Annotated in this window: 106 protein-coding genes and 2 pseudogenes (2 of these 108 running past the window's edge); 51 read left to right on the top strand and 57 right to left on the bottom strand. The window is 70.6% G+C overall.

Annotated elements, in window-relative coordinates:
• Together OG504_RS30340 and OG504_RS30335 are read right to left on the bottom strand one after the other, a co-directional pair.
• On the bottom strand, positions 1-492 hold the beginning of the coding sequence (locus OG504_RS30340; RefSeq protein ID WP_405992641.1) for a hypothetical protein. The gene continues 1,335 nt to the left of window position 1, outside the view; the window shows 492 of its 1,827 coding nt (coding positions 1-492); the start codon lies at positions 490-492; its stop codon lies off the left edge, out of view.
• Between the two features lie 200 nt (positions 493-692).
• On the bottom strand, positions 693-2,078 hold the full coding sequence (locus OG504_RS30335) for a transcriptional regulator (RefSeq protein WP_393752364.1): 1,386 nt from the start codon (positions 2,076-2,078) through the stop codon (positions 693-695).
• Positions 2,079-2,334: 256 nt separating this feature from the next.
• Between OG504_RS30335 and OG504_RS30330 the strand changes: the two genes are divergently transcribed.
• The 3 genes from OG504_RS30330 to OG504_RS30320 all read left to right on the top strand — a co-directional run bounded on the left by OG504_RS30330 (position 2,335) and on the right by OG504_RS30320 (position 5,461).
• Positions 2,335-2,997, top strand: coding sequence for a bifunctional DNA primase/polymerase (locus tag OG504_RS30330; RefSeq protein ID WP_405948659.1), 663 nt, complete (start codon positions 2,335-2,337; stop codon positions 2,995-2,997).
• Positions 2,998-3,086: 89 nt separating this feature from the next.
• Positions 3,087-3,857, top strand: a complete 771-nt coding sequence (locus OG504_RS30325) for an ABC transporter ATP-binding protein (RefSeq protein ID WP_405992640.1) — start codon at positions 3,087-3,089, stop codon at positions 3,855-3,857.
• Positions 3,854-5,461: a transporter gene (locus OG504_RS30320; protein ID WP_405992639.1), complete on the top strand. Its 1,608-nt coding sequence runs from the start codon at positions 3,854-3,856 to the stop codon at positions 5,459-5,461. The genes OG504_RS30325 and OG504_RS30320 overlap by 4 nt, the downstream gene beginning before the upstream one ends.
• Positions 5,462-5,575: 114 nt before the next feature.
• Here the strand turns inward: OG504_RS30320 and OG504_RS30315 are convergent, their stop codons facing one another.
• Both OG504_RS30315 and OG504_RS30310 read right to left on the bottom strand, forming a co-directional pair.
• The gene (locus OG504_RS30315) at positions 5,576-6,433 is read right to left on the bottom strand and encodes an alpha/beta fold hydrolase (RefSeq protein ID WP_405992638.1); all 858 of its coding nucleotides are present in this window, start codon (positions 6,431-6,433) and stop codon (positions 5,576-5,578) included.
• A gap of 577 nt (positions 6,434-7,010) precedes the next feature.
• Positions 7,011-7,703 carry a metal-dependent transcriptional regulator gene (locus OG504_RS30310; protein WP_019057324.1) on the bottom strand — a complete coding sequence of 231 codons (693 nt, stop codon included), beginning with the start codon at positions 7,701-7,703 and terminating at the stop codon, positions 7,011-7,013.
• 260 nt (positions 7,704-7,963) lie between these two features.
• Between OG504_RS30310 and OG504_RS30305 the strand changes: the two genes are divergently transcribed.
• Positions 7,964-8,719 carry an SIS domain-containing protein gene (locus OG504_RS30305; protein ID WP_033286544.1) on the top strand — a complete coding sequence of 252 codons (756 nt, stop codon included), beginning with the start codon at positions 7,964-7,966 and terminating at the stop codon, positions 8,717-8,719.
• 37 nt (positions 8,720-8,756) lie between these two features.
• Here OG504_RS30305 and OG504_RS30300 read toward each other — a convergent pair whose 3' ends face one another.
• The 3 genes from OG504_RS30300 to pdxH form a co-directional block, all read right to left on the bottom strand.
• Positions 8,757-10,172 (bottom strand): PAS domain-containing protein, encoded by a 1,416-nt coding sequence (locus tag OG504_RS30300; protein ID WP_405992637.1) that lies wholly within the window; start codon positions 10,170-10,172, stop codon positions 8,757-8,759.
• A 256-nt stretch (positions 10,173-10,428) separates the two neighbouring features.
• Entirely contained in the window at positions 10,429-10,878 is a 450-nt protein-coding gene (locus OG504_RS30295) for a GNAT family N-acetyltransferase (protein WP_405992636.1), read from the bottom strand.
• Between the two features lie 338 nt (positions 10,879-11,216).
• A complete protein-coding gene (gene pdxH, locus OG504_RS30290) occupies positions 11,217-11,900 on the bottom strand; it encodes a pyridoxamine 5'-phosphate oxidase (protein ID WP_405992635.1) in 684 nt (227 codons plus the stop codon).
• 172 nt (positions 11,901-12,072) lie between these two features.
• Between pdxH and OG504_RS30285 the strand changes: the two genes are divergently transcribed.
• Positions 12,073-13,185 (top strand): citrate synthase 2, encoded by a 1,113-nt coding sequence (locus OG504_RS30285; protein WP_405992634.1) that lies wholly within the window; start codon positions 12,073-12,075, stop codon positions 13,183-13,185.
• A gap of 97 nt (positions 13,186-13,282) precedes the next feature.
• Positions 13,283-13,423 carry a hypothetical protein gene (locus OG504_RS30280; protein ID WP_405992633.1) on the top strand — a complete coding sequence of 47 codons (141 nt, stop codon included), beginning with the start codon at positions 13,283-13,285 and terminating at the stop codon, positions 13,421-13,423.
• A gap of 591 nt (positions 13,424-14,014) precedes the next feature.
• Here the strand turns inward: OG504_RS30280 and OG504_RS30275 are convergent.
• The 14 genes from OG504_RS30275 to OG504_RS30210 form a co-directional block, all read right to left on the bottom strand.
• Positions 14,015-14,632, bottom strand: a complete 618-nt coding sequence (locus OG504_RS30275) for a TetR/AcrR family transcriptional regulator (protein WP_405992632.1) — start codon at positions 14,630-14,632, stop codon at positions 14,015-14,017.
• Positions 14,620-15,357: an enoyl-CoA hydratase family protein gene (locus OG504_RS30270; protein WP_405992631.1), complete on the bottom strand. Its 738-nt coding sequence runs from the start codon at positions 15,355-15,357 to the stop codon at positions 14,620-14,622. Before OG504_RS30270 ends, OG504_RS30275 begins: the two co-directional genes overlap by 13 nt.
• Complete coding sequence (locus tag OG504_RS30265; RefSeq protein ID WP_405992630.1) at positions 15,354-16,922, bottom strand: 4-coumarate--CoA ligase family protein; 1,569 nt, start codon at positions 16,920-16,922, stop codon at positions 15,354-15,356. Before OG504_RS30265 ends, OG504_RS30270 begins: the two co-directional genes overlap by 4 nt.
• Before the next feature lie 35 nt (positions 16,923-16,957).
• The gene (locus tag OG504_RS30260; RefSeq protein ID WP_405992629.1) at positions 16,958-18,088 is read right to left on the bottom strand and encodes an acyl-CoA dehydrogenase family protein; all 1,131 of its coding nucleotides are present in this window, start codon (positions 18,086-18,088) and stop codon (positions 16,958-16,960) included.
• Between the two features lie 69 nt (positions 18,089-18,157).
• The gene (locus tag OG504_RS30255) at positions 18,158-20,008 is read right to left on the bottom strand and encodes an acetyl/propionyl/methylcrotonyl-CoA carboxylase subunit alpha (protein WP_405992628.1); all 1,851 of its coding nucleotides are present in this window, start codon (positions 20,006-20,008) and stop codon (positions 18,158-18,160) included.
• A gap of 8 nt (positions 20,009-20,016) precedes the next feature.
• A complete protein-coding gene (locus tag OG504_RS30250; protein ID WP_405992627.1) occupies positions 20,017-21,615 on the bottom strand; it encodes an acyl-CoA carboxylase subunit beta in 1,599 nt (532 codons plus the stop codon).
• Positions 21,612-23,339 carry an acyclic terpene utilization AtuA family protein gene (locus OG504_RS30245; RefSeq protein WP_405992626.1) on the bottom strand — a complete coding sequence of 576 codons (1,728 nt, stop codon included), beginning with the start codon at positions 23,337-23,339 and terminating at the stop codon, positions 21,612-21,614. Before OG504_RS30245 ends, OG504_RS30250 begins: the two co-directional genes overlap by 4 nt.
• Positions 23,336-24,145 carry a TIGR03084 family metal-binding protein gene (locus OG504_RS30240; RefSeq protein ID WP_405992625.1) on the bottom strand — a complete coding sequence of 270 codons (810 nt, stop codon included), beginning with the start codon at positions 24,143-24,145 and terminating at the stop codon, positions 23,336-23,338. The genes OG504_RS30245 and OG504_RS30240 overlap by 4 nt, the downstream gene beginning before the upstream one ends.
• A 1,488-nt stretch (positions 24,146-25,633) precedes the next feature.
• Complete coding sequence (locus OG504_RS30235) at positions 25,634-26,578, bottom strand: EamA family transporter (RefSeq protein ID WP_405992624.1); 945 nt, start codon at positions 26,576-26,578, stop codon at positions 25,634-25,636.
• 112 nt (positions 26,579-26,690) lie between these two features.
• Positions 26,691-28,733, bottom strand: a complete 2,043-nt coding sequence (locus tag OG504_RS30230; protein ID WP_405992623.1) for an ABC transporter ATP-binding protein — start codon at positions 28,731-28,733, stop codon at positions 26,691-26,693.
• 104 nt (positions 28,734-28,837) lie between these two features.
• A complete protein-coding gene (locus OG504_RS30225) occupies positions 28,838-28,969 on the bottom strand; it encodes a hypothetical protein (protein WP_019072556.1) in 132 nt (43 codons plus the stop codon).
• A gap of 268 nt (positions 28,970-29,237) precedes the next feature.
• Positions 29,238-30,362, bottom strand: a complete 1,125-nt coding sequence (locus OG504_RS30220; RefSeq protein WP_405992622.1) for a lipid II:glycine glycyltransferase FemX — start codon at positions 30,360-30,362, stop codon at positions 29,238-29,240.
• Between the two features lie 52 nt (positions 30,363-30,414).
• Positions 30,415-31,176, bottom strand: a complete 762-nt coding sequence (locus OG504_RS30215) for a metallophosphoesterase family protein (RefSeq protein WP_405992621.1) — start codon at positions 31,174-31,176, stop codon at positions 30,415-30,417.
• Positions 31,173-34,049 (bottom strand): FAD-binding and (Fe-S)-binding domain-containing protein, encoded by a 2,877-nt coding sequence (locus tag OG504_RS30210; protein WP_405992620.1) that lies wholly within the window; start codon positions 34,047-34,049, stop codon positions 31,173-31,175. Before OG504_RS30210 ends, OG504_RS30215 begins: the two co-directional genes overlap by 4 nt.
• A 267-nt stretch (positions 34,050-34,316) precedes the next feature.
• On the opposite strand from OG504_RS30210, the gene OG504_RS30205 reads away from it, so the two are divergent.
• From OG504_RS30205 to OG504_RS30170, 8 genes are all read left to right on the top strand, one after another.
• A complete protein-coding gene (locus OG504_RS30205; protein ID WP_405992619.1) occupies positions 34,317-36,050 on the top strand; it encodes an ATP-binding protein in 1,734 nt (577 codons plus the stop codon).
• The gene (locus tag OG504_RS30200; protein ID WP_329251992.1) at positions 36,047-36,451 is read left to right on the top strand and encodes a roadblock/LC7 domain-containing protein; all 405 of its coding nucleotides are present in this window, start codon (positions 36,047-36,049) and stop codon (positions 36,449-36,451) included. Before OG504_RS30205 ends, OG504_RS30200 begins: the two co-directional genes overlap by 4 nt.
• Positions 36,451-36,795 carry a DUF742 domain-containing protein gene (locus OG504_RS30195; RefSeq protein ID WP_405992618.1) on the top strand — a complete coding sequence of 115 codons (345 nt, stop codon included), beginning with the start codon at positions 36,451-36,453 and terminating at the stop codon, positions 36,793-36,795. Before OG504_RS30200 ends, OG504_RS30195 begins: the two co-directional genes overlap by 1 nt.
• The gene (locus tag OG504_RS30190) at positions 36,776-37,453 is read left to right on the top strand and encodes a GTP-binding protein (protein WP_405992617.1); all 678 of its coding nucleotides are present in this window, start codon (positions 36,776-36,778) and stop codon (positions 37,451-37,453) included. The genes OG504_RS30195 and OG504_RS30190 overlap by 20 nt, the downstream gene beginning before the upstream one ends.
• A complete protein-coding gene (locus tag OG504_RS30185) occupies positions 37,450-38,655 on the top strand; it encodes a cytochrome P450 (RefSeq protein WP_405992616.1) in 1,206 nt (401 codons plus the stop codon). Before OG504_RS30190 ends, OG504_RS30185 begins: the two co-directional genes overlap by 4 nt.
• Positions 38,656-38,723: 68 nt before the next feature.
• Entirely contained in the window at positions 38,724-39,968 is a 1,245-nt protein-coding gene (locus tag OG504_RS30180; RefSeq protein WP_405992615.1) for a cytochrome P450, read from the top strand.
• Between the two features lie 108 nt (positions 39,969-40,076).
• On the top strand, positions 40,077-41,195 hold the full coding sequence (serC, locus tag OG504_RS30175) for a phosphoserine transaminase (protein WP_405992614.1): 1,119 nt from the start codon (positions 40,077-40,079) through the stop codon (positions 41,193-41,195).
• Between the two features lie 290 nt (positions 41,196-41,485).
• Positions 41,486-42,298: an acyl carrier protein gene (locus OG504_RS30170; RefSeq protein WP_405992613.1), complete on the top strand. Its 813-nt coding sequence runs from the start codon at positions 41,486-41,488 to the stop codon at positions 42,296-42,298.
• A 106-nt stretch (positions 42,299-42,404) separates the two neighbouring features.
• Here OG504_RS30170 and OG504_RS30165 read toward each other — a convergent pair whose 3' ends face one another.
• Positions 42,405-42,587, bottom strand: coding sequence for a DUF397 domain-containing protein (locus OG504_RS30165; protein WP_405992612.1), 183 nt, complete (start codon positions 42,585-42,587; stop codon positions 42,405-42,407).
• On the bottom strand, positions 42,584-43,453 hold the full coding sequence (locus OG504_RS30160; RefSeq protein ID WP_405992611.1) for a helix-turn-helix domain-containing protein: 870 nt from the start codon (positions 43,451-43,453) through the stop codon (positions 42,584-42,586). The genes OG504_RS30165 and OG504_RS30160 overlap by 4 nt, the downstream gene beginning before the upstream one ends.
• Positions 43,454-43,640: 187 nt before the next feature.
• Between OG504_RS30160 and OG504_RS30155 the strand changes: the two genes are divergently transcribed.
• Positions 43,641-44,066: an ATP-binding protein gene (locus tag OG504_RS30155; RefSeq protein ID WP_405992610.1), complete on the top strand. Its 426-nt coding sequence runs from the start codon at positions 43,641-43,643 to the stop codon at positions 44,064-44,066.
• A 433-nt stretch (positions 44,067-44,499) separates the two neighbouring features.
• Entirely contained in the window at positions 44,500-45,939 is a 1,440-nt protein-coding gene (locus OG504_RS30150) for a GNAT family N-acetyltransferase (RefSeq protein ID WP_405992609.1), read from the top strand.
• A 24-nt stretch (positions 45,940-45,963) separates the two neighbouring features.
• On the opposite strand, the pseudogene OG504_RS30145 reads toward OG504_RS30150, so the two are convergent.
• Positions 45,964-46,488 (bottom strand): annotated as a pseudogene (locus OG504_RS30145) (hypothetical protein); the annotation flags it as partial.
• 160 nt (positions 46,489-46,648) lie between these two features.
• Here OG504_RS30145 and OG504_RS30140 point away from each other — a divergent pair.
• Positions 46,649-46,831 carry a hypothetical protein gene (locus OG504_RS30140; RefSeq protein WP_405992608.1) on the top strand — a complete coding sequence of 61 codons (183 nt, stop codon included), beginning with the start codon at positions 46,649-46,651 and terminating at the stop codon, positions 46,829-46,831.
• A 40-nt stretch (positions 46,832-46,871) separates the two neighbouring features.
• Here OG504_RS30140 and OG504_RS30135 read toward each other — a convergent pair.
• A pseudogene (locus tag OG504_RS30135) lies at positions 46,872-46,979 on the bottom strand (transcriptional regulator); the annotation flags it as partial.
• Positions 46,980-47,254: 275 nt separating this feature from the next.
• On the opposite strand from OG504_RS30135, the gene OG504_RS30130 reads away from it, so the two are divergent.
• Complete coding sequence (locus tag OG504_RS30130; RefSeq protein ID WP_405992607.1) at positions 47,255-47,710, top strand: RidA family protein; 456 nt, start codon at positions 47,255-47,257, stop codon at positions 47,708-47,710.
• A 135-nt stretch (positions 47,711-47,845) separates the two neighbouring features.
• Here OG504_RS30130 and OG504_RS30125 read toward each other — a convergent pair whose 3' ends face one another.
• The 4 genes from OG504_RS30125 to OG504_RS30110 all read right to left on the bottom strand — a co-directional run bounded on the left by OG504_RS30125 (position 47,846) and on the right by OG504_RS30110 (position 52,102).
• Entirely contained in the window at positions 47,846-48,211 is a 366-nt protein-coding gene (locus OG504_RS30125; protein ID WP_405992606.1) for a hypothetical protein, read from the bottom strand.
• Between the two features lie 295 nt (positions 48,212-48,506).
• On the bottom strand, positions 48,507-50,060 hold the full coding sequence (locus OG504_RS30120) for a cellulase family glycosylhydrolase (RefSeq protein ID WP_405992605.1): 1,554 nt from the start codon (positions 50,058-50,060) through the stop codon (positions 48,507-48,509).
• A 126-nt stretch (positions 50,061-50,186) separates the two neighbouring features.
• Positions 50,187-51,086, bottom strand: a complete 900-nt coding sequence (locus OG504_RS30115) for an ABC transporter permease (RefSeq protein ID WP_405992604.1) — start codon at positions 51,084-51,086, stop codon at positions 50,187-50,189.
• Positions 51,083-52,102: an ATP-binding cassette domain-containing protein gene (locus OG504_RS30110; protein ID WP_405992603.1), complete on the bottom strand. Its 1,020-nt coding sequence runs from the start codon at positions 52,100-52,102 to the stop codon at positions 51,083-51,085. Before OG504_RS30110 ends, OG504_RS30115 begins: the two co-directional genes overlap by 4 nt.
• Positions 52,103-52,208: 106 nt before the next feature.
• Here OG504_RS30110 and OG504_RS30105 point away from each other — a divergent pair, with 106 nt between their 5' ends.
• The gene (locus tag OG504_RS30105) at positions 52,209-52,976 is read left to right on the top strand and encodes a TetR/AcrR family transcriptional regulator (protein WP_405992602.1); all 768 of its coding nucleotides are present in this window, start codon (positions 52,209-52,211) and stop codon (positions 52,974-52,976) included.
• A 10-nt stretch (positions 52,977-52,986) separates the two neighbouring features.
• Here OG504_RS30105 and OG504_RS30100 read toward each other — a convergent pair whose 3' ends face one another.
• Entirely contained in the window at positions 52,987-53,985 is a 999-nt protein-coding gene (locus tag OG504_RS30100; RefSeq protein WP_405992601.1) for a WD40 repeat domain-containing protein, read from the bottom strand.
• Between the two features lie 99 nt (positions 53,986-54,084).
• Between OG504_RS30100 and OG504_RS30095 the strand changes: the two genes are divergently transcribed.
• Both OG504_RS30095 and OG504_RS30090 read left to right on the top strand, forming a co-directional pair.
• On the top strand, positions 54,085-54,828 hold the full coding sequence (locus OG504_RS30095) for an SGNH/GDSL hydrolase family protein (RefSeq protein WP_405992600.1): 744 nt from the start codon (positions 54,085-54,087) through the stop codon (positions 54,826-54,828).
• 63 nt (positions 54,829-54,891) lie between these two features.
• Positions 54,892-55,884: an aldo/keto reductase gene (locus tag OG504_RS30090; RefSeq protein ID WP_405992599.1), complete on the top strand. Its 993-nt coding sequence runs from the start codon at positions 54,892-54,894 to the stop codon at positions 55,882-55,884.
• Between the two features lie 207 nt (positions 55,885-56,091).
• On the opposite strand, the gene thpR is transcribed toward OG504_RS30090, so the two are convergent.
• Positions 56,092-56,649: an RNA 2',3'-cyclic phosphodiesterase gene (gene thpR / locus OG504_RS30085; protein WP_405992598.1), complete on the bottom strand. Its 558-nt coding sequence runs from the start codon at positions 56,647-56,649 to the stop codon at positions 56,092-56,094.
• Positions 56,650-56,758: 109 nt separating this feature from the next.
• Here thpR and OG504_RS30080 point away from each other — a divergent pair, with 109 nt between their 5' ends.
• Entirely contained in the window at positions 56,759-57,283 is a 525-nt protein-coding gene (locus OG504_RS30080; RefSeq protein WP_405992597.1) for a GNAT family N-acetyltransferase, read from the top strand.
• A 43-nt stretch (positions 57,284-57,326) separates the two neighbouring features.
• Here OG504_RS30080 and OG504_RS30075 read toward each other — a convergent pair whose 3' ends face one another.
• Both OG504_RS30075 and OG504_RS30070 read right to left on the bottom strand, forming a co-directional pair.
• A complete protein-coding gene (locus OG504_RS30075) occupies positions 57,327-58,598 on the bottom strand; it encodes an MFS transporter (protein WP_405992596.1) in 1,272 nt (423 codons plus the stop codon).
• 106 nt (positions 58,599-58,704) lie between these two features.
• On the bottom strand, positions 58,705-59,142 hold the full coding sequence (locus tag OG504_RS30070; RefSeq protein ID WP_019072529.1) for a MarR family winged helix-turn-helix transcriptional regulator: 438 nt from the start codon (positions 59,140-59,142) through the stop codon (positions 58,705-58,707).
• Between the two features lie 154 nt (positions 59,143-59,296).
• Here OG504_RS30070 and OG504_RS30065 point away from each other — a divergent pair, with 154 nt between their 5' ends.
• Positions 59,297-59,479 (top strand): BrnA antitoxin family protein, encoded by a 183-nt coding sequence (locus OG504_RS30065; RefSeq protein ID WP_262064267.1) that lies wholly within the window; start codon positions 59,297-59,299, stop codon positions 59,477-59,479.
• Here the strand turns inward: OG504_RS30065 and OG504_RS30060 are convergent.
• On the bottom strand, positions 59,472-60,866 hold the full coding sequence (locus OG504_RS30060; protein WP_405992595.1) for an NCS2 family permease: 1,395 nt from the start codon (positions 60,864-60,866) through the stop codon (positions 59,472-59,474). The two genes, OG504_RS30065 and OG504_RS30060, sit on opposite strands and share 8 nt — an antisense overlap.
• A gap of 143 nt (positions 60,867-61,009) precedes the next feature.
• Here OG504_RS30060 and OG504_RS30055 point away from each other — a divergent pair, with 143 nt between their 5' ends.
• Positions 61,010-61,300: a DUF2530 domain-containing protein gene (locus OG504_RS30055; protein WP_405992594.1), complete on the top strand. Its 291-nt coding sequence runs from the start codon at positions 61,010-61,012 to the stop codon at positions 61,298-61,300.
• 136 nt (positions 61,301-61,436) lie between these two features.
• A complete protein-coding gene (locus OG504_RS30050; RefSeq protein ID WP_405992593.1) occupies positions 61,437-63,833 on the top strand; it encodes a cation-translocating P-type ATPase in 2,397 nt (798 codons plus the stop codon).
• A gap of 105 nt (positions 63,834-63,938) precedes the next feature.
• On the opposite strand, the gene OG504_RS30045 is transcribed toward OG504_RS30050, so the two are convergent.
• The 3 genes from OG504_RS30045 to OG504_RS30035 form a co-directional block, all read right to left on the bottom strand.
• The gene (locus OG504_RS30045) at positions 63,939-64,883 is read right to left on the bottom strand and encodes a hypothetical protein (protein WP_405992592.1); all 945 of its coding nucleotides are present in this window, start codon (positions 64,881-64,883) and stop codon (positions 63,939-63,941) included.
• A gap of 217 nt (positions 64,884-65,100) precedes the next feature.
• Positions 65,101-65,880 (bottom strand): calcium-binding protein, encoded by a 780-nt coding sequence (locus tag OG504_RS30040; protein WP_405992591.1) that lies wholly within the window; start codon positions 65,878-65,880, stop codon positions 65,101-65,103.
• A gap of 125 nt (positions 65,881-66,005) precedes the next feature.
• The gene (locus tag OG504_RS30035; RefSeq protein WP_405992590.1) at positions 66,006-69,131 is read right to left on the bottom strand and encodes a sacsin N-terminal ATP-binding-like domain-containing protein; all 3,126 of its coding nucleotides are present in this window, start codon (positions 69,129-69,131) and stop codon (positions 66,006-66,008) included.
• A 496-nt stretch (positions 69,132-69,627) separates the two neighbouring features.
• On the opposite strand from OG504_RS30035, the gene OG504_RS30030 reads away from it, so the two are divergent.
• From OG504_RS30030 to OG504_RS30020, 3 genes are all read left to right on the top strand, one after another.
• Positions 69,628-69,900 carry a hypothetical protein gene (locus OG504_RS30030; protein WP_405992589.1) on the top strand — a complete coding sequence of 91 codons (273 nt, stop codon included), beginning with the start codon at positions 69,628-69,630 and terminating at the stop codon, positions 69,898-69,900.
• 305 nt (positions 69,901-70,205) lie between these two features.
• Complete coding sequence (locus OG504_RS30025) at positions 70,206-71,096, top strand: helix-turn-helix domain-containing protein (RefSeq protein WP_405992588.1); 891 nt, start codon at positions 70,206-70,208, stop codon at positions 71,094-71,096.
• Positions 71,097-71,148: 52 nt separating this feature from the next.
• Entirely contained in the window at positions 71,149-71,769 is a 621-nt protein-coding gene (locus tag OG504_RS30020) for a Uma2 family endonuclease (protein ID WP_405992587.1), read from the top strand.
• Between the two features lie 16 nt (positions 71,770-71,785).
• Here the strand turns inward: OG504_RS30020 and OG504_RS30015 are convergent, their stop codons facing one another.
• Positions 71,786-72,712: a DUF3027 domain-containing protein gene (locus OG504_RS30015; RefSeq protein ID WP_405992586.1), complete on the bottom strand. Its 927-nt coding sequence runs from the start codon at positions 72,710-72,712 to the stop codon at positions 71,786-71,788.
• A gap of 400 nt (positions 72,713-73,112) precedes the next feature.
• Between OG504_RS30015 and OG504_RS30010 the strand changes: the two genes are divergently transcribed.
• The 4 genes from OG504_RS30010 (at position 73,113) to OG504_RS29995 (ending at position 76,594) form a co-directional block, all read left to right on the top strand.
• Positions 73,113-74,537, top strand: a complete 1,425-nt coding sequence (locus OG504_RS30010; RefSeq protein ID WP_405992585.1) for an MFS transporter — start codon at positions 73,113-73,115, stop codon at positions 74,535-74,537.
• 73 nt (positions 74,538-74,610) lie between these two features.
• Positions 74,611-75,075, top strand: coding sequence for a DUF2771 domain-containing protein (locus OG504_RS30005; RefSeq protein WP_266771202.1), 465 nt, complete (start codon positions 74,611-74,613; stop codon positions 75,073-75,075).
• Positions 75,045-75,743 carry a futalosine hydrolase gene (locus tag OG504_RS30000; RefSeq protein WP_405992584.1) on the top strand — a complete coding sequence of 233 codons (699 nt, stop codon included), beginning with the start codon at positions 75,045-75,047 and terminating at the stop codon, positions 75,741-75,743. Before OG504_RS30005 ends, OG504_RS30000 begins: the two co-directional genes overlap by 31 nt.
• A complete protein-coding gene (locus OG504_RS29995; RefSeq protein WP_405992583.1) occupies positions 75,740-76,594 on the top strand; it encodes a 1,4-dihydroxy-6-naphthoate synthase in 855 nt (284 codons plus the stop codon). The genes OG504_RS30000 and OG504_RS29995 overlap by 4 nt, the downstream gene beginning before the upstream one ends.
• 119 nt (positions 76,595-76,713) lie before the next feature.
• Here OG504_RS29995 and OG504_RS29990 read toward each other — a convergent pair whose 3' ends face one another.
• Positions 76,714-77,097: a cold-shock protein gene (locus OG504_RS29990; protein WP_019057239.1), complete on the bottom strand. Its 384-nt coding sequence runs from the start codon at positions 77,095-77,097 to the stop codon at positions 76,714-76,716.
• Between the two features lie 151 nt (positions 77,098-77,248).
• Here OG504_RS29990 and OG504_RS29985 point away from each other — a divergent pair, with 151 nt between their 5' ends.
• Positions 77,249-77,497: a hypothetical protein gene (locus OG504_RS29985; RefSeq protein WP_327403192.1), complete on the top strand. Its 249-nt coding sequence runs from the start codon at positions 77,249-77,251 to the stop codon at positions 77,495-77,497.
• Here OG504_RS29985 and OG504_RS29980 read toward each other — a convergent pair.
• Both OG504_RS29980 and OG504_RS29975 read right to left on the bottom strand, forming a co-directional pair.
• Entirely contained in the window at positions 77,476-78,132 is a 657-nt protein-coding gene (locus OG504_RS29980; RefSeq protein ID WP_405992582.1) for an HAD family hydrolase, read from the bottom strand. The two genes, OG504_RS29985 and OG504_RS29980, sit on opposite strands and share 22 nt — an antisense overlap.
• A 61-nt stretch (positions 78,133-78,193) precedes the next feature.
• A complete protein-coding gene (locus tag OG504_RS29975) occupies positions 78,194-79,189 on the bottom strand; it encodes a hypothetical protein (RefSeq protein ID WP_405992581.1) in 996 nt (331 codons plus the stop codon).
• A gap of 419 nt (positions 79,190-79,608) precedes the next feature.
• Here OG504_RS29975 and OG504_RS29970 point away from each other — a divergent pair, with 419 nt between their 5' ends.
• Complete coding sequence (locus tag OG504_RS29970) at positions 79,609-82,485, top strand: helicase-associated domain-containing protein (protein ID WP_405992580.1); 2,877 nt, start codon at positions 79,609-79,611, stop codon at positions 82,483-82,485.
• Positions 82,486-82,559: 74 nt separating this feature from the next.
• Here OG504_RS29970 and OG504_RS29965 read toward each other — a convergent pair whose 3' ends face one another.
• Positions 82,560-83,042, bottom strand: coding sequence for an NUDIX hydrolase (locus OG504_RS29965; RefSeq protein WP_405992579.1), 483 nt, complete (start codon positions 83,040-83,042; stop codon positions 82,560-82,562).
• Between the two features lie 137 nt (positions 83,043-83,179).
• Here OG504_RS29965 and OG504_RS29960 point away from each other — a divergent pair, with 137 nt between their 5' ends.
• Positions 83,180-84,823 carry a DNA repair helicase XPB gene (locus OG504_RS29960; protein WP_405992578.1) on the top strand — a complete coding sequence of 548 codons (1,644 nt, stop codon included), beginning with the start codon at positions 83,180-83,182 and terminating at the stop codon, positions 84,821-84,823.
• Positions 84,824-84,862: 39 nt separating this feature from the next.
• Here OG504_RS29960 and OG504_RS29955 read toward each other — a convergent pair whose 3' ends face one another.
• Complete coding sequence (locus OG504_RS29955) at positions 84,863-85,045, bottom strand: hypothetical protein (RefSeq protein ID WP_318017052.1); 183 nt, start codon at positions 85,043-85,045, stop codon at positions 84,863-84,865.
• A gap of 253 nt (positions 85,046-85,298) precedes the next feature.
• On the opposite strand from OG504_RS29955, the gene OG504_RS29950 reads away from it, so the two are divergent.
• Positions 85,299-87,383 carry a HelD family protein gene (locus OG504_RS29950; protein WP_405996462.1) on the top strand — a complete coding sequence of 695 codons (2,085 nt, stop codon included), beginning with the start codon at positions 85,299-85,301 and terminating at the stop codon, positions 87,381-87,383.
• Positions 87,384-87,397: 14 nt separating this feature from the next.
• Here OG504_RS29950 and OG504_RS29945 read toward each other — a convergent pair whose 3' ends face one another.
• Together OG504_RS29945 and OG504_RS29940 are read right to left on the bottom strand one after the other, a co-directional pair.
• On the bottom strand, positions 87,398-88,090 hold the full coding sequence (locus OG504_RS29945) for a copper homeostasis protein CutC (RefSeq protein ID WP_405992577.1): 693 nt from the start codon (positions 88,088-88,090) through the stop codon (positions 87,398-87,400).
• A 123-nt stretch (positions 88,091-88,213) separates the two neighbouring features.
• On the bottom strand, positions 88,214-88,894 hold the full coding sequence (locus tag OG504_RS29940) for a maleylpyruvate isomerase family mycothiol-dependent enzyme (RefSeq protein ID WP_405992576.1): 681 nt from the start codon (positions 88,892-88,894) through the stop codon (positions 88,214-88,216).
• Positions 88,895-88,938: 44 nt separating this feature from the next.
• Between OG504_RS29940 and OG504_RS29935 the strand changes: the two genes are divergently transcribed.
• Positions 88,939-89,625: a hypothetical protein gene (locus OG504_RS29935; RefSeq protein WP_405992575.1), complete on the top strand. Its 687-nt coding sequence runs from the start codon at positions 88,939-88,941 to the stop codon at positions 89,623-89,625.
• Here OG504_RS29935 and OG504_RS29930 read toward each other — a convergent pair.
• Positions 89,525-91,366, bottom strand: coding sequence for a prolyl oligopeptidase family serine peptidase (locus tag OG504_RS29930; RefSeq protein WP_405992574.1), 1,842 nt, complete (start codon positions 91,364-91,366; stop codon positions 89,525-89,527). The two genes, OG504_RS29935 and OG504_RS29930, sit on opposite strands and share 101 nt — an antisense overlap.
• A 52-nt stretch (positions 91,367-91,418) precedes the next feature.
• Here OG504_RS29930 and OG504_RS29925 point away from each other — a divergent pair, with 52 nt between their 5' ends.
• A complete protein-coding gene (locus tag OG504_RS29925) occupies positions 91,419-92,090 on the top strand; it encodes a hypothetical protein (RefSeq protein WP_405992573.1) in 672 nt (223 codons plus the stop codon).
• Here OG504_RS29925 and OG504_RS29920 read toward each other — a convergent pair.
• The 3 genes from OG504_RS29920 to OG504_RS29910 all read right to left on the bottom strand — a co-directional run bounded on the left by OG504_RS29920 (position 92,085) and on the right by OG504_RS29910 (position 96,194).
• Complete coding sequence (locus tag OG504_RS29920) at positions 92,085-93,452, bottom strand: MATE family efflux transporter (protein ID WP_405992572.1); 1,368 nt, start codon at positions 93,450-93,452, stop codon at positions 92,085-92,087. The two genes, OG504_RS29925 and OG504_RS29920, sit on opposite strands and share 6 nt — an antisense overlap.
• A complete protein-coding gene (locus tag OG504_RS29915) occupies positions 93,449-94,513 on the bottom strand; it encodes a SagB/ThcOx family dehydrogenase (protein WP_405992571.1) in 1,065 nt (354 codons plus the stop codon). Before OG504_RS29915 ends, OG504_RS29920 begins: the two co-directional genes overlap by 4 nt.
• A gap of 541 nt (positions 94,514-95,054) precedes the next feature.
• Entirely contained in the window at positions 95,055-96,194 is a 1,140-nt protein-coding gene (locus tag OG504_RS29910; RefSeq protein WP_405992570.1) for a SagB/ThcOx family dehydrogenase, read from the bottom strand.
• Positions 96,195-96,731: 537 nt separating this feature from the next.
• Between OG504_RS29910 and OG504_RS29905 the strand changes: the two genes are divergently transcribed.
• A complete protein-coding gene (locus OG504_RS29905) occupies positions 96,732-97,781 on the top strand; it encodes a GNAT family N-acetyltransferase (protein ID WP_405996461.1) in 1,050 nt (349 codons plus the stop codon).
• 5 nt (positions 97,782-97,786) lie between these two features.
• Here the strand turns inward: OG504_RS29905 and OG504_RS29900 are convergent, their stop codons facing one another.
• Both OG504_RS29900 and OG504_RS29895 read right to left on the bottom strand, forming a co-directional pair.
• Positions 97,787-98,053, bottom strand: a complete 267-nt coding sequence (locus OG504_RS29900; RefSeq protein WP_318017061.1) for a DUF4031 domain-containing protein — start codon at positions 98,051-98,053, stop codon at positions 97,787-97,789.
• Positions 98,050-98,457 (bottom strand): hypothetical protein, encoded by a 408-nt coding sequence (locus OG504_RS29895; RefSeq protein WP_405992569.1) that lies wholly within the window; start codon positions 98,455-98,457, stop codon positions 98,050-98,052. Before OG504_RS29895 ends, OG504_RS29900 begins: the two co-directional genes overlap by 4 nt.
• 55 nt (positions 98,458-98,512) lie before the next feature.
• Between OG504_RS29895 and OG504_RS29890 the strand changes: the two genes are divergently transcribed.
• The 3 genes from OG504_RS29890 (at position 98,513) to OG504_RS29880 (ending at position 101,982) form a co-directional block, all read left to right on the top strand.
• Positions 98,513-99,424 (top strand): MurR/RpiR family transcriptional regulator, encoded by a 912-nt coding sequence (locus OG504_RS29890; RefSeq protein ID WP_405992568.1) that lies wholly within the window; start codon positions 98,513-98,515, stop codon positions 99,422-99,424.
• A 187-nt stretch (positions 99,425-99,611) separates the two neighbouring features.
• Positions 99,612-100,547: an N-acetylmuramic acid 6-phosphate etherase gene (gene murQ / locus OG504_RS29885; RefSeq protein WP_405992567.1), complete on the top strand. Its 936-nt coding sequence runs from the start codon at positions 99,612-99,614 to the stop codon at positions 100,545-100,547.
• Positions 100,548-100,563: 16 nt separating this feature from the next.
• Positions 100,564-101,982 (top strand): PTS transporter subunit EIIC, encoded by a 1,419-nt coding sequence (locus OG504_RS29880; protein WP_405992566.1) that lies wholly within the window; start codon positions 100,564-100,566, stop codon positions 101,980-101,982.
• Here the strand turns inward: OG504_RS29880 and OG504_RS29875 are convergent.
• The gene (locus OG504_RS29875) at positions 101,960-103,102 is read right to left on the bottom strand and encodes an acyl-CoA dehydrogenase family protein (protein ID WP_405992565.1); all 1,143 of its coding nucleotides are present in this window, start codon (positions 103,100-103,102) and stop codon (positions 101,960-101,962) included. The genes OG504_RS29880 and OG504_RS29875 overlap by 23 nt on opposite strands.
• 88 nt (positions 103,103-103,190) lie before the next feature.
• Here OG504_RS29875 and OG504_RS29870 point away from each other — a divergent pair, with 88 nt between their 5' ends.
• Positions 103,191-104,228, top strand: a complete 1,038-nt coding sequence (locus OG504_RS29870) for an AraC family transcriptional regulator (RefSeq protein WP_405992564.1) — start codon at positions 103,191-103,193, stop codon at positions 104,226-104,228.
• A gap of 89 nt (positions 104,229-104,317) precedes the next feature.
• Positions 104,318-105,223, top strand: coding sequence for a TIGR03620 family F420-dependent LLM class oxidoreductase (locus tag OG504_RS29865; RefSeq protein WP_405992563.1), 906 nt, complete (start codon positions 104,318-104,320; stop codon positions 105,221-105,223).
• Positions 105,224-105,306: 83 nt separating this feature from the next.
• Here OG504_RS29865 and OG504_RS29860 read toward each other — a convergent pair whose 3' ends face one another.
• Together OG504_RS29860 and OG504_RS29855 are read right to left on the bottom strand one after the other, a co-directional pair.
• On the bottom strand, positions 105,307-105,975 hold the full coding sequence (locus OG504_RS29860; RefSeq protein ID WP_405992562.1) for a class I SAM-dependent methyltransferase: 669 nt from the start codon (positions 105,973-105,975) through the stop codon (positions 105,307-105,309).
• 320 nt (positions 105,976-106,295) lie between these two features.
• A complete protein-coding gene (locus OG504_RS29855; RefSeq protein WP_405992561.1) occupies positions 106,296-106,688 on the bottom strand; it encodes a hypothetical protein in 393 nt (130 codons plus the stop codon).
• Positions 106,689-106,801: 113 nt separating this feature from the next.
• On the opposite strand from OG504_RS29855, the gene OG504_RS29850 reads away from it, so the two are divergent.
• The 7 genes from OG504_RS29850 (at position 106,802) to OG504_RS29820 (ending at position 110,365) form a co-directional block, all read left to right on the top strand.
• Complete coding sequence (locus OG504_RS29850) at positions 106,802-107,644, top strand: Scr1 family TA system antitoxin-like transcriptional regulator (RefSeq protein WP_405992560.1); 843 nt, start codon at positions 106,802-106,804, stop codon at positions 107,642-107,644.
• Positions 107,625-107,891 (top strand): DUF397 domain-containing protein, encoded by a 267-nt coding sequence (locus OG504_RS29845; protein WP_405992559.1) that lies wholly within the window; start codon positions 107,625-107,627, stop codon positions 107,889-107,891. Before OG504_RS29850 ends, OG504_RS29845 begins: the two co-directional genes overlap by 20 nt.
• A gap of 59 nt (positions 107,892-107,950) precedes the next feature.
• Positions 107,951-108,214, top strand: a complete 264-nt coding sequence (locus tag OG504_RS29840) for a DUF397 domain-containing protein (RefSeq protein ID WP_405992558.1) — start codon at positions 107,951-107,953, stop codon at positions 108,212-108,214.
• A gap of 41 nt (positions 108,215-108,255) precedes the next feature.
• Entirely contained in the window at positions 108,256-108,573 is a 318-nt protein-coding gene (locus OG504_RS29835; protein WP_405992557.1) for a helix-turn-helix domain-containing protein, read from the top strand.
• A gap of 125 nt (positions 108,574-108,698) precedes the next feature.
• On the top strand, positions 108,699-109,352 hold the full coding sequence (locus OG504_RS29830; protein WP_405992556.1) for an SCO4225 family membrane protein: 654 nt from the start codon (positions 108,699-108,701) through the stop codon (positions 109,350-109,352).
• Between the two features lie 31 nt (positions 109,353-109,383).
• On the top strand, positions 109,384-109,950 hold the full coding sequence (locus OG504_RS29825) for a hypothetical protein (protein WP_405992555.1): 567 nt from the start codon (positions 109,384-109,386) through the stop codon (positions 109,948-109,950).
• A gap of 31 nt (positions 109,951-109,981) precedes the next feature.
• A complete protein-coding gene (locus OG504_RS29820; RefSeq protein WP_405992554.1) occupies positions 109,982-110,365 on the top strand; it encodes a hypothetical protein in 384 nt (127 codons plus the stop codon).
• Here OG504_RS29820 and OG504_RS29815 read toward each other — a convergent pair.
• From OG504_RS29815 to groL, 3 genes are all read right to left on the bottom strand, one after another.
• Positions 110,362-111,261: a metallophosphoesterase family protein gene (locus OG504_RS29815; protein WP_405992553.1), complete on the bottom strand. Its 900-nt coding sequence runs from the start codon at positions 111,259-111,261 to the stop codon at positions 110,362-110,364. The two genes, OG504_RS29820 and OG504_RS29815, sit on opposite strands and share 4 nt — an antisense overlap.
• A gap of 167 nt (positions 111,262-111,428) precedes the next feature.
• Complete coding sequence (locus tag OG504_RS29810; RefSeq protein ID WP_405992552.1) at positions 111,429-112,559, bottom strand: NADH:flavin oxidoreductase; 1,131 nt, start codon at positions 112,557-112,559, stop codon at positions 111,429-111,431.
• Positions 112,560-112,793: 234 nt separating this feature from the next.
• Positions 112,794-112,888, bottom strand: the 3' end of a protein-coding gene (gene groL, locus OG504_RS29805) for a chaperonin GroEL (protein WP_033281228.1). 1,534 nt of this gene lie beyond the right edge of the window; only the last 95 of its 1,629 coding nucleotides appear in the window; its start codon lies beyond the right edge, outside the window; its stop codon occupies positions 112,794-112,796.

Below are 112,888 nucleotides of genomic sequence, written 5' to 3'. Positions count from 1 at the left end.
CTGCTCGGACGCGTAGCCCGCGCCGACGTACCCGGCGGCGGGCTCCTGGGCGTAACCCGACGGGTACTCCTGGGCGTACGACTGCTGCTGCACGCCGTAGGCCGCGTGCTGGGCGCTCTCCTGGGGCAGGGCGCCCGGCTGGGCGGGGATGCCGTCCTGGGCGCCCCACGGGGCCTGAGCGGGCTGCTCGGGGGCGGCGCCCCACTGTTGCTGCGGCTGCTGTTGCTGCTGGTCTCCCCAGCCCTGGCCCGGCGGCGGGGCCGGGGTCCGGTGCTGGTGGTGATGCTGCTCGTCGTGCTGGTCCGGGCCCCATGGCCCGCCCCAGGACTGGCCGCTGGTCGGCGGCGCTATCGACGGCTGCCCGCCCGACTGCTGGTCACCGCGTCCGCCCGTCATACCCGGCAGGAGGGGTGCGCCTCCGTCGGAGGGCAGCACGATGCCTTCGCGCGCGGGCCGCGCCGAGGGCTCCTCGCCCTGTCCACTCTGCGTCACCGGGACTCCTACGAATGGGGGACCTACGGGATCGTCGGCTCACGCTACCGGGTACCCCGAGCCCGGTGCCACGCAGCACTGGACTGGACCTGCCCTCTTGTGACGGCGGTAACAGTCCCTGACCCGCATCCGCTCCAAGTGCCGCTGTCCGCACTCCTTTCCGCACCGGAGCGGTGTTCACCTGCCGGTCCCCCCGCCGTTCACGCGGCGGCCTGCAACTCCATCCGCGCCCCGAACTCCCTCACCACCGGCTCGTCCCGGTACGGCTCCAGGCGCTGCTGGAAGTCGTCCAGGTACTCGGCGCCCCGGTTGGACCGCAGCGAACCGAGCAACTCCACTGCTTTCAGGCCCGTGTTGCAAGCCTGCTCGATCTCGCGCTGCTGCACCTGCGCGCTCGCGAGGAGGACGTATCCGATGGCCCGGCGGCGCGCCCGCGACTCCGGGTGCCCGTCCAGGGACTCCTGCGCGGACCGGGCCGCCGCCTCGGCCTGGCCCAGGTCGCGGTGGCAGTGCGCCAACTCGTCGGCGAGATACGCCTCGTCGAAGTGCGCGATCCACGCCGGATCGTCACCGGTCGACGGATCCGCCGCGTCCAGCGCGCTCACCGCGCGCCCCGACGCGAGCTGCGCCGACCGCGCGTCCCCCATCAGGGCGTGCCCGCGCGCCTCCGCCGCGTAGAACATCGCCTCGGCCCGCGGGGTCACGCGCCCACGCGCCCCCTCCTGCGCCGCCCGCGCCAACTGGGCGATCTCACGCGGGTTTCCGAGCTGCGCGGCGAGGTGACTCATGGACGCGGCGAGGACGTACCCGCCGTATCCCCGGTCCCCCGCGGCCTGCGCGAGACGCAGGGCCTGGATGTAGTAGCGCTGCGCCAGGCCGGGTTGACCCGTGTCGACGGCCATGTAGCCGGCGAGTTCCGTCAACCGGGCGACGGCGGCGAAGAGTTCACGCCCCACGGCCTCCCGGTACGACCCCGCCAGCAGCCCGGAGACGACACTGTTGAGGTAGTGCACGACGACCGGGCGCACATGCCCGCTGCCGTACTGGTGGTCCAGCTCGCTCAGCGCCTGGGTCATCGCGCGGACCGCCGCCACGTCGGACGGGCCGACACGTGGTCCCGCCGCACGGGCGACCTGCGAGTCCGGCGAGGAGATCAGCCAGTCACGGCTCGGCTCCACCAGCGCGGACGCGGCGACCGACGAACCGGACAGGAAGTCCCGGCGCCCCACGTCACTGCGCCACAGCTCACACACCTGCTCGATGGCCCCGAGGACGGTCGGCGAGAACTGCAGGCCCACGCCCGACGCGAGGTTCTTGCCGTTGGCCATGCCGATCTCGTCGATCGTGACCGTACGGCCCAGCTTGCGGCCCAGTGCCTCGGCGATGATCGCCGGAGCCCGCCCGCGCGGCTGCTGTCCCCGCAGCCAACGGGCCACGGACGTCTTGTCGTAGCGCAGGTCGAGACCGTGCTCGGCGCCGCACATGTTGACCCGGCGGGCCAGCCCGGCGTTCGAGCACCCCGCCTCCTGGATGAGCGCCTGCAGCCGTTCGTTCGGCTGCCGCGCGACAAGTGGCCTTGCGGCCATGGCGTACCCCCTGGGAACAACCCCTGAAGCGAAAAGATCCGGCCGTGAAGATCAATGCCCAGCGAACATGGCGAAAATGCGAAGCATGCGAGGAATGCCGGGGTAAAAGCTGGTGCCCGCCCCACACGTGGCTACCCAACTCCCGCCGTCGTTCCTCCCGCGCGCCCCCGCACATGCCTCCATGCGCCCCAGTTGCGGAATCGATGCCCCTCCCCCGCGCGCGCTACCCCCGTAACTCCAGGTGGGTGCGGGAGTTGTGTTGGGCGTGGAAGAGACGATCGCGGGCACCGAAGCCGCTCAGATTCCGAAGCAGCGCGGGGAATCGCTGCTGGAGACAGCCGTACGCTACGCCGAGGAGCGCCACTGGGACGTCTTCCCCGGCACCTGGCTGGAAGCCGTCGACGGGGTGCAGCACTGCTCCTGCGGCGACCCCGCGTGCGCCGCACCCGGCGCACACCCGGCGCGTGAGGACTGGGCGACGCAGGCGACGGGCAGTGCGACTGTCGCGCGGCGGATGTGGCAGAAGCAGCCGGCGTCCTCGATTCTGCTGCCCACGGGGCGGACGTTCGACGCGATTTCCGTTCCGGAGAGTTCGGGGTTTCTCGCGCTGGCCCGGATGGAGCGGATGGAGTTGACGCTCGGGCCTGTGACGTTGACGCCGGCGCGGCGGATGGAGTTCTTCGTGCTGCCCGGGGCTTCGGTGAAGGTGCCGGATCTGGTGCGGCGGATCGGGTGGGCGCCCGCGTCCCTTGATCTTGTGGTGCTGGGTGAGGGTGGGTATGTGGCTGCGCCGCCTACGCGGTTCGGGTCTCGGGGGGCTGTGCAGTGGGCTTGTCGGCCGACTGCTGCCAACCGGTGGCTGCCGGATGCGGAGGAGTTGATCTCGCCGCTCGCCTATGCGTGTGGGCGGGATCGGTAGTTTTGCGGGTGCGGGTTCGTTGTGGCTGGTCGCGCCCACGCGGCGGAGCCGCATATCGAACACAGCCCCGCGCCCCTAGGTTGGCTTCCATGACGTCGGCTGTAAGTGTGCGCGGGCTATGGAAGCGGTTTGGGCAACAAGTTGCCGTGGCCGGGATCGATCTTGAGCTGCCCGCGGGGAAGTTCATCGGGCTGGTCGGGCCCAACGGAGCCGGGAAGACCACCACCCTCTCCATGGTGACCGGGTTGCTGCGGCCCGATCAGGGGAGCGTCTCGGTCGTCGGGCATGACGTGTGGCGGGACCCTGTAGCGGTCAAGGCGCGGATCGGGGTGCTGCCGGAAGGGCTTCGGCTCTTCGAGCGGCTGTCGGGGCGTGAACTCCTCGGGTACAGCGGGCGGTTGCGGGGGCTGCCCGGTGCCGAGGTCGACAAGCGGGCCACGCAGCTTCTCGACGTGCTCGACCTGGCCGGGGCGCAGCACAAGCTCGTCGTCGACTACTCGACCGGTATGCGCAAGAAGATCGGGCTCGCCGCCGCTCTCCTCCACAACCCCGAAGTCCTGTTCCTGGACGAGCCGTTCGAGGGTGTCGACCCGGTCTCCGCGCAGACCATCCGGGGCGTTCTGGAGCGCTACACCGCTTCCGGCGCCACCGTCGTCTTCTCCTCCCACGTCATGGAACTCGTCGAGTCGCTCTGCGACTGGGTCGCCGTGATGGCCGCCGGCCGCATCCGCGCCCAGGGCACTCTCGCCGAGGTCCGCGGCGAATCCCCCACGCTCCAGCAGGCGTTCCTCGAACTCGTCGGCGCGGGCGCCCGCGACCACAGCTCCGACCTCGACTGGCTGGGCGGCGGCACCCGATGAGCGACACCACGACAGCGGCCTCGATCACTCCCGTCGTCGTACGCCTGAAGCTGTCCCTGTTGCGGAACGGTCTACGGCAGTCCGGTGGCCGACGGGCCGCGTACGTCGCGTCGGCGGTCGTGGTGCTGTTGATCGCCGCGCTCCAGCTGCTCGGGCTGATCACGCTGCGCGGGGACACCCACGCGGTCTCCGTGGTCGTACTCCTGGTCGCGGTACTGGGGTTGGGCTGGGCGGTGATGCCGCTGTTCTTCCCGTCCGGCGACGAGACCCTCGACCCAACTCGCCTGGTGATGCTGCCACTTCGGCCCCAGCCGTTGGTACGGGCGCTGCTGGCGGCCTCGTTGGTCGGCATCGGTCCGCTGTTCACGCTGATGCTGCTGCTGGGTTCCGTGATCGCGGTGGCGCACGGACCCGCCGCATACGTCACGGCCGTCCTGGCGGTCGCCCTCGGGCTGCTGATCTGCGTGGCCCTCGCGCGGGCGGTCGCCGCGGCCAACATCCGCCTGCTGACCAGCCGCAAGGGCCGGGACCTGGCGGTGCTGAGCGGGCTGGTGATCGCGGTCGGCGTGCAGTTGGTCAACTTCGGTGTACAGCGCCTGGGTTCGTCGGGGCTGTCCCAACTCGACCCGGCAGCGCAGGTGTTGCGCTGGGTACCGCCGGCCTCGGCGGTCGGCGCGGTGGACTCGGTGAGCAGGGGTTCGTACGGCCTGGCGGCAACTCAACTCGTGCTGTCCGTCTGCGCCTTGGGGGCGCTGCTGCTCCTCTGGTCACGCAGCCTGACCAAACTGATGACGGCACCCGACGGCTCGACGCTCCAGTCCGCCGAACCGGCGGCGAAGGACAGGGGATCCACGGGCGGCCTGGCCCGCTTCCTCCCGTCCGGGCGCACGGGGACGGTCATGGAACGCAGCCTGCGGTACGTGTGGCGCGACCCCAAGACCAAGGCGGCGTGGGTGACTTCGCTGGCGATCGGTCTGATCGTGCCGGTGTTCAACGCGTTGCAGGGCACCGGTTCGGTGTACTTCGCGTGCTTCGCGGCCGGGATGCTCGGCATCCAGATGTACAACCAGTTCGGCCAGGACACGTCCGCGTTCTGGATGGTCGCGATGACGATCTCCACGACGCGGGACGCCTACGCCGAACTCCGGGCGCGTGCCCTGGCGTTGCTGGTGATCACCCTGCCGTACGCGGCGCTCGTGACCGTCCTGACGACAGCGCTGCTCGGCGACTGGTCCCGGCTCCCGGAGGTCCTCGGCCTCTCCTTCGCCCTCCTCGGCGCGATGCTCGCCACCGGCGCCTGGACCTCGGCCCGCTTCCCCTACTCCATCCCCCAGGGCACCCACAAGAACGTCGCCCCCGGCCAGGCCGGCCTCGCCTGGATCTCCATCTTCGGCGGCATGATCTCCGCGGCCCTCCTCTGCTCCCCGGTCATCGCCCTCACCATCTGGTCAAACGTCAGCGCGGACGGGGACCAGTGGAGCTGGATGTTGCTACCGGCGGGGGCGGGGTACGGGGCGGCGCTGACGTACGCGGGCCTACGCCTGGCGGCACCGGGAACGGCGAGGCGCCTGCCGGAGATCCTGGCGGCTGTGAGCAAAGGGTGACTCTTCAGCTCAGGCTCGGGCGATTCTTTCAGGGGCGCGGGGAACTGCGCGACCAGCCACAACGGCGCAGCACCCGCCACACAACAGAACCCCCCACCCCCCTAGGCGCCCGACTCACACCAGCACCCCGTCAAGAAACGGCTCGATAGCCGCCCGCCAAGCCGACGGCTGGTCATAGTGCACAAGATGCCCGGCGTCAGCGACCTCCGCATACTCCCCCCTGGGAAGGACCCGCACCATCTCCTGCGCCTCAGCCCGCCCCAACTCCCCGTCAAGCCCCCGCACCACAAGCGAAGGACACTGCACCTGGGCCAGCTCCTCCCAGTGCGCGTCGTACACCCACGTCTCACGGGACTTCAGCATCTGCTCCGGCTCGAACACCGGCCGCCACCCGTCGGCGGACTCGTGCATGACCTCGGCGTAGAACTCCCCCCGGGACGGGTTCGGCCGCTCCACCCACGGGTCGTCCTCGCCGAACCACTTCCGGACATCCGCGAGCGTGGCGAAGGGAACGGGCCACGACTTGAACCAGTCGGCCCACTCCCGCTGCGACGCCGCGCCCAGCGCGGACGCCCGCATGTCGCAGATGATCAACCCCCGCACCAGATCGGGCCGTTTCGCCGCGAGCTGCCACGCGGTGAGCGCGCCCATCGCGTGGCCGATGAGGACGACCGGAGCGAGCCCCAGCTGCTCCAGCGCGGCCTCCGCGTCCTCGACGTAGGCCTCGCGGGTGAAGGCCGCCTGGGGCGGCTTGTCGCTCTGGCCGTGGCCGCGCTGGTCGAGTGCGACGGCGCGGTGCCGTTCGGAGAGCCAGCGGGCGGTGGACGCCCAGTGCGAGGCACGGCCCATCAGGCCGTGCAGTAACAGAACTCCGGGTGCCCGCTCGATCTCCCCCGCCTTGGGCGGGTCCGCGAACTCCCATGCGGCCAGGCGTACGCCGCCTGCTCCGGTCACGTCGATGCGCCGCGCCATTGGTCCTGGCACCCCCCTAGCTCCGCACGGACCGCTCGCTCCCGCTTCGAGCCCATCGGTCCTGTGAACCACGCTCTGCCGCCTGTGCCGTTTCTTCTTGCTTCCGTCTCTTCTCTCGCTCGTCTCTTCCTACAGCTCATGCCCCGCGGGTTTCATCACCCACAGGTTATCGAATACAGATTCGAAAATGCCGTCCGCGGCCGCAACACCCCTCGTTCGAGTGACCCGGCTCGGGGAATGATCGCCGCTGCCCAGGGGAGACCTTCAGCGGGAGGCGGGCCGCTCGGGGAAACCGGTCCGGAGGGGATGACCTTGAGAGCTCGGGGCTCCGGGTCAGCACAGGGGAGGACAGGCCCCGGCGCCGTGCGGCGCCGGGGCCCTCTCCACGTCTGCGGCACATCCTCCGTCCCCCTCACGGTCATATGCCTTACGCGACAGCCTGGCACGCGCAGCGCCCGAGCGCTGCGATTCAGCGCACTGAATCTCGGATTCGCCGAGTTCGCCGACAGCCCCGCCGGGACGCCACAACTGCCCCATGCGCCCCACGAGTTGACGGCCCATCGGGGAAAAGAGGAGCTCAGCGCTTGGCGACGAACACGTGCGAGGCGATCTCCGACTCCAGCTCGGCCGCCTCACCGCCGCTGCCCACCAGCACCCCGCCCGCCGACTCCGTCACGCTCACCACCGAGCCGGGCTGCACGCCCGCGCGGCGCAGCGTGTACATCAGCTGCGCGTCCGTCTGGATGGGCTCGCCGATCCGCCGCACGACGACGGTCTTGCCGTCGACACCCGGGTCGAGGTCGGCCAGCGACACCATGCCCTCGTCCAGGAACGGGTCGGCCCCGTCCTTCTCGCCCAGCTCCTCGAGCCCGGGGATGGGATTGCCGTACGGCGACTCCGTGGGGTGGCGCAGCAGCTCCAGGACGCGGCGCTCCACGGCCTCGCTCATCACGTGCTCCCAGCGGCAGGCCTCGGCGTGCACCTGCTCCCACTCCAGGCCGATCACGTCGACGAGCAGGCACTCGGCGAGCCGGTGCTTGCGCATCACGCGCGTGGCGAGCCGGCGGCCCTCGTCGGTCAGCTCCAGATGGCGGTCGCTGGCCACGGCCACCAGGCCGTCGCGCTCCATGCGCGCCACCGTCTGGCTCACCGTGGGCCCGCTCTGGTCGAGCCGCTCGGCGATGCGGGCGCGCATGGGGACCACACCTTCCTCCTCCAGCTCGAGGATGGTGCGGAGATACATCTCCGTGGTGTCGATCAGTCCGGACATACGTGCCCCTCGATTACCTCTGCCCGAAGCTCGACGGCTCCGCGGCGCGTGCGCTGGCCCTGGACTCAATTCTGACGCATACCACTGACAACCGTGCCGCGCCGCTGAAACCAGCCGGTTACGGCCACCTGTGGGCCCCTGCGCGGCGGCCCGCCACCCGGGTTCCCCGGCCTTGCCCGCCGTATTGACAGCGCACTGGTCCAGACCGCACGGTGATCCGCGACACAGCCGCATGGCAACCGTACCGAAGGGGCTTCCGCATGAGCGACCGTACGCCGGCCGGCCAGTTCTTCGACGCCGCGATCACCCTCCTCCAGCGGGTCCGCGACGAAGAGGCCGACTCCGTCCAGGCGGCCGGCACGCTCCTCGCGGACACCGTCGCCGACGGGGGGCGCCTCTTCGCCTTCGGCGCCGGGCACTCCTCCCTCGCGGCCCAGGACGTCGTCTACCGCGCGGGCGGGCTCGCCCTGATGAACCTGCTCACCGTCCCCGGAGTCGTCGGCGTCGACGTCATGCCGGCGACACTGGGCTCCGCCCTGGAGCGCGTCGACGGCCTCGCGAGCGTCGTCCTGGAGACGTCACCGCTGCGCTCCGGCGACGCCCTGGTGATCATCTCGCTGTCCGGGCGGAACGCGCTCCCCGTGGAGATGGCCATGAAGGCCCGCTCCCTCGGCGTGCGGGTCATCGGCGTGACGTCGGTGGCGTACGCCTCGGAGACGACGTCACGGCACGTCTCGGGGACGTATCTCAAGGACCACTGCGACGTCGTCCTCGACTCGAAGATCGCGATCGGCGACGCGGAACTCACCCTCGACACCATCCCGGCCCCCTTCGCCCCCGCCTCCACGGTCGTCACCTCCGCGCTCCTCCAGGCGGTCATGGCGACGGCGGCGGCGACCCTGGCCGACCGGGGCATCGAGCCGCCCCTGCTGCGCTCCGGGAACGTGGACGGCGGCCACGCGTGGAACGGCCGGGTGTTCGAGGAGTACCGGGACCGGATCTTCTACCAGTACTGAGCCACCACCACGTAGCCGCCCGCTACGGGGCAGCGGCTCATTTCTCGCCCGCCGCCTCCGCCAGATCCAGGGCTGCCGCGATCCGTACGGCGACGTCCTCGGCGTAGATCGAGTCGGACCGTTCGAACTGGCTGCGCCCGGCGCCCCGTAGGAACGTCACGACGCCCAGGGTGCGCCCCCGGCTGCGCAGCACCGCGCACAGGGCGTGCACGGCGTCCGTGGGCCACTGCCGGACCCGGGCCCACTCGCGGGCCTGTTCGGGCGGGACGGTGCCGATGCTGGCCCGCACGGAGCCGACGCGTTCGACGCACTGGAGGGCGGGATGCCCCTCTCCGTAGCGCACGGGCAGCCCGGCGGCGCCGGAGAGGAGACTCGGCCCCGGTGCACCCGTGGGCGTAGCGGCGACCCGGATGAGTCGTACGGCCGTAGCGCGTACCCCGTCACCATCGTTCAACGATCCGCCCGCGACCCGGTCGATGAGGGCGTGGTCGGCGAAGCCGGCCAGCGCGAAGTCGAGGTGGACGGTCGCCGCGTCGCGCGGGTCCTCGCACTCGGCGGCGGCGCGGGCGGCGCGGTGCAGTTGCTGGGCGCGGAAGCGCAGCAGCGAGGCCTCCTGCTCCAGCTGCTTGGCCTCCGTGACGTCCTGGAAGAGCCAGCCGACACCGAGCGGCACCGGTTCCTCGGTGAGCGGCGAGGCCAGCCGCAGGAACCCGCTGCGCCAGCAGCGCCGTAGATTGCCCTCCGGCGTCCGGACGCTCACCCAGATCTCCGCGGGCGCCGGCGGCGCGCCCTCCGCGAGCACGTGCGTGAGCGCGGCCTCCAGCTCCTCGACGCCTTGGGCGAGCAGTTCGCCGAGGGGCCGGCCGAGCACGGAGGTACGCCCGGTACCGAGCGCACGCGCGGCATGGGAATTGACGACAGCGGGCCGCAGATCGGCATCCACAAGCACAACACCCCAGGAGGCATCCTCGAACAACGCCTCACTCAGGGCGATCGACCGCTCAAGGTCGATCTGGGCGTGCACCTCACTGAAGGCGCAGTAGACCCCGGCGGGCTTCCCGTCGGGCCCGCGCACGGCGGCGGACTGGGTCCGCACAAGCACGCGCCCCCCGTCCTTCGTAAGGAGGGCGAACTCATTGACCTGCCGCCCAGGGGCCTGCATGGCGGACATGAGCCGCCCCTCGACCTCCTCGGCGTCCGCACTCCGTACGGCCCACCCGGCCAGCCCCTGCCGTCCCACGGCCTCGGCGGCGGTCCAGCCGAGGATGCGCTCGGCCTCGCGGTTCCAGTGGGTCAGCACGCCGTCCGCGTCGAAGGCGCAGAGCGCCGCGTCCATCCCGTCGAGCAACGCGGCCAACAGATCCGACCCGCCGACCCCTTCGGGCCCGCCGTCCCGCTCGGGCTCGTCGGGACCCAACTCATCGGTGGTCCCACTACGCCGGGAAGCACTCACCTGGACCCCCTGCAGGCTGCGTCCGCGGACACGACGCGTCGGTTCACTCACTCCCCCTCATTCAACTCGAACGTGACGCAGCACACACCGAGTTCCCGCAAGATTGAGGGAATCGTTGTACGACACCGGCTCACCCCGCTCCCGACGAACAGCCGACAACTCATCGCGCCGCACGCGACGTCGACTGGAACCTGACCACGGGGTTCCCCTTCCAAACAATCCGGATCACGGTGACGGGCCGTCCCCCACACACACGTCATGGGAGATGGAGGAGAGTGATCCACTCGTCGGTCTCGCCGTCCAGTACGTAGCGCTCGGTCTCGACGAAACCCCGCGCCTCGGCGAACCGCACCCCGTCCGTGTTGGCGGCCAGGACGACGGTCTCGATCGCGCCGGCACCGAGCGCACGCGCGCGCGTGAGGCCGTTTTCGTAGAGCGCGGCTCCGTAGCCGCGCCGCCGGAACTCGGGCAGCACGCGCGCGATGACGGTCACCACCGCGTCCTCGCCCTCCGGGGGCCGCACTGTGGAGCAGCCCACGAGCACGTCCCCCAGGTATGCGTTCTCCAGCCGGTTCCGACCGCTCCGCTCGCGGACCTCGTCCAGGGACATCGCGGCGGGCGGCACGATCAGGTTGTGGACGTGCCGCCAGTCCTGGAGGGCGTTCTCGGCGTCCGGTGTCACCGGGTCGATGCGCAGGTCGGTCATGGGGCGGAACCTAGGTGACCAGCGGATTCTCGTCCAGTGAGTTCAGGACTCGTAAAAGCGGTTGATCCGTCGGCGAGGGGTTCTTAGGGTGGCGAGTACTTCGGAAAGGAGGTGGTTCGGCAGATGTATGGAAACCGGACGGAAGAGGTGACTGCGGGCTAGTGGCCCGCCGTCGTACTCGGTTCGGCGCCGGACCAGCGTGTGTGAGTTGCGCGCAACCGGCCTAACCCAACGCAGTCACCCGACCCGCGAGCTCGCCGGTACGTCCGGCCGGCTCCCTCGCCGCAAGGCGGAGGGACCTGAGCTCGCGGGTCGCTGCGTTTCCCGGGGCCCGTGGGTCAGGGGCTCAGGCGGTCCAGGCGCCAACTGCCGGACGGTTCCGCTGTGTAGCGGAGGCGGTCGTGGAGGCGGTTCTCCCGGCCCTGCCAGAACTCGACCGTCTGGGGGGCGATACGGAAGCCGCCCCAGTGCGGGGGGACCGGGACCTGTTCGCCCTCGGGGTAGCGGGCGAGCAAGTCCGCGTACGACGACTCCAGTTCGGCTCGCGAGGGGATCACCGTGGACTGGGTGCTGGCCCACGCGCCGAGTTGGGAGCCGTGCGGGCGGGTGCGGAAGTACGCGGCGGTCTCGTCGCGGCCGGTGCGGCGGGCGGTGCCGGTGACCAGGACCTGGCGGGCCATCGGGTGCCAGGGGAAGAGCAGCGAGACGTACGGGTTGGCGCCGAGTTCGCGGGCCTTGCGGGAGTCGTAGTTCGTGTAGAAGACGAAGCCCTGCTCGTCGTAGTGCTTCATGAGGACCGTGCGGGAGCTGGGGCGGCCGTCGGCGTCGGCGGTGGAGACGACCATGGCGTTCGGCTCGTAGACGAGCTCCTGGAGTGCCGCCTCCTCGAACCAGCGGCCGAACTGTGCCATGGGGGTGGGGGCCAGGTCCGTCTCGTCGAGGCCCTCCACGCGGTACTGCCTGCGCATGGCGGCCGGGTCGAGGCGGGGATCACGGTCGGCGGTGGCATCGCGGTCGGTCACGCGGTCATCCTGCCGTACGGCGCCGGGAGGGCGGGTACGGTCTCGCGTTCGGGTGGCACTCAGTGCCGCAGGCCCTCCCCTTGTGTGGCACTCGGCGTTATGGTGCTGATGTCTCTACCTTCGGCCCGCGAGTCCTCCGTGACCGGGGAGCCACAGCATGAGGAGCCGCCTGATGTCCGACTTCGACCCCTCCTTCGTACCTGGACTCGAAGGAGTCGTCGCCTTCGAGACGGAGATCGCCGAACCGGACAAGGAAGGCGGCGCCCTGCGGTACCGGGGCGTCGACATCGAGGACCTGGTCGGTCACGTCTCGTTCGGCAACGTCTGGGGGCTGCTCGTCGACGGCGCCTTCAACCCCGGGCTGCCGCCCGCCGAGCCGTTCCCGATCCCGGTGCACTCCGGGGACATCCGCGTCGACGTACAGTCCGCGCTGGCCATGCTCGCGCCCGTGTGGGGCCTCAAGCCGCTCCTCGACATCGACGAGGAGCAGGCCCGCGACGACCTCGCGCGGGCGGCCGTGATGGCCCTGTCGTACGTCGCCCAGTCCGCGCGCGGGCAGGGGAACGCGATGGTTCCGCAGAGCGAGATCGACAAGGCGCACTCGGTTGTCGAGCGGTTCATGATCCGGTGGCGGGGGGAGCCGGATCCCAAGCATGTCGCGGCCGTGGACGCGTACTGGACGTCCGCCGCGGAGCACGGGATGAACGCGTCCACGTTCACGGCTCGCGTCATCGCCTCTACCGGTGCCGATGTCGCCGCCGCGCTTTCCGGTGCCGTGGGTGCCATGTCCGGGCCTCTGCACGGTGGGGCGCCGTCTCGTGTGCTCGGGATGATCGAGGAGATCGAGCGGACCGGGGATGCGGAGGCGTACGTCCGTCAGGCGCTCGACAAGGGTGAGCGGTTGATGGGTTTCGGGCACCGGGTGTACCGGGCCGAGGATCCTCGGGCTCGTGTACTGCGGCGTACCGCGCGGGAGTTGGGGGCGCCGCGGTTCGAGATCGCGGAGGCGTTGGAGAAGGCGGCGCTCGCGGAGTTGCATGCGCGGCGGCCTGACCGGGTGCTGGCGACCAACGTCGAGTTCTGGGCGGCGATCGTGCTGGACTTCGCCGAGGTGCCGGCGCACATGTTCACGTCGATGTTCACGTGTGCGCGTACGGCGGGGTGGTCGGCGCACATTCTCGAGCAGAAGCGGACGGGGAGGCTTGTGCGGCCGTCCGCTCGCTATGTGGGGCCTGCCACGCGGGGGCCTCAGGAGATCGAGGGGTTCGGGGATATCGCCCACTGAATCGGGGATATCGCCCACTGAAAGCGGATCAGCTCCCCGGTCGTGACGTCCGGGATGCCGATGGCCTCGATCACGGACACGGACCGACAGGCGACGGATGACCGGCTCAGCCGACCGGCCGGGCGGCCTTCTTGATCAGGTCGGCGACGGCGGCCGGCTGCGCGCGGGCGCGGCGCTGGGCGCGCCGGCGGGGGCCGCGCTGCCCCTGCTGGACCTCACCGGGGTGGTGGACGGCTGATGCGGTCGTCGGCAGCGACAGCGACCAGGTGCCCGCTCGGCCTGGTCCCCCACACGGGCGCGCAGCCGGCGCAGGCGAGCGCGTCGACGCCGCGCGGGAGCTGGGAGTCCGCCATGAACGTCACCCGGCTTGCGGGCAGGTCGTCGGCAAGCGATGTGGCGAGGCGTCACTCACGGTGCAACAGCGGGAAGCCGTCGACGAGCGGCAGGATCGGCGGCACCGGAGCGGCGGTCGGCGGGTCGGCGATCCGGTGCTGGACAACTCGCTGCTCGCTCATGTGCCGGTCTCCTCACCGCGGAACGGGCCGGAGGTACGGGTTCCGGCCATGGTTGCGGCGCTTGGGCCGAGCCGCATCGGCGAACTCATGTCTCGTCGCGGGTGTCCAAGGACGGTTCGCTGCACGACCCTGGGCCGACGCCGTCTCCAGCCAGATCCTCAGCGTCTACACCCCACGGCCCGGTACCCCCGAAGCCGACGCGATCCGTCTCCTGGCCGGCTGGAACGCCGACAACCCGCCGGCGGGAACACGCGGCGCCCACGCGGCGGAACCGCGGACGGACACCGCCCCGCGCCCCTGAAAGACAAGGGCACTCAGCCCAGGCTTGTTTCCAGCAGGACCGCCCATTGGGCCACCACTCGCTCCCGGCGGCCCCTGTCGTCGGTGAGCAGGTTGGCAAGGCCCAGGCCCCTCGCCATGTCCAGGAAGCCCTGGACCGTCTCTCTTGCGCCCGGCTTCGACTCGTCCGCGTCCAGCAGATCGACGGCGATTCTGTGGGTCTCGCGGCCCACCTTCGCCTCCAACTCCGTCACCCGGGGCCGGAGTTGGTCCTCGTTCGAGGCGGCCACCCACAGGTGGAGGGCCGCGCGGAACAACGGTCCCGTGTAGAGGTCGACCAGTGCCTCGATCACTGCGCGTCGGTCTGCCGCGCCCTCCGGGAACAGCGCCCGGAGAGCAGTCGAGCGTTCCTCCGCCACATACTCGACCGCTGCCGTGAACAGGTCCTCGCGGGTCGGGAAGTGGTGTTGGGCGGCGCCTCGGGAGACACCTGCGCGTTCGGCCACGACGGAGACCGTGGAGCCGGCCCAGCCGTGTTCGGCGAGGCAGGACACGGCGGCTTCCAGGAGGCGTTGCCGGGTGGCCCGGCTGCGGTCCTGCTTGGGTCGGCGGTCGACCGCGCCCGGCGCCGTCGTCGCGCTCACACCACCCATGCGGGGTCCCGTCGTTCGAGGAATGCTGTCATCCCCTCGCGGGCCTGCGCGGAGCCGAACAGCCGTGCCGAGAGCGCGGTCAGGTCGGCCGCGTCCCGGTCGAAGGTCTCCAGCACCCTAGCCGTGAGCAGCCGTTTCGTCTCGGCCAGGGCCTCGGGAGCGGACCGGCGCAGGCCGTCGAGGATCGGTGCCAGTACCTCGTCCACGTCCGCTCCCGCCACCGTCAGCAGGCCTGCGTGGGTCGCTTCCGTCGCGTCGAAACGCTCGCCGGTGAGGTAGTAGCGGGCCAGTGCTCGCGGGTCCGTGCGGGGAAGGAGCGGGAGGGAGATCACCGCCGGGGCCACCCCGATCCGTACCTCCGTGAACGCGAAAGTGGTTGATGTGGTCGCCGCTGCCGCCATGTCGCAGGCCGCCAACAGGCCTACGCCGCCCGCCCTTACGTGGCCTGTCACTCGCGCGACGACCGGTTTGGGGAGTTCGACGATCTGGCGGAGCAGGGTCACCAGGGACTCCGGAGGCGGAGGATCCCGTAGGTCCGCTCCCGCGCAGAACGTGTTGCCGGTGTGGGTGAGGACGATCGCCCGTACGTCGGTGTCCTTCGCGCACTCCGTCAGCGCTTCCGCCAACTCCCTTACCAGGGACGCCGACAGCGCGTTTCTGCTCTCCGGTGAGTCCAGGCTCAGGGTCTCGATGCCACGCGTGCGGGTACGGCCGATCAGCGTCATGCGCGGCCTCGCAGTTCCCGGCGCAGGATCTTGCCGGAGGCGGCTCGGGGGACGGCGTCGATGAAGCTGACGATGCGGACGCGTTTGTACGGGGCGACGCGTTCGGCGACGTACATGAGGACCTCGCTCTGGGAGAGGTCGGGAGCGGTCTGCTGGCGGACCACGTACGCGTGCGGGACCTCGTTGTTGTCGTCGTTGTACTCGCCCACGACCGCCGCGTCCGCGATGCCGGGGTGCGTGAGCAGGAGGGCCTCCAGTTCGGCGGGGGCCACCTGGAAGCCCTTGTACTTGATGAGTTCCTTCACCCGGTCGACGACGAACGTCCAGCCGCCGTCGTCCACGTAGCCGACGTCCCCGGTGTGCAGCCAGCCGTCCGGGTCGATCATCGCGGCGGTGTCGTCGGGGCGGCCGAGGTAGCCCTTCATCACCTGGGGGCCGCGGATGAGGAGTTCGCCCGCCTCGCCGATGCCGAGGTCCTTGTCGGGGTCGTCGAGGGAGACGACGCGCATCTCGGTGCCGGCGATGAGTTTGCCGACGGTTCCCGGGGGTGCGGTCGGCATGTCCCGTACGGGGACCACGTGGGTGCCCGGGGACAGTTCCGTCATGCCGTACGCCTGGCCTACGGGCGGCAGGCCCAGGCGCTGTGAGCAGGCGGCGGCGAGGTTCGCGTCGAGGGGGGCCGCGGCGCTGATGATGTATTTCAGGGACGAGAGGTCGTACTGGGCGACCGCGGGGTGCTTGGCGAGGGCCAGGACTATGGGCGGGGCCACGTACAGGCCTGTTATGCGGTGGTTCTCGATGGCCGCGAGGAAGGTCTCCAGGTCGAAGCGCGGGAGGACCACGACCGCGGCGCCCTTCCTCAGGGGGGCGTTCATCAGGGCCGTGAGGCCGTAGATGTGGAAGAAGGGGAGGACGGCGAGGATGCGGTCGCCGGGGCCGGTGGGGACCGCGGGCTCCAACTGGGCCAGGTTCGTCGCTATTTGGCGGTGCGTGAGCATCACGCCCTTGGGGGTGCCCGTCGTGCCCGAGGAGTACGGGAGGGCCGCCACGTCCGTCACCGGGTCGATGTCGACCACCGGTTCGGGGGCCGTGGAGCCGAGCATGTCGGCGAGTGAACGGTGGCCGGGTGCGCTGTCGCAGACGAATATCTCCTCGACGCCGCCCGCCAGTTCGGCCGCCCGGCGGGCCGTGTCGACGAGGGGGGACAAGGTGACGATCCAGCGGGCCTCGGAGTCGCGCAGCTGCTTGGCGAACTCCTCCGGGGTGGCGAGCGGGTGCACCGTCGTGACGGAGGCACCCGCGCGGGTCGCGGCGTAGAACGCCAGGGGGAAAGCGACCGTGTTGGGGCTGTGCAGGGCGAGCACGTCCCCCTTGCGCACGCCCGCGTCCGCGAGGCCGGCCGCGATACTCCGGTGGAACGCGTCGAGTTGGGTGTACGTGAGGGTGGTGCCGTCCGTGCCGTCGACCAGCGCGGGTTCGTCGCCGAACTCGGCGGCCCGGGCCAACACCGCGTCGTGGATGGGGAGTTCGACGGCCGGAACGTCTGCGTACTCGCTGCGGAACATGGTTCCTCCTGGCCCGTACTGGCGCGGGCTTCTGTTCAGTACGACTTGGGCAGACCCAGGGTCTGGTGGGAGACGTAGTTGAGAATCATCTCCCGGCTCACCGGAGCAATACGAGCCACGCGCGCGGCAGTTATCAACGAAGCGAGCCCGAACTCGCGCGTGAGGCCGTTGCCGCCGAGGGTGTGCACGGACTGGTCCACGGCCCGCACGCAGGCCTCGCCGGCCGCGTACTTGGCCATGTTGGCGGCCTCACCCGCGCCTGCGTCGTCACCGGCGTCGTACAGGTACGCCGCCTTCTGCATCATCAGGCGGGCGAGTTCGAGGTCGATGTGTGCCTGGGCGAGGGGGTGTGCGATGGCCTGGTGGGCGCCGATCGGGGCGTCCCATACGGTGCGGTCGCGCGCGTACTCGATGGCTCGGGCGAGGGCGTAGCGGCCCATGCCGATCGCGAAGGCGGCGGTCATGATGCGCTCCGGGTTGAGACCGGCGAAGAGTTGGAGCAGGCCCGCGTCTTCGTCTCCTACGAGTGCGTCCGCCGGGAGTCGTACGTCGTCCAGGGTCAGCTCGAACTGCTTCTCCACCGCCTGGAGTTCCATGTCTATCCGGCGGCGGGTGAAGCCGGGGGCGTCTCGCGGGACGATGAACAGGCAGGGCTTGAGGCGGCCTGTTCGGGAGTCTTCCGTGCGGCCGACTATGAGGGTCGCGTCGGCCAGGTCGACGCCGGAGATGAAGACCTTGCGGCCGGTCAACAGCCAGTCTGTGCCGTCTTTTCGGGCTGTGGTGGTGATGCGGTGGCTGTTGGAGCCGGCGTCCGGTTCGGTGATGCCGAAGGCCATGGTTCGGGTGCCGTCTGCCAACGCGGGGAGCCAGGTTTGTTTTTGGGCTTCTGTGCCGAAGCGGGCTATTACTGTGCCGCAGATTGCCGGGGAGACGACCATCATGAGGAGGGGGCATCCGGCTGCGCCCAACTCCTCCAGGACTATGGAGAGTTCGGAGATGCCGCCGCCTCCGCCGCCGTATGCCTCCGGCAGGTTGACGCCGAGGTAGCCGAGCTTGGCTGCCTCGGACCAGAGTTGCTCCCTGTCGTAGGTGCGGCCGTGGCGTTTGCCCAGGGCGGATACGGCTGCACGTAGGGCCTTGTGCTCGTCTGTTTCGGTCGTGGGCATGTGGCTCCTTCGTTGTGGCTGGTCGCGCTCGCGCGGCGGTAGCCGCAAATAGATACAGCCCCGCGCCCCTCAGGTGGGCTTCACTACCGCCAATAGGGCGGCTAGCTGGACCTGTTGGCCCGGCTCGGCGTGTAGGGCCGTTAGCGTGCCTGTGGTCGGAGCCGTGATCTTGTGCTCCATCTTCATTGCCTCCAGCCACAACAGGGGCTCGCCTGCCGTTACTTGGGCTCCTACGGCCAAGCCCTCCGCCACCCTCACCACCGTGCCCGGCATCGGTGCCAGCAGTGAGCCGGGGGCCAGTTGGGCGGCGGGGTCGGGGAAGCGGGGTAGGGCTGTCAGGGTGGTCGCGTTCACGTACACCTGGTCGGTGTCGTAGCTCGCGACCTCGAACTTCCTTTGCACCCCGTCCACTTCGAGTACGACGAGACGCGCGTCGACGTGTACTACCCGCGCCCCTTCCGCCGTCAGGCCCGCCCTCGTGTGGCTGTACTGGACCTCGCACTCGGTGTCGCCCATGGCGTAGCGCTTCACCTGCGGCTGGGACGGGACGTTGCGCCAGGCGCCACCGAAGCGGGAGCGGGCGTGGGTGTCGGCCAGGGCCGCGGCCAGGGGGGCGTGCGGGTCGGGGGCCTGTTGGGTGAGTTCCGGGAGGTGGCGGTCGTAGAAGCCCGTGTCCATGTGGGCCGTCGTGAACTCCTTGTGGCGCAGGGAGTTGACGAGGAGGGGGCGGTTCGTGATCGGGCCGTGGATCGTTGCCTGTTCGAGGGCCCCGGCCAGTTTGCGGAGGGCCTCTGCGCGGGTGGGGGCGTGGGCTACGACCTTGGCGAGCATCGGGTCGTAGTGGACGCCGATGTTGTCGCCGTCGGTGTAGCCGGTGTCGAGGCGGACGCCGGGTGGGACGGCCAGGCGGTGCAGGGTGCCGGTCTGGGGGGTCCAGTCCTGGGAGGGGTCTTCGGCGTAGAGGCGGGCCTCTATCGCGTGGCCGTGCGGGCTTGGCGGGTTGTTTTCGAGGGGCTCTCCCTCGGCGATCCGCAGTTGCAGGGCCACCAGGTCTATGCCGAACACGGCCTCCGTGACGGGGTGTTCGACCTGGAGGCGGGTGTTCATCTCCAGGAAGTGGGCCTTGTTGTCGGAGGAGACGAGGAACTCGACGGTTCCGGCGCCCTCGTAGGCGACCGCGCGGGCGGCACGTACTGCCAACTCGCTCAGATCCTGCGCCAGTTGGTCTGACAGGCCCGGTGCCGGGGACTCCTCTATCACCTTCTGGTGGCGGCGCTGGAGGGAGCAGTCGCGGGTGCCGAGGGACCAGACCGTGCCGTGGATGTCGGCGAGGATCTGGACCTCGACGTGTCGGCCGCCTTCTACGTAGGGCTCGACGAAGACCTCGACGTCACCGAAGGCGCTCATCGCCTCAGCTCGGGCTGCCGTCAACTCGGCTTCCAGGTCAGCGAGTTGGCGTACGACACGCATGCCGCGCCCGCCACCGCCCGCCGCGGCCTTCACCAGGACCGGGAGGTCGGACTCGGTGACGTTTTCCAGGGGCGGGATGCCCATCAGTTGCTTGGCGCGGGTCTTGGAGGCCATGGCCTCGATCGCCTCGGGCGGGGGGCCGATCCAGAGCAGGCCGGCGGCCTGGACGGCGCGGGCGAAGTCGGCGTTCTCGGAGAGGAAGCCGTAGCCGGGGTGGACGGCGTCGGCGCCCGCCGCGACGGCCGCCTTCACTATCAACTCCCCGCGCAGGTACGTCTCCGTGGGCGTCGAACCGGGGAGCCGTACCGTCGCGTCGGCCATGCGGGCGTGGAGCGCGTGCTCGTCGGCGTCCGAGTGCACGGCGACCGTCCGGATGCCCAGCTCACGGCAGCTACGGAAGACGCGGCAGGCGATCTCGCCCCGGTTGGCGACCAGTACTGTCGAAATCACGTGATCCCTCACATCCGGAAGACGCCGAAGCCACCGCGCGCACCCTCGTAGGGCGCGGTGTGGATGGCGGACAGGCACAGGCCGAGGACGGTGCGGGTGTCGCGCGGGTCGATGACCCCGTCGTCGTACAGCCGCCCCGACAGGAACATCGGCAGGGACTCGGACTCGATCTGCTGCTCCACCATGGCGCGCAGCGCCGCGTCCGCGTCGTCGTCGTAGGGCTGCCCCTTCGCTACGGCCGACTGCCGGGCGACGATCGAGAGCACGCCGGCGAGTTGCTGGGGGCCCATGACGGCGGACTTGGCGCTGGGCCAGGCGAAGAGGAAGCGGGGGTCGTAGGCGCGGCCGCACATGCCGTAGTGGCCGGCGCCGTACGAGGCGCCCATGAGTACGGACAGATGCGGTACGCGGCTGTTGCTGACGGCGTTGATCATCATCGCGCCGTGCTTGATGATGCCGCCCTGTTCGTACTCCTTGCCGACCATGTAGCCGGTGGTGTTGTGCAGGAAGAGCAGCGGGATGTCGCGCTGGTTGGCCAACTGGATGAACTGGGCGGCCTTTTGGGACTCCTGACTGAAGAGGACGCCTTGGGCGTTCGCCAGGATGCCGACGGGATAGCCGTGCAGGGTGGCCCAACCCGTCACCAGGCTCGTGCCGTAGAGGGGCTTGAACTCGTCGAAGTCGGAGGCGTCGACGAGTCGGGCGACGACCTCGCGGGGATCGAAGGGGGTTTTGAGGTCCCCGGGGACGATGCCCAGCAGCTCGTCCTCGTCGTACTTGGGAGGTGCCGCCAGGGCCGGATCGGCGTACGCCTTGCGGTGGTTGAGGCGGGCGACGACGCGGCGGGCCTGCCGCAGCGCGTCCTGCTCATCTACGGCGAAGTGGTCCGCGAGGCCCGAGACGCGCGCGTGCATCTCGGCGCCGCCGAGCGACTCGTCGTCGCTCTCCTCGCCGGTCGCCATCTTCACGAGGGGCGGCCCGCCGAGGAACACTTTCGCGCGCTCCTTGACCATGATCACGTGGTCGGACATGCCGGGGATGTACGCGCCGCCGGCGGTCGAGTTGCCGAAGACGACAGCGATCGTCGGGATGCCGGCGGCCGAAAGCCGGGTCAGATCACGGAAGATGGCGCCGCCCGGGATGAAGATCTCCTTCTGGGAGGGGAGATCGGCGCCTCCGGACTCGACGAGGCTGATGCAGGGGAGGCGGTTGGCGAGGGCGATGTCGTTGGCGCGCAGGGCCTTCTTCAGCGACCAGGGATTGCTTGCGCCCCCGCGCACGGTCGGGTCGTTGGCGGTGATCAGGCACTCCACGCCTTCCACGACCCCGATGCCGGTGACGAGTGAGGCGCCGACCGCGTAGTCGCTGCCCCAGGCGGCGAGCGGGGAGAGTTCGAGGAAGGGGGTGTCGGGGTCGAGGAGCAGTTCGATGCGCTCGCGGGCGAGCAACTTGCCGCGTTTACGGTGCCGTTCGACGTACTTCGGCCCGCCACCGGCGAGCGCCTTCGCGTGCTCGGCGTCGAGTTCGCCGAGTTTGGCGAGCATGGTCTCGCGGTTGGCCGCGTAGTCGGGACCGTTGGTGTCCAGGGCGGTCGGGAGGACGGTCACAGGAGGACCTCCGGTATGTCCAGACGACGGGAACGCAGCCATTCGCCCAGGGCCTTGGCCTGCGGATCGAAACGATGCTGGGCGGCGACGCCCTCGCCGAGAATCCCCTCGACGACGAAGTTGAGGGCGCGCAGGTTGGGCAGAGCGTGCCGAGTGACCACCAACTCGGCGGTCTCCGGCAGGAGTTGCTTGAATCTCTCGACGGTCAGCGCATGGGCGAGCCAGCGCCACGCCTCATCCGTACGCGCCCACACCCCCACGTTGGCGTTCCCTCCCTTGTCACCGCTACGGGCCCCGGCGACCAGACCGAGGGGCGCCCGCGTCGTGGGCCCGTCCGGCGGAGGCTCGGGGAGGGCCGGCTGCGGAAGGTTTTCCAGTACGCGGGTGTGGTGGGCCGGGGCCACAGCAATCCGGCGCCCGTCGTGGAGGACGGCCACATGGTCGACGTCACCATGGGGGACATACACATCATCGAAGACGCCATAGGGCGCTCCCTTTCCAGGTGGGGTCAGCACATGGAAGCCGGGGTAACTGGCCAGTGCGAGCTCGACGGCGGCGGCGCTCAAGGCCCGCCCGACGACCTCCTGATCGGAATCCCGCACGACGAGCCGCAGCAGTGCGCTGGCGGTCTCCTCGGTGGAGGCGTCCGCGTGGTCGGTACGGGCGAGATCCCAACGGAGTTCACCGGGCCGGGACTTGGCGTTCCCCTCGTCGAACGCGGCCTCCATCTGCTCCCGGACGAGAGTGGCCTTGCGCTCGATGTCGAGCCCGGTGAGCACGAAGGTGACCTCGTTGCGGAAGCCCCCCAGCCGATTGAGCCCGACCTTGAGAGTCGGCGGTGGAGCTTCCCCACGCACACCCTCGATCCGCACCCGATCGCCCCCGTCCCCGCCCCCGGTCCCGTCCTCCCCGATCCGGATGGTGTCGAGGCGGGCGGTGACATCGGGTCCGGCGTAGCGCGCGCCGTGCGTCTCGTAGAGGAGCTGCGCGGTGACGGTACCGAGGTCCACCACTCCCCCGGTGCCGGGGTGTTTGGTGATGACGCAGGACCCGTCCTCATGAATCTCGGCGAGCGGAAACCCGGGCCGGCGGAGCTTCTCCGGTGCGTGCTCGGTGAAGAAGGCGTAGTTGCCACCGGTCGCTTGCGTCCCGCACTCCAGCACATGCCCGGCGACCACGGCCCCCGCCAGCCGGTCGTAGTCGTCGGCCGCCCACCCGAAGTGAGCGACGGCAGGCCCGGTGACCAGGGCGGCGTCGGTGACCCGCCCGGTGACCACGACATCGGCCCCCGCATCAAGACAGGCGGCGATCCCGAAGCCACCGAGATAGGCGTGCGCGGCCAGGGCATCCGGATACCGCCCGGCGAGATCGTCCCCCTCGACATGCGCGACCCGTACGGCCATCCCGAGCCGATCGGCCAACTTCCGTACGGCGTCGGCGAGTCCGGCGGGATTCAGCCCCCCGGCGTTGGTGACGATCCGCACCCCGCGCTCCTGGGCGAGCCCGAGACACTCCTCCAACTGCTTGAGGAACGTACGGGCGTACCCGGCGCCGGGGTCCTTCAGCCGGTCCCGTCCCAGGATGAGCATGGTCAGCTCGGCGAGGTAGTCACCGGTGAGGACGTCCAGTCGACCGCCGGTGAGCATCTCGCGAAGGGCGTCGAACCGGTCGCCGTAGAAGCCGGAGGCGTTGCCTATGCGGAGGGGGGCGACGGTGGAGGTCACTGTCCGTCCCCCTCCTTCGGCTTCGGCGGGCGCCCGGCGCCGGGTGGCCCCGCGAAGGCCTGGGCGATGTCGAGCCACTGATCGGCGTCGGCACCGACCGCCTCCACCGCGAGGTCGGAGCGGTGGGCGCGCTGGGTGACGAGGAGGCAGAAGTCGAGGGCGGGGCCGGTGACACGTTGCGGGGCGTCTTCGGGGCCGTAGACCCACAACTCACCCTCGCCGGAGGGAGCGCGGAGTTCGACACGGAACTCCTCGCTCGGCGGAGTGAGCCCATGCACACCGAAGGCGAAGTCACGTGCGCGCACACCGATGCGCACCACATGCCGAAGCCGGTCTGTAGGTGGCCGAACCACACCGACCGCGTCTGCGACATCCTGCCCATGGGCCCAGGTCTCCATAAGCCGACCGGTGGCCATGGAGGCGGCCGACATGGGTGGGCCGTACCAGGGGAAACGGGTTCCTGTGGGTGCGGCGTACAGGGCGGATAGCAGGGCCGTCCGCCCGGCCCTCCAGTCGGCGAGAAGCTGAGCGGGGGTCTTCGCGGCCCCCTCCTGCGCGCCCTCGTCCACGAACGTCTCAGGAGTGGCGAGCGCCTTCTCGACCAGCGCGCGGAACGCTTCCTCGTCCGTCACCGCGAGCAGGGCGGAGTGGTCGGTCCAGGCCAGGTGGGCGATCTGGTGGGCGACGGTCCAGCGGGCAGCGGGCGTCTCGAAGGCCCAGCCCTCCGGCCTCAACTCGGCCACAAGCCGGTCGAGTTCCTCGCTCTCCTCACGCAGGTCGTCGAACACGCGCGTCGGATCGGACATGGGGGGGAGCATGGCAGGGGCACCAGAAACAATCAAGCGTGCTTGCATTATTTAAGTTCGGGTGGGCTGGATGGGGTGGGGTGGGCGGGTTACTGCGGCCCTGCGTCGTGAAGTGACGGGTGGGCCGCCCGCTTCTTGGTCAGTGTCGGGATTGCGGGAGCCGAGTAAAGGGCGCTCCCTGCGGTCGCGTCGGCTGCGCCGATTCCGCTGCGCTCCACCCTTGACTCGTCTCCCGCAATCCCGGTTCAGAAGCGAGCGGGCGGCCCGGAGGGATGGGTGGCCAAGGTAGGAATCCCCTTGCCTGTACTGCGTTGTCGGCCGGTGCGGAGGGGACGCGTTCGCGTCTCGCCAGCACGCCGGGCGGGCTTAGCGGCTACCGGCCGGTGAGGTGCGAGGGTGCGCGCTGCCGCCCCGCCAGCACGCCCCCTCGGCTCAGCGGCCAACGGTGGATGGGGGAGTGGGCGGGGGTGGGTGGATCGGGGGTGGGTGGATCGGGGGTGGGTGGATGGGTGGTTGCTGGAGGCTGTAGGTAAATCTAACCACTTTCATGCCCTTTTGCTGGTTAGAAAGAGCCCCGGCTTCCGGAGAGGGCGGGGTCGGGGGCGAGGTGGCGCGCAGGCAGGGACTCCCTCTGGGGCAGATCCAGGCCGGGCGAGGAGGCGCGTTCGCGTCTCGCCAGCACGCCACCTCGACTCAGCGGCCAACGGTGGATGGGTGAGGGTGGGTGGCTGCTGGAAGCTGTAGGTAAAACTAACCGCTCTGACGCACTATCACTGGTTAGAAAAGACCCCAGCTTCCAGAGATGGCAGGGTCCAGGGTTGGGTGCGAGGGGGTGCGTTGGCGTCTTGCCTGCCCGCCGGGTCGGCTTAGCGACTGTCGGCCGGTGGGGACCTGCTGCGCAAGAGACCAAGGGGGCGAGGGGACGCGCTCGCACCTCCCCCACATTCCCGGCAGGCTCGGCGGCCGGTGATGGGCAGTTCCGACCCGTGGACGCGGAGGATGCTCCGGGCCCGTCCCGAGTGGTGGCCCGGGTGGCGGCCCGGGCCGTGGCCCGTCGAAGTGTGACAGTCGAGGGGGAAGTGTCACGTTTCGCAGACCCGCATACCCTCCCCGCCCCCGCCGCTCGGAACCGTGGCCTCTCTGGAAGCCAGGGTCTTTTCTAACCAGTCAAAGGTCGCGAAGGTGGTTAGATTTGCCCCCAGCTTCTGGCGACCTCCCACTCAGGGTTGGCCGCTGAGCCGAGGTGGCGTGCCGGCGAGACGCGAACGCGCCCCTCCGTACCGGCCCGCAACGCAGTACAGGTACGGCATATGTACCTGGCCACCCGTTCCTCCGGGCCGCTCGCTCGCTTCTGAAACGGGCTGGAGCGGCCCTAGTCAAGGGTGGCCCGCAGGGCCATCGCCGCAGGCGACGCGACCGCAGGGAGCGCCCTTTACTCGGGCCGTGGAAGCCCGACACTGGCCAAGAAGCGAGTGGCCCAACGGTCACCTACGGCTCTACGTTCGCCTTCCCCCGGCCCACCTGTGTCCGCACCGCCCCCATACTCGCCGCGATGACCAGCGCAATAGCCATGGCTTCGGGAACGGACAGTGCCTGGTGGAGGATCAGGAAGCCCGCGGTCGCCGCCACGGCTGGTTCCAGGCTCATCAGGATGGCGAAGGTGGAGGAGGGGAGGCGGCGCAGGGCCAGGAGTTCGAGTGTGTAGGGGAGGACCGAAGACAGGACCGCTACCGCGGATCCGAGGGCGATCGTCGCCGGGTTCAGCAGCTTCGTGCCTGACTCCGCGACGCCCAGCGGTAGAAACACCACCGCCGCCACGACCATCGCCAGCGCCAACCCATCGGCCTGCGGAAAGCGACGTCCCGTACGGGCACTGAAGACTATGTACGTGGCCCACATGGCGCCGGCCCCCAGGGCGAAGGCCACGCCTACAGGGTCCAGGCTGCTGAAGCCTCCGCCGCCGAGGAGGAAGACGCCCGCCAGGGCGAGTCCCGCCCACACGGCGTTCAGCGCACGCCGGGACGTCAGGACCGAGAGGGCCAGCGGGCCCAGCACCTCCAGCGTCACCGCCGGGCCCAGGGGGATGCGGGCCAGCGACTGGTAGAAGAGGCCGTTCATCGCGGCCATGGTGATGCCGAAGACGACGACCGTGCCCCAGTCCGCTCGCGAGTGGCCGCGCAGGCTCGGGCGACAGATCACGAGGAGAACCACCGCGGCCACCAGCAGCCGTAGCGTCACCACACCCAGCGCCCCCACCCGGGGCATCAGCGTCACCGCCAGCGCGCCACCGAACTGCACCGAGATACCCCCGGCCAGCACCAGACCCACCGGCCCGAGCGAGCCCCTGCGACTAGGGGCGACGGCCGGACCGGCGGTCGGGCCGACGGACGGGGTGGCCACGGGGGCGGCGGGCGGCGTACTGGGGATGCTCACGGGGGCTTCCAGGGCTCGGTTCAGCGCGCATTCGTCCATCACGATGCACTGCTCGGTCCATGGTAATGGACTTCGACAGGTGTGCGAACCCTTTATGCAACTGTCATTGCGGCTAGTCCCGGAACAGGGGCCGCCCGTCGGGGAGCGTGGTGGGCATGGGCCCGAAGAGGGGATCGGAGTACTCCGGGTACTCGGTCTGCGGGTAGGTCGGCTGATACGTCGGCGCGTACGACGGCTCGTACGACGGCTCGTACGTCTGCGGGGCCCAGCTCTCGACGAAGACCGGCGCCGCGGGATACCCGTAACCGACGCCCGCCTCCGCGAACGACGGCAGCCTCAACTCCCCGGTGTCCATCGCCACGTTGTTCTGCGACCGGTGCAGCCGCGAGTACGCCCCGCCCAGCGCCATCAGCTCGGCGTGCCGCCCCGTCTCCACGATCCGCCCCCGGTCCACCACCAGGATGCGGTCGGCGTCGGGGGCGAGGTTGAGGTCGTGGGTGATCATGATGGTCGTGCGGCCCGCCATCAGGCGTCGTAGGGGCTTCACCACACGGCGGGCGGCCATCGAGTCCAAGCCGGTGGTCGGTTCGTCGAGGACCAGGACCGGGGCGTCGCGCAGGATCGCGCGGGCGATCGCCAGGCGCTGGAGCTGACCGCCGGACAGGCGGGCCGAGTTGGGGTCGACCTTCGTGTCGTAGCCGTCGGGGAGGCGGAGGATGAACTCGTGGGCGTCGGCCGCTATCGCCGCGTCCATGATCGCCTGCTCGCTCGCGCCGGGGCGGCCGCAGGCGATGTTCGCGCGGACGGTGTCGTGCAGGACCAGGGTCTCCTGGGGGAGCAGGGTCACGTACTCGCGCAGGCGGGCGAGGGGGAGGTCACGGAGGGGGACGCCGTCGAGGAGGACCTCGCCCGCGTCGGGGTCGTAGAAGCGGAGGAGCATTTTGGAGACGGTGGACTTGCCGGCGCCGCTGGGGCCGGTGACGATCACCAGTTCGCCGGGGTTGACGGTGAACGAGAGGCCTTCCAGGGCGAGTCGGTCGGTGCCGGGGTAGCTGAAGGTGACGCCGCGGAGTTCGACCGTGCCGTCGGGGCGGCCGGTCTCGGAGTCGTGGGCGGGGTCGGCGACGGACGGGCGTACGTCGAGGATCTCGATGAGGCGTTCGGCGCCCGCGGTGGCGGCGGTGATGGTCAGGCCGAGTTGGGCCAGGCCGCGGACGGGCGGGTAGAGGTAGCCCAAGAAGGCCGAGAAGGCCAGGAGTTGGCCGAGGGTCATGCGGCCCGTCGAGATCTCCCAGGCGCCGATGCCGATGACGGCGAGCACGCACACGGTCTCGATGACGGCGACGAGTTGCTCGTAGGCCTCGTTGAGCCGCGTCGAGCGGACGGAGGCGCGGAACCAGGCGCCGGCCTCCTCGTTCAGGCGGCGGCGTTCGGCGTCGCGGCGGCCGTAGGCCTGGGTGAGGACGATGTTGCCGAGGGACTCCTCGACGACGGAGGTGATCGCGCCGTCGGCGACCCGGCCCTCGCGCGAGACGTCCTTGATGGAGCCGGAGAAGCGGCGGGCCGCGAGCCAGAAGAGGGGGGCGAGCACGAAGGTGGCCGCGGCGAGGTCCCAGCGCAGCCAGAACGCGGCGGCGGCGTAGAAGAGGGCGGAGAAGACCGCGGAGGCGGTGCCGACGACGCCGGAGACGACGAGGGTCTCGATCGCCTCCACGTCACCGGTGAGGCGGGACAACAGGTCGCCCTGGCGATGCCGTTGGAAGAAATGCGGGGGCAACTGCTGTACGTGGTCGAAGACATGCTCGCGCAGTCTCATCACGAAGCGTTCGGTGGCCCAGGCGGCAAGGGAGTTGCCGGCGTACGAGACGAGCGCGCCGACGATCGCGACGCCCAGCCACTTCGCGGCCGGGCTCCAGAACGCGCTCAGTGAGCCCTTCGCGAGGGCCCGGTCGGTGAGGTCGGCGAAGAGGAGGATGGCCTCGGTCTCGGCGAGCGCGCCGATCACCGTGCACACCCAGACGAGGACCAGCCAGCGTCTGAGACCGCGGGTCAGCGGCCAGAAACGACGGAAAGCGGTGCGGGCGGGAATGGTGGGAGTTCCGTAGTCCTCGTCGTATTCGAGGTCCTCTTCGTCCGTGTCCGGATATGAATCCACGCCCGTGATCCCCTTCACTTTCCGTCATTAGAATTCTTTGGATTTTCGAATTCGGGAAAGAAAAGAGGGCCGACTGCGTGGGTCGGCCCTCTTCTACTGCCGGTTCAGCTGTCCTGGCCGGGCAGCGGCTTCGGCAGCGGCTTGGGCTCGTGCTTCTTGCGGGGCTTCGGGGGCGGCGGGGGCGGAAGCTGCTGCTTCTTGGGCTTGGGCAGCGGGGCGAGCTTGTTGAGGCCCATTCCGAACTCCTTGGTTGTGCAGACGAATTTGTGCGTCAAAGTCGAGCGTTTTACCGCCCGGGGAATTCCCGACACCCAGAAACTTACACGGCCCTGCAGCCAAGTCGCAGCAAAGTCGTCGACCGAACGGCAAACATGGGCTGTGAATACCTTTGTGAATCCTGAGTTACGGCCGCCAACCTGAGAGTTCTCTGATAAACCTGAGAGCAGTCTTAATGAACCTGTGCTTCCGCCCTCAAGCGAGGGCCTGCCCGAGGCCGTCCGGCCCTCAGCGGCGCGCCATGTAGAGGTCCAGCGCCTTGTGCAGCAGCCGGTTGAGGGGGAAGTCCCACTCCCCGAGGTACTCGACGGCTTCTCCGCCCGCGCCGGCCTTGAAACGCAGCAGCCCCAGCAGGTGGTTGGACTCCTCCAGGGTGTCGGTGATGCCCCTGAAGTCGTATACGGCCGCGCCCAGTTGATGGGCGTCGGTCATCATGCGCCACTGCATCGCGTTGTTGGGCTGCACCTCGCGCCTGCGGCTGGTGGAGGCGCCGTAGGAGTACCAGACGTGCCGGCCGACCGTCAGCATCGTGGCCGCGGCGAGGATCTCGCCGTCGTGGTGGGCGAGGTAGAGGCGCATGCGGTCGGGGTGTTCGGCGGTGAGGGCGGTCCACATGCGCTGGAAGTAGGGCAGCGGGCGCGGGATGAAACGGTCGCGCTCGGCGGTCTCGGCGTACAGCTCGTAGAAGGCGGGGAGTTCGTCGTAGCCGCCCTGGACCACCTTCACGCCGGCCTTCTCGGCCTTCTTGATGTTGCGCCGCCACTGCTGGTTGAGCCCGCGGTGGATCTCGTCCAACGACCGTCCAGCGAACGGCACTTGGAAGACATACCGGGGCTGCCCGGCCGCGAACCCGTCCTCTCCCCCGGGCTCCGTCTGCTGCCAGCCCGCACGGCGCAGGCGGTCGGCGACCTCGTAGGCACGGGGTTCGTACGACGTGGGCGCGGCGTCCTTCAGCCGGCGCGCGTCGGGATCGGCGATCGCCGCCTTCACCGCGTCCGCGCTCCAGCGGCGTACGACGACGGGCGGGCCCATCTTCACCGTGAACGCGCCCTGCGACTTGAGGTGCGCGAGCATCGGATCGAGCCAGCGGTCGAGATCGGCGGCGTGCCAGTCGATGACCGGACCCTCGGGCAGGTACGCGAGGTACTTCTTGAGTTTGGGCACGGGCCGGTACAACACGAGTCCGACTCCGACCAACTCCCCGCTCCCCTCGAACCACCCGAGACTCTCCGCCCGCCAGTCGGGCTTCACCGCACCCCACGACGGCACCTGCATATGGCTGGCGGAGGGGCGCGCGGCGATGAACGCGAGGTGTTCGGCGGGGGTGATGGGGCGGAGACGGAGGTTGGTCATACGCGGGCTCCCTGGCGGATCGAAACCGTGGTCGAACGGCCAGCCTAGGCAGTCATCCGCGCCCGTCCCGGGGTCCGAACACCTCCATCGCCTCCGTGTCCGACGCCCTCGCGTTGAGGAAGTAGTCCGCCCACTCCGCGATCTCCGGGTAGCCGGACTCGCGGGTGAGGCGGGTGATCGCCGCCGGGATGTCGTACGGCGTGACGCGCAGGTCCGTGCCCGGGCCCAGGAGGCACCAGTGTGCGCCGGGGCGGCCGTACGGCATGCCGACGCTGCCGGGGTTGACGATCAGGCGGCCGTGGGCGAGGCGGACGTACGGCATGTGGGTGTGGCCGCAGACGATCGTGCGGACGTCGTCGTCAAGGCCGGTGAGGACCTCCGTCCAGCGGGCGGGGCGGGAGTCGACCAGGACAACTTCCTCGTCGTCCCGGGGAGTTGCGTGGCAGAAGAGGACCTTGCCCAGGCCGCGGATCGTGAGGGTGAGCGTCTTGGGGAGGGTGGCCAGGAAGTCGATCTGGTCGGGGCGGAGGGCGGTCGCCGCGTACGGGGCGATCGGGTCGGGGATGTCGGCGCGTTCGCCTCTGCGGTACTCGACCAGTTCGCGGTCCGCGTTGCCCGAGATCCACAGCACTCGGTCGGCCTGGGCTCTCAACAGGTCTACTGCTTCCGCCGGTTGGGGGCCCGCCGTGATGTCGCCGGTGAGGACGATGCGGTCGGCGGCGGCCACCTCCGGTTCGGCCAGGACCGCTTCCAGGGCGGGGAGCACGCCGTGGATGTCGGAGAGGACGGCGACCCGGCCCAGTTCGTCGGTCACTTCGCTTCTCCCTCCAGCGCGTCCGCCAGGACCTCCGCGAGATGCCGACCCCGTACGCCCGCCAACTGCTCCAGCTGCGTACGGCACGAGAAGCCGTCCGCCAGGATCAGCGCGTCCTCCGGTGCCTGGCGTACCGCCGGGAGGAGTTGTTCCTCGGCGCATGTCGCCGACACCTCGTAGTGGCCCTTCTCGAAGCCGAAGTTGCCCGCCAACCCGCAGCAGCCGCCCGCCAGTTCACCCGTCAGGCCGGCCGCCTCGCGCAGGCGGCGGTCGGGGGCGTCGCCCAGTACCGCGTGCTGGTGGCAGTGGGTCTGACCGACCGTGGGGCGGTTGATGCGGGGCGGGGCCCAGTCGGGGGCGAGGCGTTCCAGGGCTGCGGCGAAGGTGAGGACCGAGGCGGACAGGCGGGCTGCTCGGGGGTCGTCGGGGAGTAGTTCCGGGAGGTCCGTGCGGAGGGCTGCCGCGCAGCTCGGTTCCAGGACGACGATGGGCACATCCCCCGCGCCCGGGAGCTCGCCCATCACGTCCAGCGTGCGGCGCATCACCTCGCGGGCGCGGTCCAGTTGGCCCGTCGAGACGTATGTCAGGCCGCAGCACACCGGCTTGCTGATTCTCCTCATCGCCGGCAGGACCGGGAGTACGCCCAGCCCGGCCGCCTCCAACACCCGTACCGCCGCCTGCCCGACCGCCGGCGAGAGGTGTTCCGTGAACGTGTCCGGCCAGAGGAGGACATGACCCCGCGCGGGCGTCTCCGAGTACTCCACTCCCGCCCGCATGCTTCGCCGCGTCGCCGCCCTCACCTCCCGTCGCCATCCGCGCGTGAACGTCGTCCCCGCCACCCGCGGAATCCCCCGCTCCCCCGCGATCCCGCCCAGCCGCTTCGCCAGCGCCGCCAACGGCCGTACGGAAGCGAGGGAGTTGACCAGCCATGCCGTGCGGGTGCGCGCCACCAGCCGTAGCCAGCGCGGCAGCCACCCCATCGCGTAGTGCGCCGCGGGCCTGCGCCGGCCCTCGTAGTGGTGGTGCAGGAACTCCGCCTTGTACGTGGCCATGTCGACCCCGACCGGGCAGTCCGTGCGGCAGCCCTTGCAGGACAGACAGAGGTCCAGCGCGTCACGGACCTCCGTCGACTGCCAGCCGTCGGTGACCAGTTCGCCCGCGAGCATCTCGTGGAGGAGTCGGGCACGCCCGCGCGTGGAGTGCTGCTCCTCTCCCGTCGCGCGGAACGACGGGCACATCACCGACGGCCCGTTCGCCTCTGTCGTACGGCACTTGGCCACCCCCACGCACCGCCGTACCGCCGCCGAGAAGTCCCCGCCGTCGGACGGGTAGCCGAACACCACGTCCACCGGCTTGCGCGGGAGCACCGAGAAGCGGAGGTTCGTGTCCAGCGGGGCGGGCCGCACGAGCATCCCGGGGTTGAGGAGGTCGTCCGGGTCCCAGACTCCCTTCGCGCGCTCGAAGAGGGTCACCATCTCCTCGCCGTACATCTTCGGGAGGAGTTCCGCGCGCGCCTGACCGTCCCCGTGTTCGCCGGAGAGCGAGCCGCCGTGCGCCGCCACCAACTCCGCCAGCTCCTCCGAGAAGCGGCGGAAGCGCGCCACCCCCGGCTCCGTCAACAGGTCGAAGTCGATGCGGACATGGATGCAGCCGTCCCCGAAGTGGCCGTACGGCGTGCCCCGTAGGCCGTGCGCGGTCAGCAAGCCCCTGAAGTCCCGTAGGTACGCGCCCAGTCGGGCCGGCGGTACCGCGCAGTCCTCCCAGCCCGGCCACGCCTCCGAACCGTCCGGCATGCGCGTCGCCGTACCGCTCGCGTCCTCGCGGATGCGCCACAGGGTCCGTTGACCCGCAGGGTCCGTGACCACGAGGGAGTCGAGGACGTCGGCCGCGCGGACGATGGTCTCCGCACGCGTGCGTGCCTCCGCCTCCGTGTCGCCGCCCGTCTCCACGAACAGCCAGGCTCCGCCCCGGGGGAGGTCGGCCGTCGAGCGGACCAGGTCGGCCGCCATGCCCTCCACCGTCAGCGGGCCGTGGACCAGCAGGCCCGCCGCCGCCTCCGCCGCCGCGCCCTCGTCGGCGTAACCGAGCACCGCCAACGCACGCGCGCGGGGTGCCTCGACGAGGCGTACGACCGCCTCCGTGAGGATGCCCAGCGTGCCCTCGCTGCCGCAGAAGGAGCGGGCCACGTCCGCGCCGTTCTCGGGGAGGAGGGCGTCCAACGCGTAGCCCGAGATACGGCGGGGGAGGTCCGGGAAGCCGGTGCGCAGGCGGGCCAACTCGGTCTCCACGAGCGGGCGCAGGCCTTCCGGAGCGCCTGTCCAGTCGCGGCCGGGGTGCAGAAGATCCCCCCGCGCGGTGATCACCGACAGTTCACTCACGCTGTCCGCCGTCGTGCCCCAGGCGACCGAGTGGGAGCCGCAGGAGTTGTTGCCGATCATGCCGCCGAGGGTGCAGCGGCTGTGGGTCGAGGGGTCGGGGCCGAAGCGCAACCCGTGCGGGGCGGCGGCCTGTTGGAGGCGGTCGAGGACCAGGCCGGGCTGGACGACCGCCGTACGGGAGGCGGGGTCCAGGGACACCAGTCCGTTCATGTGGCGGGTGAAGTCCAGGACCACACCGGTGCCCGTCGCCTGGCCGGCGATCGACGTGCCGCCGCCGCGGGCCACCACCGGCACCCCGTGCGCCCGGCAGGCAGCGAGCGTCGCCGCCACGTCGTCGGCGTCACGGGGTGCGACGACGCCCAGGGGGACGCGTCGGTAGTTGGACGCGTCCATGGTCGTCAGCGCCCGGGACGTGACGTCGAAACCGACCTCGCCCCGGACGGTCCTGCGCAGCTCCGCCCGCACACCCGCCAGTTCCGCCTGAAGATCCGCCATGTCCCCAGCATGCACCCGACCACTGACAGTGACCGTCCGGCATCTGGCGAAACGTTCCGGGATACTTCGCATCCACAGGGCACCGATTCCGTAAACGCCTCCAGAACCTCCCCAGTTCGATCACTAATTCTCATATAGTGACCGGCAGTTGAGCACCCGGTGTCGCTTCTCGCCCAGGAACCCGACGAGCACCCCCCGAGGACACGACCGAGGACGACTGAGGACCACGACCAAAGACGCCCGAGGACCCGACCGAGGACCCCCTTCATGACCGCCCCCATACTTCCCGGCGAACGACCCACCTTCCGCACCGTCGCCCCCGTCCCCCTGTTCACCGCCGTACTGGCCGGGCTCGCGGTCGCCGGCGCGGTCTATGTGACGCCCGGCTCGAAGCGGCTCGCGGTCGCCTGCGGTGCGGGGGCCGGTGCGCTGCTGCTGTGCGCGGCCGTCGCGCTCGCCACGCACGCGTACCAGACGGCCCGGATCACCCGCCGCCGCCTCGAGGCCGTCACCCTGGACGCGGGACGCCTGCTGCAGGAACGGGCCCGGCTGAGCACGGACTTCGACCGGGAGCGCGTGCAGCTGACCGAGGAGCTGACCCACGAGCGGGCCCGGCTGACCGCTGAACTCTCGCAGGAACGCGCCCGGTTGACCTCCGACTTCTCCCAGGAGCGCATGCGGCTCACCACCTCCTTCGCGGAGGAGCGCAGCCGCCTCACGGAGGAGAGCGAGCTGGAGCGCGCCCGGCTGAGCGCCGAGAACAAGCAGCTGGCCGAGCGGGCCCGCCGCGACTCCCACGAGCGTGCCGCCGCGCTCTCCGCGACCGCCAACGCGGCGGGCCGGATGCAGGCGTTGGCCACCGGCATGCTCGCCGACCTGCGCGCCATGGAGGAGCGGCACTCGGACGAGGACGTCCTCGCCGACCTGCTCCACCTCGACCACCGCACCGCGCAGGCGGGCCGTCTCGCCGACTCCGTCGCCGTCCTCACGGGCGCGCGCTCCGGGCGCCGTTGGGCGCGCCCGATCGCCATGGAGTCGATCCTGCGGGGCGCGATGGGCCGCATCAGCGGCTACCAACGCGTGCGCGTGCACTCCGCGAGCGACACCGCCGTCGCCGGGCACGCGGCCGAGGGCGTGATGCACGCGCTCGCCGAACTCCTCGACAACGCCGCGAACTTCTCGCCGCCGAGCGCCGAAGTGCATGTCTACGTAGAAGAAGTGCCCGCCGGGGTCATCCTCTCGGTGGAGGACAGCGGCCTGGTCATGGGCGACATCCAGCTGCGCCGTGCCGAGCGTGCCGTCTCCGGTGACTCGACCGAACTGGGCGGCCTCACCGGCACCCGGCTGGGCCTCGCGGTCGTCGGGCGGCTGGCCCGCAAGTACGGCCTGAAGGTGTCGTACCGGCCCTCCGCGCGGGGCGGCACCGGCGTCCTGATGCTCGTACCGCAGGACATCCTGGTGCCCCAGGACGCGCCGGCACCGCAGGTGTCCCTGGACCTCCCCGAGGCGTCACCGCAGCCCTCGCCGTCAACACCGGGGGATCCGGAGGCAGTTGCTGAGCCCGCGGCCTCCGTCCGGGACCATCCCTGGATGTCCTACGCCGCCGGACGCACCCTCGCCGACCTCGACCCGGACCCGGTGCCCACGCACGAGTCGCCGGACCGGGACGCCCCTGCCGATGCCGTGCTGGACGTGGCGAACACGTTGCCCGAAGGCCTCCCCAAGCGTCGCCGGGGTCAGGCACTCGCGGAGGCCGAGCGTTCACGCGCGCGTGCCGAGTCCGCCGCCCCCGAGACGACACGCCCCGCCCCCTCGGCCGACGACACCCTCGTCCGCACCGCCCGCTTCAACAGCTTCCGCCAGGCCGTGCGCGAGGCGGCGACCGACCAGGGCACGCGCGCGTCCGACACCGACGCGGACAGCCCTGTATCAGCGGACAGCCCCGTATCTGCAGAGCCCACCCCCTCCCTCTCCCACCCGGAAGGCAACCCCACCTCATGACCGGCACGACGACCGCCGACGAGAAGCTCACCTGGCTCATCGAGGGCCTCCTGGAGCGCACCCCGGGCGCGCGGCACGCGCTCGTGCTGTCGCGGGACGGCCTGAAGCTGTGCCGGACGCCCGAACTCTCCGTCGACCAGGCCGACCAGCTCGCCGCGATCGCCGCCGGGATCCAGTCGCTGTCGCACGGCGCGTCGGTGGAGTTCGGGGACGGCAGCGGGGGTGTGCGCTCCGCGATGACGGAGTTCTACGGCGGCGTGCTGTTCATCGTCGAGGCGGGTGAGGGGGCGCACCTGGCCCTGGTCACCACCGAGGACGCGGACGCGGGGCTGATCGGGCACAACATGAGCGAGCTGGTCGAACAGCTCGGCGAGCACCTGCGCGCGGAACCCCGTACCTGATGACCCGCCCCGGCAGGGACGACTCCCCCGACCGCCTCTACACGCTCACCGGAGGCCGCACCCGTTCCGGCCCGGACAGCCCGTTCGACCTGGTGACCCTCGTGGTCGCCGAGTGCGATCCGGTGACCGGGATGCAGTCGGAGCACGCGGCGATCCTGCGGATCACCGAACACCCCACGGCCGTCGTCGAGTTGGCGGCCGAGCTGAAACTCCCGGTGAGCATCACCAAGATCCTCCTCTCCGACCTTCTCGCGGCCGGCCGGGTCAGCGCCCGCCATCCGCGCAAGGCCGATCTCGATCCCGACGTCCTGGAACAGGTGCTCGTTGGACTCCGCAACCTCTGACGCGCGCACCCCCTTGGGTGCCTCCGCCGACAACGGCCTGAAGATCGTGGTCGTCGGCGGCTTCGGCGTCGGCAAGACCACGCTGGTCCGCTCGGTCAGCGAGATACGTCCCCTCAACACCGAGGAGACGATGACGAAGGCCGGCGAGGCCGTCGACGACATCAGCGAGGTGCGCGGCAAGTCCGCGACCACCGTCGCCTTCGACTTCGGCCGCATCACGCTCGACGCCCGCAACGTGCTGTACCTGTTCGGCGCCCCCGGGCAGGAACGGTTCTGGTTCCTCTGGGACCGCCTCTTCTCCGGGACGCTCGGCGCGGTCGTCCTCGTCGACACCCGCCGGATCGGCGACTCCTGGTACGCCATCGACCGCCTCGAACACCACGGCACCCCCTTCATCGTGGCCTGCAACGACTTCGGCGGCACCACGTACGCCCCGCAGCAGATCCGCGAGGCCCTCGACCTCGACCCGCACGTCCCCCTCCTGGACTGCGACGCCCGCTCCCGCGCGTCCGCGAAACAGGTCCTGATCACCCTGGTCGAGCACGTCAAGAACGAACAGACCAAGGCCCGTTACGACGGCCAGGGTCCCGGTCGCTACGACGGCCAGGTCCCCGCCCGCCCCCAAGTCCCCGCCCCCCACCAGGAGTTGTCCCTGTGACCGCGCCCGTACCGCTGAGTGGACCCAGGTTCCAGACCGAACCGGCGCAGCTGTACCGGGAGATGCGGCGCGAGCACGGCGCCGTGACCCCCGTGGTGCTCGACGGCGACATACCGGCCTGGCTGGTGCTCGGCTACCGCGAGCTGCACCAAGTCACCGGCGATCCGGTGCTGTTCAGCCGTGACTCCGACCTGTGGAACCAGTGGGACGGCATCCCCGACGACTGGCCGCTGCTGCCGATGATCGGCCGTAAGCAGCCGTCGATCCTCTACACGGTCGGCGAGCGGCACCGCGAGCGCGTCGGCATGATCAGCGACGCGCTGGAGGCCGTCGACCCGTCCGAACTCCGGTCGTACACCGAGAAGTTCGCGGACGAACTGATCGACGGGATCTGCGCCAAGGGCGAGACGGACATCGTCGGCGACTACGCGATGCTGCTGCCGGTACGGGTCCTGGCCCGGCTCTACGGCTTCCGGGACGAGCAGGGTCCGGGCCTGGTGACCGCGCTCAACGACATGATCGACGGACGTGAGCGGGCGATCGCCGGGCAGACCCATCTGGCCACGTCCATGGGGCAGTTGCTGGCCGACCGGAAGGAGAAGCCGGCCGACGACGTCGTGTCGCGGATGCTGACGCACGAGTCCGGCTTCAACGACATCGAGATCGCCCAGGACTTGATGGTGATGATGGCGGCCGGTCACCAGCCGACCGCCGACTGGATCGGCAACTCGCTGCGCCTGATGCTGACCGACGACCGTTTCGCGGCCTCCCTCTTCGGCGGCCGCAACAGTGTCGCCGAGGCGATGAACGAGGTCCTCTGGGAGGACACCCCGACGCAGAACGTGGCCGGGCGCTGGGCCTCCCGCGACACCCAGCTCGGCGGCCGCCGCATCCGCGCCGGCGACCTGCTCCTCCTCGGTCTCCAGGGTGCCAACTCCGACCCCCAGGTCCGCACCGACGGCTCCGCGCTCACCGGCGGCAACAACGCGCACTTCTCCTTCGGGCACGGGGAGCACCGGTGTCCGTTCCCGGCGCAGGAGGTGGCCGAGGTGATCGCGCGGACGGGGATCGAGGTCGTACTGGACCGGCTGCCGGACATCGACCTGGCGGTACCGGCCGAGTCCCTCACGCGCAGGCCCTCGCCGTGGCTGCGCGGACTGACGGAACTGCCGGTGCGGTTCACGCCCGTCGCCGCGCTCTGAGTTCCGACCCCTGCGCCCTGCCCCTGCCCTTCCTCTGAGCCCAGCCCTGCCTTTGGAGGCACCCCCGTATGAGCACCGGTACCGAAGAGACCCGTATCGTCCTCGACCCCTTCGTCGGCGACCTGGACGGCGAGAGCGCCAGGCTGCGTGCGGCCGGTCCGCTGGCCGCCGTAGAACTGCCCGGTGGCGTGCCCGTGTGGGCGGTGACGCGGCACGCCGAGGCGAAACAGCTGCTCACGGATCCGCGGCTGGTCAAGGACATCAACGTCTGGGGTGCCTGGCAGCGCGGTGAGATCCCCGCGGACTGGCCGCTGATCGGGCTCGCGAACCCGGGCCGTTCGATGCTGACCGTGGACGGCGCGGACCACCGCCGGATGCGCACGCTGGTCGCGCAGGCGCTCACCCCGCGCCGGGTGGAGCAGATGCGGGAGCGGATCGCGAAGCGAACGGAGGACCTGCTCAACGGAGTTGGGTCCGCCGAGTCCGCCGAGGGTGACGTCGTGGACCTGAAGGCGGTGTTCGCGTACCCGCTCCCCATGTACGTCATCGCCGACCTCATGGGCATAGCGGAGTCCCAACTCCCGCGCCTGAAGGAGCTGTTCGAGAAGTTCTTCTCGACGCAGACGCCGCCGGCGGAGGTCATCGCGACGCTCACCGAACTCGCGGGCATCATGGCGCAGACGGTCGCGGCGAAGCGGGCGGAGCCGGGCGACGACCTGACGTCGGCGCTGATCGCGGCGTCCGAGAACGGCGACCACCTCACCGACGAGGAGATCGTCTCCACGCTCCAGCTGATGGTCGCGGCCGGCCATGAGACGACCATCTCGCTGATCGTCAACGCGGTCGTCAACCTCTCGACGCACCCCGTCCAGCGCGCCCTGGTGCTGGCCGGCGAGGCCGACTGGTCCTCGGTGGTCGAGGAGACCCTGCGCCACTCGACGCCCACCTCGCACGTCCTGATCCGCTTCGCCACGGAGGACGTCCAGGTCGGCGACACGGTCCTCCCGGCCGGGGACGCGCTGATCGTGTCGTACGCCGCGATCGGCCGCGACGAGGAGGCCCACGGGCCGACAGCGAGCGAGTTCGACATCACCCGCACCAGCGAGAACCGCCACATCTCCTTCGGCCACGGCCCGCACGTCTGCCCGGGCGCGGCCCTCTCCCGCCTGGAGGCGGACGTGGCGCTCCCGGCCCTCTACGAGCGCTTCCCGCACCTGGACCTGGCGGTCCCGGCGAGCGAGCTCCGCAACAAGCCGGTGGTGACGCAGAACGACATCTTCGAGCTGCCGGTGAAGCTCACGCCGGGCGACTGATCCACTTGTCCACGGGCCGGACGGGTCGTCTCATCGGTGATCTCGTCGGTCGTCTCATCGAACGGACGCGTTTCCGTCCGGTTTCACCGAGGGGATACGCTCCGGCTCGTGGCTGATATCCAGATTCCCGCTGACATCAAGCCCGCCGACGGACGTTTCGGCGCTGGCCCCTCCAAGGTGCGGACGGAGGCGCTGGACGCGCTGGCCGCCACCGGTACGTCTCTGTTGGGCACGTCCCACCGCCAGGCCCCGGTCAAGAACCTGGTCGGGAAGGTGCGTGAGGGCGTCTCCGCGCTGTTCTCACTGCCCGAGGGCTACGAGGTCGTCCTCGGCAACGGCGGTTCGACGGCCTTCTGGGACGTCGCGACGCACGGGCTCATCGACAACAAGTCGCAGCACCTGACCTTCGGCGAGTTCAGCTCGAAGTTCGCGAAGGCGGCCAAGCTGGCGCCGTGGCTGGCCGAGCCGACGGTCATCTCCTCCGACCCCGGCACGCACCCCGAGCCGGCCGCCGAGGCGGGCGTGGACGTGTACGCGTACACGCACAACGAGACGTCGACGGGCGTCGCGGCCCCCATCAAGCGAGTGCAGGGTGCCGACGAAGGCTCCCTCGTCCTCGTCGACGCCACGTCGGGCGCGGGCGGCCTCCCGGTCGACATCGCCGAGACGGACGTCTACTACTTCGCCCCGCAGAAGTCCTTCGCCTCCGACGGCGGCCTGTGGATCGGCGTCTTCTCCCCGGCCGCGATCGAGCGCGCGGAGCGCATCCACGCGTCCGGCCGCCACGTCCCGGAGTTCTTCTCGCTCCCCACGGCGATCGACAACTCCCGCAAGAACCAGACGTACAACACCCCCGCGCTGGCCACCCTGTTCCTCCTCAACGAGCAGCTTGAGTGGATCAACAGCCAGGGCGGCCTGGCGTGGTCGACGGCCCGCACGAAGGACTCGTCGAGCCGCCTGTACAGCTGGGCGGAGGAGTCGAAGTGCGCGACCCCGTTCGTGTCCGACGCCACCAAGCGCTCGCAGGTCATCGGCACGATCGACTTCGCCGACGAGATCGACGCGGCGGCCGTCGCCAAGGTCCTGCGCGCCAACGGCATCGTCGACACCGAGCCCTACCGCAAGCTCGGCCGCAACCAGCTCCGCGTGGCGATGTTCCCGGCGATCGACCCGGCGGACGTCGAGGCGCTGACCAAGTGCGTCGACTACGTCATCGAGAAGCTCTGACTTCTCCAACTCCCCTGGCCTGTCTGCCTTTTCAGGTTCTTCGGCTACGACGGCGAAAGGCGCCCCGCGGTTGATCTGCGGGGCGCCTTTTGTCGTCGTAGGGCAATGCGCGGCAGCCTGCGTCCGAAGTCCGGGTGAACCAGGAACCCGGACAAACCCCCCGCACGCCACAGCCAGGTAACAGCGAACACACAGCGGACAACTCCCACCCCACCGCGCCGGTCGAACCCGTTGCGTCGCACACCTGCGGCGCAACTCCTCGATTCCCGACCGAAGTTGGAGTTGCCCCCATGCCCAGGAAGTCCCTGCCGACGCGGCTCGCCGCCACCGCCGCGCTGCTCCTCGCCGCGGGTGCCCTGTCCGCGCCCGCCGCCTCCGCGGCCCCCTCGGACGCCGAGCCCGGCGACGCGTACGTGGTGACCGTGACCACGAACCCGGCCAGCACGAACTACCAAGAGCGCTACGTCGACGTCACCGGCACCGTCACCAAGGCGGACGGCACCCCGGCGGCGAACATCCCCGTCGCCCTCCAGGAAGTAGTCCAGTTCACGACCTGGAACCCGTGGGGCGACCCGATCGACCCCAACTACTACGAGCCCCGCGACCTGGGCAAGCCGGTCACCGACGCCAACGGGAAGTTCACGATCCCGGACGTCGACATCGACCGCACGGGCGGCAGCAGCCTGCTCAACGTCCAGCACGATGTGCACATCACCGCCCTCTACGACGAGGACGGCGACCTCAACACCCCGCAGGACGGCTACTTCGCGGAGACCACGGTTGCCGCCAAGACCCGCTCCAGCTCGGTCAGTTACTCGGTCAACAAGAAGAAGGTGAAGGCCGGCGACATCCTCACCGTCCAGGGCAAGGTCACCCTCCCCCAGGGCGTCGAGCCCCAGGGCACGGAGGTCTTCCTCCAGACGTACTGGGAGCAGGAGTCCCACGTGAAGGTGACCGCGGAGGACGACGGCTTCTTCGTCCTGTCGGTACGTGTCTCGTCCTACGACGACACGTTCACGCTGCGCACGGCTCCGACGGACCTGTACGTGGCGGGGGCGGTCCAGAAGCTGCCGATCACCAACACGTCGTTGCCCCGCAAGTAGCCTCCCGACGCAGCCTCCGGAGGGGTGGGGCGTGAAAGTGTGACACTTCGCGCTGAAGTGTCACACTTTTGCGGGGAGGGTGCGGTGGGGGGGCAGCAGACGTGTCTCAGAACTGCGAGAGAAAGCCCTGCCAGCTCTCACGGGAGACGGTGAGGAGGGGGGCGCCGTCTTCCGGGCGCTTGCTGTCGCGGACAGCTCGGCCGTGAGCTGCGGTGTCGGCGACCTCGACGCAGGCGTTCTCCTGCCCGGAGTACGAGGACTTCCAGAAGGGGCTTACAACCTTGGTCACGATGTGTCTTCCTTCAAGCTCCGCAGTACGCCCCGGATGAGCTTCGCGCTCGCATCCGGCGCCAACGCTGACGATCGTAGTAGGTCGTATGCATTGGCGTAAGCGGCAAGATCCTCAGCCCCTTCAAGGACCGAGGTTCCTCGCAGGTTGTCCATGGCGACGGCTTCGACCGTCGGTTCCTCGTCGAAGCTGAAGGAGTAGAAGGCGGAGGAGTAGCCAGCCAGAACTCCCGCGCTGAACGGCAGCACCTGCACGGTGACGTTCTTCCGCTTTCCGACCTCAAGGATTGCGGACAACTGCTCCCGATGGACGCCGACGCTCACCAACGGGTGCACGACGACGCCCTCCCAGAGGATGACCGTGTACGACGCCCCGCCCTCGTCGATCTTCGCCTGCCGCCCCATCCGCACCTTCACCAGTTGGTCGACCCTTTCCGGCTCAAGGTAGTGGGGACCGCCGGCGATAACTGACTCCGCGTAGGCCGGAGTTTGCAGGAGCCCGGGCACCGTAACCGGCTGCCACTCGCGGATGTAGGTCGCGTCATCCTCCAACGCGATGTGGTCGACGTAGTCCGGCCGCAGGTGTGCGGCATGCTCAAGCCACCAGCCCCGGTTCTTCGAGTTCTTGGCCAACTCCTCCAGCTTGACGCGTACTTCCGGGTCCTTGACGCCGTAGGCATCCAGCAGCAACCGCACCTCGATCACGCGCGGGGTGGCGTGGCCACTCTCAACGCGGCTGATCCTGGCCTGACTTGATGCGATCAGATCGGCGGCCTGCGGCTGGTCGAACTTCGCAGCCTGCCGGTACTGCTTGAGTGCCGTCCCCAAGCGCCTACTGCGCACCGTCGGCCGTCCACCTGCGGGCATGGGCCCTCCCCTCTTCTGCGGCAACGATGCCACACCGAGCGTCAACCTCAGGGGTACATCACTCGATCGAGTGACACTTACGAATATATTCGCCGATTCACATTGCGCGGATCCGGAATCCACCCTTAGCTTCATGAAGGCGCCGCAGCACAGCCCAACTTGACGCCACGTCAGGACGGAGTCCCCCATGCCCGCGTCCGAAAGCTCCCGCTTCCGCATCCCCAAGCACCGAAGCCGCGTCCCCGTCGCCCGCCAACGCGTCCGCAAGACCCTCGCGGACTGGGGGATCACCGACGAACTCGCCGACGCAGTCACCCTGTTGGCCAACGAACTCGTCACCAACGCCGTGACCCACTGCCGGGTCTCCCACTCCCAGATCAAGGTCGAACTCACCCTCAACGGCGCGGAGTTGATCCTTGAGGTCTCAGACCCGGACCGGGACAGACTCCCCCGACCCCACGACTCGACCCCGGATGAGGAAGGCGGCCGCGGCCTCGCGCTCGTAGCCGCGCTGGCCGCCAACTGGGGATGCCGACAGGAGCCGTACGCGAAGTGCGTGTGGGCGAGGTTCGACCTGGAGGGGGTTCAGGGTCATGTTCCGGCGACTTCATGAGGCGGCGGCCCGCCTGCTCGCGCCCCGAACTCCCTTGAGTGACACGGAACTTGCACAAGAAGTCCGGACGCCGGACCCCTACGTATGGCGACTACCGCCCGTCACGCTTCCGTAAGACGGACATCGCCCTCATCCTCGCGAGCGCACGTACGCCATGCCTGCCGTAGCGCCGGGGCTGAACTTCGCGTGGGAGTGAACGTACGCGGTGTGGTTGTGCGTGGGGGCGAAGCGGGACAGTGCGGTGTCCGACCGGGCCGGCTCGGCTCCGGAACAGCGCGCGGGCATGACCGGTCCGATCACGGCGTGAACGACCCATGCCGGGAACGGCACTTGCAGCTGCTCGCCATGATCAACGGCTGCCCCGCACCGCAGATCCCGGCACCGGCACGCGACCGGTCCATCGGGGCCGTACGCTGCCGCATACGATCGGCCGGTGAACGAGCACGAGACCGTGATCCTGCATGCGAGCGCGACACCGTCCGCTCCCACCCTCGTCCTTCGCCCCTGGCGCACGGAGGACGTCGCCGCACTCGTCGAAGTGTTCCGGGATCCCACACTGCGCCACTGGACCAGTTCAGGCGTGGAGAACGCGGCCGATGCGCTGCGTTGGGTACGGGACCAGGAGCGGAACTGGGCGACGGGAGACCACCTCGCTTTCGCGGTCCTCGAAGCGCAACCCCAACACACCTCCACTCAGGGTCAGTTGGCGGGCCACGTGATCCTCAAGGAAGCGGCCGCCGGCAAACCGTCGGCCGAGGTGGGCTACTGGACCGCCGCGCATGCCCGCGGGCGAGGCGTGGCACCGCGCGCGTTGGAGTCCCTCACCGAATGGGCCTTCGACACCCTGGGGCCCGACGGGTTGGAGCGCCTGGAACTCCTGCACCAGGTCGACAACCCGGCCTCCTGTCGCGTGGCCCACAAGACCGGGTACCGCCTCGACACCGTTCTGGCTGCGGCGCCTCCCGCGTATCCCCGCGAGGGCCATCTGCACGTACGGCACAGGGACGGCGGCCGAGGCGAACTCGCCGCCCCTGAGAGGCCGCGACCGCGGGCTTGCACCTCACACGGCGTCAGGGAGCATCGTTGGCGCATGAGCATCGACCAGACGTGGAAGGTCGGAGCGCTCGCCGAGGCGAGTGGGCTGACTGTTCGTACGTTGCATCACTGGGACCGGATCGGGCTGCTCAGTCCGTCCAGGCGTACGGCCGCCGGGCACCGCGAATACACCGAGCAGGATGTGGTCCGCCTGTATCAGGTGCTCGCGCTGCGCCGTCTCGGGCTGGGACTGGAGACCATCGCCACCTGCCTGGACGTCGGAGTCGACCCGGTCCGGCTGGTGAGCGAGCACCTGGCCGCCGTAGAGGAGTCCATCGCGTCCCTGGACGCGCTGAGGCACCGACTTGCCTACATCCAGGGTGAGTTGGCCGCCGATCCCGCGCGTGCACCGGAGATCTCCGCGTTGATCGGCACGCTCCGGACGACGGGCGGCGCGGGAGCGGAGAGCGAGCAGGCGCTGCGGCGCCACCTCGACGACGACCAGATGCAGACCCTGCGCGACCGGGCGGCGGTACTCGGCCCTGCCGCCCACTACCTCCTGGAGGTCGAGTGGCCGGAGCTGTACCGCAGGGCCGAGGCGCTGCGGACGGCCGGGGTGGAGCCGGCGGAACCGCGGGTGAGGAAGCTGGTGGCACGCATGGACGAGCTGAGTTCGCTGTTCACCGGGGGTGACAGCGGCGTCTCGGCCGCGGTGCGGTCCGCCTGGCAGCAGGAGCCGGCCGCGATGTCCGGCGACCCGACGGTTCCGGCCGACGCCTGGCACGCCCTGACCGCCTACCTCGACCGCGCCCGCGCGCACACCCATTCCACCGCGTGACCGTGGCTTCCAGCCCTCTCCGCCGACGTTGGTCAGCGCGTCCACGATCATGCGGGTGGCGAAGTCGGGGTTGTCGGCGATGCGGTTGATGTGTTCCGCGAGCAGGAACGCCGTGGCCTCCAGCGGAGTCATCTCCTCCTTGGTCCAGTCGCCGTACTGCTGACGCCACAGGTTGGGGCTCAGTTCGGTACCCACGGCGATCACCAGGCCGGCCATCATGGGGATGACCTCGGGGGGACAACTCCTGGGCATCATCCGCGTCGTGGCCACGAGGGTGGGCACCACGTACTCGATGACGTCCTTGCCCTCGCTCTCATGGGCCTTTCTCAGCCACGTCATGAACATGTAGATGAGCGTGCACGCACCGTCCAGCAGTTCGTCGAGCCCGTCGGGCCCCAGCGACGCCAGGTACTGGTCCATCAGCGCCTGCTGTTCGGGGTCGGTCGCGGACTTTCCGGCGTGGACGGTCTTGATCCGGGAGTCGACCATCATGAGCACGGCGCCCACATCGTCGGCGGGGGCGTACGCGGGGTCACAGGACACTGACACGGGATTCCTCCGCCGGCCGCACTGGGTAACGCGGCGCGTCCGCAGGGTAGTTGCGCGAGGGGGCGCGGGTCGGTGGATTTGTCACCGTCCACGGCAACAAGGCGCGGAGTTGCATCAACCATCCCGCGCCCCAAGGCCGTTCGCCTGGTTGGATCTGACGGTGGATGACACGTTGTGGAACAGACTGTCGGCGGAGGCACAAGCAGAGGTGGACGGGCTCATCGCCGCGGGCCGCAGTATCCAGGCCATCAAGACGATGCGCGAACGCACCGGCCTGCCGCAGCCCGAACTGCGTGAGTGCATCGATCTGCTGGCGTGGCGGCACGGGGCGCTGCAGGAGTAGGGGGTGCGCCCGGTGTGGTCGGGCGGGCACCGCGCCCGGATCAGCGCAGCGCGTCAATGGCCTTCACGATCAGGGATCGGGCGTCCGCCCCGTACACGGCCATGCTCCGGAGCTGCTCGAACGCCTTCAAGTAGAGGGCGATCTCTGAGGTTGGCCGGGGTCGGCCGCCGCGGCAGCCTGGCTCTGTGAGGAACTCGCGGCCTACCGAGCCCGGTTCACATACGAAGCACACCGCGACGCCGGCCACCTCGCCGCCCCATCCACCTGCACACCGAACCGCGCCAGGCCCAACCTGCCCTGTCCCCTGGACGGTTGAGATCCTTCGTGCTTCTTGTGGATCAAGTGCTCGGCGGTCGGATAGCGTGCGCAGGTCCATGGTCGACAGCTCAGGTCCATGGTCGACAGCTTTGGAGAGGTTGCCGTATGACGCTTCCAGGCCCCCATCCAGTACCGCCGGTTCAGCCGGGCGAGCCGGTTCAGAAGGAGACCTTTTCCTTCACCGAGGATGCCGTTCCGCCGCCGGCGGGCGCGTACTCGCATGCGACGAGGTGGGGCTCGACCGTGTTCCTCTCCGGGCAGTTGGCCACCGATCCCGCGACCGGCGAACTGGTCGGCGGCGGCGACCTGGTGGCCGAGGCGGAGCAGGTGCGGCGCAACCTCGAAGGGGTGTTGGGTCAGTTCGGGCTGACCCTCGACGACGTGCTGATGCTGCGCGTCTACCTCACCTCTTTCGACGAGTTCGACGGCTTCAACAAGGCGTACCGCACATGGTTCCGTGGCCCCTTGCCGAGCCGGACCACGGTCGGCGTCACCGAACTGGCCCTGGGCGCCGCGGTGGAGATCGACGTCATCGCCGGGATCCCGGAAATCGCCCCCTGACTCCCGCCCTTGTGCCGAACGGCTGAACTCCGGAGGCGACGCGGCGCACGGCTTCCACCTCGAACGCCGTCTCCTACTCGCCATGAGGCGCCGTGCCCTGGCCTGCGGGTGGGCGGTGGGTGCGACAGCGGTGGTCTACTTCACCCGCTTTCCACCACTGACCAGCTCACTGACGTACCGTTCCCCGACCGCAAAGGCCGTCCGGTACGTAAAACTCTGAGAGACGTACTGCGGGCGGCCAGTCGCGGTGTCGGTTACAACGACGCGATACCGCAAAAGCTGATTCCGGCTTCTCCTGCGGCCTAGAGCGCCGCCCAGGCCGGTCAGGTTCTCTGTCACCTCAATGGTGAACCGCTCTCGCGTGACAGGCCGGTCACGGTTGGCCCACCTCTCATCGCTCTCGGCGCGGGCTCTGGCTCTACGGCGACCCCACCAGTGCTTCTCCTGCTCAGCCCTGCGCGCCGCTATGGCCTCGGGCGTGACGTCATGCTTGGGGTCCATCGGAGCCCACCGCCTTGCCTGGCTGCTTCCAGTACCAACTACGGTAACGCTCAGTAGTAATTCTGCCGACTTTTACGCGTGGGACCTCGAAGGAAAGCCGACTGGCAACGCGAGGTGAGCGGATCGCGGGCCAGGGGGACCCAGCGGTAGAACTTGGTCGCGCGTCGGATGATCATGCGGGGCGTGAATCAGTACCGCAGAAGGGGAGGCAGAAGTTCCCGTACGACAGCCTCAGCCTCCCCGCCCGCGAGTAACACCCGGCCCCTTCACGTTGACCGGGCACTTGGCCAGTCCCTCACGTCGCCGTGCAGCTCAGGCTCGGTGCGCTCCCGCCCCCCGGAGCTCCCCCGAACCCGAAACTCGCCGAACCGCCCACCCCCACACTCCCGTTGTGATCCGCGTTCACCGCGGTGACACTCGTCCCGGTCTGTGTGTAGGTCGCGTTCCACATGTTCGTGATCTGCTGGGTGGCGGACCAAGTCCACTTCACCTGCCAGGCCTTGAGGGCCGAGGTGCCGGAGTTCGTCACCGTCACGGCGGCGTTGAAGCCGGTGCCCCAGTCGCTGGTGACGGTGTAGGTCGCGGTGCACGCGGCCGCGCTTCCGCCGCCGCCTCCGTCTCCCCCGCCCGTCCCCGTCCCCGTACTCGGGAACCCCGCCGCCTTGATGCTCGCCAGGTATCCGTCCTTCACCGTGTCCACCGTCACCCAGTCGTCCTTCAGGATCCCGCCCGTGTCACCGGAGTTGGGGTTCCACGACCAGAACGTCCAGGAGATGGAGTCGGCGCCGTACGTCGACGTCGGGCGGAGGTAACTCACCAGCGCCGCAAGCCACTTCTGGTCCACCGTCGATGCCAACGTGGTGCCGAACTCGCCCACCCACACCGGTGCGATGTTCTGCCGGAAGAGGTAGCCCCAGTACTTGTCCCACACCCCGGGCATGTTCGCCGGGAAGGTCGGGTCGCTGAACCAGGGCTGTTGGGCCACGCTCGTCGCGTAGTCGTGGGCCGAGTACACGACCCGGTCGGGCACGGTGAGTTGAACCGGGTACTGGCCCGCGCCCATCAAGTTGCCGCCCCACCAACCCGATACGCCGGCGTACGTCTGCACGCCCTCCACGAAGATCAGGAGGTCCGGGTTGACCGACAGCACCGCGTTGCCCGCCCGCTCCGCCGCCAGGCGCCAGTCCGTCGCGATGTCGCCGCAGCCCCAACACGCCGGATCGTGCGGCTCGTTGTGGAGGTCGATGCCGATGACTGTCGACTGGCCCGCGTAACGGGCTGCCAGGGAGCGGAGGTTGGCGATCCAGGTCGACTCCGGTACCGCCGACGTGTACCAGAGCGCCGACTGGGCCGAGGCGTCCGGGCGGTGCCGGTCCAGGATGACCTTCAGGCCGTCCTGGCCGGCGTAGGCGACCAGTTTGTCCATGATCTGGAGGGAGTTCAGGCCCTGGAGGTCCGCGTTCTTGCCGCTGGAGAAGTCGATGCTGTTGGGGACCGTGCCGGGCTTGAAGATGTCGTCGCTGTAGGGGAGGCGGATGGTGTTGTAGCCCAGCGACTTCATCTGGTCGATCATGCTCTTGTAGTCGCGTGACCAGAGGCCGTGGACAACGTAGTTGGCGGTCTCGAAGCCGAACCAGTTGATCCCGGCGATACGGACCGGCTGCCCGGCCGCGTCGAGGATCTGGCGGCCGCTGGTGTGCCAGTAGCCGGCTCCGGGTGCGTCGGCGGCCGCTTCCTTCGCACCCGCCACACTCGCCGGACCAGCCGCCTGCACCGTCTGCACACCGGCCAGCGGTAACACGATCACCGCTGCAACAACCCCCAGCGCTCTTCTCAAGCTGCGGAACATGTCGCTGCTTCCTCTCGGGAGGCGCGGGCCCGGAACTGGTGGGAGCGCTCCCACCACCCTGCGCCTCCCATGGAAGCCACGCCACGTGGACACGTCAAGACAACGGACGCCGACTGTCGTCCACGCCTATCGGCTCAGCCTCCGGAACCTCCGTACCGCCAGCGGCAGGAACAGCAAGGTCAGCGCCGCCGGCCACGCCCCCGCCAGCAGCAACGCATGCTGTTCCGGCCAGGACGTGCCCTGGCCCGTCGGGGCGCCGAACAGCGCCCGTGTCGCGCCCGCCGTGGACGAGAGCGGGTTCCAGAGCGCGGCCTGGCCGAGCCAGTGGGGCATCTGGGTCGGGGAGACGTAGATGCTGGAGATCATCGTCAGGGGGAAGACGATCGCGAACAGGCCGCCCACCTGTTCGGGGCCCGGGAGCAGCAACCCCAGCCAGACGCCCACCCAGATCAGCGCGAAGCGGAGTGCCAGGAGCAGGGCCACCGCCTTCACGAAGTTCAGGCCGAGGCCGATGTCGATGCCGAGGCCCGCGCCCAGGTCGGGGCCCGCGCCGAACTCCGGGCGCCAGCCCATGCCGTACGCCGTGGCCATCATGATGCCCAACTCAGCGCAGGCGACGATGAGATCGGTCGCGCCGCGCCCCGCGACCACCGCCGACGGCGCCATCGGCATGGAACGGAACCGGTCGATGACGCCCTTCTTCGCGTCGTTCACGAAGATCGTCGCCGTGGAGACGAACCCCATGGCCACCGTCATCACGAACATGCCCGGCATCAGGAACGCCTTGTAGTCGCCGCCGCCCGGCACCCGCATCGCCTTGCCGAACACGTAGCCGTACAGCAGCACGGACAGGATCGGGAAGCCCAACTGCCAGAGGATGCTGACCGGTTGGCGGCGGTAGTGGGTCAGGCCGCGGCGGACGACGTTCCAGCAGTCGGCGATCGTCCAGAAGAGGCGGCCGTGTTGGGGGCGTCTGCGGTAGGTGCGGCCGGTTCCCTCGGATGCCGTCGTCGCGCCGCCGCTCATGCCGCCGCCCCCTCGGTCTCCGGCGCCGGGTCCTTCCCCAACTCCCCCTCCGGCTCGGGTTCTTCTTCCGTACGGCGGCCCGTCAGCCGGAGGAACACGTCGTCCAGGCTCGGGCGGCGCAGGCCGATGTCCTCGACCGGGATGCCGTAGTGGTGGAGGTACCGGGCGACCTCGGTCAGCGACCCCACCCGGTCGGCCACCGGCGCGTGCACCCGCAACTCGCCCATGTCCGCCTCCGGTTGCCCGCCGTGGGCGACCCTCGCGACCGCCTGCAGCGCGTAGGGGATGTGGGCCGGTTCGCGCAGCACGACCTCGATACGGTCGCCGCCGACGCGGTTCTTGAGGCCGTCGAGAGTGTCGTCGGCGATGGCGCGGCCCTGGTCGATGACGGTGATGCGGGAGGCCAGGCGGTCGGCCTCCTCCAGGTACTGGGTGGTCAGGAGGACCGTGGTGCCGTCGGCCACCAACTGCCTTACCGCTTCCCAGACTTCGCCCCGGCTGCGCGGGTCCAGGCCGGTGGTCGGTTCGTCCAGGAAGAGGACGGCGGGGGCCAGGATCATCGACGCGGCCAGGTCCAGGCGGCGGCGCATGCCACCGCTGTAGCCGCCCGCGCCCTTGTCCGCCGCGGCCTCCAGGTCGAACTGGCGCAGGAGTTGGGTCGCCCTCAACTTGGCGCGCCTGCGGCCGAGATGGAAGAGGCGGCCGAACATCTCCAGGTTCTGCCGGCCGGTGAGGATCTCGTCGATCGCCGCGTACTGGCCGGTGAGCCCGATCCGCGAACGCACCTGGCGCGGCTGCCGGGCCACGTCCAGACCGGCGACGGTCGCCCGGCCGCCGTCGAGCCGGACGAGCGTGGAGAGGATGCGGACGGCGGTGGTCTTGCCGGCGCCGTTCGGGCCGAGCAGACCGTGCACGGTGCCCTCGCGGACGGCCAGGTCGAAGCCGTCGAGGGCGTGTTTGTCGCCGTAGCGCTTCTCCAGCCCTTCGGCCTCCACCACGTAGGTGTCACCGCTCATGGGGCCTCATCCCTCCCTCCTGTACCGGGCGTTCGAACTGCGTGCACCGTATCCGATGGCGCGTACGGCGTACTCGGTTTTCGCCCGGCGACCTAGACTCCCCCGCATGACCTCGACGGAGTCCAGCGGCAGTGGTGACATCGGCCGCACCCTCGAACTGCTGTGGGACACCGGGCCCCGCCCCACCCGCGGACCGAAGCCGGGCCTGTCCGTCGACCGGATCGTGGACGCGGCCATCCGCATCGCGGACGAGGAGGGGCTGGACTCCGTATCCATGCGGCGGGTCGCCACCGACCTCGGCACCGGCGCGATGTCCCTGTACCGGTACGTCCCCGGCAAGGCCGAACTCCTCGACCTGATGCTGGACCGGGTCCGCTTCCCGGACCGCCCCAACGACGGTGCGGGCAGCGGCAGTTGGCGTGCGGCGCTGGAGACCGCCGCCCGCGACGCCCTCGCCGTGCACCGCCGGCACCCCTGGCTGCTGCGCGTCAACCAGTCCCGCCCGCTGCTCGGACCCCGCGCCCTCGCCACCCTGGAACACCTGCTCGGCCGTATCCGCCCGATGGGCCTGACCGACCCGGAACTCGTCTCGACGGTCGTCATGATCGACGGCTACGTCGTCGGCGCCGCCCGCACCCAGGTCCACCAGGAGGAGGCGGCCCGCAGCACCGGCCTGACCGACGCGGAGTTCTACGGCGCCCAGGTCCCGGCGCTGGAGAAGGCGATGGCGACCGGCGCGTACCCGACGCTCGCGTCCCTCTCCCCCGACACGTTCAGCGCCGGCTTCGACCACTTCGAGTTCGGGCTCGGGCGGATCCTGGACGGGCTGGAGGTCGTGGTCCAGCAGCGCGGCGAGGGCCAACCGTCGGGATAAACCGGCTAGTTCAGCTCCTACGACGCGTGAGGCGCCGTAGTCCGAACAGTGCCCCGCCGACGACCACGACGGCCACGGCACCGATCTTCACGTTGCTCCCGGAGCCGCCGTCACTGTCACCGCTTGCCGAACTCCCGCCGCCCGAGGGTGACTTGGAGGAATCCGAACCGCCCCCGGGCGCGTCCTCCGCCTGCACCGGACTGTCGGTGCCCTCGCTCCCGTACATCAGCTTGGTCCCGTCGGCGGAGTAGCTGACGGACTCCCCCTGCCCCTGCAACGGCACGTCGAGGCGCCCCTCGCGCTTGATCTTCCCGCCGTTCCAGTCGTAGTAGATGCCGCCCAAGTAGCCGCGTACGGCGAGCTGTTGGCCGTTGGGCGAGAAGGCGGCGTCGGTGGCCCAGAGGTCGACGGCGGCGATGGGCTTGAAGTAGTTGGTGCCGGAGGAGGAGAGCTTGGCGGGCCCTTCGAACAGATGCCCGCCGTCCTCCTTCTTGTCGATGATGTACACGCGTCCGGTCTTGGGGTGGACGATCAGCGACTCGGCGTTGCGCGCGCCGTCCGAGTACTTCACGACGTACTGCGTCGCCCGGATCGTCTGGTCCTTGAGCACCTTCGGCTCGGGCAGCTTGTAGATCCAGACGTACGGCCAGGTCCCGTCGAGGTTGTCGCCGATGTCACCGACGTAGATCTCGTTGTCCGGGCCGATGGAGATCGCCTCGACGTCACGCGGCTTGCCGACGCCGCTGAAGGTGACCGTGGCGACCGTCTTGCCGGTGCTGCTGTCGACGGCGTAGATGTACGGGCCGTCGTTGCTGTCGTTGTGCGTCCAGTAGATGCCGGGGTGGAGGTGCGAGGCGGCGAGCCCGCTCGACTCCGTGATCCGGGAGTCCGTGATCGTGAACCCCTTGTCGCCCTTGCCGTCACCGTCGTCGGAGGGTGCCGCTGCTGCGGGCAGGGCGAGCGCGCCGACGAGGAAGCCGGCGCCGAGGAACGCGAGGAAGCGACGCATGCCCCAAGCCTGCCATCCCCCGTGGGCCGGCAGTCGGCGTGGTGGGCCTCACACCCCGCCCGTTCCGTCGACGGGTGGTTGATCGTCCATCATGAGCGGATGCTCAGGTTCATGCCCGTAGGCGACTCCATGACGATCGGGAGCGCGGGCGAACACACATGGCGCTACCGGATGTGGCAGCACCTGCGCGCGACCTACGGCGGCCCGTTCGCCGTGGTCGGCCCGCGCGAGACGCTGTACGACAAGGCGACGGACTCGCCCACGTCGTACGAGTACGCCGACCCCGACTTCCCGCACTTCCACCTGGCCGGCTGGGGTGAGGGCTGGCTGCACATGGCTCCGCTGATCGGCGAGGCGGTGCGCGCGCACCGGGCGGACGTACTCCTCGTCTCCCTCGGCCTGATCGACCTGGGCTTCTACACGAACGCGGCGCAGACGGCCGAGAACATGCGCGCCTTCGTGGGGCAGGCCCGGGCCGCGAAGCCGTCCGTACGCATGGTGTTCCTGCCGGTGATCCCGAACGTCCGCGCCCGCACGGACGCGCCCTTCGCCACCGAGGTCGCCCTCTTCAACGAACTCCAGGCGAAGGCGGTCGCCGACCTGGACGACCCGCGCTCGCCGCTCCTCCTGGCCTCGCTCCCGGAGTCGTACGACGTCGACCACGACACGTACGACGGCACACATCCGAACGCGGCCGGCGAGCACAAGATCACGGGGGCGTTCGCGGGGGCGATGCATCAGGCGTGGGGGGTGGGTGGGGAGTACGGCGAGGTCGAACCGGCGGCGGGCGGCACCCAACACCGGGCGCCCCGCTCCTCGTCGAGGCGGTCGGCCCGGCGCTGACCGCGGGCCCCGCGACCGATTCCCCTTGCGTAGAGCGCACTCGAAGTCGTTGGCTAGATACTCATGAAGTACACGCAGCTCGGACGCACAGGCCTCAAGGTCAGCCGACTGGTCCTCGGCACGATGAACTTCGGACCGCAGACGAATGAGCCGGACAGCCACGCGATCATGGACGCGGCGCTGGACGCGGGCATCAACTACTTCGACACCGCCAATGTGTACGGGTGGGGCGAGAACAAGGGCCGTACCGAGGAGATCATCGGCAACTGGTTCGCCAAGAGCCCCGTCCACCGCGACAAGACGGTCCTCGCCACCAAGGTCTACGGCAACATGGCCCCCGAGGGCGACGCCTGGCCCAACCACGACAAGCTCTCCGCGGTCAACATCCGGCGGGCCGTGGACGCCAGCCTCAAGCGGCTGCAGACCGACTACATCGACATCTACCAGTTCCACCACGTCGACCGGGCCACCCCCTTCGAGGAGATCTGGCAGGCGATCGACACCCTCATCCAGCAGGGCAAGATCCTCTACGTCGGTTCCTCGAACTTCCCCGGTTACAAGATCGCCCAGGCCAACGAGATCGCCGCCCGCCGCGGCGGCACCATCGGCCTCGTCAGCGAGCAGTGCCTCTACAACCTGGCCGAGCGCCGCGCCGAGATGGAGGTCATCCCGGCCGCGCAGGAGTACGGCCTCGGGGTCATCCCCTGGTCCCCGCTCCAGGGCGGGCTCCTCGGCGGGGTCATCAAGAAGGAGATCTCGGGCGGGCGCCGGGCGAGCGGCCGGGCCGCCGACACCCTCGCCAACCCGACCTCACGCGCCCAGATCCAGGCCTACGAGGACCTCCTCGACAAGCACGGCATCGAGCCCGGCGAGGCCGCCCTGGCCTGGCTCCTCACCCGCCCCGGCGTCACCGGCCCGATCGTCGGCCCGCGCACCGCCGAGCAGTTGGAGTCCGCGCTGCGCGCCGTAGAGCTGGAGTTGAGCGAGGAACTTCTCGGGTCACTTGACGAGATCTTCCCGGGCCCGGGCCCCTCTCCGGAGGCCTTCGCCTGGTAATCGCCGTTGAGGCAGGCGCCCCTTCAGGGGCGTGGGGAACTGCGCGACCAGCCACATCCGGCCCGCACCCGGCAACGATCGCGCGGTCCCCCACGCCCCGCCCGCCCTCACTTACCGAGCGCAGCCGCAAGCCCCACGACGACGAACAACAGCACAAGCACACCGGCCATGATCCGGTTCCGGGTTTTCGGGTCCACGTACCCGAGCCTAACCGGCCACCCCGAGCCCCCAGCGGGCGACCGCCTCATACCGAGGCTGCTCCCCCGGCACACCCGACCTCGGCAGGTTGCTCCGCACCAGCACCAACTCGTCCACCGTCCACGAACGGCCCGTGAAGTCGTCGAGCCGGTCGAGATACGGGCGTACGTCCATGGCCTCCCGGCCACGCGCCACGGTGAGGTGGGCGCGGTACCGCCGGTGCTCCTGCGTCGCCGCGGCGTCCTCGCAGCGCTCCGCCAGGCGCCGCAGGGCCGCCACGTCCCCCTCCACGCCCGCCCACAGCGCCCGCCCGTCCCCGAACTGCCCGCCTCCGCGCACCGCGAGGCCGAACGGTTCGGTCCGGCGCGCAGCCCGCTCCAGACCGGCCGACAGTTCGGATACGACGTCCTCGGCGACCTCGCCGTAGAAGGCGAGGGTGAAGTGCCAGCCCGGGCGGCTCGTCCAGCGGAGCGCGTCCGCGCCCGGGAGGGTGTGCAACTCGTCGACCGCCGCGCCGAGTTGGGCCAGCACGTCCTCGGGCGGCAGCAGCGCCGCGAAGAGTCTCATGGGGGCAGCCTTCCACCACTGCCGAAGGTGTGTGCCCTGGACTAACCGGTCTACCGCACTTGGACGGTTAGTTCAGGGCACAGCCTTTTCGGACCCCTAGCCTGCTGCCATGGAGACCGACGCCGGCATCGGCATCAGAGACGGTGGGCCCGACGACATCCCCGCGATACTGGGCATGTTCGACAGCGCGGTGGCGTGGCTCGTCGCACAGGGGCGGACCGGGCAGTGGGGCAGCACGCCGTGGTCGGAGAACCCGAAGGCCGTGGCGATGGTGGAGCGGTATGTGACGCAGGGCTCGCCCTACATCGCCGAGGTCGACGGCGTCCCCGCCGGCACGCTCACCCTCACCGACTCCCCCGGGTCGTACATCGAAGCCGTCGACGAGCCCGAGCGGTACGTCCATCTCCTCGCCTCCGACCGCCGGTTCAAGGGCCGCGGCGTCGGCGGCGCGCTGCTCGCGCACGCGGCGGAGGAGACGCGGCGGGCCGGGGTCTCCCTGCTGCGGGTGGACTGTTACGCGGGGGACGACCGCAAGCTCGTCGCCTACTACGAGAGCAACGGGTTCACGGCCACCGAGGCGTTCGTCGTCGGTGAGGACCGGTGGCCGGGGCAGGTGCTGGCCCGGAGGGTGTGACACGCGCACACACTCCCTCCGGGCCGGTCACGCCGCACAACTCTCAGGCCGCCGCGGCCAGTTGCTCCCGTTCGCGCGGGACGAAGGCCACGCTCGGATGGCCGTGGTTCCAGTCGAACGACAGACGCAGGTCGCCGATGCGGGCCAGGATCACGCCGATCGTGGCCGCGGCGACGGCCGCGATGACGCCGCCGAGGGCGAAGCTCACCCGGGGGCCGTAGGCGTCGGTGATCCAGCCGACGATCGGTGCGCCCACCGGCGTACCGCCCATGAAGACCATCATGAACAGGGCCATGACGCGGCCGCGCATGGCCGGGTCGGTGCCCATCTGGACGGCGGTGTTGGCCGTGACGTTGACCGTCAGGCCGGCGATGCCGATCGGGATCATGAGGAGGGCGAACAGCCAGTAGGAGGGGGCCACCGCGGCCACCACCTCGAGGAGGCCGAAGGCCGCCGCCGCCGCGATCAGGACGCGGAGGCGGGTGGTGCCCCGGCGGGCGGCGAGCAGGGCGCCGATCAGGGAGCCGACCGCCATCAGGGTGTTGAAGAGGCTGTACGCGCCGGCGCCCGCGTGGAAGATGTCGTCCGCGTAGGCCGACAGCCACACCGGGAAGTTGAAGCCGAACGTGCCGATGAAGCCGACGAGGACGATCGGCCAGATCAGGTCGGGGCGGCCGGCGACATAGCGCAGTCCCTCGCGGAGCTGGCCCTTGCCGCGCGGGGCGCGGTGAACGGCCTTCAGATCGCGGTTGCGCATGAGGAGCAGGCTCGCCAACGGCGCCACGAAGGACAGGCCGTTGAAGAGGAACGCCCAGCCCGTGCCGACGCCGGTGATCATGACGCCCGCGACGGCGGGGCCGACCAGGCGGGCGGACTGGAAGTTCGCCGAGTTGAGACTGACCGCGTTCTGCAGTTGCTCGGGTCCGACCATCTCGGAGACGAAGGACTGGCGGGCCGGGTTGTCGACGACCGTCGCGAGGCCCACGGCGAAGGCGGCGACGTAGACGTGCCAGACCTGGACATGGCCGGAGATGGTGAGGAAGGCGAGGGCGAGACCGGTGAGGGCCATCGCGGACTGCGTGACGAGCAGGGTGGGGCGCTTGGGCAGCCGGTCGACGAGGACACCGCCGTAGAGCCCGAAAAGCAGCATCGGCAGGAACTGGAGGGCGGTCGTGATGCCTACGGCGGCGGAGGAGCCGGTGAGGCTGAGGACCAGCCAGTCCTGGGCGATGCGCTGCATCCAGGTGCCGGTGTTGGAGACGACCTGGCCGATGAAGAACAGCCGGTAGTTCCGGATCTTCAGCGAGCTGAACATCGAGGACTTACCAGGTGGGGCGGGCGGGGAGTCGGGGGTGGCTGGCGCGGGTGCGGAGTCTGCTCCGGTTCCCGAACTCAAAAGGTCGCCTCCAGGCTAGGGGGATTTACAGGTGTGCGAGTTTCTCCAGCACGGGGGCGGCGGCGACGATCTTCGCCCACTCGTCCTCGTCGAGGCCGTCGACCAGGCCGGCCAGGAACGCGTTGCGCTTGCGGCGGCTCTCTTCGAGCATCGCCTCGGCCTGGGGGGTCTTGGTGACGACCTTCTGGCGCCGGTCCTCGGGGTGCGGCTCCAGCTGGACCAGACCCTTCGCCTCGAGCAGCGCGACGATGCGGGTCATCGAGGGCGGCTGCACATGCTCCTTGCGAGCGAGCTCGCCAGGGGTCGCGCTGCCGCAGTTGGACAGGGTGCCCAGCACCGACATCTCGGTGGGGCTGAGTGACTCGTCGACCCGCTGGTGCTTGAGTCGGCGGGACAACCGCATCACGGCTGATCGCAGGGAGTTCACGGCGGCAGCGTCGTCGCCATGCGTAAGGTCCGGCATGTTCTTTAGCGTAACTCATTACTCTCGCTAAAGACCAATGGGGACACGCCGAGATGCCCGTGACCCTGGCCACTGAACCCTTCCGTCACCCATATGAGTGATCCCGGCGCGGAACGTCACCCACCGCCCGGAACCGCCCCGGACCCTCGTCTGTATGGGGACCAGCGTGCTCAGCCTGCGGATAGACGGGGAGCTGCTCGAACGGCTCCGACACCATGCGGCGAAAAGGGGAATGAGCGTCCAGGACTACGTGGTCCAGACGCTCATCCGGGACGACTTCGACGAGCGGTTCCAGACCGCCGTGGAGGAGACCGAGAAGTTCTACGGGGTCACGTGAGACCCAGGGCCGGCATCAGGTAGTAGAACCCGAACACCGCCGCGACGACATACATCGGCACCGGGACCTCCCGACCCCGGCCCGCCACCAGCCGCAGCACCACGAACGTGATGAAGCCCATGCCGATGCCGTTGGTGATCGAGTAGGTGAACGGCATCATCACCATCGTGATGAAGGCCGGGATGGCGATCGTGTAGTCCGCCCAGTCGATCTCCTTGACGGAGCCCGCCAGGATCAGGAAGCCCACCGCGAGCAGCGCGGGGGTGGCCGCCTGGGACGGGACCATCGTGGCGATCGGCGTGAGGAACAGCGCAACGGCGAAGAGCGCGCCCGTGACGACGTTCGCGAAGCCCGTGCGGGCGCCCTCGCCGACACCCGCCGTGGACTCCACGAAGCAGGTGGTCGCGGACGACGAGCTGACACCGCCCGCGGCGACCGCGATGCCGTCGACGAAGAGCACCTTGTTGATGCCGGGCATGTTGCCCTCGCCGTCGGTCAGCTTGGCCTCGTCACTGATGCCCATGATCGTGCCCATCGCGTCGAAGAAGCACGACAGCAGGACCGTGAAGACGAACAGGATGCCGGTCAGCACGCCGACCTTGGAGAAGCCGCCGAACAGGCTGAACTTGCCGATCAGGCCGAAGTCCGGGGTGGCGACCGGGTTTCCGGGCCACTTCGGGGTGGTCAGGCCCCAGGACGGGATCGTCGCGACCGCGTTCACGATCACCGCGAGGACGGTCATCGTGACGATGGAGATGAGGATCGCGCCGGACACCTTGCGGACGATCAGCCCGAGGGTGAGCAGGACGCCGAGGATGAAGATGAGCACCGGCCAGCCGTTGAGGTGACCGTCGGCGCCGAGCTGGAGCGGGACGGTGGTCTGGGCGGCGTCCGGGATGCGGGAGATGAATCCGGAGTCCACGAGCCCGATCAGCATGATGAACAGGCCGATACCGATCGAGATGGCCTTGCGCAGTCCGTACGGCACCGCGTTCATCACGCGCTCGCGCAGCCCGGTGGCGACCAGCAGCATCACGACCAGACCGGCCAGCACGACCATGCCCATCGCGTCCGGCCACGTCATGCGCGGCGCGAGCTGGAGGGCGACGACGGAGTTCACGCCGAGTCCGGCGGCCAGCGCGATCGGTACGTTGCCGATGACACCCATGAGGAGGGTGGTGAACGCGGCCGTCACGGCCGTCGCGGTGACCAGCTGGCCGTTGTCGAGGTGGTGCCCGTACATGTCCTTCGCACTGCCCAGGATGATCGGGTTGAGCACGATGATGTACGCCATCGCGAAGAAGGTGGCGAACCCGCCCCGGATCTCGCGGGGGAGGCTGCTACCCCGTTCGGAGATCTTGAAGTAGCGGTCGAGGGCGGTCTGCATTGGATGTTCCTACGAGCAGAAGTGGACAGACGGAAACCGTTTCAGTATGAACATATGAAGACGTCAGGCGCTATCTCCGCGCGTAGACCGGCGTGGGGCCGACTGTCCGCCGAGCGCCTTGTGCCGCCTCGTAAGCTGGGGGCATGGCGAAGTGGACACCGACACACGAGGCACCGGAGCCCCTTGAGGGCCCGATCGTCCCGACGATCATCGGCCTCACGATCCTCTGGTTCGTCCTCTTCCTGGTACAGCTCCCCTTCTACGGCTGGTTCGACGACCACGGCCATCTGTGGTGGCTGTGGACCTGCCTGGCCGGGAGCGGGCTCGGGCTGATCGGCATCTGGTACGTCCGGGGGCGCGACGCCGCCCTCAAGCGCGTGGCTGCCGATGCCGCCGCTTCGGCCACGGAGACCCCCTCCCCTGCCGCGGAGTGAGGAACTCCCCTGCTGCGGAGTGAGGAGCCTCCCCTACACCCCAGGCATCACCCCGTCCCGCCCACCGTCCTCCCCTGGTCGGATCTTCCGGGCACTCGGCGGGTGAAGCCGTAAAACCGCACGTACCGTCGAATGCATGACGCACACCGACGCGGGCGCCGAACTCGATCCTGTGCACCCCGTGCCCATCCCGGCGGCGCGGGCACGCGGGCTCTCCACCGCCGAGGTCGCCGAGCGGGTGGCGCGCGGGGAGGTCAACGACGTCCCGGTGCGCAGCAGCCGTTCGCTGGGCGAGATCGTGCGCGCGAACGTGTTCACCCGGTTCAACGCGATCATCGGCGTGCTCTGGCTGATCATGCTGGGCGTGGCGCCGCTCCAGGACAGCCTGTTCGGGTACGTGATCCTCGCCAACACCGGGATCGGGGTCTTCCAGGAGTGGCGGGCGAAGAAGACCCTCGACTCCCTCGCGGTGATCGGCGAGTCGAAGCCGACGGTACGGCGCGACGGGGCCGCGGTGGAGGTGAGCACCTCCGAGCTCGTGCTCGGTGATCTGATCGAGATCGGGCCCGGTGACAAGGTTGTCGTCGACGGGGAGTGCGTCGAGGCCGACGGTCTTGAGATCGACGAGTCGCTGCTCACCGGTGAGGCGGACCCGGTGGTCAAGCGGCCGGGGGACGCGGTCATGTCCGGCAGCTTCGTGGTCGCCGGCGGTGGCGCGTTCGAGGCGACGAAGGTGGGGCGAGAGGCGTACGCGGCCCAACTCGCCGAGGAGGCCTCCCGGTTCACGCTCGTCCACTCCGAGCTGCGGACCGGTATCTCCACGATCCTCAAGTACGTGACGTGGATGATGATCCCGACCGCGATCGGCCTGGTGATCAGCCAACTGGTCGTCAAACAGCACGGGTTCAAGGACTCGATCGCCCGGACGGTGGGCGGGATCGTCCCGATGGTCCCGGAGGGGCTGGTCCTCCTCACCTCGGTGGCCTTCGCGATCGGCGTCATCCGGCTTGGCCGGAAACAGTGCCTGGTCCAGGAACTTCCGGCCATCGAGGGCCTCGCCCGCGTCGACACGGTCTGCCTCGACAAGACGGGCACGCTCACCGAGGGCGGGATGGACGTCACCGAGTTGCGTCCGCTGGGCGGGGCCGACGAAACGTACGTACGCAAAGTCCTCGGCGCGCTCGGGGAGTCGGATCCGCGGCCGAACGCGTCGTTGCAGGCGATCATCACCGCCTATCCGGACAGCGGGGAGTGGCGGTGCGTGGAGTCGCTGCCGTTCTCGTCGGCGCGGAAGTACAGCGGGGCGTCGTTCAGCGAGGGCAACGGGGAGTCGAGTACGTGGTTGCTCGGGGCGCCCGATGTGCTGCTGGGCGCGGATGATCCCGCGTTGGAGGAGACCGGGCGGCTCAACGAGCAAGGGCTGCGGGTGCTGTTGCTGGCGCGGGTCTCGGGGGAACTGGACGATCCCGAGGTGGCGCGGGGGGCCTCGGCGACCGCGTTGGTGGTGCTGGAGCAGCGGTTGCGGCCCGACGCGGCCGAGACGCTGGCCTATTTCGCCGAGCAGGGTGTGCACGCGAAGGTCATCTCCGGGGACAACGCGGTGTCCGTCGGGGCGGTGGCCGGGAAGCTGGGGCTCAGCGGGCAGGTCGTGGACGCCCGTCAACTGCCTGCCGATCAGGGGGAGATGGCCAAGTCCCTTGACGAGGGCACGGTGTTCGGGCGGGTCACTCCGCAGCAGAAGCGGGACATGGTGGGGGCGTTGCAGTCCCGGGGGCACACGGTCGCGATGACCGGGGACGGGGTGAACGACGTCCTCGCCCTGAAGGATGCCGACATCGGTGTCTCCATGGGGTCCGGGTCCGAGGCGACCCGGGCCGTCGCGCAGATCGTGTTGCTCAACAACAGCTTCGCTACGTTGCCTTCGGTCGTTGCCGAGGGGCGGCGGGTCATCGGGAACATCACGCGGGTGGCGACCCTGTTCCTGGTGAAGACCGTGTACTCGGTGCTGCTGGCTGTGCTGGTGGTGTGCTGGCGGGTTGAATATCCGTTCCTGCCGCGGCACTTGACGCTGTTGTCCACGTTGACGATCGGGATTCCGGCGTTCTTTCTTGCGCTGGCGCCGAACAAGGAGCGGGCGAAACCCCATTTTGTCCGGCGGGTGATGCGGTATTCGATCCCAGGGGGTGTGATCGCCGGGGCCGCGACCTTCGTCACGTATCTGATCGCTCGTCACCACTACACGGGGAAGGGGGCGTTGGGGGCGGAGACCAGTGCGGCGACGTTGACGCTGTTCCTGATCTCCATGTGGGTGCTGGCGATCATTGCTCGGCCGTACACCTGGTGGCGGATCACTCTGGTCGCCTCTATGGGGGCGGCGTTCGTGGTGGTGCTGGTCGTGCCGTGGCTTCAGCATTTCTTCGCGCTGAAGTTGGTGGGGGTGACCATGCCGTGGATCGCTGTGGGGATCTCGGTGGTGGCGGGGGTTGTGCTGGAGCTGGTGTGGAGGGTGGTTGATCGGCGGGTGCCGGCTTGAGTGGTCGGCCGGTACGTCGTTTGTCCGCCGCGGCCGAGTGGGGGCGCTGGTCGCGCAGCCACCCGCGCCCCTAAAAGCAGGGGCGCGGGTGGCTGGCGGTGTTGGTTACTTCACGTCGACGTAGTCGCCCGTCGCGTTGATCGGGGCCGTGGTGGACGTGCCCGCGAAGCTGTAGCGGAAGTAGCCGTCGACCGTGGCCTTGAGGGTGGTCTTCAGGGCGCCCGTCGAGCTGGTCTTGATGGTCTTGACCGTGGTGTACGTGGTGGAGTTCTTCTTGCGGAACTGGAGCTTGACCGGCTGGGTGGAGTAGCCGGTGTAGTTGTTGGCGTCCCAGTTCGCGCGGGTCAGCTTGCCGGTGACCGTGATGGTCTTGCCCTTCTTGACGGGCTCCGGGGCGGCGTTGACCGTCAGCTTCGACAGGCGGGTCACGTTCGGGGAGGCGAAGCCGCCCTTGTCGGCGTATCCGACCTTGGTGATGTCGATGCTGGTGCTGGTCGGGTCCTGGCCGTTCCACGCGATGGCCTCGGCGCCGGCCTTCCAGGCACCGGCGTCGGTGTTCGACAGGTCGCCCTCGCCCGGGTAGATGTCGAGGGAGCCCTTGCAGGAGGCGACGGTCGCCGAGGTGGCCGTGCACTTGGCCAGGTCGTCGTCGAAGATCATGTTGCTCGGCTCGTCCAACGAGCCCTTGTAGAGGAACAGGTCGGTCCAGAAGTCCGACGCGGTGATGTCGACGTCGGTCCCGTGCGTCAGCGTGTACGTGACCGGGACGGAGACGTGGGCGGCGGCACCGGCCACGATCGGCTTGCCGCTGTTCACCTTGATGTTGGAGAAGGTGACGTTCAGGGCGTACGGCTGGTCGTCGGCCGGGGTGGCGACGGTGGAGCCGGAGAGGGTGGCCTTGCCGGAGGCGGTGTGGGCGGCCTCACGGATCTTCGCGATGTCCGAGCGGTACGAGCCGGCGTCGGAGCCCGCGGCCTGTGCGGCCGGTACGGCGAAGGCGGAGAGGACCAGGGCGCCGGAGACGGCGGCCACGGTGGCGCTTATGCGCATGCGTTCCCCAAGTGGGAAAGGGGGCCCCGACGCGCTGGTCGTTCCGAACGGCTCGTCGTCGGCGCCGGGGCCCAAGTGATGGCGGAGCCTCTTGGCTCACGTGTTCTGATTCGCGACGGGTGGGACAGGTTGTACGGCGAATCGAGACTTTGTGCGGGTATTGCGAACTGATGGTGAAGTGCGGAGACTCCGCCGGTCGGCCGGGCCGCGGCAGGTCTTACTTCACGTCGATGAAGTCACCCGCGGCGTTGACGGCCGGGGTCGTCGAGGTGCCGGCGAAGCTGTAGCGGAAGTAGCCGTCGACGGTCGCCTTGACGGTGGTGCTCAGGTTGCCCGCCGAGTTGGTCTTGACGGTCTTCACCGTGGTGTACGTGCTGGAGCTCTTCTTGCGGAACTGGAGCTTCACCGGCTGGGTCGAGTAACCGGAGTAGGTGGCGGCGTCCCAGTTCGCGCGGGTCAGCTTGCCGGTGACCGTGATGGTCTTGCCCTTCTTGACGGGCTCCGGGGCGGCGTTGACCGTCAGCTTCGACAGGCGCTGGACCTGGAAGGTCTTCGCGTTGTCCTTCTGGACGTAGTCGCCGTCCTTGCCCCTGGCGACCGCCCAGACCTTCCAGCCGCCGGCCACGGAGTTGATCAGGTTGGAGCGCGGCTTCAGGTCGAAGGTCGACTTGCAGGTCGACGTCGTGGCGTTGACCTTGGTGCAGGTGGCGCGGCCGTCACTGCTGTTGGCGACGGCGCCGCTGTCGGACGACTCGATGTCGGCGCCGTGGTACAGGATCGCCTGCGCCCAGTCGACGCCCGAGGCGTCCTTGACCGTGAAGCTGACCGTGATGGTCTTCTTCGCGGTAGCACCCACGACGACCGGCTTGCCGCCGTTGACCACGACGGTCGAGATCGTGGTGTCCCCCCGGCCCCCGTCGGCCTGCGCGGCAGGCACGGCGAGAGCGGAGAGGGCCAGGGCGCCGGTCAGGACGCCGAGGGTGGCACGCATGCGCATGGATTCCCCAGGTAGAGAAGTGATCGTGGAGCCTGCTGGCTCAGCTGATCAGATTCACGACGAAAGGGAATGGTTGTACGACTCGTGAACTTCTTTCGGAACGGTCGTGAAGATCGCCGCTCCGCTCAGTCGAACCACCGGTCCCGAGCCAGTTCCTCCGTCCGGGACGGGTCCTCCAGCAGTGCTGCCACCTCGAAACGGCGCGGCCACTGACCGGCCGCCCAGGCGAGGCCGGCCGCCACGCCCTCCAGGGTCGAGGCATGCAGCACGCCGTCGCGGGTCCGGCGCCAGTCGATCTCGACGCCGTCCACGACGAGCCCGTCGTGTTCGACGTAGGTCGCGGGGGTGAGCGGGCCGAGGAGGGTCCGGACGGATTCCGGTACGTCGTGCTCGGTGCCCTCGGAGGTGACCTCGCCGGTGACCGACTCGCTGAGGCGGCGGACCTGGAAGAGTTCGGCCAACTCGGCCGCCCTGGACGGCCGTACGGGGAGGAGCGGGGTGCCGGAGGTGAAGGGGAGCAGGTCGGGTGAGTCGACGACCACCGCGTCCGCCGCGTCCACGACCGTCACCTCGCCGTCGACCACGGCGCGCAGGTCGTCCGGGAGGGTGACCTGTTCCGGGTCGAGGTCGGCCAACGCGCTGTAGAGGGCGTGCAGTTGGGCGCCGGTGACCTCGCGGTCCGGGTCGGCGAGGCGGTCGAGGAGTTCGGCGGCCCCGCCGGGCTCGTCGAGGAGGGCGGCGACCGAGGTGCGGACGCCGAGTGCCCGCAGGACCTGTTCGTCGTCGAAGCCGGTCGCGTCGGCCTCGTCGTAGAGGCCGCGCAGGAGCGGGTCGCCGCCGGCCGCCAGCAGGCCCGCCGGGCGGCGGCCGTCGAGGACCGGGTGGCCGCGCAACCACCAAGCGGTGTACGGCCGTACGAGCTCGTGTGTGCCGTCGGGCAGGAGGACGCGGACCTGTTGGGTGATCGCGTCGCGGAGCGGGGGCCGGGCGAGGAGGGCGAGGGCCTGGGGCCAGCGGTCTTCGTCGACCAGGTCGAGGTCGCGTACGGCGACGAGTTCGGTGGCGACCGGGGGGACGGGGCTGTCGGGGAAGCGGTCGAGGACGTCCTCCGACCACACGTCCACGGAGTCCAGCAGGCCGGGGTCGTCGGGTTCCGCGAAGTCGCCGTCGCGGGGCTCCAGTTCGTCCGGGTCGAGAACGACGTCGGTGGCGCGGACGAGGGCGAAGGTGGCGAGGACTCCGCAGGCCGCGAGGGGCTGTTCGCCCCAGCGGTCGGCCAAGTCGGCTTCCACGAAGGCCAGTTCGTCGTCCCGCATCACCTGGGCGAACGGGCTGCCGGGCAGCACCAGTTCGCCGGCGGGGGCGAGTTCGCCGTCCTCGTCGGGCAGGGCGAGGGCGCCGAGCCAGGGTTCGTCACCGGGTTCCAGGCCCGCGTCCCGGACGAGGGCGAGGACGGTCTCCGCCAACTCGTCGCTGTCCGGCGCCACTTCGTCCCACATGGCCCCGCCCTCCTCGTCGAGGGAGGCGGCCACGGCGGCCCGTACCTGGGGTGTCGTGAGGACCGCGCGGGGGGTCGCGGGCAGTGCGCCGAGCTTCTCCAGGAGGGGGTGCGCGGCGTCCGGGTGGGCGACCTTGAGGCCGAGGCGGGCGAGGACTTCGGGCTCGACCTGGGCGGAGTCGGGGGTGGGGAGGAGGACTTGGCGTGGCCCGATCGTCGTCCTGCCGTCCGCGAGCGGCACGGGCAGGCCGGTGAGCCGGTCGGGGTCCACGCCCGCGAGGCTGTCGTAGAGGCGCCGCCACCAGCCGGGGTCCTTCTCCAGGCCGGCCAGGCGGTCGACGGCGTCGGTGAGGGGGACGCGGGCGACGCCCAACGTCCGTAGTTCCACGCGGCGTTCGAGGCCGGCGGGGAGGAGGGTGGGAAGTACCTCGGCGAGAACCTGCACGGTGTCGGCACCGGCGCCCTCGACGACCTCGGCGTCCCGGGGCCGTAGCGCCTCGGGCAACTCCGGGTCATCGGTGGAGGGTTCGAGGGCGGGCGGGAGGAAGGCCGTGCGCGGCAGGCGCTGGAGGATCGCCTGGCGGAGGGTGCCGTCCAGCTCCCCCTTGCCCAGGGGGCCGGGGACGAGGTCGATGATGCCGGTGGTCACCGGGCGCCAGGCGGCGAGGAGTTCGACGTAGGCGTCGGCCGCGCGCTCCACGACGAAGTCGGTGAGGGGGCCGGGGGCGGCGTGCCGGCGGGTGGTGTCGAGGGGGAGGGAGGCGATCAACAGGGCGGGTACGCCCAGGGGTTCGTCGCTGGGGGTGGGCGCGTGGACGACGGGGCTGGTGCGGGGGCGGGCCGGGGTGCCGTCCTCGTCGACGGGCACGGCCCAGGTGACGGACCAGTAGGGGCGCAGCCGCTCCTCGACGGGGCGGTCGGCGAGGAGTTCCTTGGCGAGTTCCCCGTGCGCGGCGGCCGTACGCCAGCGGGTGGTTCCGTCCCGGCTGTCGTCCACGACGGTGTCGGCGCGGTCGGTGCGGCGGGTGAGGGTGCGGGGTTCCTGGTCCCCGACCTCGACCACGACTTCGGTCAGCCCCGGGAGGGCGAGGAGAAGCGCGTCGTCCACGGCGCCGAGGAGGCGCTCGGCGAGGTCCTCGGCGGCGGTGTCGCGCAGCGGGAGGATGACGACCGTGTCGTAGGAGTCGGGGGCGGTGCCCTCGGCGGCGAACGGGAGGCGGAGCAGCGGGATGTGGCCGTCGCGGCGGCGGATCTCGGTGCCGAGGCCGGGGCTGTGGCGGGCGGTGTCGTCGGCGAGGGTGCGGGCCTCGGCGAGGGACCAGCGGACGCCGCCGTGCCGTCCGACGACGGCGGGTTCGTCGGTGACGGCCACGACGGCGGCGAAGCCGACGCCGAACCGTCCGACCGCGCTGTCGCCCGCGTCGCGCTTCGCGGAGGCGCGGAGGGTGGAGAGGGATTCGACACCGGTTGCGTCGAGGGGGGCGCCGGTGTTGGCGGCGCAGAGGACGCCGTCGCGGAGGGTGAGGCGGAGCCGTCCGGCGACACCGGCGCGGGCGGCGGCGTCGGCGGCGTTCTGCGCGAGCTCGACGACGAGCCGGTCCCGGTACCCGCCGAGGACGAGGTCCTCCTCGGCGTTGGCGTCCTCCCGGAACCTGGCCGGGCTGGTCGCCCAGGCGTCGAGCACCCCACGCCGCAGACGGGCGGTCCCGAACGGGTCGGCACCCTCGGCGGCGGGCCGCACGAACTTACTCACGTACGTTCACTCTCCTCATCGACGTCGCGATGAAGGTACCGCGCGGAGGGGAGGGGGTGGCGCGGGGCTGGTGCGGAGGGGGGTGGGGGTGGAGGTGGGTGGGGGTTGTGGTGGGTTCGCCCGCAGGTGTGTGGGTGGGGTCGGGGTCGTGGCGGTACGGCCAGCCCGCCGCTTGCGGAGCCCTTCGGTTTGTCACCACGGCTGGACGGGTTGGTGCCGGGTACGCGGCGGGCTGCGCCGTACCGCCACGACCCGCTCCCGTCTCGTCGGCGGCCGCGGGCGAGTGGGTGGCGAGTGGGGGCTCCGACTCGGCTGTCCGGCTGCTCTTCCATCTGGAGTTGCACCGACCCGATTACGAAGCGTGGTGAGGCCGGTGTCAGGGTGCGGGGCGAGGACCCCATCCTCAGGAGCCGTCCGGAGGTGGCGTTGGGCTGTCAGACGGTCTGTTCGTCTGCAAGTCGGCGGTGGGCATGAAATGGACCCTTACGCTCGCTTCATGGATATTCGCGGCATTGATCCTCGTGACACCGACTGGGAGGAGGACCATGCCCGGTACCGCGTCTACTTCTGGGACGTGGGGGCGGTGACCGCGTACGAGTACGAGGTTCTGGGCGAGGTCGACATCGACGAGGTCCTGGCGTGGGCGTCCCGGTACGCGGACGAGCGGGGATGGGCCTACACCGTCTATGCGGCGGTGACGGACGGGGGCGACCTCGGGCTCGTCCGGCTGGCCGGTGTCCTGGGTGATCCGTTCGCCGCGGAAGCGTGACCGCCTGCCCCTCCCCCAGCATCTCGCACCGGTCTCCAGAAACCCGAACTCCGGTGCAAGGGGCGCCTTTTCCCAAGGACCACGACGGGGAAAGGACCATCACCAAGCCCCACCCCACCCTCCCGGCAGCCGGGCCCGCCATTCACCCATCCGGGTGAACATCATCAACTGGGCTGGATTCCGGGCAGGTTGCGTGATCTACGCTCAGCGCGACACAACCGCAGACAGCGGACATACGACGGCCCTCGCCGGGACGGCAATCCCAAGGCGAGGGCCTGACCACCTAGGAAGACAAGACCTTCCCGATGGATACGCACGACATTACCGCGCCCCCGCGCGCCCAGTCCCGGCACGCCGCCGACAACCGCTCGAACCACACGAACCAGCGGCGCGGCCGGCCCGGCGTTGGACTCACGCACGACAACGCCCGTCACACCGCCCGCTTCACGGTCATCGGCAACCACCTCGCCCAGCACCCGGAGTTGTCGGGGCTCGCGATCGGGCTCGGCGTTCACATCCAGTCGCTCCCGGCAGGGGCCCGCGTCGACATCAAGTCGCTGGCGGCCCGTTTCCCGGAGGGCACGACCCGAATCGCCGCCGCGCTACGGGAGTTGGAGACCCACGGCTACCTTCGTCGCGAACGGCACCGGGTTCCCGACGGCCGCATCGTCACCCGCACGATCTCGTGCAACCAGCCCGGCAGCCGCCGTAGGGACAGCCATGCCCCGGAGACGCCGAGTACGCCGAAGAGGCCGAAGAGGCCGAAGAAGCACACACCCCGTAAGGCACTCCCGCCCGTGCCGCGCCCGGCCTACCCCTCCCCCGCGCTCACCCAGCAGGCCACGGATCTCCTCACGGGCCTCCGCCGCCACGATCCCCGCCTGCTTCTGTCGGCCTGCGACACGGCCCACCTGGCGCCGGGAGTCGCCGCGTGGCTGGAGCGGGACGTGGCCCCCACAGCCGTACGCCACGCACTGACCGCGGACCTGCCGCCCGACCCCCTACGTCGGCCCGCAGCCCTCCTGGCCCACCGTCTGACGGCCCAACTGCCGCCCCCGCCGCCGTTCCGCGCTCCGGCCCCGCCACCGGCCGTACGGCACCCACTCCAGAACTGCGAAGGCTGCGACCGCGCCTTCCGCTCGCCTACCCCAGGGCTCTGCCATGAGTGCCGAACCGATCTTCCGGGGGCCGCCTAGCATGAAGGGGACGATCCTTGCCCCTGGGCACAGACCACGAGGAGCGAGCGCCATGACCATCGCCCCGGACAACGCGCAACAGGGCGCCACCCACCAGTACCGGGCCATGAGGGACTTCCTTGAGTCCATGGACGACACCATCCCGGGCAAATTCGAGATCACCAAGGAAGGGATCGTCCACGACATGATGTCGCCGGGAGGACCGCACGAGGTCACGGCAGCACGCATCAGCCGGCGACTTGAGAAAGTCATGCCGGACGAGTTGTTGGCTCACAACGGGACTCCCGATGTGGAGGACGAGCCCGAGGGGATCATGCGTCACCCCGACGTGATGGTGATCGCGTGGACCGACCTCGACACCGAAGCCTCCATCGATCCGCACACCCTCATCGCCGCCATCGAAGTGGTCTCCCGCTCCAACCCGGACAACGACTGGGTCGGCAAGATGCGCGACTATCCCCTGATCGGGATCCCCACCTACGCCGTCTTCGACCCACGCACCGGTACCGGAGCCGTCCTCACCGACATCCACTCCACCCCCGACGGCCCCCGCTACGCCACCCGCAAGGACTTCGTCTACGGCGAGGACGTCACCATCGGCGACTGGACGATCACCACGGACAACCTCCCGCGCTACGGGGAAGGCAGGGGCACCGGCCAGCCCAAGCCGTGAACCGACCGGCACACCTCTACGAGTGCCCCAACTCCGCCGATTCCTCGTCCGCCCCCACCGGCACCGAACCCGAATCCGCCGAAGGCCGCAGCGGGAACGGGTCGACCATCGTCTCGTCGATCACCGGGGCCGGGGGCTGGGGCGGTTTGGGCATGACGGCTGCTTCCGAGTGGCCGCCGCAGCCGTAGGCCAGGGACACGACGTGGCCGTCCGCCGGGGAGAACTCGTTCGCGCAGACGCCGAACGCCTGGCCCAGGGAGCCGCCGATCGCGACCAGGAAGCCGCAGCTGACGCAGGCCGCGGGCGCGGCCTGGGCCATCGGGGTCTTCGGGCCGAAGCCGTCCTCCCAGCGGTCGGCGGCGACGTGGAGGCCGTAGCGGGAGAGGACCCGGGCTCGGCGGATGCCCAGTTCCTCGGCCACCGCGGCGATCGAGCCTCTGGTGGGGGCCATCGGGAGCGTGGCGGGGGTGCCCGCCGTCACTTCCGCGTCCTCCGACTCCACCAGCTCCGCCATCTCCTCCGAGACGGCCGAGTTCGGCGGGGGCTCGTCCTCGCCCGTGTAGCCGGGCTCCAGACGGAGGTCCTCCGCGTCGGTGGGGAGCAGGTCGCCGGGGCCCATGTCGCCGGGGCGGAGGCGTTCGCTCCACGGGACCCATTCGGGGGCCAGGAGCGAGTCCGGGCCCGGGAGCAGGACGACCTCGTCCAGGGTCACCAGCTTCGCGCGGGACGCCCTCGCCACCGTCACCGCCCAGCGCCAGCCCCGGTAGCCGAACTCCTTGCATTCGAAGAAGTGCGTGACCACACGGTCGCCGTCGGATTCGAAGCCGGCGTGCTCGCCGACCACGCCGGGCGCGGCGGCCTCCTCGGCTGCGGCACGGGCGAGGTCGACGGCCTCGGCGCACAGGCGGTCGGGGGTGCGGCTTCGCGTGGTCGCTGCGCTCACAGGTATCGCTTCTCTCCTACGCCGTCTCACGGGTGCGCCTGGTGTGGCGAAGGGAGCGGACGGAGCGGCTGAAAGACATGTACCAGGCCCTTGGGGGCACTGGTGGAGGGCCGCGTCGACGTCCGCGCCCGATCGCGCTCGGGCACGCCTACACCATCCATTCTGCGGGATGGCCGAGAGGCGCGCGGCCGAGAACAATCGCCACGGCGCGCTACGCACGCTACCTTCTCCCGCGCCATGCGCCCACACCGGCGGCCTCTTGGGCGATGCGCGGCGGCCACCCGGAGATGCGTGGAACGGCCGGCCCGGGACCTGTGGAACGGCCCAGAATCCACTTCCGTACGCCTCCATACGTGCGGTAACCGCACTACTCACGCCGTTCTCGGGGCACTATGACGGGGTGGCAGCCGCGAGGTCGCCCCAAGGTGCCACCGGGATCGGCGGCACGAAGGGGAACATCCGAGGTGGCGGTTCGGGCCGGGTGAGCGGTTCCGTCCGCGCGATGGGTCGTGCCCTGCACTTCCCCGTCACCGGTACCGCCCGCGGCATCCGCAAGGCCACCCACGCGCACGGCGCGGGCGAGTCGGGCCTCGGCCGGCTCATCGAACTGCACGCCGTGAACGGCGCCGGCGACGTCATGATCACCGTCGCCCTCGCGTCGACGGTTTTCTTTTCCGTACCGACCGACGAGGCTCGGGGACGGGTCGCTCTCTATCTCGCGATCACCATGGCTCCGTTCACCGTCCTGGCTCCTGTGATCGGGCCCCTTCTCGACAAACTTCCGCACGGGCGGCGCGCCGCGATGGCCGCCGCGATGCTGGCCCGCGCCCTCCTCGCGCTGATCATCTCCGGCGCGGTCGCCAGCGGCAGCCTGGAGCTGTATCCGGCGGCCCTGGGCGCCCTGGTCGCCTCGAAGGCGTACGGCGTCGTCAGAAGCGCCGTGGTGCCCCGGCTGCTGCCACCCCGGATCTCGCTGGTGAAGGCGAACTCCAGAGTCACCCTCGCCGGGCTCCTCGCCACCGGCGTCGCCGCCCCGATCGCGGGCGGCCTGCACGCCATCGGCGACCCCTGGCCGCTCTACGGCGCCTTCGTGATCTTCGTCGCGGGCACGGTCCTGTGTTTCTTCCTGGACCCCAAGGTCGACTCGGCCAAGGGCGAGGACACGGCGCTGCTCGCGGCGGACGAGAACCATCTGCACGGCCCGCACCCCAAGGAGGTCAAGCGGCCGGGGCTGCGCACGGTCGGCATCGCCGTCACCCACGCGCTGGGCGCCAACGCGGCCCTGCGCTGGCTCTCCGGGTTCCTGACCTTCTTCCTCGCGTTCCTGCTGCGCGAGCATCCGATGACCGGGCAGAGCGCGGCCGTGTCGCTCGGCATAGTCGCCGTCTCGGCCGGCGTGGGCAACGCGCTCGGTACGGCGGTCGGGTCCTGGCTGCGGCAACGGGCCCCGGAACTCATCATCGTGACGGTGATGGCGGTCGTGCTGGGCGCGGCGATCACGGCGGCGATCTTCTTCGGCGCGGCCCTGGTGGCCTGTCTCGCCGCCGCGGCCGGGTTCTGCCAGGCGCTGGCCAAGCTGTCCCTGGACGCGCTGATCCAGCGGGACGTGCCCGAGCTGGTGCGCACCTCGGCGTTCGCGCGGTCCGAGACGATGCTCCAGATGGCCTGGGTGCTCGGCGGCGCGATCGGCATCGTCATGCCGCTGAACGGCGCCCTCGGCTTCACCCTGGCCGCCGCGGTCATCGCCCTGGGCTGGCTGACCACCCTGCGCGGGCTGCTCGCCTCGGCCCGGCACGGGGCCGGTGGACGCCCGCGAGTGGCGTAACCCGCACCACCCGGCCCGCCGCGCCGCACCCCACGTGGCGGGAGGACTGGACGGGCCCGATAGCCTTCGCCCCATGACCATGCAATCCGCTGTGCGACGCCGCCGCGCCGTCGCCGCCGCCGGCGCCGTTTCCGCCGGACTGCTCGTCCTGTCGGCGTGCGACAAGCCGACGCCGATCTCGACGATCACCGTCGGGAGGAACTCGGTCCACACCGAGGCCACCTGCTACAACGACGGCGACGCGGTGAAGACCGCGGACCTGCCGAAGTGCCTGAAGGCCTCGACGTCGATCTCGGTCGACCCGGACGACACCGTGCGCTTCGGTGTCGACCCGAAGATCGCCGACAACGGCTGGACGATCCTGATGAACGGTCAGCCGCTGACCGACTCCAGCAAGAAGACGTACCGCACGATCCCCGGCAGCGTGTTCTTCAACACCCAGTACGGCGCGACCGGCAACTCGACCGTCGTCTCCATCAAGGAGGGCGACAAGACGGTCAAGGGCCTGTGGTCCTTCAAGTTCAAGAAGGACTCCTGACCACGGCCACGACCTCCGCGTCTTCTCCACGTGTCCTCGTCGCCACCGCCGTCCCCGCCGAACGGGACGCGGTGGCACGGGCGTTCACGGGCGACAGCACGGTTGATGTCATCGCCGCCGGGGTGGGTCCGGCCGCTGCCGCCGCCGCTACGGCCGTCGCGCTCGCCGGTGGCCCGTACGCCCTCGTCGTCTCCGCCGGGATCGCCGGCGGCTTCCAGCCCGAGGCACCCGTCGGGTCCCTCGTGATCGCCGACGAGATCACCGCGGCCGACCTGGGCGCCGAGACCCCGGACGGCTTCGTTCCGGTCACCGAGCTCGGCTTCGGCACCGTCACCCACCGTCCGCCGAATGCACTCGTACGAGAGCTCTCGGCCGCGACCGGAGCCCGCACCGGAGCCGTACTCACCGTCTCCACGGTGACCGGAACGGCCGCCCGCGCCGCGGAACTCCGCGCCCGCCACCCCCGGGCCCTCGCGGAGGCGATGGAGGGCTTCGGTGTCGCCGAGGCAGCCGCCGCCCACGGCATCCCCGTCCTGGAACTGCGCGCGGTCTCCAACCCCGTCGGCCCGCGTGACCGCACCGCCTGGCGGATCGGCGACGCGCTCGCGGCCCTGACGGAGGGATTCGGGAAGTGCGCGCCCGTACTGGAGAGTTGGAGACAGGTATGACCCCGTTCACTGAGCCTCTGCAGATCGCCTACTCGCCCTGCCCCAATGACACGTTCGTCTTCGACGCGTGGGCGCACGGCCGGGTGCCGGGTGCGCCCGCGCTCGACGTGACCTTCGCGGACATCGACATCACCAACGGCATGGCGGAACGCGGTGAGTCGGATGTGCTGAAGGTGTCGTACGCCGTGCTGCCGTACGTCCTCGACGAGTACGCGCTGCTGCCGTGCGGGGGTGCGCTGGGGCGGGGGTGCGGGCCGCTCGTGCTCACCCGGGGGGCGGACGTGGACCTCACCGGTCGTACCGTCGCCGTGCCGAGTGAGCGGTCGACCGCGTATCTGCTGTTCCGGCTCTGGGCCGCGGACACGATTCCGGGTGGGGTCGGGGAGATCGTGGTCATGCCGTTCCACGAGATCATGCCGGCCGTGCGGGACGGGAAGGTCGACGCGGGGCTCGTCATCCACGAGGCGCGCTTCACGTACCAGAACTACGGCCTGCACAAGCTCGCGGACATGGGCGAGCACTGGGAGGCCACGACGGGGCTGCCGATCCCGCTGGGCGCGATCATCGCGAAGCGGTCGCTCGGCGCCGAGCGGTTGAACCTGCTCGCCGACTCGATCCGGGCGTCGGTCCGTGCCGCCTGGGACGACCCCGAGGTCTCACGGCCGTACGTCATGGAGCATGCGCAGGAGATGGACCCGGCCGTCGCCGACCAGCACATCGGGCTGTACGTCAACGAGTTCACGGCGGAACTGGGGGACGACGGGTATGCGGCGATCCGGGGTCTGCTGACGCGGGCGGCGGCGGAGGGGCTGGTGCCGGCACTCGCACCGGCCGCGCTCACGTTTCCCTGAGCTTCCCGGTTGCCCTGAACCGGGGTGCCAAGAAGCGGGCCGAGAGGCTGGTTCGCCCCTCGGCCCGGACTCGCTCGAATTTCCCCGGATCCTCGAACTCCGCCGGATCTCCCGGATATCTACACGTCCAACTGGTCGGCGACCGCGCGCAGCAGGCCCGCGATCTTCGCGCCCGCGGGCTTGTCGGGATAGCGGCCGCGTTCCAGCATGGGCGTGATGTTCTCGAGGAGGGTCGTCAAGTCCTGGACGATGGAGGCCAGTTCGTCCGGCTTCTTGCGCTGGGCCGCCGCGACCGACGGGGTCGGGTCGAGCAGGGTCACCGAGAGGGCCTGGTCGCCGCGCTGACCGGCGACGACCCCGAACTCCACGCGCTGTCCGGGCTTCAGGGCATCAACTCCGGCGGGCAGAACCGAGGAATGGACGAAGACGTCACCGCCGTCGTCACGGGAGAGAAAGCCGAAGCCCTTCTCGCTGTTGAACCACTTGACCTTGCCGGTAGGCACGTCTGTCCTCGTCCTCGTACTCGTCGGAAAACTGCTTCGGATAGCAGACCGGCGGGTCGTCGGGACCCGCCGGTACCAAGGCTAATGGTCTTCAGGCCGGTGACAAGACGTCGCCCGCTTGTTCCTTCGCGCTGGGAACTACCCTGGTCCGGTGCGTGACAAAACCCAAACGAATTCCGCCGCGGCCGGTGACCGACTGATCCGTGCCGGTGCCATCGTCTTTTTCATCGGCGCGGTGGCCACACTCGTCACCGTGGTACCGCTGCTGCTCCACACGACGCCTTTTCCGACGTACATGTACCTCTTGAGCATGCTCATGGGCGTCGGATTCCTGCTGGCCGCCGGAGGCGTGCTCCAGTCGGTCGCCGCGGGCCGCCGTCAGGCGCGCGCCGAAAGGTAGTCCGAAAGCCATCGCGGGAACTCGGTGAGATCGCCGAGGACCACGTCCGCCCCGGCGGCGCGCAGTTCGTCCGCGTCGCACGGTCCGGTCGCCACCGCGACCGACAGGGCCTCGGCGGTACGGGCGCCGCGCACGTCGCCGACATGGTCGCCGACGTAGACGCTCGCGCCCTCCTCGCGCAGTGCCTCCGCCTTCTGCTCGGCCCACAGGTTGCCGATCACGGCGTCGGCGTCGATACCGAGGTGTGCCAGGTGCAGCTTCGCGTTGGGTTCGTACTTCGCGGTGACGACGATCGCCCGACCGCCGGCCGCCCGTACGGCCGCGATCGCCTCGGGGGCGCCGGGCATCGCGAGGGTCGCGGTGATGGCGAACGACGGGTACATCTCGCGGTACAGGTCTGCCACGGCGGGCACCTCGTCCGCCGGGAACCAGTTGATCAACTCGTCCCCGAGCGGCGGCCCGAGCCGGCTGATGGCCAGATCGGCGTCGATGTACGTCCCCGTCCGCTCCGCCAGCGCCAGCATGGCGGCGTGGATCCCGGGCCGGGAGTCGATGAGGGTCATGTCGAGATCGAAGCCGACGGTCAGGGCGGGCGGGGTGGCGGGCTGGTCACTGCTCCGAGCGTACGAGGTCATATGGGCCATTGTGCCCAGTCGCTACGACAATCCCACCGGGCCCACTGAACGCCCGGCCGCCCTACCGCTGCCGCTGCGACCGCCAGACCAGATACAGCGCCGACGCCACCGCCGCGCCCCGCACCACCCACGGCCAGGTGTCCGCGATCGCGTCGCTCATGTGACCCTGCGCGATGGGGGTGCCCCAGCGGCCCTCGTTCCTGCCCCACAGCCAGACGATCCCGGCCGCGACGGCCGCCGTCGGCAGACCGATCACCGCCGCCTTCGTCTCGGCGTCGGACAGCCGCCGGGACGCGTACGCGATGAGCCAACCCAGCAGCAGGGCGAACCAGTTGCCGAGTACGGCGCCCACGACGAGCAGCGCGGCGGCGATCAGGAGGAGGGGGTTGGACCAGCGTCCGGCCGGGAGGCGCGGGACCATGCGGCGCCGGCGGGCCGGGGTTTCCGCCGCCTGCTCGATCACCGGTACGGCCACCGGCTCCGGCGCCTTCGGCGTCTCCTTCGGGGGTTCCTTCGGCGGCGGTGGCTTGAGGAGCTCGGGGATCTCGACCCCGCCCGTGAACCCGGGCACGCTGTCGCCGAGCGCGAACCCGTTGCCGTTCTCCACCCGCCACCAGTCCGGCTGCATGACGCTCGCGCCGAGGTCGGACGCGCTCGCGAGGTGCGGCGAGGAGGCGGAGTTGTCGGGCTCGGGGGCGGGGGCGGGTGCGGACTTGGTGAGACGGGTACGCGGCAGCGGTACGACCCGGCGCAGGCCCTTCGGCCGTAGATCGTCCTCGTGGTCCCGTTGTACGGGGACGGAGGCGGTCGGCATCTGAGGAACACCGGCGCCGGTGCCGGCCGCGGCGACGATCTCGTCCGGGGTGCCGAGGCCCTTGAGGATGCGCTGGACGGCGGCCGGTGTGTCGACGGTGGAACCGGCCCGCCGCCGGTCGATCTCATTGCGCAGCTCGGACACGAGCCGCATGCGCGTGACCGAGGGCAGCTGCCGTTGCTGCGCCACGTCGCCGACGCGGCTCAGATACTCGTAGACGACCTGGTCGCTCTCGATACCCACGAAGTCCCCTCCGGGGCGGGTGCGTTGGATACCCCGCCGGAACGACCGTAGCGCAGGTCGGGCGTCATGTCGGCCCGCGCATCGGGGGTGCGGGGTGGGGCGGGCGCGGTATGCGGGCGGGTTGCTCGCGGGCGGGGCGGGAGGTGATCGCCGTGCGGGCATGGGGCTCCGGCCGGGGAGAGAGTGACTGCTGTAGACGAGGGGGTCCTTCCCGGCAACCGGAGAGGGAGCGGTCGGCGCAGGCGCGCGGGTCGTGCTCGGCGGCCCGGTAGGCCGCGATCGCCGCGCGCGCGGCGTGTCGTCGCCCCGGAGCCCGAGTGGTCGCTGCCCGCGCACGGGGTGGATGCGGGGTGTCGTCAGGCGATCACTGTCGGGCGGGCGGCGTCGGCCCGGCGCCCGTACCCGCTACCGTGGGTCGGATGAGCACCCCGGCCACGCCGCCCCGTTCGCTCGCGGAGGCACTCCGAACCAGGGACGACGCCTCCCTTGCCGCGCTGCTGCGCAGCCGACCCGACCTCATCACGCCCGTGCCCACCGACCTCACCCAGCTCGCGACCCGGGCCGGTACGCGCGGGTCGGTCGTGCGGGCGCTGGAGCGGCTGGACCGTTTCACGCTGCAGACGGCGGAGGCACTGGCCGTGGCGGCGGACCCGGCGTCGTACGACGAGTTGGCCGGGCTGATGGCGGGTGACGCGCGCGATGCCGCCGTCCTGCACGCGCTGCCGCGCGCCCTCGCGACCCTGCGCGAGCAGGCGCTGGTGTGGGGCGCGGACGACCGGCTGCGGCTGGTGCGGACGGCGCGTGAGCTGCTGGCGCCTTCGCCGCAGCATCCGTCGCCGACCGGCCTCGGTCCTACGGTCGCGGAGGCCACGGCGGGGATGTCGCCGGGGCGGATCCAGGAGATCGTGACGACCGCCGGGCTGTCCTCCACCCATGACTCCGTTTCTGCGGTGGCCTCGCTCACCAAGCTGTTCACTGGTCGGCGGCGGATGAAGGCGCTGCTCGGCCGCGCACCCGAGGAGTCCCTGGAGGTGCTGAACCGGTTGGTCTGGGGGCCGCCCTACGGGCAGGTGACCGCCGAACCTGCGGCCCGGTTGCGCTGGCTCATCGACCGGGGGCTGCTGCTGCCCACCGCGCCCGGCACGGTCGTACTCCCCCGCGAAGTGGCCCTGCATCTGCGGGCCGGGCGCGCGCACCGCGAGACGGAACCGGTGGCGCCGCCGGTCGAGGCGAAGGCGACGCACCGTCCACAGGTTGTGGACACTACGGCTGCCGGGCAGGCGTACACCGCGCTCGCGACGGTCGAGGAGCTGCTGAAGGACTGGGACGAGGGCGGGCCGACGGTGATGCGGGCGGGGGGTCTCAGCGTCCGCGATCTGAAGCGGACGGCGGTCGCGCTGGACGTCGCGGAGCCCGTTGCCGCGTTCTGGGTCGAACTCGCTTATGGGGCAGGGCTGTTGGCCTCCGACGGTGACGCCGACGAACGCTACGCGGCGACCCCGGCCCACGACGAGTGGCTGGAGCTGCCCGCCGCGCAGCGCTGGGCGCGGCTCGCGGAGGCGTGGCTCACGGCGACCCGGACGTCGGGGCTGGTGGGCGGGCGGGACGCGAAGGAGCGGACGTTGTCCGCGCTGGGGCCGGGGCTGGACCGGTCGGCGGCTCCGGAGGTACGGCACCGGGTCCTGGGTCTGCTCGCCGGGTTGCCGGAGGGCGCCTCGCCGTCTGCCGAGTCCGTGTTGGCCCGGTTGCGGTGGGAGCGGCCGGTCCGGGGGGCCGGGGGTGCGCAGAGAAGCGCAGAGGGCGCTCCGGCGGGTGCTCCGGGGAGTGCTCAGGAGGATGACGATCTGCGCAGTCGCCTTGCTCGGTGGACCTTGAGCGAGGCGGAGATGTTGGGGGTGACGGGGCGGGGTGCCTTGTCGGCGCAGGGGCGGGCGTTGTTGGGGCCGCGGGGTGCGGTGGCGGGTGGCAGTGGTGGCGGTAGTGGTAGTGGCAGAGGTGCGGAGGGCGAGGACGGCGGGGCTACGGCGGGCAGGGGCGGCGGGGGCGGCGGGGGTGCAGCGCGCAGGGACGGTGGCCGGGGCGGCAGGCTTGCGGCGGCCGGCTCCTCCGGTGTCTCCAGCCCCTCCGGCTCTTCCGGCCCCTCCGGCCCCTCCGGCCCCTCCGGCCCCTCCGGCTCTTCCGGCTCTTCCGGCTCTTCCGGCCCCTCCGGCCTCTCCACCCCCTCCGGCTCTTCCGGCCCCTCCGGCCCCTCCGGCCCTTCCGGCCCCTCCGGCCCCTCCGGCCCCGGCGACAAGCTCCCCGTCCATCATCACCACCCCCGCCCGCCTACTCCCCCCGAACCCCTCTCCCCCGCCGAGCAGGCCGCCGCAAGTGCCGCCGCCGCTCGGCTACTTGCCCCGCTTCTGCCCGAGCCGTTGGACCACGTCCTCCTCCAGGCGGACCTGACGGCGGTGGCGCCGGGCCCGTTGGAGCGGCCGTTGGCGGACATGCTGGACGTGCTCGCGGACGTGGAGTCGAAGGGCGGGGCGACGGTCTACCGCTTCACGCCGGGGTCGGTGCGCCGCGCGCTGGACGCGGGGCGGTCCGCCTCCGACCTGCACGACTTCCTCACCGCGCACTCCCGTACGCCGGTCCCGCAGCCCCTCGCCTACCTGATCGACGACGTGGCCCGCAGGCACGGGCATCTGCGGATCGGCGCGGCCTCGGCGTACGTGCGCTGCGACGACGACGCGGTGCTCAGCGAGATCCTGGCCGACAAACGGTCCGTCGGCCTGCGTCTGCGCCGCCTCGCGCCGACCGTGCTGGCGGCACAGGCCGACCCGGCGGCGCTCCTCGACGGGCTGCGCGCGATGGGCTTCGCGCCGGCCGCCGAGTCCGCCGACGGCGACGTCGTCATCACCCGGGCCCACGCCCGCCGCACCCCGCCCCGCACGGCCCCCGAACCGGTACCGGACGGCCCGCCGACCCCGGACGCCACCCTCCTGTCGGCGGCGATCCGCGCGATCAGGGCGGGCGACCGCGCCTCCACGACGCCCCTCAAGACGACCCCTTCGCCCACCGGCGAACTCCCCCGCACCAGCTCCGCCGAGACCCTCGCCACCATGCAGGCCGCCGTCCTCACCGGCGACACCCTCTGGATCGGCTACGTCAACGCCGAGGGCGCCGCGAGCCAGCGCGTCATCGCCCCGATCCGCGTGGAGGGCGGCTTCGTCACGGCGTACGACCACACGGCGGACGAGGTACGGACGTATCCATTGCACCGGGTGACGGGGGTCGCGGAGCTGGCGGAGGGGTAGGTGGTTGAAAAAGTGTGACACTTCTCAGCGAAGTGTCACACTTTCGCGGTGAGGGTGCCCCGGACCGGCTCGCTTCAGCTCAGGTAGCGGGCCAGCGCCTCGACGGAGTCCGCCACGAACGTCGGACGCCGGGCCATCTCCCGCAGCTCGTCCTCCGTGACCCACGCGTGCCAGGCGATCTCGTCCGGGTCGGGGGTGATGTCCTCATCGACCACTGCTTCATGAAGGCCGAGCCAGTACGGGCTGATCTCGCCCCGGCACAGGTACTTGAAGGCGAAGTGGACCGGCACCCGCACCCCGAGTTCCTCGGTGAGTTCGCGGGCCGCCGCCTCCTCGTAGGACTCCCCGGCCTCCGCGGCGCCGCCGACCATGAAGTTGTACTGCCCCGGGAACCGGGACATGTCCGCCGCCCGCCGATGCACCAGGATCCGGCCATCCCCGTCCCGGCAGACGATCGTCGCGACGCGGTGCAGCCAGTGGTGCGTGATGGCCTCACCCCGGTCCACGACCCCGAGCACCCGGTCCTGTTCGTCGACCCGGTCCACCAGTTCTCCCATTGCCCCACACCCTCCGCTCGCCCAGGGCCACAGCCTCGCAGAGCGCCACCGTGATCATCGGCCGGTAGTGCACACTGGACGTTTGGCCGTCCCGAGTCCTCCAGGCCCGGCCGAGGCCCGCAGAAAGGCAGTCGCGCGTGAATGGCCCCCTCATCGTCCAGTCCGACAAGACCCTTCTCCTCGAGGTCGATCACGAGCGAGCCGACGACTGCCGGCGCGCCATCGCTCCGTTCGCCGAACTGGAGCGGGCGCCCGAGCACATCCACACGTACCGGGTGACACCGCTGGGGCTGTGGAACGCGCGGGCCGCCGGGCACGACGCCGAGCAGGTCGTGGACGCGCTCGTCGAGTACAGCCGGTATCCCGTGCCGCACGCGCTACTCGTGGACATCGCCGAGACCATGGACCGCTACGGCCGGCTGACGCTGAGCAAGCACCCCGCGCACGGGCTCGTCCTCACCACCACCGACCGGCCTGTGCTGGAGGAGATCCTGCGGTCGAAGCGGGTCGCCCCGCTCGTCGGCAACCGGCTCGACCCCGACACCGTGGCCGTGCACCCCTCCGAGCGCGGGCAGATCAAGCAGGTCCTGCTGAAGCTGGGCTGGCCGGCCGAGGACCTCGCCGGGTACGTCGACGGCGAGGCGCACCCGATCGAGCTGGACGAGGACGGGTGGGCGCTGCGCCCGTACCAGAAGCAGGCCGTGGAGAACTTCTGGCACGGCGGGAGCGGTGTGGTCGTGCTGCCCTGTGGGGCGGGGAAGACCCTCGTCGGCGCGGGCGCCATGGCGGAGGCCAAGTCGACCACGCTCATCCTCGTCACCAACACCGTCTCCGCCCGGCAGTGGAAGCACGAGCTGATCAAGCGGACCTCGCTGACCGAGGAGGAGATCGGCGAGTACAGCGGGACGCGGAAGGAGATCCGGCCCGTCACCATCGCCACCTATCAGGTGCTGACGACGCGGCGGAAGGGTGTCTACCCGCACCTGGAGCTCTTCGACTCCCGGGACTGGGGGCTCATCCTCTACGACGAGGTGCATCTACTGCCCGCGCCCGTCTTCAAGTTCACGGCGGATCTGCAGGCACGGCGGCGACTGGGCCTGACCGCGACCCTCGTGCGGGAGGACGGCCGCGAGTCGGACGTGTTCTCCCTCATCGGGCCGAAGCGGTTCGACGCGCCCTGGAAGGAGATCGAGGCGCAGGGGTACATCGCGCCCGCCGACTGTGTCGAGGTGCGCGTCAATCTCACGGAGTCCGAGCGGCTCGCGTACGCCACCGCCGAGGCCGAGGAGAAGTACCGCTTCTGTGCGACCACCGCGACGAAGCGCAAGGTCACCGAGGCGATCGTGCGGCGGTTCGCGGGTCAGCAGATCCTCGTCATCGGACAGTACATCGACCAACTCGACGAGCTGGGCGAGCACTTGAACGCGCCCGTGATCAAGGGTGAGACCTCCAACGCGCAGCGCGAGAAGCTCTTCGGGGCCTTCCGCGAGGGGGAGATCAGCGTCCTCGTCGTGTCCAAGGTCGCGAACTTCTCCATCGACCTGCCGGAGGCGACCGTCGCCATCCAGGTGTCGGGGACGTTCGGCTCCCGCCAAGAAGAAGCTCAGCGTCTGGGCCGCGTGCTGCGGCCGAAGGCCGACGGGCACCAGGCCCACTTCTACTCCGTCGTCGCGCGCGACACGATCGACCAGGACTTCGCCGCCCACCGCCAGCGCTTCCTCGCGGAACAGGGGTACGCCTACCGGATCATGGACGCGGACGAGATCCTCGCGGAGAACTGAGCATCACGGCGAGGCGGATCAAGCGGGCGGAGCGGGCGGTCACTTACGGCGAACGCCCGCTTCCTCGCCGTACTCACCGAGGACGACCACGCTGAACGCGGCGCCCGCGAACACTTTTATCGCGCGCAGGGCATTGCCGAGGCGATGGGGGTGGCTGCCGCCGGCGACCGGTGTGGCACCGGACGGGCGGACGGGGACCGGGGTGATGGTTGCTGCGCTCATGTCTCCATGGTGCGTCTCGGGACATAAGGTCGGCATCGGTCCAGAGAGCCAACCTCCGAGCCGCCCTTCTACGCCTCCGGGCGGACCCGTTCCCCTCCTGGGTGGAGGGGGTGTCCCCTAGGGGATGAAAAACAATTGGCCCTCGCCGGGCCCGCCTCATTAGAATCCCCGCTCTTGCCCGCCTCCCCGCAGGGAGTGCCACCGCCCGGACGGAAACCGGTCGGTACCCACCGAGCACACACCCAGCAGCCGCATCAGCAGGCCCTCCGGAGGCACCCCCTTGTCCACGCCCACCGACGATCCGCTCGCCCGCGAACGCTCGCACCTGGCCTCCTCCCGTTCCGCGCTGCGCGCCATGCGCGAGGACGTCGAGTCGCTCGACATCAAGGACGTCACCGCGAACTGGGTCAACGCCGCGATCCTCGCCCGCCAGATGGACGACCGCATCAAGGCGCTGGCCGACCTGAGCGACACCCCGCTGTTCTTCGGCCGCCTCAACTACCTGCACTCACCCGGCGCCGAGCAGGCCGAGGGCGCGGAGGGCGAACAGTTCTACATCGGGCGCCGGCATGTGCACGACGCCGAGGGCGACCCGATGGTCATCGACTGGCGTGCGCCGGTCTCGCAGCCGTTCTACCGGGCGTCCAAGAAGGACCCGTTGGACGTCTCGCTGCGCCGCCGCTTCGGTTACACGGGCGGCGACCTCACGGCGTACGAGGACGAGCACCTCATGGACCCGGCCGAGACGGCCGCCACCAGCAAGCTGCTCCAGCAGGAGATCGAGCGCCCGCGCGTGGGCCCGATGCGCGACATCGTGGCGACCATCCAGCCCGAGCAGGACGAGATCGTACGGTCCGGTCTCGGCGGCACGGTCTGTGTGCAGGGAGGACCGGGGACGGGAAAGACGGCCGTCGGCCTGCACCGGGTCGCCTACCTGCTCTACGCCCACCGCGAGCGGCTCGCCCGTACCGGCACCCTCGTCATCGGGCCGAACAAGTCCTTCCTGCACTACATCGAGCAAGTCCTGCCCGCGCTGGGCGAGTTGGCGGTCCGCCAGGGCACGGTCGACGACCTGGTCGCCCACGTCGAGGTGCGCGGCACGGACGAGGCACCGGCCGCCGTCATCAAGGGCGACGCCCGCATGGCCGAGGTGCTGCGGAAGGCCATCTACTCGCACGTGACGCTGCCCACCGAGCCGGTGATGGTGGTGCGCGGCTCGCGCCGCTGGCGGGTCCCGGCGTACGAACTCGAGGCCATCGTGCGGGAGTTGCTCGACCGCGGCATCCGCTACGGCGCCGCCCGCGAGGCCCTTCCGCAGCGGATCGCGCATGCCGTGCTGGTGCAGATGGAGCGGTCCGGGGAGGCACCGGACGACCGGGTGCAGGACGCGGTGGCCCGCAACGCCGCGGTGAAGGCGGCCGTCAAGGCGGTGTGGCCGCCGGTCGAGCCCGCGAAGCTCGTGCTGCGGCTGCTCAGCGACGCGGACTTCCTCGCCGCGCACGCAGAGGGAATCCTCGACGAGGACGAGCAGAAGACGATCCTCTGGGCACTGTCTGGATCTGGAAAACGGGCGGTCCGGAGCGTGAAGGCCGCCAAGTGGTCAGCCGCGGACGCCGTGTTGATCGACGAGGCGACCGACCTCGTGCAGCGGACGCACTCGCTCGGGCATGTCGTGCTCGACGAGGCGCAGGACCTCTCCCCGATGCAGTACCGGGCGGTCGGCCGCCGCTGCACCACCGGTTCCGCGACCGTCCTCGGCGACCTGGCGCAGGGCACCACGCCCTGGGCGACGCGGAGTTGGGACGAGGCGCTGGCCCACCTCGGCAAATCGGACGGCGTGATCGAGGAGTTGACGGCCGGTTTCCGCGTGCCGACGGACGTCATCACGTACGCCTCCCGGCTTCTCCCCCATATCGCTCCTGGCCTGACCCCGGTCGCCTCGGTCCGTGAGAACCCGGGCTTCTTCGACCTCCGGGAGACGACCGCCACGGCCGAAGTGATCGCCGCCTGCGAGGAGTTGCTGCGCAACGAGGGGTCGACGGGTCTGATCGCCGCCGACGCCAGGATCCCGGCGCTGGCGGAGGCCCTCACCGCGGCGGGCATCGGCTACATCGACCCGGGTGAGGAGACGACCGTAGAGACCCGTCTGACGCTCGTCCCGGCGTCGCTCGCGAAGGGTCTGGAGTACGACTACGTGGTGCTCGACGAGCCGCAGGCCGTGGTCGACGGCGAACCGGACGAACGCACCGGCCTGCGGCGCCTGTACGTGTCGCTGACCCGAGCGGTGTCGGGCCTGATCGTCACGCACGCGGCCCCGCTGCCGACCCAACTTACCTGACCGGCAAGGGCGGTTCAGGCTCGGTCGAGGACCGCCCGCCACTCGCCCACGGCCGCCGCCGACACCGGCCGCTCCCAGCCCTCCGGACGGGCGGCCCCGCCGATGTGGAAGGCGTCGACTCCGGCGGCGAGCAGGGTCGGTACGTGGTCGAGGCGCAGGCCGCCGCCGACCAGGACGCGCTGCTCGTAGCCGGGTTCCCCGCGCAGGGCCGCCTCGCGGAGCAGCGTGGGGAGGCCGTCGTCGACGCCGTCCGCGGAACCGGCGGTGAGGTAGGCGTCCAGGCCCGGCAGGTCCGCGAGCTGTTTGCGCAGGGCGTCGCGGTCGGCGGCGCGGTCGATCGCGCGGTGGAACGTCCAGGCGCAGCCGTCCAGTTCGGCGACGACCCGCTCCACCGCGTCCAGGTCGACGCGGCCGTCCGGGTCGAGGAACCCGAGCACGAACTGGTCGGCACCGGCGGTCCGCAGCTCCCCCGCGACCCGGACCAGCCGGTCCACGTCACCCGCGGCGAACCCGTCCGCGAGGCGCAGCATCACGCGCAGGTCGATGTCGACGGCGGCGCGGATCGCGGCGAAGGTCTCCACCGGCGGGGTGAGTCCGTCGGCTGCGATGTCGGTGACCAGTTCGAGGCGGTCCGCGCCTCCGGCCTGGGCGGCGATCGCGTCCTCGGCGCCGAGGGCGATCACCTCCAGGACTGCACGCGTGCTCATAGGACCCCTTCCGTCGTGTTCCCTGGAGCGGCTACAGGTCTAGTCCAATATCCAGGGTACGCGGGAGGTCAGGGGGCCGCGAGATCGCCCCCGTCGGCGAGGTGTCGGCACACCGTCGCACCGTCACCCGTAGATGTTCAGCTCCGCCGGTTCCGCACCGGCCAGCTCGTAGCCCGTGCCGGCCGGCACCGGGCGGCCCGAGTACAGCCGTACGAGCGTGGGCGCGTCGCCGATGTAGCGCGCCGGGGTCAGCTCGCCCGACAGGTCGCCCAGGCGCAGCGGATCGTCGAGGTCGTCGAGGTCCGCGTGCAGAGGCCGGTGGTTCTTCTGACGGGTCACGAGGCCGAGAAGGGTTAGAGCGGACCCCAGCCCCTGGCCCCCGTAGGCGCCGGGCACGCCGAGAACGTCCCGTACGTCACCGGCGTGCACCCATTCCCCGAGCGCGACGGCGTCCAGCGCACCACCCGCGCGGGCGATCGCCGCCCCGGCCTCGGTCATGCCCCGCTCCAGCTCGTCGACGACCCGCGCGGTCGTCCAGTCGGCCCGCTCCGCGATGTCCCGGTCGTTGGCCTCCGGCGAGAACACGCCCTCCTCGAAGCGCCGCTCCACCACCCGCGTCAGCGCGGCCGAACAGTGCGCGAGCACATCCCGCACGGTCCAGCCCGGGCACGCGAGGGTCGCCAGCGCGAAGTCCTCGTCGGGGCGGGAGCGGAGCAGCGGGATCAGGGCGTCGCGCTCGGTGGTGAGGAGGCGGCCGGGCAGTTCGGGGTCACGTACGTCGTGTGCTGTGTCGGCGTAAGTCATGCGTTCCACGCTAGGGGCGCGGCCGCGGGAGGAAAATAAGGGGCATGCCCGATCTCGACGCCCTCCGCGCCCGCTGGACCCGCGCTCTCGAAGGCGCCCGCACGCCCGCCCACGCACCCGACAGCGGTCCCGACGCCGGTCCGGACCCTTCGCCGTACGCCGAGAATCTCCTCGCCCGCTGGCAGGAGCCGCAGCGGCACTACCACACGCTCACGCACCTCACCTCGGTCCTCGACCACATCGACGTGCTGGAGAAGCACGCCGGCGACCCGGACGTCGTACGGCTCGCGGCCTGGTTCCACGACGCGGTCTACCTCCCGGACCGTTCCGAGAACGAGGAACGGTCCGCGCGGCTCGCCGAGCGGGCGCTGGCCGAGGCGGGCGTGCCGGAGGACCGGGTCGCGGAAGTCGCCCGCCTCGTCCGGCTCACCGTCACGCACGATCCCGCCGACGACGACCGCGACGGCCAGGTCCTGTGCGACGCCGACCTCGCGATCCTGGCCGCGCCGCCGTCGGCGTACGCCGCGTACACGGCGGCCGTCCGTGAGGAGTACCACTTCGTCCCCAACGACGCGTTCAGGGACGGTCGTTCGGCGATCCTGCGGCAACTGCTCTCCCTGCCACGGTTGTTCAGGACGCCGTACGGGGCCGCGGAATGGGAGGCCACGGCGCGTTACAACCTGGCGGCGGAGCTGGAGTTGCTGGCTTCGGCAGGTCCAGGTGGCGAGTGAGGAAGGCGGAGAGGGCTTGGCGGAGGGCGTCCTGACCGGCTGAACTGCGCACGGCGTGACCGTCGTTGGGGAGGACCAGCTCCTCCACCTCTCCGCCCGCCGCGCGTCGGGCCCGTACGAACGCCTCGATGCCGACCGCGTCAACGCGTGGATCATGCGCGCCGCGTACGACCAACGCCGGCCCGCGCATGTCCGCAACCCGATGCAACGGCGACCGATGCCTCAACTCCCCCTCCGACAACCGGCTCCAGCCGATCTGCTTGTCCCACAGGGCGCGCATCCGGCGCCAGTAGGGGCCGTCCGCCCAGTCGGAGGAGGCGAGGTCGACGAGCGGGTTCACGGCGACGGCACAGCGGAAGCGGGGGTCGGTGAGGGCGAGCAGGGAGGCGTAACCGCCGTAGGAACCGCCGTAGATGGCGATCCGGTCCGGATCGCACGTGCCCTGCCCGACCACGGCGTCGACGGCGTCGTAGAGATCCTGCTGCATCCGCGCGCCCCACTCGCCGTCTCCCAGATCACGGAAGGCACGCCCATAGCCGCTGGAGCCGCGGTAGTTGACGCGCAGGACCGCCACCCCGGCGGCGGCGAGCCAGGCCGCCTCGGGGTCGTGGCGCCAACGGTCGCGGGCCCACGGTCCGCCGTGGACACGGAGGACGAGGGGAGGCGGGGCCACGGTGTTCGGGGGCAGGGTGAGGTAGGCGGTGAGGGGGTGGCCGTCGGAGGCGGTGAGGGTGAGGTCGGTGGTGAACGGGCCTGCACCGTGCGGGTGTTGGGGTTCCGGTTCCTGGCGCAGCGCTACGGCCGTCCCCTTCTCTCGGTCGTAGACGTGGTGGCGTGGTGGGCGGGCCGGGTCGTGGGCGGCGAGGAGCCAGCGGGTGTCGGCGGTGTCGTGGCCCAGGAGTTCGAGGTCGCCGGGAATGCGGGCGGCGGCGCGGGCGAGGTCGCGGGCGTAGGCGGGGTCGGCGCAGGTGTGGTGGCGGCGGGCCGCGTGGTGGAGGGCGGCGCGGGGGGTGCCGTCCGGGGCGAGCCAGGCGGTGGTGATGTCGTACGGCGGCGGTGCGGCGAGGAGGGTGCGGGGGTGGCCTCCGGTGCCGGGGTGGACGGCGGCTGTCCGGACGGCGTCCGCCTGGTACGCGGTCAGCAGCAGTACCTCGCCGGTGGCCGGGTGGATGCCGAGGAGGCGGGTGTCCGGGGCGTCGTCGAGGGGGAGGTCGAGGAGCGGCCGCCAGTCGTGACCGTCCTCCGTGGTGAGGAGGCGCAGGGTGCCGTCGGGGAGGCCCACGAGGCTTGCGCGGCAGGTGAGTTGGGGGTCGAAGGCCCAGTCCCGGGTGCCGGGGGCGCAGTGTGCGAGTTGGCGGGCGGGGGCGGTCTGGTCCAGGGGGAGGTACCAGGGGTGGAGCGCGCGGTCGCCCCGGCGGCGGACGGCTGTGACCACGGCGTGCGGGTGGGTGGGCGAGGTCCATAGTCCGCGTACCTGGAGGGTGTTGGCGGGGGCGAGGGGTAGTAGGGCACGGTCTGCTAGGCGCAGTGCGTGCGGGGTGAAGCGCTCGCGGCCGGTCGTCTCCGTGATGAGCAGCAAGTGGGCGTTGTCCGGGGCCCATTGGAGGGCGTGGACGGCGCCGGGGGGTAGGGGGTGCAGCGTGCGTACGGTACCGGTGGCGGGCTCGATCACGGTGACGGTGCCGTCCGCGTCGACGTAGGCCACGGAGTGCCCGTCCGGGGAGAGGGAGGGGGTGATCATGCCCACCGCCTAAGAGCTCGGGGGGTGCTGTTTCGGGGCGGCTGCGGGTGCGTTGTGGCTGGTCGCGCCGTTCCCCGCGCCCCTGGAGGGGTTCCGTATCGGGGCGGCCGCGGGTGCGCTGTGGTTGCTCGCGCCGTTCCCCGCGCCCCTGGAGGGGTTGCGTACCGGGGCGGCCACCGGTGCGCTGTGGTTGCTCGCGCCGTTCCCCGCGCCCCTGGGGAGGTTCCGTATCGGGACGGCTGCCGGTGCGTCGTGGTTGCTCGCGCCGTTCCCCGCGCCCCTGGAGGGGTTCCGTATCGCGGCGGCCGCCGGTGCGTCGTGGTTGCTCGCGCCGTTCCCCGCGCCCCTGGAGGGGTTCCGTATCGCGGCGGCCACCGGTGCGTCGTGGTTGCTCGCGCCGTTCCCCGCGCCCCTGGAGGGGTTCCGTACCGGGGCGGCCACCGGTGCGCTGTGGTTGCTCGCGCCGTTCCCCGCGCCCCTGGGGAGGTTCCGTATCGGGACGGCTGCCGGTGCGTCGTGGTTGCTCGCGCCGTTCCCCGCGCCCCTGGAGGGGTTGCGCATCGGGGCGGCTGCGGGTGCGTTGCGGGTGCTCGCGTCGCCTTGGAACGCCGGGGCAGTTTCAGGGGCGCGGGGAACTGCGCGACCAGCCACGGACCAGCCGCAGTCGCCTCGAAACAGAACCCCCGAGCTCCTGGGCGAACACGACAACCCGGCGTACTCATGACCCCACCCGCATCATCCGCCGAACCGCCCACTCCGTGACCGCAGCCCGGACCGCCCAGTACCCCAACACCCCGCCGAACGCCCCCGTCAGCCCCCACCCCACCCGCACCGCCACCCAAGCCAAAGGGAGTTGGACCGCCCAGGACGCCACCGCGTTGGCGACCATGTCGGCCCGGGTGTTGCGCAGGGCGCGCAGCGCGGCCGTGTTGCTCACGGTCAGCGCGACGAGGGGGAGGCTCGCGGCGACCAGCAGGGTCGCGCCCACGGCGGCCGATACGACGGCCGGATCGGCGGTGAACAGGCCCAGCACCGGGCGTACGGCGACCGCCAACGCACCCGCCGCCAGAGCCAGGACGCCCGTGACGAGGACCCGGTTGGTCCGCCAGTGGCCCCGGACCGCACCCGGGCAACCCCCGCCCGCCGCCCGGGACATGAGGACACCCGCCGCCCCGGAGAACGCGTTGGACAGCATGAAGATCAGGAGGACGAGCTGGAACACCACACGGGACGCGGCCAGTTCGGTGAGCGACAGCAGTCCTATCGCCGCGAAGAAGGCGAAGGACGCGAGATAGTCCACCGCCATGGACACCATCGCCGGCCACGCCAACTCCCAGCTCTCCCGCGCCGATTGACGGTCCCAGGGAGTTCCGCGCCAGGTGCCCAGCCAGTCCCACAGGCCCGCTCGGCGCAGCAGGACGATCTGGAGCGCGCCCGCACAGAGGAGGGAGAGGGTGACCCCGAGGCCGTTCCCGGCGGCGCCCAGCGCGGGCAGCGGGCCGACGCCGTAGGTCAACGCCCAGCTCACCAACAGGTTCACGGGCATGGCGACGCAGTTGGTGAGGAGCGTGAGCCGGGTCCGTTTCGCCGCCTGGAGGGTGATCGTGCCGAGGGCGGAGAGGACCGCGAGCGGCAGGCCGGGCGCCCGGGCACGGAGATAGGCGGCGCCCGCCGCGACCGCCGCCGGATCGTGCACGGTGAGCGCGACCAGGGGGCGGGCCGCGAACACCAGGACCAGCGAAACCAGCACCGCCAGCACGCCGACCGGTCGTAGCGAGGCGTGCAACGCCCTTACCGCCGCGGTCCGTTCACCCGCCCCGAGATGCCGGGCACACAGCACCTGATAACCCGTCACCCCGGCCAGCAGCACCCCAAGTGCCAGTTCTACGACCACGATCGCCCCGGCGACCCCCGCCAGCGCCGTCGAGCTGTAGTGCCCGGTCAGCGCGAGGCTGATGAGGTCACCGGCCCGGGAGACGGAGGTCGCGAGGACGGCCGGCAGCGCCAACTCCAGTAGCGGGCGGGCCTGTTGGCGTAGCCGGCCACCCCGGGAGACGGGCGTCACCGTGTCCGGTGCGGCGCTCATTTCACGCGCGTCCGGGTGCCGTGCCGTGGATCGGGTCCCATGGTCAGCGTGTAGATCGTCGCCTGGCGGACGGGGTCCAGGCCCAGCAGGTCCTCGATCAGCCCGTCCCGTACCGCCGGGGTGACCAGCGTGCCCAGCCCGTGCGTGTCGGCGAGCAGCAGGAGCCGTTGGGCCAGGTGACCGGACTCGATGTACAGGTTCCGCAGGGCGCGTTCGTGCCGGTACCGGAACTGGTACTGCTCGAAGTCCGCGACCATCACCAGCGTGAACCCGGCGGTCAGCGGCCAGGGCGAGCCGTAGAACACCTGCCGCATGGCGCCCCGGAGGTCGCCGGGGCGGATCTCGGTCAACTCCGGTTCGGCGGGGGCCAGATCGAGGTGCCAGGCGCCGGGGTCGATGCCGTCGACGTTGTACGTCAGGACGTAGAAGTCGAAGGCCGTACCGAAGGACCGGAGCAGTTCCCAGGGGTCGTCCTCGCCGGTACGGCGCTGGTTGGCGGCGACTGTCGCGAGCCCGGTGCGGAGGATGTCGGAGAGGGCGCCGGCCGGGGTGGGCCGGGGCAGATAGCTGCGCACCGAGCGACGGGTCAGCAGGGCCGTGCCGAGGCTGCGGCCGGGGTCACCGGGCACCGGCTCGGGCAGCGGTACGCGGCGGCCCTCCGGGCGTATCCGGGGCGGGAGTCGATCTCCGCCACCGTATCCGGACAGCACCTCCCGGCGGGTGTCCACGGCGTCGGGGCCCGAGTCGGCGTACGGCAGATCGCGGGAGAGGAGGTGGTATTCGAGGGACGGGCGCCAGCGCCGCCGGTGCCAGAACTCGACCAGTTCCTCCGCGGGTTGGGGCGCGGCCCCGGCCCCGGCCAGCCAGGCTGCGAGGGCGCCGGAGCCGTCCGGCGGTGCGCCCGCGGCGATCGTACGGGCCAGGGTGCGCCGGTCGACGTACCCACGGCGACGGCCGGCCAGGTCCTGGACGTGCACACCGTCCCGCGGACTGAGCCCGCCGCCGATGCGCAGCAGGGGTGGGAGGGCGGAAGGGGCGGAGGGAGCCGACGGATCGGGCATGGGGCTGCTCCTTTCAGGTCCTTGCGGGAGGGGGCGGGGGGAAACTGGGCTACGGGAAAGGGGAGTTCGTGGAGGGCCACCTCCGACCGCGCCGCAGGGAAGCCGACGGACGGCCGATCAGGTCCTTGCCGCAGGGCCGGGGGACAACTGGACTGCACGGAAGGGAAGTTCACGGAAGGCCACCTCCGACCGCGCCGCAGGGAAGCCGACGGACGGCCGACTCAGACCGCGCGGCACGGAGCCAGCCGGAGGCCGACTCGACTGTGCGACGCGGGAGCCAGCCGGAGGCCGACTCGACTGTGCGACGCGGGAGACAGCCGGGGGGCCAACTCCAGCCGCACGGAGCGAAAGCCGGCGGACGGCCGACTCCCACTGCGCGACACGAGATCCATCCGGTGGCCAACTCGGCCGCGCAGCAAGAGAGACAGCGGACGCCCAACCCCGACTGCGCGGCACGGAACCAGCAGACGTCCAACTCCGACCACACGACACGGAAGCCGGCCGGAGGCAACTCGGTCGCGTGGCAAGGGAGTCGAGGGCGTCAGCCGAGGGCCACCGTCGCGATCAGCCCCTCCGCCAGCCCGTCCACGCCGATCATCCGCTCGACGCCGGACTCCAGGTCGCCGTAGGCGGGGAAGGCCGGGATGCCGAAGCCCTCGGCGAGTTGGGTCACGGTGGAGGCGATGTGGCCGGCGTCCATGTGGATGCTGCGGTAGGTGCGGGGCTCGCGGTAGCGCCACATGTTGCGGCGGAACACGGAGGTGAGGACGAGCAGGCAGCGCACGTCGAAGGCGGGGCGGGTGGTGCTGGCCCGGAAGACGCGGCGGAACTCCTCGGAGTCCGGGTCCGGCGCGGGGACGGGGAGTTTCACCAGCGCGTGCAGTCCGCCGTGAACGTGGTACCAGCCCGGTTCGACGCCGTCGACGTCGAGGACGGCGAGATAGCCCTCGGTGGGATGGCGGCGGCCGCCGGAGGGGCTGGTGCGGGTGAGGTAGTCGGCGGAGCCGGGCGCGCGGCTGCGGGTCGTCTCCACGATGCCGAGCGCGAGGGCGGCGATCGTGAGGAGTTCGGGCCGGTCGAGGTGCCGGGTGCGGCCCGCGTCCGTGCCGACGGGCATCGACGCGAGATCCGGGGAGAGTTCGGGCAGCGGTATCCGTTCCGCCGACGCCGGCTCCTTGAAACGGTCGTCGTCGATTTCCTCGTCGCGATACCGGTGAATTCGCTCCCGGTCGACCGCGATTCCCTTGCTGTAATCGACGCCGGGGAAATCATGCGCGGCGAGATGGTATTCGGCCGCCATACGCCAGCCTTTCGCCTCCCACCTCCGGAACACCTCCTGACCCCATTTGTAGCGCGGGGAATCGAGGTATTCGTCGCCGACGATCAGGCCGACCTTCTCCATCGAGGCGACGACGGCCTCGGCCCGCTCGGGCGGCACACCGAGTTCGGCGGCGGCCTCCTTCGCCAGCAGCTGCCGTTCCCGCGCCCGGCCCGCGAGGACGAGCACGGCCGCCTCCTGGGCGCCCAGCTTGAAGGATCGCCTGGTCAGCAGGTCGTCGGCGATCCACTGGCCGACCGCGCCCGGTCGGGGCGTCAGCCGGACGAACTCGCTCGCCTGGACGGACTCAGTCGCTTGTACGGACTCAGTCGCTTGTACGGACTCACTCGCTTGCACAGACACGGTCACCCCTGGACTGGGGCTCCGGCGCCCGGGGAAGCGAATTCCCCGGGCGCCGGAGCGGGCACAGAATTAGTCGACGTTCGGGCCCTGCAGCAGCATGGGCTCGTAGGACTCGACCTCTTCGATCTCGACCGTGATGTCCTGGGCCGCGACGGTGTTCTCCATGGGGAACCTCCTGGATTTCGGTGATGTGCATTTCCGCCCCCGGTTGCCCGGCGACAACGAAATGATCACCCGGAAATGAGGATTTCGGCAAGCATCCCCTTTCTCCATCCCTGGAATAACGGAGAGGAAAGCAAAGGGGATTCCATTCCTACCTGTCGGTTACATTTCAGAAGCCATTGAGGACGCCCACGGATCACCCACTATGCGCGGTTTGTCGGTACCGCCCGGCAGACCAACCCCAAGCCAGGGCGACTGAATGATCAAATCACCGTCATGTGCCATTGGTGAATGCTTTAATCAATGCGGGGTCCCGGCCGTGGCCCTATGCTCCCCGGCATGGGGACCACGGGCGGAAACGCAGGCGCACACCAGCTGGAAGAGGCCGTCGCGAGCTGCCTCGCACTGCTGAGGACGGCGACGGACCGGGACTGGGAGAAGACCAAGGCGGGCCGGCTGGAGTGGAGTTGCCGGTACACCGCCGAGCACATCGCCGGTGATCTCATCTCGTACGCGGGCCAGTTGGCCGGGCGCGCCCAGCACACGTACGTCCCCTTCGACATCACCTTCGACGACGGCACCGACAACTCCGGTGTCCTGGACGTGATCCGGACGACCGGCGCCCTGCTCGCCGCCGCGATCCGCACCACACCCCACGAGGTGCGCGCCTTCAACCCGTACCCGTTCCGCAGCGCGAACCGCGAGGGCTTCGCCGCGATGGGCACCGCCGAGGTGCTGCTGCACACGCACGACATCGCCGAGGGACTGGGCCTGACCTACCAACCCGACCCGGAACTCAGCGAGTTCGTCCTCGGCCGGATCTTCCCGCACGTCCGCCCCGCCGCCGACCTCTGGCGCACCCTGCTGTGGGCGACCGGCCGCGCCGACCTCCCCGGCCGCGCCCCCGTCACCGACTGGCGGTGGAACAACAACCTCGTCCACACCACCGACCGCCTCACCCTCCAGGGCATCACCCCCGCGGCCGCCGGTGACCTGGTCGCGGGTGGCGACGGCGGGTTCGAGTGGATCGAGGGCGGCCCGTACGAGGGCACCCGCGAGGCCGCGACCTTCCTGCTCAAGGCCTACGTATCCGGCGTCCACCGCCCGGAGTTCGGCGTGTTCGTCCTCGTCCGCCACGAGGACGGCCGCGCGGTCGGCGGCCTGGGCTTCCACGGCGTCCCCGACGAGGAGGGCCGCGCGGAGATCGGCTACGACCTGGCGGAGGGCGCCCGCGGCCAGGGCTACGCGACGGAGGCGCTCCGCGCGCTCTCGGCGTGGGCGCTGGCCCGCGACGACGTACGCACGGTCTTCGCGACGGTCGAACGCGACAACCTCGCGTCACAGGCCGTCGTCACCCGGGCGGGGTTCAGGAAGGTGAGCGAGGAGGACGAGGAGTTCGCCTACGAACTCGGGCGCAAGGAGTAACTCCCTTACCGCTCCCGCCCCTTGGGTCTCCGCAACCCCGCCGCCGTCAGCAGCCGCACCACCTCCCGGCTCCTGACCTCCACCGCCCCGGCGGCCACCGCGTCGGCGTAACGGTGCGACGGGATGTCGTAGTGATCGCGCTCGAAGGCCCGGCGCGGTACGCCCAACTCCTCGGCGAACAGGTGGAGTTCGTCGTACGAGACGTCACTGACGAGGTGGGACCAGAGGCGTCCGTGCCCCGGCCAGGTCGGTGGGTCGATGTACACGGTCACAGGGAGCCCAGGTTTCCCACGGCCGCGACCTTCACGCCCGCCTGGTGGCAGACCCAGTGCGGGTCGGGTCCCAGTTCCGGTTCGACCTCCAGGGCGTGCGGGTCGCCGGACGCGCAGACCGGGCAGAGCGGCCAGCGTCCGTACGCCTCCAGCAGCGCGTCCTGCACGTCCTGCGCGACCAGCCCGGCGACGTACTCGACCCCCTCCGGCCACTGCTCCACCCACCATCGCCGCTCCACGACGGACTCCTCCACCATGGACACCACGTCCGCCGCGACGACCTCGCGCGCGGCCAGATCGGCCAGCACGAGGGCGCGGGCGGCGTGCAGCGCCTGCTCCAGGGGGCTTATGGGGGCAGGCGCGTCAACGGGGTCGTCGTCGGGGGTGCTGTCGGATGATGCCATGCACCCATTGTGCGCACTCTTGACCGGACCACCGCCGCGAAAATATCTTTCAAAGGTGACCCAGGACGTGAAGGAAATTTTCGGAAGCGCCTCCGGGAGTACGCCACCCGCCGCACTGGCCGCCAAGGTGCGCACCCTCGCCCCCTCCATGACCCGCTCCATGCAGCGCGTCGCCGAGGCCGTCGCCGCCGACCCGGCCGGTTGCGCGGCCCTCACGGTCACCGGCCTCGCCGAACTCACCGGCACCAGCGAGGCCACGGTCGTCCGCACCGCCCGCATCCTCGGCTACCCCGGCTACCGCGATCTGCGCCTCGCCCTCGCCGGGCTCGCGGCCCAGCAGCAGTCCGGGCGCGCGCCCGCCCTCACCACCGACATCGCCGTCGACGACCCGATCGCCGATGTCGTCGCGAAACTCGCCTACGACGAGCAGCAGACCCTCGCGGACACCGCCGCCGGACTCGACACCGTCCAGCTCGGCGCCGCCGTCACCGCGCTCGCCTCCGCCCGCCGTACCGACATCTACGGCGTCGGGGCGTCCGGCCTCGTCGCCCAGGACCTCACCCAGAAGCTGCTCCGCATAGGCCTCATAGCCCACGCCCACAGCGATCCGCACCTCGCCGTCACGAACGCCGTGCAGCTGAAGGCGGGAGACGTGGCGATAGCGATCACCCACTCCGGCTCCACCGGCGACGTCATCGAGCCGTTGCGGGTGGCCTTCGAGCACGGGGCTACGACCGTTGCGATCACCGGGCGGCCGGACGGGGCGGTCACGCAGTACGCCGATCACATACTCACGACGTCCACGGCTCGGGAGAGCGAGCTTCGGCCGGCGGCCATGTCGTCCCGGACGAGTCAGTTGCTGGTGGTGGACTGTCTGTTCATCGGGGTTGCGCAACGGACGTATGAGCAGGCTGCGCCCGCGTTGTCGGCGTCTTATGAGGCGCTGGCGCATCGACATAGGCGATAGAGGTGCGTTGTTCGCTGCGGGTGCGTTGTGGCTGGTCGCGCAGTTCCCCGCACCCCTAGGGGATTGACACCAGCGGCACTTTCAAGTGCGCGACGAGAACACCGACCGTTTTCAGGGGCGCGGGGAACTGCGCGACCAGCCCCCACCGGCCGGCAGACAAGAACGAACGGAAAGAGCCGCTTCTCACATGACCTCAACGTCCAACCCCCGTGATCTCCGCGCCGAGTTGGAGACACTCACCACCGAAGCCTTCCGCCCGGAACTCGCCGGTATCGACCAACTCCCCACCCTCGACATCGCCCGCCTGATGAACACCGAGGACGCCACGGTCGCCGCCGCCGTAGCCCACCGCCTCCCCGAGATCTCCGCGGCGATCGACGCCGTAGCGGAACGCATGAGCAGAGGCGGAAGGCTCATCTACATGGGCGCGGGAACCGCCGGACGCCTTGGCGTACTGGACGCGTCCGAGTGCCCACCGACCTTCAACACCGACCCGACCCAGGTAGTCGGCCTGATCGCCGGCGGCCCGGACGCCCTCGTCACGTCCATCGAAGGCGCCGAGGACTCAAGGGAGTTGGCGCAGGCAGACCTCGACGCGCTCGCGCTCACCCCCGACGACACGGTGGTCGGCATCTCCGCCTCGGGACGCACCCCGTACGCGATCGCAGCCGTAGAACACGCGCGGAGCGACGGCGCGTTGACCATCGGCCTCTCCTGCAACGAGCACAGCGCGCTCGCCGCGGCGGCCGAACACGGCATCGAGGTCGTCGTGGGCCCGGAACTCCTCACCGGATCAACGAGGTTGAAGGCGGGCACGGCCCAGAAGCTCGTCCTGAACATGCTGTCGACGATCACGATGATCCGGCTGGGCAAGACGTACGGGAACCTGATGGTCGACGTACGGGCATCGAACGAGAAGCTGCGCGCCCGCTCCCGGCGGATCGTCGCACTCGCGACCGGCGCGGACGACGAGGAGATCGAACGGGCCCTCGCCGCCGCCGACGGCGAGGTGAAGAACGCGATCCTCGTGGTCCTCGCCGGGGTCGACGGCCCGACGGCCGCCCGCCTTCTGGAGGAGTCCGGGGGCCGACTGCGCGCGGCACTGACCGCGGCGGCCGACTGACCAGCACGCTCGGAGGGTGAACACCTCGCCCTCGCCCACCGCCACCGCCGCCGCCCTCCTCCCCCTAGTCGGCGGCCCCGCGAACGTCACCTCCGTCGCCCACTGCATGACCCGCCTCCGGCTCGGCCTGGCCGACCGTTCGCTGGTGGACGAGGAGGCGCTGCGGGCGCTGCCCGGCGTGCTCGGGGTCGTGGACGACGACACGTACCAGATCGTACTGGGGCCGGGGGTGGTGGCGCGGGTGACTCCGGAGTTCGAGAAGTTGGTGGGGAGCGCGGGTGAACTGGCCGCGCGGGGCGCCGAGTTGAAGGAGGAGCAGCGGGCGCGCAACGCCACCCCCGGCAAGCTGCTCCTCCGCCGCGTCGCCAACATCTTCGTGCCCCTCATCCCCGCCCTCATCGGCTGCGGAGTGCTGGCAGGCCTCAACGGGCTGCTGATCAACATGGGTTGGCTCCCGGGGGTGACCGGCGCCCTCGCCGTCATCCCCTCCGCGTTTCTCACCCTCATCGCGGTCTTCGTCGGTTACAACACGGCGAAGGAGTTCGGTGGGACACCGGTGCTGGGCGGGGCGGTGGCGGCGGTCGTGGTGTACCCCGGGGTCGCGAAGGTGACCGCCTTCGGGGTCGCCCTCTCCCCCGGCCAGGGCGGAGTACTGGGCGCACTGGCCGCCGCGCTCCTCGGCACGTACGTCGAGAAGTGGTGCCGCACCTGGGTCCCCGCGACCCTCGACGTCCTCGTCACCCCCACCCTGACCGTCCTGATCGCGGGCCTGGCGACGCTCTACGGACTCATGTACGCGGCCGGTGAGATCTCCACCGCCATCGGCACCGCCGCGAACTGGCTCCTGTCCACCACCGGCCCCTTCGCGGGCCTGATCCTCGGTGGCCTGTTCCTCCCCCTGGTGATGCTCGGCCTGCACCAGGCACTCATCCCCATCCACACCACCCTCATCGAACAGCAGGGCTACACCGTCCTGTTGCCCCTCCTGGCCATGGCGGGCGCGGGCCAGGTCGGTGCGGCGGTGGCGGTGTACTTCCGTATGCGCCACGACACTTCACTCCGTACGACCATCAAGTCGGCGCTCCCCGCAGGGTTGTTGGGCGTCGGCGAGCCGCTCATCTACGGCGTCTCGCTCCCCCTGGGCCGACCGTTCCTGACCGCCTGCGCGGGCGGGGCGGCGGGCGGGGCGTTCGTCGGGTTCTTCGCGATGCTGGGCGACAAGGTGGGGGCGACGGCGATCGGACCGTCGGGGTGGGCGCTGTTTCCGTTGCTGGCGGGGAACAGGGGGCTGGGGATGACGGTGGCGATCTACGGCGGCGGCCTGCTCACCGGCTACCTGGTCGGGTTCCTGGCCACGTACGCCTTCGGCCTCACCCACCGGGACCAAGTCGCCCGGAACAGCGGCGAGTTGGTCACAGATCCATCGCGCGACTGATGATCTCCTTCATGATCTCGGACGTCCCGCCGTAGATCCGCTGGACGCGCGCGTCGGCGTACCGGCGGCAGATCACGGACTCCCACATGTAGCCGTATCCGCCGAACATCTGCAGGCAGTCGTCGACGACCCGGCCCTGGAGTTCGGTGGTGACGAGCTTCGCCTCGGCGGCCTCGTCGGCGGTGAGGGTGCCCTGGTTGTACGCGAGGACGCAGGCGTCGACGAAGGCCTGGGCGGAGGTGATCCTGGCCCGCATCTCGGCCAGCCGGAAGCGGGTGTCCTGGAATCGCGCCAACGGCCGTCCGAACGCGGTGCGTTGCTTGGTGTAGGCGACCGTCTCCCGCAGCGCGGCCCCGGCATGGGCCACCGCACCCATGGCGACAACCAGCCGTTCCAGGGCGAACTGCCGCATCAGCAGGGCGAATCCCTGCTCCGGATCGCCGAGCACGTCGGCGTCCGGGACATGGACGTCGTCGAAGAACAGCTCGGCGGTGTCCGAGGTCCGCAGGCCGAGCTTCTCCAGCTTGCGGCCCCGCGTGAAACCAGGGGCGCCCGCGGGCACGAGGAACAGGCCGATCGAGTGACCCTCGCCGGTGCGGGCGGCGACGATGACGAGGTCGGCGTTGACGCCGCTGGAGATGAACGTCTTGGCCCCGTTGAGCAGCCAGCCGTCCCCGCCCGGGGCCCGTACCGCCTGGGTACGGATGGCGGCCACGTCCGAACCGGTCCCGGGCTCGGTGATCGCGATGGCGACCAGCGCCTCGCCGGAGACCGCGCGGGTGAGATGCCGGCTCTTCTGGTCCTCGGTGCCGAACTCGGCCAGATACGGGGCGACGATGCCGGAATGCAGCGGAACCGCGAAGCCGGACTCGGCGGCGTCGGCCAGTTCCTCGATCGCGATCTGCTCGTACCGCAGATCGGCCAGGCCCAGTCCGCCGTAGGCGGGATCGGCCCACGGGCAGAGCAGGTTCTGTGCGCCGGCGAGCCGCCAGACGTCCTTTCCCACGATCCCCTCGCGCTCCCAGCCGGCCTGCCTCGGCACGATCTCGTGCTCGACGAAGCCGCGCCAGGCCGTCCGGTAGGCGTCGTGGGCCTCGTCGAAATATCCGTTTCTGATCACGGGCCGACGGTAGGCGCGCGGCACGGCGGGCCGTCATGACCGCAGCGCTCACGGTCGTTGACCTGTGTGTCCCGTACGATCGGCGCTCATGGCCAGGCCTCCCGCGTACAGCGCTCCGACCCGCTCGGTCGCCATCCACCACGTACGGGCCGCGCTGCGCGGAGCCGAGCGGCACGGCCTGGACATCACCGCACTCCTCGAACAGGCCGCCGTACCACCGGAGTTGCTGGACGTCCCACTCGCCCGGGTGTCACCGCAGCAGTTCGCCCGGCTCACGAAGGCGGTGTGGGAGGCACTCGACGACGAGTTCCAGGGCCTCGGGCCGCACCCCCTCAAGGTGGGCACCTTCGCGATGATGTGCCACGCGGTGGTGCACTGCAGCCCCGACCTCCGGACCGCGATCAACCGCAGCAGCACCTTCTACGGCCTCTTCCCCGGCGGCCCCCGCTTCCAACTGGAAGAGGGGGCAGGCGAGTTGGAACAGCGGGCGGCGCTCGTCTTCGACCTCACCGCCTTCGACGACCCCGACCACTACCTCGCCGAGTCCGCCACCGTCGTCGCCCACCGCTTCGCCGGCTGGCTGATCCGCCGCCGGATCACCCTCACCCGGGTCGAGTTCAGCCACCCGGCACCACCCCACGTGCTCGAATACGACCTCCTCTACGGCGCCCCGTGCACCTTCCGGGCCCCGCGCACCGCCCTCGTCTTCGACCGCGCCCTGCTCGAACTGCCTGTGCTCCAGGACGAGTTGGGGCTGCGCGCGTTTCTCCGTCGCGCCCCCGGGGACGTACTCGCCCGCCTGGACTACGGCAGCACCGCCGCCGCCCAGGTCCGCCGACTGCTCGGGCAGTCGCTGCCGGACCGGATGCCGGACCCCGAGGACATCGCGGCCCGGCTGGCGGTGAGCGCGCAGACCCTGCGGCGGCGGCTGGCGGCGGAGGGGACCTCGTTCCAGCGGATCCGCGATCAGCTGCGGCGCGATGTGGCCATCGCGGCGCTGGCCACGGGCACGGTCTCCATCGAGGACATCTCGCGGCGGCTGGGCTTCTCCGAGCCGAGCGCCTTCCACCGCGCGTTCAAACGCTGGACAGGTTCCGCGCCCCGCTCCTACCAGCCCGGCGACTGAACCACCGCCCCTCTTGCGAACGCCCGGGTCAAGGACCTTGAGCAGCACGGTCACGGCAACCGCCCCGCCCCTCCCCTTACTGTCCCCGCATGACAGTGGTGGAAGAAGCGGGACTCGGCCGCGTGGGGATCTGGACCGCGAGCCTGGATGCCGTGCCCCCGGCGGCGGGCGGAGAGATCGCGGCCGAGCTGGAGGAACAGGGCTGGGGCACGTTGTGGTTCGGCGAGGCGTACGGCCGGGAGGCGTTCAGCCAGGCGGGGCTGCTGCTCGCCGCCACCTCACGCATGCGCGTGGCGACCGGCATCGCCAACATCTGGGCACGTGACGCGGTCGCGGCGAACGCGGCGTCCCGCACGCTGTCAGCGGCGTACGGCGGCCGGTTCGTGCTCGGACTCGGGGTCAGCCACCGGCCGTTGGTGGAGCGGGTGCGCGGGGGGAATTACGGCAAGCCCGTCGCCGCCATGCGCGAGTACCTGACGGCGATGGCGGGCGCGACCTTCTACGCCGCCGAGGCCGACGCACCCCGGCCGCCCGTCCTGATCGCCGCGCTCGGCCCCCGGATGCTGGAGACGGCCCGCGAACTCGCCGACGGCAGCCACCCGTACCTGGTGACACCGGCCCAGACCGCCGAGGTACGGGCGGCTCTCGGCCCGGACAGGATCGTGGCCGTCGAGATGGGCGCCGTACTCACCAAGGACCGCGAGACCGCACTGCGCCGGGCCCACGCCCACCTGGACATCTACACCGGCCTGCCCAACTACCGCAACAACTGGCTGCGGGCCGGCTTCGACGAGACGGATCTGGTCCGCGGCGGCTCCGACCGGCTGGCCGAGTCGCTCGTGGCGTGGGGTGACGAGACGGCGATCCTCGACCGGGTGCGCGAGCATCTCGCCGCGGGAGCCGACCATGTCTGCGTGCAGGCCCTGATGGAGTCGCCGTTCGAGGTACCGACGGAACCGTGGCGGGAGCTGGCGCCCGCGCTCGTGGGCGCATAGCGATGGCGCGCCGCCGGGCCCACCAGTGCCTGGAGCGGCTGCCGTTGACCCTCTCGACCAGGTGGCGCATCGGGTGGACGGAATCATGCCAGGGGTGCCCGCCACACCAGCGTGTACCGCCAGAACAGCCACCGCCGTGGCCGGACCCGCGGCAGGACGCGGATCGCCTCGCGGCGGATCTCCGCGAAGGTCATCTCCGGCGGCCGGGTGACGGCGGTCATGGCCACCGGGCGGGACGCGGCCCTACGGTCCCGGTTCTTCGCCCAGCCCACGACGAGGTTCAGGGCGACGGAGACGAGGCCGAGGGCGTCGTCGACGGCATCCGCCTCGCGGGCGCAGCCGACCACCACGAGGGTTCCGCCCGGGGCGAGTTGGTCCCGGAAGCGGGTCAGCGTCTCGGTGAACGGGAGGTGGTGGAGGGCGGCGACGCAGGTGATGACGTCGTAGGGGCCGACGGGGATTCCGGCCCGGGCGTCGACGACGGTGAAGCCCGCGGGGACACCGGTCGGGGTCAACTCCCTTGCCCTGGCGATGATTTGGGGATCGGAGTCGATGCCCTCCACACCACCCGTACTCCTCACGGCAAGCAGCCGCACCAGGTCCCCGCTCCCACAACCCACGTCCAGGGCCCGCCCGAACCTGCGGGGCAACTGCCGTAGCAGCCAAGGGTGGTAGTGGGCGTTGTGGCTCCAAGGGTGGGCGGAGTTGAAGGATTCCAGGGCGCGGAGGAGGCGGGGCGGGATCAGGGGCATGGGGCCAGTCGATCACGGCGGCCGGCTCGAGACGGCCGGCTCAGGGCAGGCGGCTCGGGACGGGTGGCTCGGGACGGGTGGCTCGGGACGGGTGGCTCGGGACGGGTGGCTCGGGACGGGTGGCTCGGGACGGGTGGCTCGGGACGGGTGGCTCGGGACGGGTGGCTCGGGACGGGTGGCTCAGCGCAGGTGGCCCAGGGCAGGTGGCCCAGGGCAGGCGGCTCAGCGCAGGTGGCCCAGGGCAGGCGGCCCAGGGCAGGCGGCCCAGGGCAGGCGGCCCAGGGCAGGCGGCCCAGGGCAGGCGGCTCAGGGCAGGCGGCTCAGGGCAGGCGGGCTTCGCGGTTCCGCTCCCGGACCCTCGCCCGCAGTACTTCCTCCTGCCCGGCGGGTCCCGTCGACTCCGGTGGGCAGTCCCACTCCCGGCCCCCGCCGACCGGCCTCAACTGCACGTTGCCGCCCACGTGTCCCATCACCTCGCCGACCCGGCCGTCCCGTACGTCCACGGCGTACGCCCCGACCGGGGGCCGTTCGCCGCGCAGTACGGAGGCCAGCTTCTCGGCGGTACGGACGTTGCAGCGCCCCAGCGTGACCAGCGCGAACTTCTCGTCGCTCGCACCCGTCACCGGGTCCGCGCACAGGGACGGCAGGACGACACCGACATCGGTGAGCGCCTCCCGCAACGTGGCGACGACTTCTTCCGTCGATCGCAGCATGCCTTGCACCTCCACACAGAGTTTGCTGTTCGCAACACAGCGTGGTGGCAACGTGTCTAACCTGGCCATACGGGGAGTCCCAACAAACTCGGGTGTTAGGACAGGGAGTTGCTGTGGCAGGACAGAAAGACCTCGACCCGTCGTCGTCACCACGCGCCCTGCTCGGTGCCGAACTCCGGCACGCCCGCGAGAAAGCGGGGCTGAGCCAGGACGAGCTGGGGCAACGGCTGTTCGTGAGCGGGTCGTTCATCGGGCAGTTGGAGGCGGGGACGCGGCGGATGTTGCCGGAGTATGCGCGGATGCTGGACCTGGAGTTGGGCACGGGTGACTTCTTCACCCGGAACTGTGGAGCGGCGGCCAAGTCCAAGTACCCCGAGCACTTCGCGGAGGCTGCGGAGGCGGAAGCCTCGGCGACGGAGATCAGGCAGTACTCGACCATGCTCATTCCCGGGTTGCTCCAGACGCCCGAGTACGCACGGGCCGTGTTCCGCGCCTATCAGCCCACGGCAACGGACGACGTGATCGAGGAACTCGTGACCGCCCGGATCGAGCGGACGCAACTCCTCGACGACCCAACGGCACCGCTGTTGTGGGCAATTGTTGACGAGGCCGCGCTGCGCCGGGTGTCGGGCGGACCTGCGGTCATGGCAGCAGCGCTGCACCACGTCGCCGACCTGATGCGCCGGAACCGGGTCATCGTGCAGGTGCTGCCGTTCGACGCGGGGGCGCACCCGGCCATGCAGGGCTCCATCAAGCTCATGGACTTCGAGGACGCCCCGCCACTGGTCTACTTCGAAGGTGTCGGCACCGGACGCCTGGAGGACGACCCGAGCACCGTCAGGCACCACCGCCTCACCTACGAACTCCTCGCTGCCTGCGCGCTCTCCCCCGAGAAGTCCCTGGCCTTGATCGAGGCGATGGCGCAGGATTACGAGCATGTCGAACAGCACCCCTGAACCCGACCTGCGCACGGCCACCTGGCACAAGTCCAGCTACAGCGGCGGCAGCGGCGGGGACTGCCTTGAAATAGCTCGCTGGCGTAAGTCGACGCACAGCGGCGGCGACGGCGGCGACTGCCTGGAAGTCGCCGACGGCCACCCCGCCCTCGTCCCCGTCCGGGACTCCAAGAACCCCCTCGGCCCGAAACTCGTCTTCCGGGCCGCCACATGGTCCACGTTCGTCGAAGACCTCAAGCACGCCTGACCCCGGCGCATCACTCCATGCGGTGACCGTTTCCCAACACCCCCGCGGAGAGGGCGCCCATGAGGAACAACCCTGAACTCGACCTGAGCACGGCCACTTGGTACAAGTCCAGCTACAGCGGCGGAGGCGGCGGCAACTGCCTCGAAGTCGCCCGCTGGCGCAAGTCAACGCACAGCGGCGGCAGCGGCGACAACTGCCTGGAAGTCGCCGACGGCCACCCCGCCCTCGTCCCCGTCCGCGATTCCAAGAACCCCCTCGGCCCGAAACTCATCTTCCAGACCGCCGCATGGTCCACGTTCGTCGAAGACCTCAAGCACGCCTGACATCAAGGTCACCGGCTGCGTACCGCTGGAGGAGACACGCGATGAGCCATGCCCGCTGGAGGCCGGCCGAGGACTACACCGAATCCCCCGAGGTCGCCGCCGAGCGCGCGGAGATCCGGCTGGCCATGGCCTTCGCCAAGGCCGTGTACGACCGCCGGGTGGAACTGGGGCTGACCCAGACACAGCTCGCAGAACGTGCCGGGCTGACACAGGCGAAGATCTCCCGCCTCGAAGGCGCCGACACCATGCCGACCCTCCCCCTGCTGCGCCGCCTGACCCTGGCCCTGAACGCCTCACTGAACATCGCCCTCGACGACAACCACGAGGAAGTCACGTTCACCGCCCACCCGGCAGCTTGAGGGACGGCGGGAGGTGAGTCCTTCCGCCCCTCCCGCTGAGTACCGGTACTCATGTCCTAACGCGCCCCCCGGTCCACCGTTGTCCTCACCGACCCGGACCGACCGACGCGAAGGACGACACCTCGATGCCGCAGACCTCCCGCCCGCGCCGACTCCTCGCCCTCGCCACGGACAACTGGCCGGCCCGGGCCTACCTGGCCGTCGTGGGCGCCTCGGTCGCGGTGATGTTCGTGGCCCCGGAAAGCCCCGTCGCCGCAGGCCCGTTGATCCTCACGGCGCCCCTCTCCCTCCTGAGCGTGATCCTGCCCTTCGGCCCCGGCACCGAGGGGTCACAACAAGCGCTGGCGGTCGGCTCCTGGACGGTATGGCTACTGCTCTGCGCCCTCGTGAACGCCGCCGTACTCGGCGCCCTCGCGAAGAGATCTACGACGACGACAACCACGGCACCTCCCACCCGCACCAGCGCCCGCACCCACGCTCGCCTACGCACCCTGCTCGCCCCCGCCGTGGACAACTGGCCCGCGCGGGCATACCTCGCCGTGGTCGCGGCCTCGCTGGCCTTCTTCCTCTGCGCCGACCACATCCTGGCGGACCCGACATTCGCCGGACTCTGGCCGCTGATGGCCACGGCACCGGCCGGCTTCCTCGCCTTCCTCCTGCCGACGTCGAGCCCACTGGCCTTCGCCGCCGCCACGGCCCTGTGCGGGCTGGCCAACGCCGTACTGCTCGGCCGCCTCGCCCGCACGCTCCGGCCACGGGAGGGACACCCGGCCGTCTGAAGAGCCAAACCCGGCTATGGTCGAAAGAACCATGAACCACGCCCAGCAAACCGCCCTAGGCCGTGCCCTCCGCCTCCTCGGCGAGCACGGCGAGGCCCTGACGTCCGACACCCCCGACGGCAAGCTCCACGAGGTCAAGGCCGACCTCAAGCGCGCCCTGGACCTGCTGGACGACAGCGTCAGCGGCGCCGCGCCGACCACCCGCTGCCCGGAGCACCCGAACGGCCCGGTCGACGAGAGCGCGCCCGACCTCTGCCTGCTCTGCGAGACCCGCCGCCGCTCGGCCCGCCGCTCCGAGTTCAACGGCCCCGCCGTGCCCCGGCCCACCGACACCACACCCTCCCGCTACGGCGTCCGCGAGGACCGCCCGCAGGCCCAGCAGCGCTGGCTCCCCGAACTGTGGAACGGCCAGGCCTGGCTGCTCTGCGGCACCCCGCGCCGCGACCGCCACGAGGCCGAGCTGTACATCAACGCCGCGCGCCGAGGCTCCCGCCCGGCGATGGCGTACCGCCTCGTGCACGAGTTCACGGACTACGAGGTGCTGCGGGTCTGGGGCACCCCGGTGCACGTGGACATCGAGCCCCTGGGGAACCTCTGACGTGGGTCCGTTGGCGTGGAGCACGGATGTGGTGAGCGGGCTCAGGTGGTGGCAGCGGGTGGTGCTGGTCGTGTGCCTGTGCGCGCTCGCGCTGCCGTTGTGGTTCGCCGCGAGGAACGTCCACCGGTTCATCGACGGTGACCGGACGATCACGGAAGGGTACGTCCACTGCGCGTCGAACGACCGGTGCGAGGGCACCTGGAGCCTGCCCGGCGGACAGCGGGGGCGCGGGGAGATAGCGGGGTTGGCCTTCGAGTACGACGAGGAACAGGTGACGGGCATACGGCTCTACGCCGGCGGGGACTGGGCCGTGACCGACCGCTCCGACCTGGCCTTCCACGCGGCCTACGAGCTCGCCGGCGCCGCGATCGGCGCGGCCCTGATCGCCTCGGTCGCCTGGTTCAAGTCCCGCTAGCCGTCCGGCTGTTCCCGCTCCCGCTCCCGTTCGATGACCAACCGGGTCTGCTCCGCGTCCAGTTGGTACACCGTCTCGTGTGCCCGTGGATCGCGCGCGTGGAAGGTGTGGAACATCGGCCCGGTCTCCCCGCCCAGCTCCACCAGCGACGCCGAAGCCCCGCGCACCGCCCGCTCCGTACCGGGCGCGGTGGTCAGGTCGATCCGGTTGACGACACCGGGCGTGACCCACACCGGCGCCGCCTCCAGGAAGCCGAAGAGCTGGAGGTGGAAGTGCCCGGTGAGGACGACCCGCACGTCACTCCCCCGGATCGCGTCCGCCAGCTCCCCGGGATTCCGCAACCCGAAGGCCTGTTGGGTCGGTACGTCGAGGGCGATCGGCGGATGATGGAAGGCGAGGACGGTCCCGCTCCCGAACGGCGTGCTCAACTCCTCCTTCAGCCAGTCCAGTTGGGCCCCGCTCAGCCGCCCGTACACCTTCCCCGGCACCAGCGAGTCGAGCGTGATGAACCGATACCCGCCCACGTCACTCACGGCCGCGCACGCGAACTCCACGGGAAACACGGCGGACACGACCCGGTCCGTGCCGTCGGCGGCCAGGTGCCCGCTCCCCAACACCTTCCCGAACGCCTCGCGTTCGTCATGGTTCCCGGTCGTGTAGAAGACCGGCACCCCACCCATCCTCCGCGCGAAGCCTCCGACCAGCTCCCGTACGGCCGCATACGCCTCCACCGCCCCGTCATTGGCGAGGTCCCCGGTGACGACGATCGCGTCCAGCCCGCGCTGATGCCGCAGTTCGGCCAGCATCAGCCGCAGGGAGTCGGTCGCGTTGAACCCGTGCCGGTTGGGGGCGTCGGTGCGCTCCAGGTGGGTGTCGGACAGGTGCAGGATCCTCATGTTCGGGAACGCTAGCCCGAGTTGGGGGGCGGCGGACAGGGGACGGGGCTTGACCCTCTAGGGGAGTTTGAGGACGAGGCCCCTTCAGGGCCGATGGGGGTCTGGGGGCGCAGCCCCCAGGGACGGCACCCCCACCGACCCGCACCCACAACTCAGCTCAGCTCAGCTCAGCTCAGCGAGCGCAGCGCCGCCGCGTCATACGGCGCCAGCTCCTCCACCCGCCCGGCAAGGACCTTCGCAGCCCACTCGGGGTCTTGGAGAAGCGCGCGGCCCACCGCGACCATGTCGAACTCGTCCCGCTCCAGACTGTCGAGGAGGTCGTCGATGCCCTTGACCGGAGCCCCCTCGCCCCGGAACCCCTTGAGGAAGTCCCCGTCGAGGCCGACCGACCCGACCGTGATGGTCTGCTTACCGGTGAGCTTCTTGGTCCAGCCGGCGAGGTTGAGGTCGGAGCCGGTGTCCTCGAACTCGGGGAGCCAGTAACGGCGGGTCGAGGCGTGGAAGACGTCAACACCCGCCGCCGCCAGCGGAGTCAGGATCGCCTCCAGCTCCTCCGGGGTCTCCGCCAGGCGGGCCCCGTAGACGTCCTGCTTCCACTGCGAGTAACGGAAGATGATCGGGAACTCGGGGGACACGGTCTCGCGGACCGCCGCCACGATCTCCGCCGCGAACTTCGTACGGGCGACCGCGTCACCGCCGTAGGCGTCCGTACGACGGTTGGTGCCCGCGTACAGGAACTGGTCGAGGAGGTACCCGTGCGCCCCGTGCAGCTCGACCCCGTCGAAGCCGATCCGCTCCGCCGCGGCCGCCGCCTCGGCGAACGCGCCGATCACGTCGTCCAGGTCCCGCTGCGTCATCGCCTTGCCGGTGACCTCGTCGCTGCCGATCCGCAGCCCGGACGGGCCGACGGCGGGCGCGTCCGCGTACGGCGGCTGGCCCTGCTCGCGGACCATGCCGATGTGCCACAGCTGCGGCACGATCGTGCCGCCCGCCGCGTGCACGCCCTCGGCGACCTTCGCCCAGCCCGCGAGCTGCTCCGCGCCGTGGAAGCGCGGGATGTCGTCGCTCTGCCCGGCCGAGTCGTGACCGACGTAGGTGCCCTCGGTGACGATGAGGCCCACGCCCGCGGCGGCCCGGCGCGCGTAGTACGACACCACGTCCTCACCGGGGATGCCGCCCGGCGAGAACTGCCGGGTCATCGGCGCCATCACGATCCGGTTCGGGACGGTCAGGCCGTTGAGGGTGATCGGACGGCCGAGGATGTCGGCCGCTCGGGAGGCGGGGGCGGTCGTAGACACGTGTGGGGGCTCCTCAGGATTACCGGGGATCAGGCACCAGGTACCGGACGGTATGTGCGTATGCATCGATCATGCGTCAACGACAACCTCCCGGCCAAGCCCCTCATTCCACCCACCCGGCACCCCACCCTGTGATCCCGGCCACGCCGACCCCGGACACGCCCGAGGGCGATACCCCCCTGTCGGAACAGGAAGTACCGCCCTCGGTAAGACCGTTGATCAACCAGAGGTCGATCAGAAGTCCATGTCACCGCCCGGCATGCCGCCACCGGCGCCCGCGCCGGCACCGGCCTTCTCGGGCTTGTCGGCGATGACGGCCTCGGTGGTGA

Source organism: Streptomyces sp. NBC_00986, assembly GCF_045162565.1.
Lineage (GTDB): Bacteria > Actinomycetota > Actinomycetes > Streptomycetales > Streptomycetaceae > Streptomyces.
Note: the sequence above shows the minus strand (reverse complement) of the source record. Positions and strands in the feature narration are given on the sequence as shown.

Bases quoted from the DNA above. Each gene is read 5' to 3' on its own strand.
- OG504_RS30335 (WP_393752364.1), bottom strand. From the start codon at position 2,078: ATGGCCGCAAGGCCACTTGTCGCGCGGCAGCCGAACGAACGGCTGCAG.
- OG504_RS30325 (WP_405992640.1), top strand. From the start codon at position 3,087: ATGACGTCGGCTGTAAGTGTGCGCGGGCTATGGAAGCGGTTTGGGCAA.
- OG504_RS30320 (WP_405992639.1), top strand. From the start codon at position 3,854: ATGAGCGACACCACGACAGCGGCCTCGATCACTCCCGTCGTCGTACGC.
- OG504_RS30315 (WP_405992638.1), bottom strand. From the start codon at position 6,433: ATGGCGCGGCGCATCGACGTGACCGGAGCAGGCGGCGTACGCCTGGCC.
- OG504_RS30310 (WP_019057324.1), bottom strand. From the start codon at position 7,703: ATGTCCGGACTGATCGACACCACGGAGATGTATCTCCGCACCATCCTC.
- OG504_RS30305 (WP_033286544.1), top strand. From the start codon at position 7,964: ATGAGCGACCGTACGCCGGCCGGCCAGTTCTTCGACGCCGCGATCACC.
- OG504_RS30295 (WP_405992636.1), bottom strand. From the start codon at position 10,878: ATGACCGACCTGCGCATCGACCCGGTGACACCGGACGCCGAGAACGCC.
- OG504_RS30285 (WP_405992634.1), top strand. From the start codon at position 12,073: ATGTCCGACTTCGACCCCTCCTTCGTACCTGGACTCGAAGGAGTCGTC.
- OG504_RS30280 (WP_405992633.1), top strand. From the start codon at position 13,283: ATGACCGGCTCAGCCGACCGGCCGGGCGGCCTTCTTGATCAGGTCGGC.
- OG504_RS30275 (WP_405992632.1), bottom strand. From the start codon at position 14,632: ATGGGTGGTGTGAGCGCGACGACGGCGCCGGGCGCGGTCGACCGCCGA.
- OG504_RS30270 (WP_405992631.1), bottom strand. From the start codon at position 15,357: ATGACGCTGATCGGCCGTACCCGCACGCGTGGCATCGAGACCCTGAGC.
- OG504_RS30265 (WP_405992630.1), bottom strand. From the start codon at position 16,922: ATGTTCCGCAGCGAGTACGCAGACGTTCCGGCCGTCGAACTCCCCATC.
- OG504_RS30260 (WP_405992629.1), bottom strand. From the start codon at position 18,088: ATGCCCACGACCGAAACAGACGAGCACAAGGCCCTACGTGCAGCCGTA.
- OG504_RS30240 (WP_405992625.1), bottom strand. From the start codon at position 24,145: ATGTCCGATCCGACGCGCGTGTTCGACGACCTGCGTGAGGAGAGCGAG.
- OG504_RS30225 (WP_019072556.1), bottom strand. From the start codon at position 28,969: ATGGGCCTCAACAAGCTCGCCCCGCTGCCCAAGCCCAAGAAGCAGCAG.
- OG504_RS30220 (WP_405992622.1), bottom strand. From the start codon at position 30,362: ATGACCAACCTCCGTCTCCGCCCCATCACCCCCGCCGAACACCTCGCG.
- OG504_RS30210 (WP_405992620.1), bottom strand. From the start codon at position 34,049: ATGGCGGATCTTCAGGCGGAACTGGCGGGTGTGCGGGCGGAGCTGCGC.
- OG504_RS30205 (WP_405992619.1), top strand. From the start codon at position 34,317: ATGACCGCCCCCATACTTCCCGGCGAACGACCCACCTTCCGCACCGTC.
- OG504_RS30200 (WP_329251992.1), top strand. From the start codon at position 36,047: ATGACCGGCACGACGACCGCCGACGAGAAGCTCACCTGGCTCATCGAG.
- OG504_RS30195 (WP_405992618.1), top strand. From the start codon at position 36,451: ATGACCCGCCCCGGCAGGGACGACTCCCCCGACCGCCTCTACACGCTC.
- OG504_RS30180 (WP_405992615.1), top strand. From the start codon at position 38,724: ATGAGCACCGGTACCGAAGAGACCCGTATCGTCCTCGACCCCTTCGTC.
- OG504_RS30170 (WP_405992613.1), top strand. From the start codon at position 41,486: ATGCCCAGGAAGTCCCTGCCGACGCGGCTCGCCGCCACCGCCGCGCTG.
- OG504_RS30160 (WP_405992611.1), bottom strand. From the start codon at position 43,453: ATGCCCGCAGGTGGACGGCCGACGGTGCGCAGTAGGCGCTTGGGGACG.
- OG504_RS30155 (WP_405992610.1), top strand. From the start codon at position 43,641: ATGCCCGCGTCCGAAAGCTCCCGCTTCCGCATCCCCAAGCACCGAAGC.
- OG504_RS30130 (WP_405992607.1), top strand. From the start codon at position 47,255: ATGACGCTTCCAGGCCCCCATCCAGTACCGCCGGTTCAGCCGGGCGAG.
- OG504_RS30125 (WP_405992606.1), bottom strand. From the start codon at position 48,211: ATGGACCCCAAGCATGACGTCACGCCCGAGGCCATAGCGGCGCGCAGG.
- OG504_RS30120 (WP_405992605.1), bottom strand. From the start codon at position 50,060: ATGTTCCGCAGCTTGAGAAGAGCGCTGGGGGTTGTTGCAGCGGTGATC.
- OG504_RS30115 (WP_405992604.1), bottom strand. From the start codon at position 51,086: ATGAGCGGCGGCGCGACGACGGCATCCGAGGGAACCGGCCGCACCTAC.
- OG504_RS30110 (WP_405992603.1), bottom strand. From the start codon at position 52,102: ATGAGCGGTGACACCTACGTGGTGGAGGCCGAAGGGCTGGAGAAGCGC.
- OG504_RS30105 (WP_405992602.1), top strand. From the start codon at position 52,209: ATGACCTCGACGGAGTCCAGCGGCAGTGGTGACATCGGCCGCACCCTC.
- OG504_RS30100 (WP_405992601.1), bottom strand. From the start codon at position 53,985: ATGCGTCGCTTCCTCGCGTTCCTCGGCGCCGGCTTCCTCGTCGGCGCG.
- OG504_RS30095 (WP_405992600.1), top strand. From the start codon at position 54,085: ATGCTCAGGTTCATGCCCGTAGGCGACTCCATGACGATCGGGAGCGCG.
- OG504_RS30090 (WP_405992599.1), top strand. From the start codon at position 54,892: ATGAAGTACACGCAGCTCGGACGCACAGGCCTCAAGGTCAGCCGACTG.
- thpR (WP_405992598.1), bottom strand. From the start codon at position 56,649: ATGAGACTCTTCGCGGCGCTGCTGCCGCCCGAGGACGTGCTGGCCCAA.
- OG504_RS30080 (WP_405992597.1), top strand. From the start codon at position 56,759: ATGGAGACCGACGCCGGCATCGGCATCAGAGACGGTGGGCCCGACGAC.
- OG504_RS30075 (WP_405992596.1), bottom strand. From the start codon at position 58,598: ATGTTCAGCTCGCTGAAGATCCGGAACTACCGGCTGTTCTTCATCGGC.
- OG504_RS30070 (WP_019072529.1), bottom strand. From the start codon at position 59,142: ATGCCGGACCTTACGCATGGCGACGACGCTGCCGCCGTGAACTCCCTG.
- OG504_RS30065 (WP_262064267.1), top strand. From the start codon at position 59,297: ATGGGGACCAGCGTGCTCAGCCTGCGGATAGACGGGGAGCTGCTCGAA.
- OG504_RS30060 (WP_405992595.1), bottom strand. From the start codon at position 60,866: ATGCAGACCGCCCTCGACCGCTACTTCAAGATCTCCGAACGGGGTAGC.
- OG504_RS30055 (WP_405992594.1), top strand. From the start codon at position 61,010: ATGGCGAAGTGGACACCGACACACGAGGCACCGGAGCCCCTTGAGGGC.
- OG504_RS30050 (WP_405992593.1), top strand. From the start codon at position 61,437: ATGACGCACACCGACGCGGGCGCCGAACTCGATCCTGTGCACCCCGTG.
- OG504_RS30045 (WP_405992592.1), bottom strand. From the start codon at position 64,883: ATGCGCATAAGCGCCACCGTGGCCGCCGTCTCCGGCGCCCTGGTCCTC.
- OG504_RS30040 (WP_405992591.1), bottom strand. From the start codon at position 65,880: ATGCGCATGCGTGCCACCCTCGGCGTCCTGACCGGCGCCCTGGCCCTC.
- OG504_RS30030 (WP_405992589.1), top strand. From the start codon at position 69,628: ATGGATATTCGCGGCATTGATCCTCGTGACACCGACTGGGAGGAGGAC.
- OG504_RS30025 (WP_405992588.1), top strand. From the start codon at position 70,206: ATGGATACGCACGACATTACCGCGCCCCCGCGCGCCCAGTCCCGGCAC.
- OG504_RS30020 (WP_405992587.1), top strand. From the start codon at position 71,149: ATGACCATCGCCCCGGACAACGCGCAACAGGGCGCCACCCACCAGTAC.
- OG504_RS30005 (WP_266771202.1), top strand. From the start codon at position 74,611: ATGACCATGCAATCCGCTGTGCGACGCCGCCGCGCCGTCGCCGCCGCC.
- OG504_RS29995 (WP_405992583.1), top strand. From the start codon at position 75,740: ATGACCCCGTTCACTGAGCCTCTGCAGATCGCCTACTCGCCCTGCCCC.
- OG504_RS29980 (WP_405992582.1), bottom strand. From the start codon at position 78,132: ATGACCTCGTACGCTCGGAGCAGTGACCAGCCCGCCACCCCGCCCGCC.
- OG504_RS29970 (WP_405992580.1), top strand. From the start codon at position 79,609: ATGAGCACCCCGGCCACGCCGCCCCGTTCGCTCGCGGAGGCACTCCGA.
- OG504_RS29965 (WP_405992579.1), bottom strand. From the start codon at position 83,042: ATGGGAGAACTGGTGGACCGGGTCGACGAACAGGACCGGGTGCTCGGG.
- OG504_RS29955 (WP_318017052.1), bottom strand. From the start codon at position 85,045: ATGAGCGCAGCAACCATCACCCCGGTCCCCGTCCGCCCGTCCGGTGCC.
- OG504_RS29945 (WP_405992577.1), bottom strand. From the start codon at position 88,090: ATGAGCACGCGTGCAGTCCTGGAGGTGATCGCCCTCGGCGCCGAGGAC.
- OG504_RS29940 (WP_405992576.1), bottom strand. From the start codon at position 88,894: ATGACTTACGCCGACACAGCACACGACGTACGTGACCCCGAACTGCCC.
- OG504_RS29935 (WP_405992575.1), top strand. From the start codon at position 88,939: ATGCCCGATCTCGACGCCCTCCGCGCCCGCTGGACCCGCGCTCTCGAA.
- OG504_RS29930 (WP_405992574.1), bottom strand. From the start codon at position 91,366: ATGATCACCCCCTCCCTCTCCCCGGACGGGCACTCCGTGGCCTACGTC.
- OG504_RS29920 (WP_405992572.1), bottom strand. From the start codon at position 93,452: ATGAGCGCCGCACCGGACACGGTGACGCCCGTCTCCCGGGGTGGCCGG.
- OG504_RS29915 (WP_405992571.1), bottom strand. From the start codon at position 94,513: ATGCCCGATCCGTCGGCTCCCTCCGCCCCTTCCGCCCTCCCACCCCTG.
- OG504_RS29895 (WP_405992569.1), bottom strand. From the start codon at position 98,457: ATGGCATCATCCGACAGCACCCCCGACGACGACCCCGTTGACGCGCCT.
- murQ (WP_405992567.1), top strand. From the start codon at position 99,612: ATGACCTCAACGTCCAACCCCCGTGATCTCCGCGCCGAGTTGGAGACA.
- OG504_RS29870 (WP_405992564.1), top strand. From the start codon at position 103,191: ATGGCCAGGCCTCCCGCGTACAGCGCTCCGACCCGCTCGGTCGCCATC.
- OG504_RS29865 (WP_405992563.1), top strand. From the start codon at position 104,318: ATGACAGTGGTGGAAGAAGCGGGACTCGGCCGCGTGGGGATCTGGACC.
- OG504_RS29860 (WP_405992562.1), bottom strand. From the start codon at position 105,975: ATGCCCCTGATCCCGCCCCGCCTCCTCCGCGCCCTGGAATCCTTCAAC.
- OG504_RS29855 (WP_405992561.1), bottom strand. From the start codon at position 106,688: ATGCTGCGATCGACGGAAGAAGTCGTCGCCACGTTGCGGGAGGCGCTC.
- OG504_RS29845 (WP_405992559.1), top strand. From the start codon at position 107,625: ATGTCGAACAGCACCCCTGAACCCGACCTGCGCACGGCCACCTGGCAC.
- OG504_RS29840 (WP_405992558.1), top strand. From the start codon at position 107,951: ATGAGGAACAACCCTGAACTCGACCTGAGCACGGCCACTTGGTACAAG.
- OG504_RS29835 (WP_405992557.1), top strand. From the start codon at position 108,256: ATGAGCCATGCCCGCTGGAGGCCGGCCGAGGACTACACCGAATCCCCC.
- OG504_RS29830 (WP_405992556.1), top strand. From the start codon at position 108,699: ATGCCGCAGACCTCCCGCCCGCGCCGACTCCTCGCCCTCGCCACGGAC.
- OG504_RS29825 (WP_405992555.1), top strand. From the start codon at position 109,384: ATGAACCACGCCCAGCAAACCGCCCTAGGCCGTGCCCTCCGCCTCCTC.
- OG504_RS29815 (WP_405992553.1), bottom strand. From the start codon at position 111,261: ATGAGGATCCTGCACCTGTCCGACACCCACCTGGAGCGCACCGACGCC.